Annotated in this window: 112 protein-coding genes, 3 tRNA genes and 1 pseudogene; 43 read left to right on the forward strand and 73 right to left on the reverse strand. The window is 72.2% G+C overall.

Annotated features, from left to right (window positions below; genetic code table 11):
* Window positions 1-59: 59 nt before the first annotated feature.
* The 10 genes from J7E22_RS14875 to J7E22_RS14920 form a co-directional block, all read right to left on the reverse strand.
* Window positions 60-794, reverse strand: a complete 735-nt coding sequence (locus J7E22_RS14875; protein ID WP_214982620.1) for a zinc ribbon domain-containing protein — start codon at window positions 792-794, stop codon at window positions 60-62.
* 2 nt (window positions 795-796) lie between these two features.
* Entirely contained in the window at window positions 797-1,642 is an 846-nt protein-coding gene (locus J7E22_RS14880; RefSeq protein ID WP_214982621.1) for a Nif3-like dinuclear metal center hexameric protein, read from the reverse strand.
* A gap of 61 nt (window positions 1,643-1,703) precedes the next feature.
* Complete coding sequence (locus J7E22_RS14885) at window positions 1,704-2,855, reverse strand: hypothetical protein (RefSeq protein ID WP_214982622.1); 1,152 nt, start codon at window positions 2,853-2,855, stop codon at window positions 1,704-1,706.
* 128 nt (window positions 2,856-2,983) lie between these two features.
* The gene (locus tag J7E22_RS14890) at window positions 2,984-3,526 is read right to left on the reverse strand and encodes an alpha/beta hydrolase (protein WP_214982623.1); all 543 of its coding nucleotides are present in this window, start codon (window positions 3,524-3,526) and stop codon (window positions 2,984-2,986) included.
* Between the two features lie 92 nt (window positions 3,527-3,618).
* A complete protein-coding gene (locus J7E22_RS14895) occupies window positions 3,619-4,578 on the reverse strand; it encodes a helix-turn-helix transcriptional regulator (protein ID WP_214982624.1) in 960 nt (319 codons plus the stop codon).
* Between the two features lie 165 nt (window positions 4,579-4,743).
* Window positions 4,744-5,163, reverse strand: coding sequence for an ATP-binding protein (locus J7E22_RS14900; RefSeq protein WP_214982625.1), 420 nt, complete (start codon window positions 5,161-5,163; stop codon window positions 4,744-4,746).
* Entirely contained in the window at window positions 5,160-5,498 is a 339-nt protein-coding gene (locus J7E22_RS14905; protein WP_214982626.1) for an STAS domain-containing protein, read from the reverse strand. Before J7E22_RS14905 ends, J7E22_RS14900 begins: the two co-directional genes overlap by 4 nt.
* An 81-nt stretch (window positions 5,499-5,579) precedes the next feature.
* Window positions 5,580-6,791: a multidrug effflux MFS transporter gene (locus tag J7E22_RS14910; protein WP_308159268.1), complete on the reverse strand. Its 1,212-nt coding sequence runs from the start codon at window positions 6,789-6,791 to the stop codon at window positions 5,580-5,582.
* 122 nt (window positions 6,792-6,913) lie between these two features.
* On the reverse strand, window positions 6,914-9,571 hold the full coding sequence (locus tag J7E22_RS14915; RefSeq protein WP_214982628.1) for a phosphoenolpyruvate carboxylase: 2,658 nt from the start codon (window positions 9,569-9,571) through the stop codon (window positions 6,914-6,916).
* Window positions 9,572-9,692: 121 nt separating this feature from the next.
* Window positions 9,693-10,382, reverse strand: coding sequence for a heme oxygenase (biliverdin-producing) (locus J7E22_RS14920; RefSeq protein WP_214982629.1), 690 nt, complete (start codon window positions 10,380-10,382; stop codon window positions 9,693-9,695).
* Between the two features lie 101 nt (window positions 10,383-10,483).
* Between J7E22_RS14920 and J7E22_RS14925 the strand changes: the two genes are divergently transcribed.
* Window positions 10,484-11,353, forward strand: a complete 870-nt coding sequence (locus J7E22_RS14925) for a siderophore-interacting protein (RefSeq protein WP_214982630.1) — start codon at window positions 10,484-10,486, stop codon at window positions 11,351-11,353.
* Window positions 11,354-11,417: 64 nt separating this feature from the next.
* Window positions 11,418-11,984, forward strand: a complete 567-nt coding sequence (locus J7E22_RS14930; protein WP_214982631.1) for a GIY-YIG nuclease family protein — start codon at window positions 11,418-11,420, stop codon at window positions 11,982-11,984.
* 158 nt (window positions 11,985-12,142) lie between these two features.
* On the opposite strand, the gene J7E22_RS14935 is transcribed toward J7E22_RS14930, so the two are convergent.
* The 6 genes from J7E22_RS14935 to J7E22_RS14960 all read right to left on the reverse strand — a co-directional run bounded on the left by J7E22_RS14935 (window position 12,143) and on the right by J7E22_RS14960 (window position 17,925).
* Window positions 12,143-13,771: a GMC family oxidoreductase gene (locus J7E22_RS14935; protein WP_251009221.1), complete on the reverse strand. Its 1,629-nt coding sequence runs from the start codon at window positions 13,769-13,771 to the stop codon at window positions 12,143-12,145.
* Window positions 13,744-15,090: an alpha/beta fold hydrolase gene (locus tag J7E22_RS14940; protein WP_214982632.1), complete on the reverse strand. Its 1,347-nt coding sequence runs from the start codon at window positions 15,088-15,090 to the stop codon at window positions 13,744-13,746. Before J7E22_RS14940 ends, J7E22_RS14935 begins: the two co-directional genes overlap by 28 nt.
* Before the next feature lie 83 nt (window positions 15,091-15,173).
* A complete protein-coding gene (locus tag J7E22_RS14945; RefSeq protein WP_214982633.1) occupies window positions 15,174-16,181 on the reverse strand; it encodes a hypothetical protein in 1,008 nt (335 codons plus the stop codon).
* A gap of 42 nt (window positions 16,182-16,223) precedes the next feature.
* Window positions 16,224-16,892, reverse strand: coding sequence for an RES family NAD+ phosphorylase (locus J7E22_RS14950; protein ID WP_214982634.1), 669 nt, complete (start codon window positions 16,890-16,892; stop codon window positions 16,224-16,226).
* Window positions 16,889-17,491 carry a hypothetical protein gene (locus J7E22_RS14955; protein ID WP_214982635.1) on the reverse strand — a complete coding sequence of 201 codons (603 nt, stop codon included), beginning with the start codon at window positions 17,489-17,491 and terminating at the stop codon, window positions 16,889-16,891. Before J7E22_RS14955 ends, J7E22_RS14950 begins: the two co-directional genes overlap by 4 nt.
* Window positions 17,492-17,673: 182 nt before the next feature.
* Window positions 17,674-17,925, reverse strand: coding sequence for a DUF4287 domain-containing protein (locus J7E22_RS14960; protein WP_214982636.1), 252 nt, complete (start codon window positions 17,923-17,925; stop codon window positions 17,674-17,676).
* Window positions 17,926-18,127: 202 nt separating this feature from the next.
* Here J7E22_RS14960 and J7E22_RS14965 point away from each other — a divergent pair, with 202 nt between their 5' ends.
* The 3 genes from J7E22_RS14965 (at window position 18,128) to J7E22_RS14975 (ending at window position 21,183) form a co-directional block, all read left to right on the forward strand.
* Complete coding sequence (locus tag J7E22_RS14965; RefSeq protein WP_214982637.1) at window positions 18,128-19,318, forward strand: amino acid ABC transporter permease; 1,191 nt, start codon at window positions 18,128-18,130, stop codon at window positions 19,316-19,318.
* Complete coding sequence (locus tag J7E22_RS14970) at window positions 19,315-20,088, forward strand: amino acid ABC transporter ATP-binding protein (protein ID WP_214982638.1); 774 nt, start codon at window positions 19,315-19,317, stop codon at window positions 20,086-20,088. The genes J7E22_RS14965 and J7E22_RS14970 overlap by 4 nt, the downstream gene beginning before the upstream one ends.
* Before the next feature lie 63 nt (window positions 20,089-20,151).
* Entirely contained in the window at window positions 20,152-21,183 is a 1,032-nt protein-coding gene (locus tag J7E22_RS14975) for a transporter substrate-binding domain-containing protein (protein ID WP_214982639.1), read from the forward strand.
* Window positions 21,184-21,613: 430 nt separating this feature from the next.
* Here the strand turns inward: J7E22_RS14975 and J7E22_RS14980 are convergent, their stop codons facing one another.
* The 3 genes from J7E22_RS14980 to J7E22_RS14990 are packed head-to-tail and all read right to left on the reverse strand — an operon-like array spanning window position 21,614 to window position 25,481.
* Window positions 21,614-22,798 carry an LLM class flavin-dependent oxidoreductase gene (locus J7E22_RS14980; RefSeq protein ID WP_214982640.1) on the reverse strand — a complete coding sequence of 395 codons (1,185 nt, stop codon included), beginning with the start codon at window positions 22,796-22,798 and terminating at the stop codon, window positions 21,614-21,616.
* On the reverse strand, window positions 22,795-24,219 hold the full coding sequence (locus J7E22_RS14985; protein ID WP_214982641.1) for an NtaA/DmoA family FMN-dependent monooxygenase: 1,425 nt from the start codon (window positions 24,217-24,219) through the stop codon (window positions 22,795-22,797). The genes J7E22_RS14980 and J7E22_RS14985 overlap by 4 nt, the downstream gene beginning before the upstream one ends.
* Window positions 24,216-25,481, reverse strand: a complete 1,266-nt coding sequence (locus tag J7E22_RS14990) for an LLM class flavin-dependent oxidoreductase (protein WP_214982642.1) — start codon at window positions 25,479-25,481, stop codon at window positions 24,216-24,218. The genes J7E22_RS14985 and J7E22_RS14990 overlap by 4 nt, the downstream gene beginning before the upstream one ends.
* 182 nt (window positions 25,482-25,663) lie before the next feature.
* On the opposite strand from J7E22_RS14990, the gene J7E22_RS14995 reads away from it, so the two are divergent.
* On the forward strand, window positions 25,664-26,149 hold the full coding sequence (locus J7E22_RS14995; protein WP_214982643.1) for a heme-degrading domain-containing protein: 486 nt from the start codon (window positions 25,664-25,666) through the stop codon (window positions 26,147-26,149).
* Window positions 26,150-26,164: 15 nt separating this feature from the next.
* Here the strand turns inward: J7E22_RS14995 and J7E22_RS15000 are convergent, their stop codons facing one another.
* Window positions 26,165-26,974, reverse strand: coding sequence for a DUF1684 domain-containing protein (locus J7E22_RS15000; protein WP_214982644.1), 810 nt, complete (start codon window positions 26,972-26,974; stop codon window positions 26,165-26,167).
* A gap of 137 nt (window positions 26,975-27,111) precedes the next feature.
* Here J7E22_RS15000 and J7E22_RS15005 point away from each other — a divergent pair, with 137 nt between their 5' ends.
* Entirely contained in the window at window positions 27,112-27,513 is a 402-nt protein-coding gene (locus J7E22_RS15005) for a RidA family protein (RefSeq protein ID WP_214982645.1), read from the forward strand.
* A 135-nt stretch (window positions 27,514-27,648) separates the two neighbouring features.
* Here J7E22_RS15005 and J7E22_RS15010 read toward each other — a convergent pair whose 3' ends face one another.
* On the reverse strand, window positions 27,649-28,608 hold the full coding sequence (locus tag J7E22_RS15010) for an SDR family NAD(P)-dependent oxidoreductase (RefSeq protein ID WP_214982646.1): 960 nt from the start codon (window positions 28,606-28,608) through the stop codon (window positions 27,649-27,651).
* Between the two features lie 166 nt (window positions 28,609-28,774).
* On the opposite strand from J7E22_RS15010, the gene J7E22_RS15015 reads away from it, so the two are divergent.
* Both J7E22_RS15015 and J7E22_RS15020 read left to right on the forward strand, forming a co-directional pair.
* On the forward strand, window positions 28,775-29,038 hold the full coding sequence (locus J7E22_RS15015) for a hypothetical protein (protein WP_214982647.1): 264 nt from the start codon (window positions 28,775-28,777) through the stop codon (window positions 29,036-29,038).
* A gap of 118 nt (window positions 29,039-29,156) precedes the next feature.
* Window positions 29,157-30,041: a family 16 glycosylhydrolase gene (locus J7E22_RS15020; RefSeq protein ID WP_214982648.1), complete on the forward strand. Its 885-nt coding sequence runs from the start codon at window positions 29,157-29,159 to the stop codon at window positions 30,039-30,041.
* A 130-nt stretch (window positions 30,042-30,171) separates the two neighbouring features.
* Here the strand turns inward: J7E22_RS15020 and J7E22_RS15025 are convergent, their stop codons facing one another.
* From J7E22_RS15025 to J7E22_RS15040, 4 genes are all read right to left on the reverse strand, one after another.
* Window positions 30,172-31,314: a cation diffusion facilitator family transporter gene (locus J7E22_RS15025; RefSeq protein ID WP_214982649.1), complete on the reverse strand. Its 1,143-nt coding sequence runs from the start codon at window positions 31,312-31,314 to the stop codon at window positions 30,172-30,174.
* Window positions 31,311-31,673, reverse strand: coding sequence for a metalloregulator ArsR/SmtB family transcription factor (locus J7E22_RS15030; RefSeq protein ID WP_214982650.1), 363 nt, complete (start codon window positions 31,671-31,673; stop codon window positions 31,311-31,313). The genes J7E22_RS15025 and J7E22_RS15030 overlap by 4 nt, the downstream gene beginning before the upstream one ends.
* A 60-nt stretch (window positions 31,674-31,733) precedes the next feature.
* Entirely contained in the window at window positions 31,734-31,952 is a 219-nt protein-coding gene (locus J7E22_RS15035) for a hypothetical protein (RefSeq protein ID WP_214982651.1), read from the reverse strand.
* A gap of 65 nt (window positions 31,953-32,017) precedes the next feature.
* Window positions 32,018-32,587, reverse strand: a complete 570-nt coding sequence (locus J7E22_RS15040; protein WP_214982652.1) for a DapH/DapD/GlmU-related protein — start codon at window positions 32,585-32,587, stop codon at window positions 32,018-32,020.
* A 186-nt stretch (window positions 32,588-32,773) separates the two neighbouring features.
* Between J7E22_RS15040 and J7E22_RS15045 the strand changes: the two genes are divergently transcribed.
* Both J7E22_RS15045 and J7E22_RS15050 read left to right on the forward strand, forming a co-directional pair.
* Entirely contained in the window at window positions 32,774-33,190 is a 417-nt protein-coding gene (locus J7E22_RS15045; protein WP_214982653.1) for a VOC family protein, read from the forward strand.
* A 111-nt stretch (window positions 33,191-33,301) separates the two neighbouring features.
* Window positions 33,302-33,439: a hypothetical protein gene (locus J7E22_RS15050; RefSeq protein WP_214982654.1), complete on the forward strand. Its 138-nt coding sequence runs from the start codon at window positions 33,302-33,304 to the stop codon at window positions 33,437-33,439.
* A gap of 123 nt (window positions 33,440-33,562) precedes the next feature.
* Here the strand turns inward: J7E22_RS15050 and J7E22_RS15055 are convergent, their stop codons facing one another.
* Together J7E22_RS15055 and J7E22_RS15060 are read right to left on the reverse strand one after the other, a co-directional pair.
* Window positions 33,563-35,293, reverse strand: coding sequence for an AMP-binding protein (locus J7E22_RS15055; RefSeq protein WP_214982655.1), 1,731 nt, complete (start codon window positions 35,291-35,293; stop codon window positions 33,563-33,565).
* 134 nt (window positions 35,294-35,427) lie between these two features.
* Window positions 35,428-36,429 (reverse strand): AraC family transcriptional regulator, encoded by a 1,002-nt coding sequence (locus J7E22_RS15060; RefSeq protein WP_214982656.1) that lies wholly within the window; start codon window positions 36,427-36,429, stop codon window positions 35,428-35,430.
* A gap of 49 nt (window positions 36,430-36,478) precedes the next feature.
* Here J7E22_RS15060 and arr point away from each other — a divergent pair, with 49 nt between their 5' ends.
* Complete coding sequence (arr, locus tag J7E22_RS15065; RefSeq protein ID WP_251009234.1) at window positions 36,479-36,925, forward strand: NAD(+)--rifampin ADP-ribosyltransferase; 447 nt, start codon at window positions 36,479-36,481, stop codon at window positions 36,923-36,925.
* 273 nt (window positions 36,926-37,198) lie between these two features.
* Here the strand turns inward: arr and J7E22_RS15070 are convergent, their stop codons facing one another.
* The 10 genes from J7E22_RS15070 to J7E22_RS15115 form a co-directional block, all read right to left on the reverse strand.
* Complete coding sequence (locus J7E22_RS15070) at window positions 37,199-39,088, reverse strand: family 43 glycosylhydrolase (protein ID WP_214982658.1); 1,890 nt, start codon at window positions 39,086-39,088, stop codon at window positions 37,199-37,201.
* 172 nt (window positions 39,089-39,260) lie between these two features.
* Window positions 39,261-40,256 carry a helix-turn-helix domain-containing protein gene (locus tag J7E22_RS18315; protein WP_214982659.1) on the reverse strand — a complete coding sequence of 332 codons (996 nt, stop codon included), beginning with the start codon at window positions 40,254-40,256 and terminating at the stop codon, window positions 39,261-39,263.
* Between the two features lie 266 nt (window positions 40,257-40,522).
* Entirely contained in the window at window positions 40,523-41,512 is a 990-nt protein-coding gene (locus J7E22_RS18320; protein WP_214982660.1) for a helix-turn-helix domain-containing protein, read from the reverse strand.
* A gap of 228 nt (window positions 41,513-41,740) precedes the next feature.
* Window positions 41,741-42,937: a ScyD/ScyE family protein gene (locus tag J7E22_RS15085; protein WP_214982661.1), complete on the reverse strand. Its 1,197-nt coding sequence runs from the start codon at window positions 42,935-42,937 to the stop codon at window positions 41,741-41,743.
* Window positions 42,938-43,256: 319 nt separating this feature from the next.
* Window positions 43,257-44,210 (reverse strand): glycoside hydrolase family 16 protein, encoded by a 954-nt coding sequence (locus J7E22_RS15090; RefSeq protein ID WP_214982662.1) that lies wholly within the window; start codon window positions 44,208-44,210, stop codon window positions 43,257-43,259.
* Window positions 44,211-44,626: 416 nt separating this feature from the next.
* Window positions 44,627-45,637, reverse strand: coding sequence for a hypothetical protein (locus tag J7E22_RS15095; protein WP_214982663.1), 1,011 nt, complete (start codon window positions 45,635-45,637; stop codon window positions 44,627-44,629).
* Between the two features lie 112 nt (window positions 45,638-45,749).
* Window positions 45,750-46,139 (reverse strand): hypothetical protein, encoded by a 390-nt coding sequence (locus tag J7E22_RS15100; protein ID WP_214982664.1) that lies wholly within the window; start codon window positions 46,137-46,139, stop codon window positions 45,750-45,752.
* A 25-nt stretch (window positions 46,140-46,164) separates the two neighbouring features.
* The gene (locus J7E22_RS15105; protein WP_308159269.1) at window positions 46,165-46,821 is read right to left on the reverse strand and encodes a cation transporter; all 657 of its coding nucleotides are present in this window, start codon (window positions 46,819-46,821) and stop codon (window positions 46,165-46,167) included.
* A 74-nt stretch (window positions 46,822-46,895) separates the two neighbouring features.
* Window positions 46,896-47,588: a hypothetical protein gene (locus J7E22_RS15110; RefSeq protein ID WP_214982665.1), complete on the reverse strand. Its 693-nt coding sequence runs from the start codon at window positions 47,586-47,588 to the stop codon at window positions 46,896-46,898.
* Window positions 47,589-47,684: 96 nt separating this feature from the next.
* Window positions 47,685-48,536 (reverse strand): alkaline phosphatase family protein, encoded by an 852-nt coding sequence (locus J7E22_RS15115; protein ID WP_214982666.1) that lies wholly within the window; start codon window positions 48,534-48,536, stop codon window positions 47,685-47,687.
* Between the two features lie 326 nt (window positions 48,537-48,862).
* On the opposite strand from J7E22_RS15115, the gene J7E22_RS15120 reads away from it, so the two are divergent.
* The 3 genes from J7E22_RS15120 to J7E22_RS15130 all read left to right on the forward strand — a co-directional run bounded on the left by J7E22_RS15120 (window position 48,863) and on the right by J7E22_RS15130 (window position 50,026).
* Window positions 48,863-49,144, forward strand: coding sequence for a hypothetical protein (locus J7E22_RS15120; RefSeq protein WP_214982667.1), 282 nt, complete (start codon window positions 48,863-48,865; stop codon window positions 49,142-49,144).
* 63 nt (window positions 49,145-49,207) lie between these two features.
* Complete coding sequence (locus J7E22_RS15125; RefSeq protein ID WP_214982668.1) at window positions 49,208-49,570, forward strand: hypothetical protein; 363 nt, start codon at window positions 49,208-49,210, stop codon at window positions 49,568-49,570.
* Window positions 49,571-49,573: 3 nt separating this feature from the next.
* Complete coding sequence (locus tag J7E22_RS15130; protein WP_214982669.1) at window positions 49,574-50,026, forward strand: hypothetical protein; 453 nt, start codon at window positions 49,574-49,576, stop codon at window positions 50,024-50,026.
* A gap of 41 nt (window positions 50,027-50,067) precedes the next feature.
* Here J7E22_RS15130 and J7E22_RS15135 read toward each other — a convergent pair whose 3' ends face one another.
* Window positions 50,068-50,730, reverse strand: a complete 663-nt coding sequence (locus tag J7E22_RS15135; RefSeq protein ID WP_308159270.1) for a CatA-like O-acetyltransferase — start codon at window positions 50,728-50,730, stop codon at window positions 50,068-50,070.
* A gap of 46 nt (window positions 50,731-50,776) precedes the next feature.
* On the opposite strand from J7E22_RS15135, the gene J7E22_RS15140 reads away from it, so the two are divergent.
* Window positions 50,777-51,304, forward strand: coding sequence for a hypothetical protein (locus J7E22_RS15140; RefSeq protein WP_214982805.1), 528 nt, complete (start codon window positions 50,777-50,779; stop codon window positions 51,302-51,304).
* A 53-nt stretch (window positions 51,305-51,357) separates the two neighbouring features.
* Here J7E22_RS15140 and J7E22_RS15145 read toward each other — a convergent pair whose 3' ends face one another.
* Window positions 51,358-52,368, reverse strand: a complete 1,011-nt coding sequence (locus J7E22_RS15145; RefSeq protein WP_214982670.1) for an NAD-dependent epimerase/dehydratase family protein — start codon at window positions 52,366-52,368, stop codon at window positions 51,358-51,360.
* Window positions 52,369-52,495: 127 nt separating this feature from the next.
* The gene (locus J7E22_RS15150; protein ID WP_214982671.1) at window positions 52,496-53,470 is read right to left on the reverse strand and encodes a DUF2332 domain-containing protein; all 975 of its coding nucleotides are present in this window, start codon (window positions 53,468-53,470) and stop codon (window positions 52,496-52,498) included.
* A gap of 96 nt (window positions 53,471-53,566) precedes the next feature.
* Between J7E22_RS15150 and J7E22_RS15155 the strand changes: the two genes are divergently transcribed.
* The 5 genes from J7E22_RS15155 to J7E22_RS15175 all read left to right on the forward strand — a co-directional run bounded on the left by J7E22_RS15155 (window position 53,567) and on the right by J7E22_RS15175 (window position 57,713).
* Complete coding sequence (locus J7E22_RS15155) at window positions 53,567-54,289, forward strand: trans-aconitate 2-methyltransferase (protein WP_214982672.1); 723 nt, start codon at window positions 53,567-53,569, stop codon at window positions 54,287-54,289.
* A 72-nt stretch (window positions 54,290-54,361) separates the two neighbouring features.
* Window positions 54,362-54,928, forward strand: coding sequence for a GNAT family N-acetyltransferase (locus tag J7E22_RS15160; protein ID WP_214982673.1), 567 nt, complete (start codon window positions 54,362-54,364; stop codon window positions 54,926-54,928).
* Window positions 54,929-54,935: 7 nt separating this feature from the next.
* On the forward strand, window positions 54,936-55,337 hold the full coding sequence (locus J7E22_RS15165) for a VOC family protein (protein ID WP_214982674.1): 402 nt from the start codon (window positions 54,936-54,938) through the stop codon (window positions 55,335-55,337).
* Between the two features lie 95 nt (window positions 55,338-55,432).
* Window positions 55,433-56,065 carry a hypothetical protein gene (locus J7E22_RS15170; protein ID WP_214982675.1) on the forward strand — a complete coding sequence of 211 codons (633 nt, stop codon included), beginning with the start codon at window positions 55,433-55,435 and terminating at the stop codon, window positions 56,063-56,065.
* 289 nt (window positions 56,066-56,354) lie between these two features.
* Entirely contained in the window at window positions 56,355-57,713 is a 1,359-nt protein-coding gene (locus tag J7E22_RS15175; RefSeq protein WP_214982676.1) for a glycoside hydrolase family 6 protein, read from the forward strand.
* Window positions 57,714-57,813: 100 nt separating this feature from the next.
* Here J7E22_RS15175 and J7E22_RS15180 read toward each other — a convergent pair whose 3' ends face one another.
* On the reverse strand, window positions 57,814-58,233 hold the full coding sequence (locus tag J7E22_RS15180; protein WP_214982677.1) for a hypothetical protein: 420 nt from the start codon (window positions 58,231-58,233) through the stop codon (window positions 57,814-57,816).
* Between the two features lie 107 nt (window positions 58,234-58,340).
* Between J7E22_RS15180 and J7E22_RS15185 the strand changes: the two genes are divergently transcribed.
* Window positions 58,341-59,291: a glycoside hydrolase gene (locus tag J7E22_RS15185; protein ID WP_214982678.1), complete on the forward strand. Its 951-nt coding sequence runs from the start codon at window positions 58,341-58,343 to the stop codon at window positions 59,289-59,291.
* A 71-nt stretch (window positions 59,292-59,362) separates the two neighbouring features.
* Here the strand turns inward: J7E22_RS15185 and J7E22_RS15190 are convergent, their stop codons facing one another.
* Genes J7E22_RS15190 through J7E22_RS15200 form a run of 3 tightly spaced genes read right to left on the reverse strand, consistent with a single transcriptional unit; the run spans window position 59,363 to window position 62,298 of the window.
* On the reverse strand, window positions 59,363-60,841 hold the full coding sequence (locus tag J7E22_RS15190) for an LCP family protein (protein WP_214982679.1): 1,479 nt from the start codon (window positions 60,839-60,841) through the stop codon (window positions 59,363-59,365).
* A gap of 4 nt (window positions 60,842-60,845) precedes the next feature.
* Window positions 60,846-61,724 (reverse strand): hypothetical protein, encoded by an 879-nt coding sequence (locus tag J7E22_RS15195; protein WP_214982680.1) that lies wholly within the window; start codon window positions 61,722-61,724, stop codon window positions 60,846-60,848.
* A 4-nt stretch (window positions 61,725-61,728) separates the two neighbouring features.
* Window positions 61,729-62,298 carry an RNA polymerase sigma factor gene (locus tag J7E22_RS15200; protein WP_214982681.1) on the reverse strand — a complete coding sequence of 190 codons (570 nt, stop codon included), beginning with the start codon at window positions 62,296-62,298 and terminating at the stop codon, window positions 61,729-61,731.
* A 429-nt stretch (window positions 62,299-62,727) separates the two neighbouring features.
* Here J7E22_RS15200 and J7E22_RS15205 point away from each other — a divergent pair, with 429 nt between their 5' ends.
* Both J7E22_RS15205 and J7E22_RS18440 read left to right on the forward strand, forming a co-directional pair.
* Complete coding sequence (locus J7E22_RS15205; protein ID WP_214982682.1) at window positions 62,728-63,033, forward strand: hypothetical protein; 306 nt, start codon at window positions 62,728-62,730, stop codon at window positions 63,031-63,033.
* 38 nt (window positions 63,034-63,071) lie between these two features.
* Window positions 63,072-63,527, forward strand: a complete 456-nt coding sequence (locus J7E22_RS18440) for an SdpI family protein (RefSeq protein WP_374193284.1) — start codon at window positions 63,072-63,074, stop codon at window positions 63,525-63,527.
* Window positions 63,528-63,543: 16 nt separating this feature from the next.
* Here the strand turns inward: J7E22_RS18440 and J7E22_RS15215 are convergent.
* Window positions 63,544-63,616: transfer RNA gene (locus J7E22_RS15215), tRNA-Val, on the reverse strand.
* A gap of 77 nt (window positions 63,617-63,693) precedes the next feature.
* On the opposite strand from J7E22_RS15215, the gene J7E22_RS15220 reads away from it, so the two are divergent.
* From J7E22_RS15220 to J7E22_RS15230, 3 genes are all read left to right on the forward strand, one after another.
* Complete coding sequence (locus J7E22_RS15220) at window positions 63,694-64,674, forward strand: aldo/keto reductase (protein WP_214982684.1); 981 nt, start codon at window positions 63,694-63,696, stop codon at window positions 64,672-64,674.
* Window positions 64,671-65,231 carry a hypothetical protein gene (locus J7E22_RS15225; protein WP_214982685.1) on the forward strand — a complete coding sequence of 187 codons (561 nt, stop codon included), beginning with the start codon at window positions 64,671-64,673 and terminating at the stop codon, window positions 65,229-65,231. The genes J7E22_RS15220 and J7E22_RS15225 overlap by 4 nt, the downstream gene beginning before the upstream one ends.
* A 159-nt stretch (window positions 65,232-65,390) precedes the next feature.
* Window positions 65,391-65,531, forward strand: coding sequence for a hypothetical protein (locus tag J7E22_RS15230; protein ID WP_214982686.1), 141 nt, complete (start codon window positions 65,391-65,393; stop codon window positions 65,529-65,531).
* A gap of 10 nt (window positions 65,532-65,541) precedes the next feature.
* Here the strand turns inward: J7E22_RS15230 and J7E22_RS18030 are convergent, their stop codons facing one another.
* The 3 genes from J7E22_RS18030 to J7E22_RS15245 are packed head-to-tail and all read right to left on the reverse strand — an operon-like array spanning window position 65,542 to window position 68,008.
* Window positions 65,542-66,813 carry a sensor histidine kinase KdpD gene (locus J7E22_RS18030; protein ID WP_214982687.1) on the reverse strand — a complete coding sequence of 424 codons (1,272 nt, stop codon included), beginning with the start codon at window positions 66,811-66,813 and terminating at the stop codon, window positions 65,542-65,544.
* Entirely contained in the window at window positions 66,810-67,514 is a 705-nt protein-coding gene (locus tag J7E22_RS15240) for a response regulator transcription factor (protein ID WP_214982688.1), read from the reverse strand. Before J7E22_RS15240 ends, J7E22_RS18030 begins: the two co-directional genes overlap by 4 nt.
* Window positions 67,511-68,008, reverse strand: coding sequence for a hypothetical protein (locus J7E22_RS15245; RefSeq protein ID WP_214982689.1), 498 nt, complete (start codon window positions 68,006-68,008; stop codon window positions 67,511-67,513). Before J7E22_RS15245 ends, J7E22_RS15240 begins: the two co-directional genes overlap by 4 nt.
* 202 nt (window positions 68,009-68,210) lie before the next feature.
* Between J7E22_RS15245 and J7E22_RS15250 the strand changes: the two genes are divergently transcribed.
* The 7 genes from J7E22_RS15250 to J7E22_RS15280 all read left to right on the forward strand — a co-directional run bounded on the left by J7E22_RS15250 (window position 68,211) and on the right by J7E22_RS15280 (window position 75,770).
* Window positions 68,211-68,882 (forward strand): hypothetical protein, encoded by a 672-nt coding sequence (locus J7E22_RS15250; protein WP_214982690.1) that lies wholly within the window; start codon window positions 68,211-68,213, stop codon window positions 68,880-68,882.
* Window positions 68,883-69,111: 229 nt separating this feature from the next.
* Window positions 69,112-71,235 carry a glycosyltransferase family 39 protein gene (locus tag J7E22_RS15255; protein WP_214982691.1) on the forward strand — a complete coding sequence of 708 codons (2,124 nt, stop codon included), beginning with the start codon at window positions 69,112-69,114 and terminating at the stop codon, window positions 71,233-71,235.
* A 17-nt stretch (window positions 71,236-71,252) separates the two neighbouring features.
* Window positions 71,253-71,636 (forward strand): holo-ACP synthase, encoded by a 384-nt coding sequence (locus J7E22_RS15260; RefSeq protein ID WP_214982692.1) that lies wholly within the window; start codon window positions 71,253-71,255, stop codon window positions 71,634-71,636.
* Between the two features lie 126 nt (window positions 71,637-71,762).
* Window positions 71,763-72,050 (forward strand): acyl carrier protein, encoded by a 288-nt coding sequence (locus tag J7E22_RS15265; RefSeq protein ID WP_214982693.1) that lies wholly within the window; start codon window positions 71,763-71,765, stop codon window positions 72,048-72,050.
* Window positions 72,047-73,249, forward strand: a complete 1,203-nt coding sequence (locus J7E22_RS15270; protein WP_214982694.1) for an acyl-CoA dehydrogenase family protein — start codon at window positions 72,047-72,049, stop codon at window positions 73,247-73,249. Before J7E22_RS15265 ends, J7E22_RS15270 begins: the two co-directional genes overlap by 4 nt.
* On the forward strand, window positions 73,246-74,187 hold the full coding sequence (locus tag J7E22_RS15275; protein WP_214982695.1) for an amino acid--[acyl-carrier-protein] ligase: 942 nt from the start codon (window positions 73,246-73,248) through the stop codon (window positions 74,185-74,187). The genes J7E22_RS15270 and J7E22_RS15275 overlap by 4 nt, the downstream gene beginning before the upstream one ends.
* A complete protein-coding gene (locus J7E22_RS15280; RefSeq protein ID WP_214982696.1) occupies window positions 74,184-75,770 on the forward strand; it encodes an alpha/beta hydrolase family protein in 1,587 nt (528 codons plus the stop codon). Before J7E22_RS15275 ends, J7E22_RS15280 begins: the two co-directional genes overlap by 4 nt.
* A 124-nt stretch (window positions 75,771-75,894) precedes the next feature.
* Here the strand turns inward: J7E22_RS15280 and J7E22_RS15285 are convergent, their stop codons facing one another.
* Window positions 75,895-76,821 (reverse strand): alpha/beta fold hydrolase, encoded by a 927-nt coding sequence (locus tag J7E22_RS15285; RefSeq protein ID WP_214982697.1) that lies wholly within the window; start codon window positions 76,819-76,821, stop codon window positions 75,895-75,897.
* 99 nt (window positions 76,822-76,920) lie between these two features.
* Window positions 76,921-77,409, reverse strand: a complete 489-nt coding sequence (locus tag J7E22_RS15290; protein WP_214982698.1) for a peroxiredoxin — start codon at window positions 77,407-77,409, stop codon at window positions 76,921-76,923.
* 239 nt (window positions 77,410-77,648) lie between these two features.
* Between J7E22_RS15290 and aceE the strand changes: the two genes are divergently transcribed.
* From aceE to J7E22_RS15320, 6 genes are all read left to right on the forward strand, one after another.
* Entirely contained in the window at window positions 77,649-80,393 is a 2,745-nt protein-coding gene (gene aceE / locus J7E22_RS15295; protein WP_214982699.1) for a pyruvate dehydrogenase (acetyl-transferring), homodimeric type, read from the forward strand.
* A gap of 7 nt (window positions 80,394-80,400) precedes the next feature.
* Window positions 80,401-81,639, forward strand: a complete 1,239-nt coding sequence (locus J7E22_RS15300; protein WP_374193282.1) for a PucR family transcriptional regulator — start codon at window positions 80,401-80,403, stop codon at window positions 81,637-81,639.
* Between the two features lie 85 nt (window positions 81,640-81,724).
* Window positions 81,725-82,714: an ACP S-malonyltransferase gene (locus J7E22_RS15305; RefSeq protein ID WP_308159271.1), complete on the forward strand. Its 990-nt coding sequence runs from the start codon at window positions 81,725-81,727 to the stop codon at window positions 82,712-82,714.
* Window positions 82,711-83,748 (forward strand): beta-ketoacyl-ACP synthase III, encoded by a 1,038-nt coding sequence (locus tag J7E22_RS15310; protein ID WP_251009224.1) that lies wholly within the window; start codon window positions 82,711-82,713, stop codon window positions 83,746-83,748. The genes J7E22_RS15305 and J7E22_RS15310 overlap by 4 nt, the downstream gene beginning before the upstream one ends.
* 113 nt (window positions 83,749-83,861) lie before the next feature.
* Window positions 83,862-84,110 (forward strand): acyl carrier protein, encoded by a 249-nt coding sequence (locus J7E22_RS15315; protein WP_058741348.1) that lies wholly within the window; start codon window positions 83,862-83,864, stop codon window positions 84,108-84,110.
* An 86-nt stretch (window positions 84,111-84,196) separates the two neighbouring features.
* A complete protein-coding gene (locus tag J7E22_RS15320) occupies window positions 84,197-85,441 on the forward strand; it encodes a beta-ketoacyl synthase (RefSeq protein ID WP_214982700.1) in 1,245 nt (414 codons plus the stop codon).
* Between the two features lie 141 nt (window positions 85,442-85,582).
* Here the strand turns inward: J7E22_RS15320 and J7E22_RS15325 are convergent, their stop codons facing one another.
* The 6 genes from J7E22_RS15325 to J7E22_RS15350 all read right to left on the reverse strand — a co-directional run bounded on the left by J7E22_RS15325 (window position 85,583) and on the right by J7E22_RS15350 (window position 90,554).
* Entirely contained in the window at window positions 85,583-86,083 is a 501-nt protein-coding gene (locus J7E22_RS15325; RefSeq protein WP_308159272.1) for a DUF3145 domain-containing protein, read from the reverse strand.
* A gap of 147 nt (window positions 86,084-86,230) precedes the next feature.
* Window positions 86,231-87,034: a DUF1684 domain-containing protein gene (locus J7E22_RS18325; protein ID WP_214982701.1), complete on the reverse strand. Its 804-nt coding sequence runs from the start codon at window positions 87,032-87,034 to the stop codon at window positions 86,231-86,233.
* Window positions 87,031-88,101 carry an AI-2E family transporter gene (locus tag J7E22_RS15335; protein ID WP_214982702.1) on the reverse strand — a complete coding sequence of 357 codons (1,071 nt, stop codon included), beginning with the start codon at window positions 88,099-88,101 and terminating at the stop codon, window positions 87,031-87,033. Before J7E22_RS15335 ends, J7E22_RS18325 begins: the two co-directional genes overlap by 4 nt.
* Window positions 88,102-88,165: 64 nt before the next feature.
* Window positions 88,166-88,240 (reverse strand) — tRNA-Ile (locus J7E22_RS15340).
* 13 nt (window positions 88,241-88,253) lie between these two features.
* A complete protein-coding gene (locus J7E22_RS15345; protein ID WP_214982703.1) occupies window positions 88,254-89,465 on the reverse strand; it encodes a glycosyltransferase in 1,212 nt (403 codons plus the stop codon).
* Between the two features lie 177 nt (window positions 89,466-89,642).
* The gene (locus tag J7E22_RS15350; protein ID WP_214982704.1) at window positions 89,643-90,554 is read right to left on the reverse strand and encodes a multidrug DMT transporter permease; all 912 of its coding nucleotides are present in this window, start codon (window positions 90,552-90,554) and stop codon (window positions 89,643-89,645) included.
* A gap of 39 nt (window positions 90,555-90,593) precedes the next feature.
* On the opposite strand from J7E22_RS15350, the gene def reads away from it, so the two are divergent.
* Window positions 90,594-91,169 carry a peptide deformylase gene (gene def, locus J7E22_RS15355; protein WP_214982705.1) on the forward strand — a complete coding sequence of 192 codons (576 nt, stop codon included), beginning with the start codon at window positions 90,594-90,596 and terminating at the stop codon, window positions 91,167-91,169.
* 34 nt (window positions 91,170-91,203) lie between these two features.
* On the opposite strand, the gene J7E22_RS15360 is transcribed toward def, so the two are convergent.
* From J7E22_RS15360 to dusB, 11 genes are all read right to left on the reverse strand, one after another.
* Window positions 91,204-91,692, reverse strand: a complete 489-nt coding sequence (locus J7E22_RS15360) for a hypothetical protein (protein WP_214982706.1) — start codon at window positions 91,690-91,692, stop codon at window positions 91,204-91,206.
* A 113-nt stretch (window positions 91,693-91,805) separates the two neighbouring features.
* A tRNA-Asn gene (locus J7E22_RS15365) sits at window positions 91,806-91,878 on the reverse strand.
* A gap of 89 nt (window positions 91,879-91,967) precedes the next feature.
* Window positions 91,968-92,909: a D-isomer specific 2-hydroxyacid dehydrogenase family protein gene (locus tag J7E22_RS15370; RefSeq protein ID WP_308159280.1), complete on the reverse strand. Its 942-nt coding sequence runs from the start codon at window positions 92,907-92,909 to the stop codon at window positions 91,968-91,970.
* A 104-nt stretch (window positions 92,910-93,013) separates the two neighbouring features.
* Window positions 93,014-93,943, reverse strand: a complete 930-nt coding sequence (locus J7E22_RS15375) for an ATP-binding cassette domain-containing protein (protein ID WP_214982707.1) — start codon at window positions 93,941-93,943, stop codon at window positions 93,014-93,016.
* 145 nt (window positions 93,944-94,088) lie between these two features.
* The gene (locus J7E22_RS15380; RefSeq protein ID WP_214982797.1) at window positions 94,089-95,765 is read right to left on the reverse strand and encodes an ABC transporter ATP-binding protein; all 1,677 of its coding nucleotides are present in this window, start codon (window positions 95,763-95,765) and stop codon (window positions 94,089-94,091) included.
* Between the two features lie 143 nt (window positions 95,766-95,908).
* Window positions 95,909-96,907, reverse strand: a complete 999-nt coding sequence (locus tag J7E22_RS15385; RefSeq protein WP_214982708.1) for an ABC transporter permease — start codon at window positions 96,905-96,907, stop codon at window positions 95,909-95,911.
* Window positions 96,908-96,909: 2 nt separating this feature from the next.
* Window positions 96,910-98,001: an ABC transporter permease gene (locus J7E22_RS15390; RefSeq protein WP_214982709.1), complete on the reverse strand. Its 1,092-nt coding sequence runs from the start codon at window positions 97,999-98,001 to the stop codon at window positions 96,910-96,912.
* Window positions 98,002-98,073: 72 nt separating this feature from the next.
* Entirely contained in the window at window positions 98,074-99,693 is a 1,620-nt protein-coding gene (locus J7E22_RS15395; protein WP_214982710.1) for an ABC transporter substrate-binding protein, read from the reverse strand.
* A gap of 241 nt (window positions 99,694-99,934) precedes the next feature.
* Window positions 99,935-101,848: a DNA primase gene (dnaG, locus tag J7E22_RS15400; RefSeq protein ID WP_214982711.1), complete on the reverse strand. Its 1,914-nt coding sequence runs from the start codon at window positions 101,846-101,848 to the stop codon at window positions 99,935-99,937.
* A 258-nt stretch (window positions 101,849-102,106) separates the two neighbouring features.
* Window positions 102,107-103,402 (reverse strand): deoxyguanosinetriphosphate triphosphohydrolase, encoded by a 1,296-nt coding sequence (locus J7E22_RS15405; RefSeq protein WP_214982712.1) that lies wholly within the window; start codon window positions 103,400-103,402, stop codon window positions 102,107-102,109.
* Window positions 103,399-104,553, reverse strand: a complete 1,155-nt coding sequence (gene dusB, locus J7E22_RS15410; protein WP_214982713.1) for a tRNA dihydrouridine synthase DusB — start codon at window positions 104,551-104,553, stop codon at window positions 103,399-103,401. The genes J7E22_RS15405 and dusB overlap by 4 nt, the downstream gene beginning before the upstream one ends.
* A gap of 47 nt (window positions 104,554-104,600) precedes the next feature.
* Here dusB and J7E22_RS15415 point away from each other — a divergent pair, with 47 nt between their 5' ends.
* Complete coding sequence (locus J7E22_RS15415) at window positions 104,601-105,086, forward strand: aminoacyl-tRNA deacylase (RefSeq protein WP_214982714.1); 486 nt, start codon at window positions 104,601-104,603, stop codon at window positions 105,084-105,086.
* A 305-nt stretch (window positions 105,087-105,391) separates the two neighbouring features.
* Here the strand turns inward: J7E22_RS15415 and J7E22_RS15420 are convergent, their stop codons facing one another.
* The 4 genes from J7E22_RS15420 to J7E22_RS15435 all read right to left on the reverse strand — a co-directional run bounded on the left by J7E22_RS15420 (window position 105,392) and on the right by J7E22_RS15435 (window position 109,086).
* The gene (locus J7E22_RS15420) at window positions 105,392-105,595 is read right to left on the reverse strand and encodes a hypothetical protein (RefSeq protein ID WP_214982715.1); all 204 of its coding nucleotides are present in this window, start codon (window positions 105,593-105,595) and stop codon (window positions 105,392-105,394) included.
* Window positions 105,592-106,326 (reverse strand): DsbA family protein, encoded by a 735-nt coding sequence (locus J7E22_RS15425; RefSeq protein ID WP_214982716.1) that lies wholly within the window; start codon window positions 106,324-106,326, stop codon window positions 105,592-105,594. The genes J7E22_RS15420 and J7E22_RS15425 overlap by 4 nt, the downstream gene beginning before the upstream one ends.
* Window positions 106,327-106,553: 227 nt before the next feature.
* Window positions 106,554-107,939: a glycine--tRNA ligase gene (locus tag J7E22_RS15430; RefSeq protein WP_214982717.1), complete on the reverse strand. Its 1,386-nt coding sequence runs from the start codon at window positions 107,937-107,939 to the stop codon at window positions 106,554-106,556.
* A gap of 97 nt (window positions 107,940-108,036) precedes the next feature.
* Window positions 108,037-109,086 (reverse strand): aminotransferase class V-fold PLP-dependent enzyme, encoded by a 1,050-nt coding sequence (locus J7E22_RS15435; RefSeq protein WP_214982718.1) that lies wholly within the window; start codon window positions 109,084-109,086, stop codon window positions 108,037-108,039.
* A 70-nt stretch (window positions 109,087-109,156) separates the two neighbouring features.
* On the opposite strand from J7E22_RS15435, the gene J7E22_RS15440 reads away from it, so the two are divergent.
* Window positions 109,157-110,116, forward strand: a complete 960-nt coding sequence (locus J7E22_RS15440; RefSeq protein ID WP_214982719.1) for a LysR substrate-binding domain-containing protein — start codon at window positions 109,157-109,159, stop codon at window positions 110,114-110,116.
* Window positions 110,117-110,243: 127 nt separating this feature from the next.
* On the opposite strand, the gene J7E22_RS15445 is transcribed toward J7E22_RS15440, so the two are convergent.
* On the reverse strand, window positions 110,244-111,041 hold the full coding sequence (locus tag J7E22_RS15445; protein ID WP_214982720.1) for an isoprenyl transferase: 798 nt from the start codon (window positions 111,039-111,041) through the stop codon (window positions 110,244-110,246).
* 194 nt (window positions 111,042-111,235) lie between these two features.
* Window positions 111,236-111,958, reverse strand: a pseudogene (recO, locus tag J7E22_RS15450) (DNA repair protein RecO); the annotation flags it as partial.
* Between the last annotated feature and the right edge of the window lie 181 nt (window positions 111,959-112,139).

Below are 112,139 nucleotides of genomic sequence, written 5' to 3' on the forward strand. Positions count from 1 at the left end.
GGCCGCCGGGCGGGCCGCCGGGCGGGCCGCCGGGCCGCCCGCCGGGCCGGCCGGCCGCGCTACAGGCCGGACTCGGCCGTCCGCACCAGGATCGCGTCGCTGTCGGGGCACAGCACGACGTCGTCCGGCGCCGCCCGACGGATCGTCTGCAGGTCGGAGTTCGTCAGCGTCACGCCGGACGCCGTCGACACGCCGCCCTGCAGGAGCGACGCACCGAAGCCGTACCGCGCCCGCTGCCGGTCGTACAGGGCGAGCAGGTCGGCGGGGACCTTCGCCGCGACGTCCGCGCGGCTCCGGACGGCGGCGGCACGGTCGGCCTCGAGCCGGGCGATCTCGGCGTCGCGCTCGGCGGCGAGCCCGGAGCGTGCGGCCTCCACGTCGGCGAGCTGGGCCTCGATGTCCCCGACCCGGGCCTGGAGCGTGTCGAGCTTCTCCATGATCTCGAGCTCGGCGGTCTCGAGTGACCCGATCCGCCGCTGCAGGGAGTCCAGCTCGCTCTGCAGTCCCGCGGAGTCCTTGGTGCTGCCGGAGTGTGCCAGCAGGGTGGTGTCGCGCTCGACCCGGGCCTGCGCGGTCGCCGTGTCGGACTCCAGGCGGGCGAGGTCCCGCTCCGCGTCCTCGACGTCGCCGGTGGCCGCGGCGAGCTGGCTGCGGAGGGACGCGGCCTTGGTGCCGAGCTCGGTCAGCTGGTTGCCCTGCTGCAGCGACGTGATCCGGTGCGCGATCCGCGTCACGTCGTTGTCGAGCCGCTGGACGTCGAGGAGGATGACCTGGTCCTCGGGTGCTGCCTTCATGGTCAGACTCCTTGTGTGTCGGTGGTGGGTTCGGCGGCCGGCAGGACGGCGAAGTCCCACGGGTCGGTGCGGAGGTCGCTGACGGTGACGCGGACGCCCGCAGCAGCGCGGAGCTGATCCGCCGCCACGTCGAGCCACAGCCACTCGGTCGCCCAGTGCGAGGTGTCGATCAGTGCGGGGCCGCCGCCGAGCAGGGCCTGCTCGCGGAACTCCGACGCCGGGTGGTGGCGCAGGTCGCTCGTGATGTAGACGTCCGCGCCGAGGACCTCCGGGTGGCCGAGGTACGAGTCGCCCGCGCCCGCGCAGAGTGCGACGGTGCGGACGGGCTGGTTGAACGAGCCCGACACGCGCACGCCGGTCGCGGTGGGGGGCAGCACGTCGACGAGCGTCCGGGCGAGCGCCCCGAGGGTCGTCGGTGCGGCGAGTGTGCCGACACGGCCGATGCCCGTCGCGGGATCGGACCCCGGGTCCAACGGCCGCTGGTCGACGAGTCCGATGCGCTCCGCGAGCACGGCGGAGGTCCCCGTCGTCACGACGTCGGCGTTCGTGTGCGCCGCCACCAGAGCGGTCCCGCCACGGACCAGCGTCGCGAGCACGGAGCCCTTGTACGTCGACTCCGCGATGGTCGTGACCCCGCGGAGCAGCAGCGGGTGGTGCGTGAGCAGCAGGTCGGCGCCCAGTTCCACGGCTTCGCGTGCGGTCGCGGGGACGGCGTCGACCGCCAGGTGCACGTGCGACACGTCGGCGTCGGGATCACCGGCCACCAGGCCGACGGCGTCCCACGACTCCGCACCGACAGCGGGCCACAGGTCCTCGATCACGGCCTGGATGTCACGCAGCTTCGGCATCCCGCCAGTGTACCGAGCAGACCGATCCACCCGGGCCGACTCGCTCCCTGCCGGGGCCGGCTCAGCGGCGTCCGACGGCCCGGAGGATGCGGTCGACGAGTCGCGCCCACCAGCCGGCGGTCCGCACGTCGGCTGCATCCTCGGTGGACGCAGTCACCTGCGCGTCCGTGCTCGTGTCCGCCGCGTTCGCGGCCTCGGGTGCCCCGGCCAGCGTCGGCATGGCGACCGCCGCCGGCAGGACGACCGGCGTGCTCGCCGTCCGGCCCTCGTGCGCGGTCAGCGCCGCGGCGAACGCGGCACGGTCGATGACGGTGGGGCCCGTGGCGGGCTGCACGAGCGGCGCCGGGCGCGTGTTCGCGGACACCGGCGTCACGGCCTGGAGGCCCTGCACCGGTCGGACGGGTTCGTCACGACGACCGGTGGTCGCCACGACTGCCGGGTTCGCCACGACTGCCGTGGTCGGCTCGACTGCCGTGGTCGACTCGACGACGGCGTCGGCTCGGTCCACCTCGGCAGCGCGACGGCCCACGTGGGCGGTCCGAGGCGCGGGGACGGGGGCGATCGCGATGCTCCCGGTCGCTGCGCGGCGAGCGGCGGCGCGCTCACGGCGGTCGGCCTCGTCAGCCGCGTCGGCGAGCAGGTCGGCGAAGACGGTCCGCGCGAAGGAGCGTGCGGCGACGACCTCCGGGTCGTCGATCTCGGCGACGGTCGCCTCCCAGGCGGCGAGGCGCGCGAGGTCCTCGTCGCGGCGCAGGACCTCGTCCTCGAGCAGGACGATCCGGTCGATGGTGGGCCGGCCGGTGGCGGCGGAGACCAGGACGGCCAGGTCCTCGATCTGGAGCGCGAGCCGCTCCGGCGGTTCGGGGAACGACGGGGCGCAGAGCGCAGCGTGCCGGGCTCGGTCACGGGGGCGTCGGAACGCCGTGTCGTCCGAGGGAGCAGCAGCATCCGAGCGGGCAGCAGCAGGAGCGTCGACCGCAGCATCCTCGACGGCGGTCTCGACCACGGACGGTGCAGCAACGACCGGTGCGGCGACGAGCGCGGGACCGGCGACGACGTCCGCGTCCGGGCGCTGCACGGGGCCGGTCACCGGGGGGACGACGAGGTCGGCCAGGTACGGAGCGCGCGTCGCGGGGGCGTCGCGGAGCCACTCCTCGAGCTCGCGACCGAAGGGGTCGACGAGGGGGGTGCGTGCGCCGGACTGGGTCTCCATGTCGGAGAGGATAAATATCGCGGCGCTCGAATCCGGGGACATCCGCGGTGTGTCGCAGGAGTCGCTGCCATATCGCGCCGATCGTCCGGCGTGTCGTGATCCCCGTCCGTGCGTGCGCTCGGACCGCGTCAGAGGGTCCGTTCGAACGCCGCCAGGAGCGCTCGGCCGGCCCGCCACTCCCCCAGCCCGCTCGCCACGTTGACGTGCCCGGCGGCACCGACACGGACCGGCTGCGCGCCGAGCACCCTCGCGAACCCGAGTGCTCGATCGAGGCTGCAGTACGGGTCGTCGTCGCTCACGACGAGCTGCGCCGGCGTGTTCGTCCCGCCGGTCGGTTCGGTGAAGCCGCTGGCCGCGGACGGGAACGCGTCGCCGAGCGGATCCGGCGGGGCCACGAGGAAGGCTCCAGCGGCGCGGTCGGGATGCCGGACGAGCCACGTCGCCACGGCCAGGACGCCGAGGCTGTGGGCGATCACCACGGGCGGGGCGGGCACACGGTCGACCGTGCGGGAGATGGCGTCGTCCCAGTCGTCGGGATCCGGTTCGGACCAGGATCTCGGAACGATCCGCACCGCCTCCGCACCGCGGTCCACCTGCCAGCGGGACTGCCAGTGGTCGGGACCCGAGTCCCAGATGCCCGGGACGATGACCCACGGTCGCGACGGCTGCACCCCGGCAGCGTAGCGACGGCGGAGGCCTGCAGCCCAGTCGGTGACGCCGCGGAGGCTGCCGGAGGAACGAACACACCCGGATCGGCCGCTGGTCAGCCCTGCAGCGTGTCCCTCGGGTACTGGCCGAACCGCAGCGCGTACGCCGACGAGAACCGACCGAGGTGCGCGAAGCCCCAGCGCACCGCCACCGACCCGACCGTGGTCTCGCCCGGTCGAGCCGACCGCAACTCGTCCCGGACCCGGTCCAGTCGGATCCCCCGCAACAGGGCGTTGGGCGCGGTCCCGACCTGTCGCTGGAACGCCTGCTGCAGGCCGCGCACGCTCAGCCCGACGCGTTCCGCCACGTCGGTCGTCGAGATCGGCGTGTGCGCGAACGCGTGCATGTACTCGACGGCTTCACGGACGCGGCCGGTGGCGCCCTGCGGGAGCTCGATCTCGTGCACGACCAGGCGGTGCGGGAACGTGAACAGCATCGCCTCCGCCGTCTCGCGCGCCGCCTCGGCGAGGGCGAGGGGCGACGTGGCGTCCGAGCCGAGCACCGTCGCGGCCGACCGTTGCACGCGGTGGTTCCACGCGCGGACGTCAGCGGGTCGGGGTGGTTCGGCGTGGTCGAACACCACCGGGCCGGGCTGGACGCCGTGGACCTCGGCGGCGACGGTCTCCAGGTACGTGCGGTCGAACTGCACGAGGCTCTGGCGGATGTCCCGCAGGTCGAAGGCGAAGGGGCGACCGTTCGGGAAGACCACCGGCGTGCCCGGGGCGAGCGCGACCTCCTGGCGACCGGCGTCGATCGTACCCCCGCCGTCCGCGGTCCAGGTCACGACGTGCTCGTCGCGGACCTCGATCGTCCCCCGCATGCGGGCGTCGAACCGGGTGGACCGGAAGGACATCCGCTCGTCCCCGACGCCGCGGAACCGGTAGCCGAACGATCGGTCGGTCCGGGCGGCGCCGAAGCCCGCACCCTCGTACGCGTCCTCGTACAGGTGCACGGCCGCGTCGAGGTCGACCCCCGACGTCTCGAAGCGCATCCTGGGATCCGGCGCGGTTGTCATCGCGTGGATCGTGGCACGCCAGAGCGGTCGCTCCGCGCGAACCGACCGCGGGATGCGGATAGTGGCCGACCGAGTGCGTGAACCGGATGACGGGCGATCGGAGCGCGCCCGCCGCGCCCGTTCAGTCCCGAGAGCCGTCGAGTCCCGAGCGACCCGGGAGACGCCTCAGTGCCGCCCGCGGTGCGCCGTCCACCGGTTCGCGGTGTCCAGACGCTCGTAGCGCAGGTCCTCGAGCACCATCTGCACCAGGGCGAGGCCGCGACCGCTCTCGGCGAGGGCGTCGGCGTCCGGCAGGTGGGCGGTGGACGGGTCCACGACCGCGGGCGACCCGTCGTCGAGCAGTGCGACGTCGATCACGTCGGACCCGATGTCGAGCCGCAACGAGCAGGTCACGCCGTGGTCGCCACCGGCGTGCTCGATGACGTTCGACGCGAGTTCGATGAGTGCGAGTTCGAGTGCCATCCGGTCCTCGACGCTCACGCTCGGTTCGCGGTCCCACACCGAGGCGAGGAACGCGTGCACCGCGTTCACGTCGTCCGGCGGGCACGCCAGGTCGAGCACGTGCGCGGGCGCCACCGCGGTCATCCCCAGTCGGTCACTGCGGCGTCCCCGTCGGGGTACGTGCGCAGGATCTTGTCGATGTTCGAGAGCTGCAGGACCATCTGCACCTGCTCGGACGGTGCGGCGATCCGGAGGTCACCACCGGCCTGACGGGCGGTCTTCAGGCACCCGACCAGTGCGCCGAGGCCGGAGGAGTCCATGAACTCCACCCCGGACAGCTCGACCACGACCTTGGTGCGCCCCTCTGCGACCACGGCTGCGACGGCTTCGCGGAACGCGGGAGCCGACACCATGTTCAGGCGTCCGCTGCACTCGAGCACCGCGGCCTCGCTCGTGGCCTGGTGTACGACGATGTCCATCTCGGTGGGCCTCCCTCGGGTCCGTGCGCCTTGCAGAGAGCAACCTACCGGCTCCGACTCCGCATCCGCCCGAGGACGCGGTCAGCGGCCCGGCGCGGACCGCCGCGTCGCCACGACCTGCACCACCGCCGCCCCGGTCATGAGCACCGCCATCACGGCGCCCATCGCGAGCGCCGTGCCGCCGAGCAGCCCGGCCAGGGGCGTCCCGAGTCCCCCGAGTCCGAACGTCAACCCGCCCTGCAGCGCCGCCGCGGTCCCCGGGTGCGCTGCGCCGACGTGCTGGGTCCGCGTCATCGCCGCGGGGAGCACGAAGCCCCACGCGCCGGTCACGACCGCCAGGCAGCACCAGACCGCGACCGGCCCCCAGCCGCACAGTGCGGACACCAGGACCCCCGCCGCACCGGTCGCACCGACGGTGAGTCCCGCGGCGAGCAGCGTGTCCTCCGAGAACCGCCCGACGACCCGGCGGAACAACAGGGTCGTGATGATCATCATCGAGGCGTTCGTGGCGAAGACCAGGGTGTACAGCCCCTCGGAGAACCCGAACTCCGACTGGAACACGAACGAACTCGTGGCGATGTAGGCGAAGAACCCGATCGTGGACAGCACCCCGGTCAGCACGTACGCACGGAACCGCGGGATCGCCATGAGCGTCCGGATGCGGTCCCAGTTGTCCCCGAGGCCCACGCCGCCCCGCCGCTCCCGTGGCAGCGTCTCGCGGAACCGCAGCAGCACGGTGACGGAGAACACCGTCCCGAGCAGCGCGAGCACGACGAACATGAGCCGCCAGGACCCGACCGTCAGCACCACTCCCCCGGCCAGGGGCGCGACCACCGGACCGATCGCGTTCAGCGCCGCCATCGTCCCGAAGACCTTGGCCATCCGCGGCCCCTCGGTGACGTCGGACACCATCGCCCGGCCGGCCACCGCACCGGCAGCCCCGGCGAGTCCCTGGAACACCCGGGCGATGACGAGCGTCACGATGTCCGGCGCGAGCGCGCACCCGACGGACGCCAGCGCGAAGACGGCCGTGCCGAGCAGGAGCAGTGGCCGCCGTCCGATCCCGTCGCTCACCGGTCCGGCGAGGAGCTGCCCGATCGCGAAGGCCACCAGGAACGCCGTCAACGACAGCTGCACGGCACCGGCCGTGGTCCCGAGGTCGCGGGCGATCGCCGGCAGCGCCGGGATGTACATGTCGGTCGCGAAGGGCGACACCCCGACGATCAGCGCGAGCGGCACGATCGGCGGCAGCACGAGGTGGGTGGTCGGCTTCCGCAGGCGCTCCGTCGTCACCGCCGTCACGCTACCCCGCGCCGAATCGATTCGACCCCGGTTCGGGACGGAACAGCCTGGAGGCGCGGCGCCGGTCCGTCGGACCGGCACCGCGCCTCCAGGCGGTCACGCGGGAACGCGGATCAGCCGGTGTTCTGCAGGCCGGCGGCGATCCCGTTCACCGTGAGGAGCAGCAGACGGTGGTCGCCGTCGGCCGGGTCGGTGCTGCCGGAGGTGCGGATCGCACGCAGCGCGCGCAGCTGCAGGTGGGACAGCGCGTCGACGTACGGACTGCGGAGCCGGACGGCCCGGGCCAGGACGGGCCGGTCCTCGAGCACGTCAGCGGCGCCGGAGATGCGGAGCACCCAGGCGCGCGTGCGGAGCATCTCGTCGAGCACCTTCGCCGCGAGGTCGTCGCGGTCGGCGAGCTCGAGGTACCGGCGGGCGATCTGCACGTCGGTCTTCGCGAGCGACATCTCGACGTTCTTGATCATCGCGCCGAAGAGCGGCCACTCGGCGGCCGCGGTGCGCAGGACCTCGACGTCGCCGACGGCCTCGAGCGCCGACCCGAGTCCGTACCAGCCGGCCAGGTTGATCCGGGCCTGCGTCCACGAGAACACCCACGGGATGGCGCGGAGGTCTTCGAGGGACTCCACGGACAGTCCGCGGCGGGCCGGGCGGGAGCCGAGCGGCAGGAGGCCGAGCTCCTCCATCGGGGTGACCCGCGCGAACCACGGGGCGAATCCGTCCGCCTTCACGAGGTCGTAGAAGGCCGCGCGGGAGACGTCGTCGAGCTGCGTCGCGAGCGCGGCGAACCGGGTGGCCGCGACCTCGGTGCGTTCCTCGTTCGACGGGGACGACGCGAACAACGTGGCCGACGCCATCTGCTCGAGGTGCCGGGCCGCGATGTCCTGGTCGCCGTACTGGGCGAAGATGACCTCGCCCTGCTCGGTGAGCTTCAGGCGGCCGTCGATCGACCCCGGGGGCTGCGCGAGGACGGCTTCGTTCGCCGGGCCACCGCCGCGGCCGAGGGAGCCGCCCCGGCCGTGGAAGAGCGTCAGCTCGATGTCGTGGTCTGTGGCCCACTGCGCGATCCGGGCCTGGGCGTCGTACAGCGCCAGGTTCGCCGAGACGGGTCCGACGTCCTTCGAGGAGTCGGAGTAGCCGAGCATGACCTCGAGCCGCCGACCGGTCGCTGCCAGTCGCCGCTGGAACGGCTCGGTCGTGACCGCTTCGTCGAGGATGTCGACGCTGGCGTGCAGGTCGGCGAAGGTCTCGAACAGCGGGATCACGTCGAGCACCGGTGCGGCCTCGACCGAGCCGAGCGCGGCCACGGCGAGTTCGTGCACGTTCGCGAGGTCGGCGGCCGACTGGGTGAAGGAGACGATGTACCGGCTCGCCGCCCGGAGGCCGTACCGCTGCTGCAGCGACGCGATGGTGCGGAAGACCTCGAGGACCTCCTGCGTCATCGGGCTGAGCTCGCCACCGGCGCGGATCTCCGCCAGGGCGTTCCGGTGGACCTGCGAGTGCTGGCGGACCTCGAGCTCGGCGAGGTGGAACCCGAAGGTCTCGACCTGCCAGATGAGGTTCTGCAGCTCGCCGTTCGCGGGGCGGGGGGCGCCGCCGGCCACGAGCGACGTCTGGATCGTGCGGAGGTCCGCGAGCAGTGCCTCGGGGCCGGAGTACGCGAGGGGACGCTCGCCCCGTCGGGTGGCGTCGATCCGCGCCGCGACGAAGAGCAGTGCGCGGCGGTGCGTCTCGTTCGGCGCACGCACCCCGATGCGCTCCGCGATGGCCGGGTCGAGGTGCTCCTGCTCGGCGACGAGCGCGGTCAGCCCGGCGTCCGCCGGGGTCTCGCTCGCGTCGAGGGTGAGGGTGCTGCCGATCCGGGTGGCGGCACGGGTGAGGCCGAGGAGCACGTGCTCGGCGGCGATCTCGGCCGCCTGACGCGTGACGTCGGCGGTGACGTGCGGGTTGCCGTCCCGGTCGCCACCGATCCACGTGCCGAAGCGGACGAACGCGGGCGCCTGCACGGGCACGCGGCCGGCGTCCTCGCCGAGGAGCCGGTCGTCGAGCAGGCGGTACACCTGCGGGACGATCTCGAACAGCGTCTGGTCGAAGACGCTCATCGCGGTCCGGACCTCGTCGAGCGGGGTCGGCCGGGTGGTGCGGAGCGGCGAGGTGCGGAGGAGCGTCGTGATCTCCTCGAGGAGCCGACGCTCGTTCTCGGCGCGTGCGGTCGCGTTCTTCAGGCGGTCGCGCTCGTCGATGAGGTCCGTGATGCGCCGCACGGCCGTGGTGACCGCACGTCGGCGGGCCTCGGTCGGGTGGGCCGTCAGGACGGGGTGGAACCGGAGCCCGGCGAGCCGTGCCGCTGCCGCGTCGGCACCGACCTGCTCGACGAGCGAGGCGTACGTCGCGGGGAACGAGTCGCCCGGAAGCCCGCCGTCGTCGCCACGGGCACGCAGCACGCGGACGCGGTGGTGCTCCTCGGCGAGGTTCGTCAGGTGGAAGTAGGTCGTGAACGCCTGCGCGACGGCCTCGGCCCGCTCGGCGGACAGCCCTGCGACGATCGCTTCCGCGTGTGCCGCGCCGTCCGCGTCGGACCCCTCGTAGGCGCCGATCACCGCGGCGCGCAGGGACTCCACGTCCCGCAGGAGGTCGTCGCCGCCGGTCTCGCGCAGCACCCGTCCGAGCAGGTTGCCGAGGTACCGGACGTCCGCGCGCAGGTCGCTGTCGACCGCACCGCTGACGTCGTCCCGTGCGCGCCCGTGGCGCGTCTGGCCGTCGATCGCCGTCATCTGGTCCTTTCCGGTTCCACCCGGGAGGCTCGCCCGGGTCCGCCGGGAGGGTCGCCCCGGGTGGCAGCAGCGTACCGGCACCCCGATGCCCGTGACGACAACCGTCCGGACGGAACAGCGCTCAGGCGGAGGCGGTCCCGCGGGCGTACGACCGCCGCCGCTCGTCGAGTTCGGCGAGGAGCCCGGCGTCGAGCACCTCGGCGAGTTCGACCTCGGCGATGACCCGCTCCTGCTCCTCGGCGCTCCACGGCGCGGCGTCGAGCTGGGCCCGGTACGTGGCGGTGAACGCCGCCGGGTCGGCGACCTGGTCGAAGATGCAGAAGAGGATGCCGTTCGTGTCGAAGCCGAACCGGTCCTCCAGCAGCCGTCCCATCGCGTCCCCGGCGGACAGGTCCCCGAGGTACCGCGTGTAGTGGTGCGCCACGAAGCCGCCCGGCGAGGTGGCCGCGACGTCGTTGAGGCGTCGCACGTACGTCGTCGTGGCGGCCGACGGGCAGACGAGCTCGGACCAGTCCGGGCCGATGAGGTACTCGAGGTCCGCGCGGATCGCCGGCATCCGGGTGAGCTGCGGCGTGACGAAGGGCGCCACGACCGGGTGGTCGGCCATCCGGTCGGCGGCCCGCTCGAGCGCGTCGTACACGAAGGCGTACTGGCCGAGCAGGGCCGCGTAGTCGGCGACGTCGCAGTTCCCGGCGAGGAGGTCGGTCATGAAGTCGTTCCCCGCCGTGGCGCCCTGCGACCGGCGCCCCTCGGCCTGGAGGAGTCGCTGGGCCCGGAGCAGTTCGGAGAACGGGACGACGGGCGATGTCATGAGGTAAGGCTAACCTCAGTAGGGCATCCGTCAACCAGGGAGCGCCGGGTGTCGCAGGAGATCCGAGTGTCACAGCAGATCCGAGAGGAACGTCGTCCCCGATGAGCCAGGAGACCCCCGCCCCGAGCAGCGCGCGACCCGCTCGACCGCAGCACGTCTTCGTCGTCACCCGCACCGAACGGCTGTCGCAGCACATGGTCCGGGTCCACCTCGGCGGCCCCGCGTTCGACGCGTTCCTGGCCGGCGCGGACCCGGACCGGTTGGCGGCGACGGACCGGTACGTCAAGCTCCTCGTCGCGAAGCCCGGCCTCGGCCTGACGCCCCCGTACGACCTCGACGCCCTGCGGACGCTCCTGCCGAAGGCCGACCTGCCCGCGCGGCGGACCTACACGGTGCGTGCCGTCGACGTCGAGGCGCGCACCATCGCCGTCGACTTCGTCGTGCACGGCGACGAGGGTCTGGCCGGGCCCTGGGCAGCCGCGGCGGTCCCGGGCGACACGATCGCCCTGTCGGGTCCCGGCGGCGGGTACGCGCCGTCGACCGATCCCGCGGTCACGCACGTCCTGCTCGGGGACGACAGCGCCCTCCCCGCGATCTCCTCGGCGCTCGAGGCGCTGCCGGACACCGCGAGGGGGGTCGCGCTCGTCGAGGTGGCCGGCCCGGACGACGAGCAGCCGCTGCGGCACCCGGCGGGGGTCGACCTGCGGTGGCTGCACCGCGACGCCCCCGGCGCCGAGCCGGGCACCCTGCTGGTGACGGCTGCTTCCGGGCTGGAGCGTCCCTCCCGGCCGGTCCAGGTGTTCGCGCACGGTGAGCGGTCCGCGATGCAGGCGCTCCGCCGGCTGCTGCAGGACGACTGGGGTCTCGAACGCGCGGAGCTGTCGCTGTCGGCCTACTGGGCGCGCGGTCGGGCCGAGGACCGCTTCCAGCAGGAGAAGCGAGAGCCGGTCGGCACGATCTTCACCGCCTGACGGCTGCCGGGGGTGCGGCCGGCAGGCGCGGTGCGCGTCGGTGGGCGCGGCTAGCGTTCCCGGCATGGTCACCTCGTGCTGCGTGCCCGGTTGCGCCGGCGTCGTCCTCCCCGCGGCCGTCGGTACCGTGCCGTTGTGCGCCGGGCACCTCGTGCTCGTCGCCGACCTGGCCGAGGTGCACTTCGGCATCGAGGACGCACTCCCCGGCCCGTGTCCCGTCTGCGGCTCGCGGACCGGGGTGCGCTACCCGTCCGGGTCGGTGTGCGCCCGGTGCGAGTGGCGGTGGGGCGACGTGCCGGACGGGGACCTCGCGCCGCCGCGGGTGGACGTCGTGTACTACCTGCGGATGCGGGACGACTTCGGGGACCGCATCAAGATCGGCACGACGACGAACCCGCGCCAGCGGCTCGCGGCCATCCCCCACCAGGACCTCCTCGCGTTCGAGCGTGGTGACCGGGCACTGGAGCGGCGGCGGCACGCGCGGTTCGCGGCGACGCGGTACCCCGGGACGGAGTGGTTCCGGGTCACCCCCGAGCTGCTCGCCCACGTGGACGCCGTCGCGGCGGGCGTCAGCGACCCGTGGGAGCTGCACGCGCGGTGGACGAGCGAGGCACTCGCGCTGCGCGGGTGAGCCGGCGGCCGGCGGGCGCCGGGAGTTCGGGCGCGAGACGGGCACGTCCGCTCGAGGCGCCGCCGAGTTCGTGAGACGCCGCGGAAAACGGCGGCGTCTCGAACGCAATCGGGCGTCTCGCGCGCAATCGGGCGTCTCGCGCCGACGGGGGCGTGTCGTCACCCCAGCGGCATCCGCAACGCGCCGTCGTGGTCGTGCGTCCCGGTGGCCGTCGGATCGGTGCGGAGCATGCGGTCCGCCGTCCGAAGCGACAGCGCCATGATCGTCAGCGCCGGGTTCGCGATGAGCGAGCTCGGGAAGACCGAGTTGTCGGCGATCCACAGGTTCGGCACGTCCCACGAGCGCCCGTCGGGATCCACCACCGAGCGGTCACGGTCCCGGCCCATCCGGGCAGTGCCGATCGTGTGGGCGGTCCGCTCGAGCACGCGCACGTCGGTGCCTCCCGCCGCTTCGACGATGGCGGTCATGGTGCGGACCGCGTGCTGCTCGATGGCCCGCTCGTTCGCACCGGACGAGAACGTGACCCGGGCACGTGGGACACCGTGCTCGTCGCGCTCCTCGGCCAGGACCAGCTGGTTGTCCTCGGCGGGCAGGCACTCCGCGTTGATCCCGACTCCTGCGGTCCGGGGGTAGTCGCGCATCGCACGCACCAGCTCCGCACCACGGAGGCCCCCACCCCGCACCAGGGTGGTGGCGAACGTGAGCGGCTGCACCCCGAGGCTCTGGATCAGGTAGCCGCCGGCGAAGTCCGCACCGGCCGGGCGCACGAAGTCCTCGGTGATGATGGAGGACGGGTACCCGCGGTACGAGCGCATCGACTCGTCGAAGGTCGCCCACACCTGCGTCGCTCCGTGCGCGGTGAAGTTGCGACCGACCTGCCCGCTGCTGTTCGCCAGCCCCGTGTGGAGGAGCAGGCGCGGGGTCTCGACCCCGCCCGCGGCGAGGACGAGCGATCGGCAGCGCTGTCGGCGCTCCCGCCCACCGGACGTGTACAGGACGGCCTCGACCCGACCGGACGCGTCCAGCTCGATGCCGTGCACGAAGGAGCGGGGACGGATCTCGGCCCCGAAGGCCACGGCGGCGGGCAGGTAGGTGGTGTCCATCGAGACCTTGGCGCCGTTGCGGCAGCCCTGGTGGCACGATCCGCACGAGACGCAGGCGTGTCGGAGGCCGTGGTGCTCCTGCATCCGGTCCTCGGTCGTCAGCGCGACGGGAGCGTCCACCGCGGTGATCCCGAGCGCCGCCGTCCCGCGGAGCATCATGTCCGAGGACGCGTTCCGCGCCGGCGGGCGCATCCGGTACCGGCGACCGGGGTCCCACGGGTAGTGCTCGGGACCGGCGACGCCCACGTCGTGCTCGACCCGCTCGATGTACGCGGTCAGTTCGGCGTGGTCGATCGGCCAGTCCTCGCCGCGGCCGGACTCGGTGCGGAGCCGGAGGTCGTGCACGCTCGGCCGCGGGGTGAACGCACCCCAGTGCAGGGTCGACCCGCCGACGCCCGTGCCGCTGTTGTTCGGGCCGAACGCCGTAGGGGCGTCGCCGCCGGAGAGTCGCTCGCTCATCCAGTTGATGTCGGCGGGGGCCTCGACCTCGTCGGGCAGGTGCTCCCCCGGCTCGGTGTTGTCGCCCGCCTCGAGCGCGACCGCCGTGAGGCCGGCGCGTGCCAGGCGTGCGAGCAGGGGCGCACCGCCCGCTCCCGTGCCGACCACGACCACGTCGACCACCTCGTCGTCGCCGTACCGGCGCTGCGTGTCGAGCTTCATCGTCGTGCTCCCGTCGGTTCCCATGCTTCGCGCGATCCGGCGGAGAGGAGCTGGAAGCCCTGCTTGCGGACGCCGTCGCCGCCGTTCGCGAAGCCGTCGTAGTCGATCTCCGCCATGGTCGCTGGGTGCGCCAGCCAGTGCCGGACCAGGTCCACGCTGGCGTCCTCGAACCACAGCCGGAGCTGCTCGGCCGTCATGGTCCGGCCGTCCGCGCCCGTGCCGGCGGCGACCTGGTCGAGCACGTCGGCCAGCTCGGTGCCCGGGTGGGCCGCGGCCGAGGCGACGGCGTCGAGCGCCGCACCGTACGCCTCCCGGTCGGTCGGCATGCCGTCGTGCCGCCACCCGTCGCCGTCCCCCGCCGCCAGCTGCGCGTCGACGCGCAGAGCCAGGTCGACCTGCGGGCCGTCCGGCTGGGGCACCACGATGCGCGCGACCGCGCGGAGCGTCTCGAGCTGGGACCGGGTGAGCACCTGCGGCTCGGCGGCGGGGTCGTCGGGCAGGGACCGGGCGGCGAGGGCCTTCCGGGTGCGGGCACTGACCCGCGGCGAGGCGATCACCCGCGCCGTGCCCCGCGGCACGACCGGCCCGTGGTCGACGCGGTCGGCCCAGAAGCCGCCGATCGCCGCGGCGACCTCGTCCGGGCGTTCCCAGGGCAGCAGGTGTGCCGCACCCTCGATCACCCCGAGGGTGCCCTGCGGCCAGTGCGGGAGGGTCAGGTCGCGCTGGGCGTCGACGCCGAGGTCGCCGTCCTCGGCACCGGCCAGCACGAGGGCCGGGACCGGGTTCGGGGCGGCGCTGCCGGACCAGTCCTCACGGCTGCCGCGTTCGAGCCACGCACGCCACGCGGCCGGGTCGCTGCGTTCGACGTCGTCCAGGGCGGTGTCGAGCCGATCGGGAGGCAGCGTCGTGGCGGTGTTCGCGTCGACGAAGGTGCGAGCGTGCTCCGACGAGATCGCACGTCCGGCGACCCAGCCGAGCATCTCGGTCCGACGGTCCTCGTCCATCGGCTCGGGTGCGAGCGGCGACGCGGCGAGCAGGACGACGGCACGCAACCCGAACAGGCCGTTCGCGCCGGACATGGTGCGGTCGGCGACCACCGTGGCGATCTTCCCGCCCATCGAGTGCCCGATCAGCGCCCACTGCGTCGCACCGCTCGCCCCGATCGCGTGTTCGACGAGCACGGCCATCTCCTCGACCGTGGCGCCCGCGGATCCGCGGCTCGTGCCGAAGCCGGGCAGGTCGATCCCCACCAGGTCGAGCCGACCCGCCAGCCGGGTCCGGAGGAGCGCGAACTCCTCCGAGCTCGAGCCCAGGGCGTGGAGGCAGAACGCGGTGGCCGTCATGTCTCGGTTGTACCGGTGACTCGTCACCGGACTCAGGCCGGTGTACCCCGCAGGGTGTGACGCGAGCGCGGGCCGGGACACCGTCACCGGGCGTACGCGTCGACGAAGAGCGGCCCGCGCAGCTCGCGCAACGTGTCGACCAGGCGCTCGATGGTCCGCGCCGAGATCCCGGAGACCTGGAGGTCGTACGGTCCGAGCGCGGGCAACCGCCCGGTCCGGATGCGGACGACCTCCCACCCGACGCCGCGGACCGCGCGGTCCTTCCGGCGGTCGGTCTCCTGGCGTGGACCGACGTGCTCCAGCCCGTGGCGTCCGGTGGAGTCGTACTCGATCGCGACGCGGAGCTCCGGCAGGATGATGTCGGGCCAGGCCTCGACGTGGTCGAAGAACGGACGGTCCAGTCGGATGGCCGTGTGGTCGAACGTGAAGGCGAAGCGGTCGGACAGCGCGGCCCGGAGCTCGGCCTCCACCGCGGAGGCCGTCGCCGGGGCGCACGCGCTCGGGAACGACTCCCCCGACGGCAACCGCGGGGTCTTCGGACAGATCGTCCGCTGCACTGACTGACCGGTGCCGCCGCCGCGTGCCGGAGCCCGGCCGATGCTGCCCGGCGAACGACCGGAACGGCCGGACCGCGTCGCACGGGTCGACGGCACCGCTCCCGACGGTCCGGAGGGGACGCCGCGGGACGGGGCCGCGGGCAGGGTCTGGCGGCCGACGGTCCGGACCGCTCGCTGCGGCACCGGGACCGCTTCCGGCCAGTCCTCCGGCAGGACGGGCCACCGCTGGGGTTTCGCCTGGACGGCGCACTCCGGGCACCAGACCGATCGGCGGCGCTCTCGGCCGGGACGGGACCGCTGTTCGGCCGGCGTCGCGACGAAGACGTGGCCGACGTCGCACTCCCAGGTCAGCAGGACCTCGGCCACGGGCGGTACCTGGCTGAGCACCACGCCGTGGTTCCAGTCCGGGTGGTACTGCCGGATCAGCACCGGCCAGGACGCCCACTCCGCGCGGAACTCCCCCACGGCGTACGGGACGGCGGTGCCGCGCGACCACTGCCGCCGGCGCCACCACGCATCGACGGGTTCGGCCACGCCGGTGACGCTACGGAGCACCACCGACACTCGGACGGCCGGTCAGTCCGCCGGCGGCGTCGCGAACGTGAACCGTTCCGGACCGGACTCCGCGCCGTCGTCGAGCACGCGGATGCCGGACTCCCGGCAGGCCGTCACGCCGTCGCGGTGCACCCGTTCCGGGCGCGGACGCTTCGGGATGCCGGCCGCACCGAACACCGCCCACGCGTTCGCGGCCGAGGCGCTCGTGAAGCGCGTGCTGTAGCGGACCCCGGCGAACCCGGCGGCGTCGAACGCACGCGCCCAGGCCTGCGGCACCCGGTAGTCCCCCATGGTCTGCAACTCGGCCCCGACGCCGAAGCGGACGGCGGAGGGGTGCGTGACATCGGCGAAGCGTCGGCCCCGGGAGGCCCGCGCCGCGACGACGACCATCTCGCGCGCCCGCGCCGCGAACACCGTGTTCGTGGTGAGCACGTGGTGCGCGAGCCGTTCCCGCACCGCGACCTCGACCGCGTCCGCCCAGTAGCAGGTACCGCGTGGGACGGCGAGGTCGAAGCGTCCGCCGTCGACCCCGTCGGCGTCCGGTTCCGTGCTCGCGAACCACCATGCGCCGCGGTCGTGGCGCTTCGCCCGGTAGAACGTGGTCCCCCGGGACTCCTCGGCGGGGAAGTCCGCCAGGTCGAGGTCGTCGCGCGGGGCGCGCTGTGCGACCTCGTTCCGGCTCGGCGTCACGCGTCCGCCGCCCACGCGTGCGCAGCGCGGCGGGCAGCAGCGAGCACCTGTTCTTCGCGACCGTCGCGGAGCGCCTGGGCGGCCGTCGTCCCGCCGAACTCGTCGGCGACGGTGTTCAGCCACAGCGCGCTGCCCCACGGGTCGATGCGGTCCGGGTCGATGAGCGCCAGGACCTGCCGGAGGTTCGGGAGCGGTGCGCCGGAGGCCCCGAACTGGAACGACGGGAACACCAGGCTGCCGTCGCCGATCTTCAGCCCGATGAGGTCGCGCTTCGCCGTCGCCTTGCTGAGCGCCTGCCGCGTCACACCGCGCCACGCGGCCAGGGTCGGGGTGTCGTAGAACGGGCCGATCAGAACGTCCGCCTCGTGCTTGACCGCGGGCAGGGACGCCACCATGCGGTCGGCGAGCAGGTCGACGTCGGCCCCGTCGTCGAGGGCGCCGTCGGCACGACCGTCGAGGATGCGGCGGCGGAGGGCGGCGAGGAGCGCGTCCTCGGTCCGGGTGAGCGTTGCGCGCTGCCCCGGTGCGCGCTGCCCCGGTGCGTCGTGCGTGGCCCGCTGTGTCTGCGCCGTTCGCTGTGTCTGGCCGGTCGTGGTCATCGAGGTCCACCCTTCGTCAACCGTGTCAACCCAGTCTGTCAGACGAGCGACAACCGCGTCAACCATAAGGACCGCCCCGTCGTCACCCGACCACCACGGCAGACCCACTGCGTCCGATGCGGGACATCCACCGCACCGGGAGCGACACGGCGGGGAGCGGCACCACGACCAGGGACCACCCGTCAGGACTCCTGCGCGCCCCGCACGTACGCCACGATCGCGTTCGCGTGCCCGTGGCCCAGACCGTGTTCGGACTTGAGCCACGACACGACCTCCATGTGTCGCTGATCGCCGAGCCGGTCCGCCGCCAGGTCGAGCCACTCCTGCACGGGACGGCCGTACGTCCGCTCGATGCTCGGGAAGTAGGACGCCGGTCCCTTCGCCTTCGTCCCGTCGGCGGGCGGCTGCGGAGCGGTCACGCGGTGGGTCGTCATGTGGGTCACGATAGCCCCGACGGCCCGGCGGCCGGGCCCCGACAGCCCTCGACGACATCCCGCGCGCCAGCCCCGGCAACACCGCCCCGGCGAACCGTCACGGAACGTCATCGTCGACGCGACCGTGACGCCGTGTTCCGCCCCGTGCCCCCGTGTTTCGTCGGCCGTTGTCACCCGCTCGGGCGCCTCCTACCGTCGCCGCATGACCGACATCAGCGAAGCCCCCGCCGGGGTGACCGGACGGAACGACAGCGCCAGCGGGACCTCCCTGGCGGACGCACACCGCGCCTCCCGGCTGCGTGGGCCCGGACCGGAGGACCACGCGGCGGTCGACGCGGCCGCACGCGCCGCACGGACGCGCCCCGTCGTGCCGCTGCGCCACCCGGTGCGGTGGGTCGCTGCCGGACTCGTGGTCCTGGTGCTCCTCGACTTCGTCGAGACGCTCTTCACGAACGCGGCGTGGGGGTGGCCGGCCGTCGGGAAGTGGCTGTTCAGCACGGCGATCCTCACCGGACTGCAGCTCACGCTCACCGCGACCGCCCTGAGCGCGGCGATCAGCTTCGCGGGCGGTGTCGTCGTGGCGATCGCCCGGCTGTCGCGGAACCCGGTGCTGTCCGGGCTCGCCTGGGGGTACGTGTGGCTGTTCCGCTCCGTGCCGCTGATCCTGGTGCTGGTCTTCCTGTACAACCTCGGCTCGCTGTACCCGTCCATCGGCGTCGGCGTCCCGTTCGGTCCCCAGGTCCAGGTCCCGACGACGAACGTCCTGAGCGACCTCGCCATCGGGGTCATCGGGCTGAGCCTGACCGAGATCGCCTACGCCTCGGAGATCGTCCGCGCCGGGGTGCTCGCCGTCGACCACGGGCAGCACGAGGCAGCGCAGGCACTCGGGCTCCCCCGGCGACGCCAGTTCCTGCGGGTCGTCCTGCCGCAGGCGATGCGCTCGATCGTGCCGGCGTTCGTGAACCAGGTCGTCGGTCTGCTCAAGGCGTCGTCGCTGCTGTTCTACGTCTCGATGCTCGACCTGTTCGGGGTCGTGCAGAACCTCAGCAGCACGTACCCGACGGACGTCATCCCGCTGCTCGTCGTCGCGACGATCTGGTACCTCGCGCTCACGAGCGCCGTGTCGGTCGTGCAGCACGCGGTGGAGCGGTGGACGGCTCGGGGGTCGGTGCGGGAACTCCCGCCGTCGCCGCTCCGGCGGCTGCGCACCGCGGTGCGGAACGGGCGGACGGGAGGCGCGAATCGGCTGGCCGAGGACGCCTCCGCGCGCCAGGCGGTCGCGTCCGGGGACCCTGGCGGAACCGCTGCCTCGGCCTCTGCTCCTGCTCCGGCTTCGGCCTCGGCTCCTGCTCCTGCTTCGGCCTCGGCCGCCACACTCGGGAGGACCCGATGAGCGCCGCGATCGGTGTCCACGGCGCCGTGAAGGCCTTCGGCGGGACCACCGTCATCGACGGGATCGACCTGGAACTCGAGGCCGGCAGTGTGACGGTCGTCCTCGGCCCCTCGGGGTCCGGCAAGTCCACGCTGCTCCGGGCGATCAACCACCTCGAACCGCTCGACCGCGGGATCGTCACCATCGGCGACGAGACCATCGGGGTGCGGCTCCGCACCGGACTCGACGGTGTCCCCCGGTACAAGGAACTGCCCGAACGGCTCATCCTGCGACAGCGCGCCCGGATCGGCTTCGTCTTCCAGCACTTCAACCTGTTCCCGCACCTCACGGCACTCGAGAACGTCGCCGAGGGACCGATCGCCGCCGGGGTCCCCCGAGCGACCGCGAAGGACCGGGCACGCGCCCTGCTCGACCGGGTGGGACTCGCCGACCGCGCCGACGCCCGACCGCGGCAGCTGTCCGGTGGGCAGCAGCAGCGGGTCGCGATCGCCCGGGCGCTGGCCCTCGAACCCGACGTCGTGCTGCTCGACGAACCGACCTCCGCGCTCGACCCCGAACTCGTCGGTGAGGTGCTCGCGGTGATCGCGGCGCTCGCCGCGTCCGGCACGACCCTGGTGATCGTCACGCACGAGGTGGCGTTCGCCCGCGAGGTCGCCGACCACGTCGTGTTCCTCGACCGCGGGCGGGTCGTCGAGCAGGGGCCGCCCACCCAGGTCATCGACGACCCGCAACACCTCCGGACGCGCGAGTTCCTCTCGCGCGTGCGCTGAACCGGCACCCGCGCCGCACCCACCCCGCCTCCGACCGCCATCCTGATCCGACCCTGGAGAACCATGTCCCCGTCTGCCCCCTCCCGCTGGCGCGACCGCGCCGGAGCGGCTGCCATCACCACCGTCCTCACCGTGGGCGTCGCCGCGGCCCTGACCGGCTGCGCCGCCGGAGCCACCGCCAGCACCGGCACCGGCTCCTCCGACGGGCGTGTCACGATCGGTGCCGCGTCGAACGGTGCCGCGACCGAGTCGACGCTCGCCGTCACCGAGGACACGACGCTCCACGACGCGCTCCCCGCCGGTGTCCGCAAGGCCGGCACGCTGACCATCGGGATCGGCGCGCTCCCGTCCGGCTTCCCGCCGCTCGCGTTCACCGGCGACGACCAGAAGGCCCTGACCGGGTCCGAGCCCGACCTCGGCCGATTGGTCGCGGCGAAGCTCGGCCTGCAGCCGAAGGTCGAGAACGCGACGTGGGACAACCTGTTCGTCGGCATCGACGGTGGGAAGTACGACGCCGGGTTCTCGAACGTCACCGTGACCGAGCAGCGGAAGGAGAAGTACGACTTCGCGTCCTACCGGCAGGACAACCTCGCCCTGCAGGTCCTGGCGACGAGCTCCCTGCGCTTCCGGGGCGACCCGTCCGTCCTCGCCGGCAAGACGATCGCCGTCAGCGCCGGCACGAACCAGGAGAAGATCCTGCTCGAGTGGCAGAAGACGCTCCAGACGAAGGGCGACCGCCTCACGATCAAGTACTACCCGGACGGCAACGCCGTGACGCTCGCGCTCGACTCGGGGAAGATCGACGGGTACTTCGGCCCCAACCCCACGATCGCCTACCAGAACCGACAGAGCACGCACAGCGCGCACCCGACCACCACCGCGGGGACGTACTCCGGTGCGGGGGCGTCGCTGCAGGGGCTCATCGCGGCGACGACGAAGAAGGGCAGCGGGCTCGCGAAGCCGATCCAGGGTGCGATCAACGAGCTCATCGAGGACGGCACCTACGCCAAGTGGTTGCGCGCGTACAACCTGTCGAACGAGGCGGTCGCGCACTCCGAGGTCAACCCGGAGGGGCTGCCGCTCGACAACAGCTGACGCGACCGGTCCTGCCCGACACCCCCGCCGCCGTCCGGTCACGGGGGTGTCGGGCGTGCGGGGCCCCGGGCCGGTGCGCCGGCAGTTGCGAGCGCATGAAGCGACCATGCACCAGCCGATCGACGCGCGGAAGGTCGGAACACGCACACGCACTGGATTGGCGCGCATGCTTCGACCGACCACGCGGGGATCGACGCGTGGAACGTCGGAGCATGCCGACCCATCGACGCGAGGGGCGGCACCCGACCGTGCGTCGGACGGGAGGCGCGGGGCCTGCCGGCACCGTGCCTCCCGTCCGGACCGTGGTCGCAACGCGCGGGGCGCGACGCGTGACGCGCGACGCCGAGGGCGCACGACACGCCGCTCACCTCGTGAGGTGAGCGGCGTGTTCTGCAATCTCGGCGGACTGCGGGCGGCGTGTCCTGCGGCTTCAGGCGACCCCGAGCCCGAGCCCGGTGCGGGTCGAAGCCGCGATTCCAGCCGAGTCCAGCCGCGCGGACGCGGCGCGACGGGACGCCCACTCGTCCGCGAGCAGCTCGTAGGAGCGCACGCGCGCCTCGTGGTCGTGCGTGATCGTCGTCACGAGGAGCTCGTCCGCTCCCGTCACCCGCCGCAGGACCTCGAGCCGGTCCGCCACGTGCGCAGCATCCCCGACGAACCGGGTCGCGACACGGTCGGACACCCCGGCGGCGGCGTCGGCGTCGAGCGGGGTCGCGCGGGCCTCGTCCGGGGTCGGGTACGGGATCGCACCGACGCCCGAGCGGATCGACGAGACCCACTGCGGGTACCCGAGCGCGAGCTCGTCGGCCTCGGCGGCGGTACGCCCGACCACGACGTCCGCCGACACGATGACGTGCGGGGCGTCGAGCGCCCCGGGCCGGAAGGCGTCCCGGTACGCCTGCACCGACGCCAGGACCGTGCCCGGCGCCGAGTGGTAGTTCGCGCCGTACGGCAGGCCGAGGGCACCCGCGATCCGGGCGCTCTCACCACCGGTCGACCCGTGGATCCACAGCTCGACGTGCGCACCCGTGGCGGGCGGCGCCTCGACCACGCCGTCGTTCCAGGTGTGGGTGCCGGCGAACAGGGAACGGATCAGGTCGAGTTCCCCGGCGAACCGGTCGACGTCGCCGGGGACGCGGCCGAGCAGCTGCCCCTGGAGCGCGAACCGGCTGCCGGGCGCGATGCGGAAGTCGAACGGCGCGGGGACGAGCAACCCGTCGACCACCTGGTCCGCGCGTGGGGCCAGCGACGCCGGCTTCGGCGTGCCGGGGGCCGGCGCTCCCGACCGCCCGAGGCCCACGTCGAACCGCGGTCCGTACAGCCCGGCGAGCGTGCCGAAGGTCTCCCCGATCTGGAGCCCGCGCACGTTCCCGACGAGCGTGGCGGCGCTGCCGACCCGGATCGTCGACGTCGCCCCGGCGACCGCGCCGATCACGATCGTCGGCGCGCTGCCGGCGACGCCGGGGTTGAGGTGGTGCTCGGCCAGCCAGTACCGGGCGTACCCGGCGCGTTCAGCGCGCTGCGCGAGGTCCACGGTGTTCCGGAGCGCGGCGCCCGGCGTGGATCCGGTGCTGACCGGGACGAGGTCGAGGACCGAGAGCGGCACGGCGCTCATGCGGACACCACCGTGGTGGACGGCTTGCCCGACGACGCGGTCAACGCTGTGGTCGATGCCGCGGTCGACGCCGCACGCTCGACGACCGTGCTGGGCAGGCCGAGCGTCTCGCGGAGCGTGGCGCCCTCGTCGTACGACGAGCGGTACACCCCGCGCTCCTGCAGCAGCGGCACCACGGTGTCGACGAACTCGTCCAGTCCGTACGGGTTCGTGTGCGGCACGACGACGAACCCGTCGCACGCGCGCTCCTGCACGTACCGGTCGATCTCGGACGCGATGTGGGCCGGGGTCCCGACGAAGCCACCTCGTGTCGAGACCCGCACGACGAGGTCGCGGATCGACAGGTCCTCGGCCGCCGCCAGGTCCCGCCACTGCTGGACGGTCGCGGTGACGTCCCTGACGTGCCGGACGCGGCCGCGGGTGATCTCGGCGCTCTCGAGGTCCGGTTCGATCGTCGGCAGCGGGCCGTCGACGTCGTACGACGACAGGTCGCGGTTCCAGATCTGCTCGAGGAACGCGATCGCCGTCGCCGGGCTCACCTGGGCACGGCGGATCAGGCGAGCCCGCTCCTCGGCGTCGGACGCGGTGTCGCCGAGCACGAAGGTCGCGCCCGGCAGGATGTGCAGCCCGTCCTTCGACCGCCCGGCCCGCTCGAGCCGTGCGGTGACGTCCCGGAAGAAGGCCTGCGCGTCCCCGAACTCGGTGTGCAGGGAGAACACCACCTCGGCGTGGCGGGCGGCGAGGTCACGGCCCTCGTCGGAGTCCCCCGCTTGCACGACCACGGGGTGTCGCTGTGGACTCCGCGGGACCGGGAACGTGCCCGTCACGTCGAACTGCGGACCGTGGTGGTCGACGTCACGGATCCTCGACCGGTCGGCGAACACCCCGGTGGCTGTGTCTGTCACGACGGCGTCCGCCCGCCACGAGTCCCACAGTTCGCGGGAGAGTTCGATGAACTCGGCTGCACGGGTGTACCGGTCGGCGTGGGCGAGGAACCCGCCCCGCCGGAAGTTCGCCCCGTGGAAGGCGTCCGAGCTCGTCACGACGTTCCACCCCGCGCGCCCGTCGGTGAGGTGGTCGAGCGTGGCGAGCTGCTTCGCGAGTTCGACCGGCTCGTTGAACGTCGTCTGCAGCGTCCCGACCAACCCGATGTGCGACGTCACGCCAGCGAGAGCCGCGAGGATCGCGAGGGTGTTCGGTCGGCCGACGACGTCGAGGTCGTGGATGCGGCCCTTCTGCTCGCGGAGCCGCAACCCCTCGGCCAGGAACAGGAAGTCGAAGCACCCGCGCTCGGCGTTCCGGGCGAAGTGCTCGAAGGACGAGAACGCGATCTGGCTCTCGGCGCGCTCGTCGCTCCAGACGGTGGTGTTGTTCACGCCGGGGAAGTGCGCGGCGAGGTGGACCTGGCGTTTCGTGGTCATGCGAGGGCCCCCGAGGAGCGCGACGGAGCTGGGACCGACGCGCCGGCGCGCGACGGACGGGCGTACCGGCTGACGGCCGGAGCGATCCCGAGCCGCGTGCGCAGGTCGACGGTCGGACGGGAGGCGACGTCGGCCCGCAGACCGGCCGTCACGAGCGCGGGGACGAGCTGCCGCGCGATCGCCGAGGAGTCCACCGGGACGCGGAGCGGGCGGAGACGCACGCCGGCGTACCCGAGACCCCGGAGGTCCTCGATCAGCGACACGAGCTCGGGCACCGTCGTCGCGAGCACCTCGGCGTCCGACGTCCCCGAGTACGGTGCTCCGGCCGCCTCGTCGAGCGCAGCGAGCGCGTCAGCCGCGGCGGCGGGCGACGGCCCGAGGAGCACCGCGAGGTCCGCGAGGACCGGCCGACGGATGTGGGAACGGGCCGCCTGCTCGGCGTCGCGGACGTGTGCCAGCGCGTCCCGTGCCTCCCGTCCGTCGACGCCGGGCGTGACCAGCACGACGTCGGCCACGTCCACGGCGAACCGTGCCGCGTCTGCCACGCGCGTCAGCGACGCGGAGCCCCACCCGCTCACCGACGCGAAGACCGGCGGCCGCCCCTGCGGTGACCGCGGCACGATCGACGCGCCGTGCACCCGGACGTACTCGCCCTCGAAGGACGCGTCGTGGATGCGGTCGCGGTCGATGAACCGACCCGACGGGACGTCACGGATGATCGCGTCGTCGTCCCAGCTGTCCCAGAGGCGGCTGACGACCTCGGCGACCTCGCGGGCCTCGGCGGACAGGTGCGCTGTGTCCAGGTGCGCTGCGGTCCGGTCGTCGGGTCGGCGACGGCCGAAGAGGGCCGCCTCGCGGGCCGTCGGACTCACCTCGATCCGCCAGCCGGCCCGCCCGAGCGAGACGTGGTCGAGGGTCTGGAGGCCCGTGGCGACGTGGAACGGTTCGGTGTGCGTCACCGAGACGGTCGGTACCAGACCGATCGCGCGGGTCGCCGGCGCGACGGCGCTCGCGACGAGGAGCGCGTCGAGGTGCCCGACCACGGTCCGCGTGTCGAGGTCGCGGTCGCCGTCGGTGGGGCCCGCGGTGAAGGAGTCCTCCAGCGTCACGGCGTCGACGCCCTGTCGGTCCTGCTCGACGACGAGGTCCCGCCAGTACGGGAGGCTCGTGGTGCGCCGGGCGGTCGGGCCGGCGGTCCGCCAGGCGGCGGGGTGCCAACCCGCGCCCCGGAGCGCGGTGACGAGGGTGATGCGGTCGGTCATGCGGCGACGCTACGGGGCGAGGTGCTCCTGCGGCGAGGGTGTTGCGGTGCGTGACCGACGGTGTCGTCGTGTGACGGGCGCGGGGCGCTGGGCGTCATCGGGCGTCACGCCGGGGTGGCGGTACTCGGAGCCGCCGACACCGCGGTGGGTAGCGTGGTGCCACGACCACCCGGGAGGACCCCATGACCGACGGCACCGAGTACCTCGCCCTGTCCACCGAGGACAAGCTGCGGACGCTCCTCGACGAGGAACGCGAGCTCGACTTCGACGCGTTCGACCTGGAGGACGCGTGGGCCCTCGGCTCGTGGCTCCGGAGCACGGCGCTCGACCGGGGGCTGGGCATCGCCTGCGCCGTCGCGTTCGGCGAGCAGCGGGTCTTCCACGCGGCGACGCCCGGGTCCGGCGCCGTCAACGACGCCTGGCTCGACCGGAAGTTCCGCGTCGTCCGGCACTTCGGGCACTCGACGCTCGCCGTGCGGACCGATTACGAGCGCGGCGGCAGCTCCTTCGCCGAGGCTGCGGCGCTCGACCCGCTCACCTACCAGGCGGCGGGCGGCGGGTTCCCGCTGCGGCTCCGTGGCGCCCTGATCGGGACCGTCGGGGTGAGCGGGCTCGAGATGCACCACGACCACGCCCTCGTGGTGGAGGCGCTGCGCGCGCACCACTGAGCGGCTGGCGGCGGGTCAGGCCGGGAGGCGCTCCCCGGCTTCGACCGCGACGTCGAGCCGGTTCTCGGCCGGCGGCAACGGGCAGGTGGCGTGCTCGGTGTAGGCGCACGGCAGGTTCGTCGCCCGGTTGAAGTCGATCCGGGTCGCTCCTGAGGCGTCGGGGGCCGGCACCTCGAGACTCCGGGTTGCTGCGTACGTCGTGACGCCGCTCGTCCGGTCGATGAAGAGCACGAGGAGTCCGCCGTCCCGCCCGTTGAACGCGAGCAGCGATCGCGGCCCGTCGAGGTCGAACGTCAGCGTCCCCGGTGCCTCGAACACGTGCTGGAGTCCGTCGACCACCGACCCGACCGTCACGGCACGGGGTGCGTCGAACGGCTCGAAGTGCGCATCGACCGCGAACGCCTGGTCCGGTTCGTACGCCGGCGTCCCCCGGTACCCGACGCGGAGCGGAGCACTCGGGCGGCGCGGACGGATGACGTCGCTGCCCCCGCGTCGGGCGACCTCGATGACGATGGACTCGTCGCCGTCGTGCCACCTCACCGTCGGCGCGGAGCGGTCGGCGAGCGGTCCGAACCGGTGCGTGCCGGTGACCGGTGCACCGTCGATCTCGAGCGTCTCCCCCTCGGCCAGTTCGACGACGGGACCGTCGTCACCGGTCGACCACGCGCCGGGGGCGTCGTCGTACCGTTCCGCGTCGGCCTGCAGCCAGTGCATGCCGGTGATCGCGAGGAACCCGTGCTCACTCGCACGGTCGGCCTCGTGGGCGTCGTGCCACGTGGTCCACGCGCGGGCGAAGTCGGTCGCGGTCGGGGTCGTCGTGCTCATGGGACGACCGTACGTCGTCCCGCGACCCGCGTGTCCCTGCGCGTCGCGCGAGGTCACACGCGGGCGATCGCTGGTCGGGTCCCCGCGATGCGGCGCCGGCCACCGCGCGGCCGACGTCCCTCTGCCAGAGTCGACCCATGACCGCAGTGCAGCTCGTCCGCTCGACCACCCTCAGCGCGGCGGAGTACGCCCACGCCGCGACCGTCCCGGCCGGGGTGCGCCTCGTGTTCCTCGCCGGCGCGTGCCCGCTGGACGCCGACGGCCGGACCGTCGCCGTCGGTGACCACGCCGGCCAGGCCGCACAGTGCATCGCGAACCTGCGCCAGGCACTCGTGGACGCGGGTGCGGCCATCACCGACGTCGTCTCGACCCGCGTGCTCGTCGCCTCCACCCGACAGGCCGATCTGGTCGCCGCGTGGCAGGTCGTCCGCGACGCCTTCGGCGACCACGACGTCCCGAGCACCCTGCTCGGCGTCACCGTCCTCGGGTACGACCACCAGCTCGTGGAGATCGAAGCCGTCGCCGCCCGCGCGGAGTGACTCGCGCCTCCCGTCTGTCGCCCCGGACCGTCAGTACCGGGGCAGGTTGACGGCATGGTGCGCGGTTGTTCCGGCGCACCATGCCGTCAACCTCGCACCGAGCGGTGGCCGGTGACCGGTCGCGCGCGCCCGCCGTCAGCGCCGAGCGGTCCGCAGCCCGAGGACCACGGCGCCGAGCACGCCGGCCCACACGAGCGGGCGGGTGACCCGCCGGCGCTTCGCGACCCAGCCGCCGTCGACGGCGTTGCCGGCCTCGGCCGACGCGTACAGGTTGCCGTCCGTGGGCTCTTGCTTCCCGCGGAGCGCGAACGTCTCCACCATCGGCCCGGTGATCCGGTGGAAGGCCCACGGCACGATGAACTCGGCCGACACGAGCGACGCCTGGAACCGCCCGACGTACCGGTTGCGCTTCGGGTGCAGGGCCTGGGCGACGACGGCCTTCGCCGCTCGCTGGACGGACACGGTCGGGGGCAGCGGGTGCGACGCCTTGCCGGTGTAGTTCGCGCCGTTCTGGTAGATCGGCGTGTCGATCGTCGAGGGCAGGACCGCGCCGAAGCGGATCCCGGTGCCCTGGAACTCGTCCGCGAGGACGTCGGCCAGGCCGAGGGCCGCGTGCTTGCTCGTCACGTACGCGGACTGGTACGGCGCGGACAGCAGGGACTGGATCGACCCGACGAGCACGTACGTCCCCGATCCCCGCTGCTTCCAGTGCGGCAGCAGTGCCTTCACGGCGTGCACGTGCCCGTACAGGTTGGTCTCGAGGACGCGCTTGAACGCCTCGGTCGGGGTCTGGTCGAACCGCCCGTAGACGAACAGGGCCGCGTTGCCGACGAAGACGTCGATGCGGCCGAACCGCGAGGTGGTGGTCCCGACCAGGTCCTTGACGGCGTGTTCGTCCGCGACGTCGGTGGGGATCGCGATGGTCTCGGCACCGAGCGCCCGGCACTCCTCGGCGGCGGCCTCCAGGCTCTCCCGACCACGGGCGGCGACGACGAGCGTGGCGCCCTCACGAGCGAACTCGTGCGCAGCAGCCCTCCCGATGCCGCTCGATGCTCCGGTGACGACGACGATCTTCCCGCGGAACCGATGTGCCATGTGCTCGTTGGTACGCGGTCGCGGCTCCGACACCATCCAGCGCGCCGTACCCCGAGTCCAGCGCGACACCCCGAGTCAGCGCGCTCTCCCCCGAGTCCGGCGCGGAAACCCGCGTCCGACCGTCGGAGCCTTCCGCAACTCCCGTGGCGGGTGGCACGATGGCCGCATGCGCAAGGACGAGCTCACCGTGGAGGAGGCGACCGCGATCACCGAGCACGCCCGGTCCGGCTCCCTCCCCCTCGACGACCCGGAGATCCGGAAGGTGGTCGAGCAGGCCAACCGGACGCTCGTCCGCGCGCAGATGTGGGGCGAGGACCGCAGCCCGAAGCTCCGCCGCCGGCGCCGGTTCGTGGCGGCCGGGGCGCTGTTGCTCGTGCTGGTGTGGGTCGCCGGCCTGCTCGTCCCGCTCGCGACGCACTTCGGCCAGTAGCCGGAGTCCGGCCACCAGCCGCGGCATCCCTCGCCCCCCGTTCGCGCCCGGGTAGCCGCGCACTGCGGGTTGTGACGGCAGCCTGGTGCCCATCCCGCGCAGCCCGCAGACTCGCGGGATGGACCAGGGAACCCCGATCGACCGCCGCCGCTTCGTCACACTCGGCCTCGCCGGCACAGCCGCCACCGCGATCGGCACAGCGACCCTCGCCGCCGCGTCCCCCGCGAGTGCCGCACGAGCCACGAGCACGGCGCGCAGCACGACCAGCAGCACCACCACGACCGGCACCCTCATCGCGGCCGACGAGTTCGACGGCCCCGCGGGCAGCGCCCCGAACAGCGGCATCTGGCGCTTCGACACCGGCGCCGGCGGCTGGGGCAACGGTGAACTGGAGACGTACACCGACTCCCGCCGCAACTCCGCGCTGGACGGCGCGAGCAACCTGGTGATCACCGCCCGCCGCGAGGCTGACGGCTCGTACACCTCGGCCCGGCTGAAGTCCGAGGGCACCTTCACGGCGCAGTACGGCAGCATCCAGGCCCGCATCAAGATCCCCAGGGGGCAGGGCATCTGGCCCGCGTTCTGGATGCTCGGCGCGGACATCGGCCAGGTCGGCTGGCCGGCCTGCGGCGAGATCGACGTGATGGAGAACGTCGGCTTCGAGCCCGCCGTGGTCCACGGCACGGTGCACGGCCCCGGGTACTCCGGCGCCCAGGGGCTCTCGAGCCCGTACACCAACCCCGGCGGGGCACCCTTCGCGGACGCCTTCCACGTGTTCGGCGTCGACTGGCGCCCCGGCTCCATCAGCTGGACGGTCGACGGCGTCGCGTACAAGACGGTCACGCCGGCGGACACCAACGGCAACCCGTGGGTCTTCGACCAGCCCTTCTTCGTGATCCTCGACGTCGCGGTCGGCGGGAACTGGCCCGGCTCCCCGGACGCGTCGACCCGGTTCCCACAGCAGATGCTCGTCGACTGGGTGCGCGTGTACCAGAACGCCTGACCCCGTACGGCGGGTCCCATGGCGCGTCCGCGCAGCAGCGCCCGTCCCACAGGTGGCCGCCCACCGGACGGGAGGCGCGGTGCCGGCCGGTGGCGCGCCTCCCGTCCGACCGGTGGTCGCGGCCGGAGCGTCAGACGGTCGCGCCGGGCGCGTCCGCCCGGCTGGGGACGGGGGTGACCGTGAAGGTGTCGAGGTTGCCGACGGCCGCGCGTGCCCGAGTGGTCGCCGCGTCGGCGACGCGCGTGGCGTCCCCGAGGTCGCTCGCGGCGTCGACCTCCACGGTGGCGGAGCCGGTGAGGCGGTGCCCGATCCAGCGGAGTCGGACGTCCGTCACGCGACGGACACCGGCGACGTGGGCGACTGCGTGCTCGAGACGGTCCAGGAGCTCCGGGTCGACGGCGTCCATCAGGCGCGCACCGATCGACTTCACGGTGCCCCACAGCAGCAGCACGATCGACACCGCGATGAGCAGACCGATGATCGGGTCGGCGAGCGGGAAGCCGACCAGGACCCCGATCGCACCGAGGACGACGGACAGCGACGTGAACCCGTCCAGGCGCGCGTGCACGCCGTCGGCCACCAGCGCCGCCGAACCGATGCGACGGCCGACGCGGATGCGGTAGATCGCGACGGCCTCGTTGCCGAGGAAGCCGACCACGCCGGCGAGCACCAGGAGCCAGGGCTGCTCGATCGGGCGGGGGTGCAGGAGGCGGTCGATCGCCTCCCAGCCGGCGACGACAGCGGACAGGGCGACGACGAACACGATGAACATGCCGGCGAGGTCCTCGGCGCGGCCGTACCCGTACGTGTGGCGTCGGGTCGCTGCTCGTCGGCCGAGGACGAACGCGACCCAGAGCGGGACGGCGGTGAGGGCGTCGGCGAAGTTGTGCACGGTGTCGGCGAGCAGTGCGACCGAGCCGGTGAGTGCGACGAGGACCGCCTGCAGCACGGTCGTCGCGAGCAGGATCGCCATGCTGACCTGGAGGGCTCGGATGCCCGCGGAGCTCGCTTCCATGGCGTCGTCGATCGAGTCGGCGGCGTCGTGGGTGTGCGGGACGAAGAGGTCGTAGAGGAAGCCCCGGACGCCGCCGTGGGGGTGGGAGTGTCCGTGGTCGTGGCCGTGCGGGTGGTCGTGGTCATGACCGTGCGGGTGACCGTGGTCGTCACCGTGTGGGTGGGAGTGCCCGTGGTCGTGCGGCTCGTGCCCGTGCGGGTGGTCGTGCCCGTGCGGCTCGTGGTCGTGGTCGTGCACGTGGACGTCCGGGCCGCTCATGCGCGCACCTGCTCCGGCCGGTGGTGCGGTGCCGAGCCGACCACGTGCTCGGCCTGCTTCACCGCGTCGATGACGAGTTCCGAGGCGTGTTCGTCCGTCAACCGGTAGAACGCCGTGGTGCCGTCCCGCCGCGTCGACACCATCCGGGCGAGCCGGAGCTTCGCGAGGTGCTGCGACACCGCGGCGGGGCTCTTGTCCACGACGTCGGCCAGGTGGTTGACGCTCATCTCGTCGGCGTTCCGGAGCGCCAGGATGATCTTCACGCGCGTCACGTCGGCGAGCATCGCGAAGACCTCGACGGCGAGCTCGACGTACTCGGACTCCGGACTCAGTCCGCACATCTGCTTGTCTACGTGCATACGCAGATTATGCCGGACAGCACGAGGTCGCCCGAACGCAGGAGCCCTGCGACCGATCGGTCAGCGACCGTCGCGCGCGGCGCGCGCCGTGAGCCAGAGGAACGTGCTGTGCCCGGCGAGCGCGAGCCCGAAGAACACGGCGCCCACCGCGTAGACCCGGGCGAGGTTCCCGGCACCGAGCAGGAGCATCACGATGCAGTAGATCACCGCAGCCGACAGCACGCCGACCTGCACCATGGACCAGATGCGGCGGTAGCGGGGTTGTCCTTGATCACTCACGGGAGGCCATTGTCCTCCATCGCCGTGCATGCGCCCAGTCCGCGGGCGGTGGCCGACGGGAGTGCTCAGGCGGGCACCTCGAGCTCACGGATCCGCTTCGCCGGGACGCCCCCGTACACGCCGTGGGACCGGAGGTGACCGCTCACCACCGCGCCGGCCGCGACCACGACGTCGTCGTCGATCACGGCACCCGGCAGGATCACGGCACGACCACCGATCCACACGCGCTCCCCGATGGACACCGGACGGCCGCTGGGCGCCTCGGTCCAGTGTCCGAGCCGCTCGGTGTCCGACGGGTCGTCGAGCGCGTGGTGGCTCGTCGCGATGAGGACCTGCATGCCGATGGCCGCGTTCGCGCCGATGGTGACGGGCGCGATCGCCTCGATCGTGACCTCGGTGTTGCAGTACACACCGGGGCCGATCGTGAGGTTGCGCGGTGTGCCGCGCAACGAGAACCGGGCGCCCGGACCGGACTCGACGTGCGCGCCTGCCGCGTTCAGCAGGAACCGGCGGACGACCCGCGGCACGAGTGCCGAGCCGAGCAGTGCCGTGAAGCGGAGGTACTCCCAGCCGTGGACGGCGTCCTCGCGCAGCCGACCCGCCGCGGTGGACGGCCGTGCAGTTGCAACGCTCATGGGACTCCCGTCGTTCGGTGAGCGCGGCGGATCGCGCCCACCAGGACACTAGGGAACGGGCGTGCGCGCTCGGCAACCGGGTCGGCCACGTTGCGTGATTCTTGCGGTCCTTCCGCAGGGAGTCCGGCGTCTGCCACGATGGTCGCCACACGACGACGACGCCGTGCGGACCGCGAGGAAACCACCATGACCGTGAACCTGAACCCCTACCTGGGCTTCCGCGACCAGGCCCGGGAAGCGCTCGACTTCTACCACTCCGTCTTCGGCGGGGAGCTCAAGGTCGGCACCTTCGGCGAGATGATGCCGACGGCCGACCCGGCGGACGCCGACAAGGTGATGCACGGCCAGATCGAGGGCGAGCACGGCGTGGTCCTCATGGCCTCGGACGCCCCGACCGGCATGGAGGGTCCGACCGTCAGCAACATCTCGGTGTCCCTGAGCGGCGACGACGAGGCGTTCCTGACGCGCTGCTGGAACGGGCTGGCCGAGGGCGCGAACGTCATCGAGCCCCTGACCAAGGCGCCGTGGGGTGACACCTTCGGCATGCTCACGGACCGCTTCGGCATCACCTGGCTCGTGAACGTCAGCGGCGTCGCGGCCTGACCGGCTGGCCGCGTCCGCCGTTCGACCGACGGACCATCCCGGGCGCGTCGGCGGGAATGCCCGGAGCCCGTCCGATGTCGAACTCTGCACCGACGACGGAAGGACCACCCCATGAACCACGAGCGCCAGCAGAGCACCCGTCCCGCCGACGCACGCCCCTGCGTGCCCACCACCACCGCGACGGTCCTGCACGACGACCACCAGCCGTCCTTCGGCCGCTGGCTCGGCCAGATCAACGGTCACCGCTGAGCGCAACGGTCACCGCTGAGCGCACCGGTCACCGCTGAGCGCACCGGCCGACGCTGACGGCGCTGACCCGGTGCCGGACGGGAGGCGCGTGGCGACGCCGCCACGCGCCTCCCGTCCGCAGTCCTAGCGCCGCGGCCCACCCGCGCGCAGCTCCGGGAAGTCCGCATCCCGCCACTCCCCCGCGATGCGCTCGCCCGCCGCGGCCGCGGCGACCTCGCGCTCCCGCAGCTCGACCCGACGGATCTTGCCCGAGATCGTCTTCGGCAGGACCGCGAACTCGACCCGGCGCACCCGCTCGTACGCGGGCAGGGCGGTCCGCGCGTGCAGCAGGACCGCGGCGGCGGTCTCCGCGGTCGGCTCCCAGCCGGCCGCGAGGGTCACGTACGCCTTGACCACGTTCAGCCGGGCGTCGTCCGGTGCCGGGACCACCGCGGACTCGGCGACGGCGGGGTGCTGGAGGAGCGCGCTCTCGACCTCGAACGGCGACACCTTGTAGTCGGAGGACTTGAAGACGTCGTCGGTGCGGCCGATGAACGTCAGCTGGCCGTGCTCGTCACGGGAGGCGATGTCGCCGGTGTGGAAGTGCCCGTCGCGCAGGGCGTCGGCCGTCCGCTCCGGGTCGCCCAGGTAGCCCGCCATCAGGTTGACCGGCACGCGGTCGAGGTCGAGGCACACCTCGCCCTCGTCGCCCGGCTCGCCGGTCAGCGGGTCGAGCAAGGTCACCGAGACACCGGGGAGCGGCATGCCCATCGCGCCGGGGCGGATGTCCGTGCCCGGGGTGTTGCCGATGATCGCGGTGGTCTCGGTCTGGCCGTACCCGTCGCGGATCGTGAGCCCCCACGCGGACCGGACGCGGTCGATGACCTCGGGGTTGAGCGGCTCGCCGGCGGACACGACCTCGCGGAGGGCGCCGGGCCGGGAACCGAGGTCGGACTGCAGCATGAGCCGCCACGCGGTCGGCGGCGCGCAGAACGACGTCACCTGCGCGCGTTCGAGCTGTGCCAGCAGCGCGGCGGGGTCGAACCGCGGGGTCTCGTGCACGAACACCGTGGCCTCGGCGATCCACGGGGCGAAGAAGCAGCTCCAGGCGTGCTTGCCCCAGCCGGGCGAGCTGATGGCCTGGTGGACGTCGCCCGGACGGACGCCGAGCCAGTACATCGTGCTGAGGTGCCCGACGGGGTACGAGGTCTGGGTGTGCACGACCATCTTCGGCCGCGACGTGGTCCCCGACGTGAAGTAGATCAGGCACGGATCGGACGCTGCCGTGGCGACCGTTGGCAGTACCTCGTCCGCTGGGGCCGGGTCGCCGAGGTCGGTCGGGTACGCGGTCCAGCCGTCCGCCGCCCCGCCGATCACGATGCGGCCGAAGCCACCCGTCACCGGTCCGTACTTCGGGGTCTCACCGACGGTGGTGACGACGTGCGCGACGCCGCCCCGGTCGATGCGGTCCTGCAGGTCCGCCGTGTCGAGCATGGTCGAGGTCGGCAGGATCACCGCGCCGACCTTCATCACGGCGAGCATCGTCTCCCACAGCTCGAGCTGGTTGCCGAGCATGATCAGGACGTGGTCGCCCTTCCGGACGCCGTTCGCGTGCAGGAACGCGGCGAGCCGGTCCGAGCGGGCCGACATCTGCGCGTAGGTCATCCGCGTCTCGACGCCGTCCTGGTCGACGATCCAGAGCGCGAGCCGGTCGTTCCCCCGTGCGATCTCGTCGAACCAGTCCGTCGCCCAGTTGAACGTGTCGCCGACGTCCGGCCAGCGGAAGTCCCGACGGGCGCGGTCCCCGTCGGTCCCGGCGGACAGGAGCAGGTCGCGGGCGGACCGGATGGCGGCGGTGGCGTTCGGGTTGGGCATGGAGCGATCATGCCGGACGCGACGGTCTGCTGCCTGGAGGCGCGGGGCGGGCTGGCAGCGCGCCTCCCGCCCGAGCACGGTCGGCGCGACCGTCGTGGCGCCCGCTGGGCGCGCCTGCCCGTCCCGTTCGTGCGTCAGACGGTGTCGGACGGCTGGGCTGGTGCGCCGATGGACGCACCGTCGCGCCGCCTCAGTGCGTCGGTGGCCGCGCCCTCGAGACGCCGTCGTCCCTGCGTCAGGGTGTCGCTCGGCATCTCGCCGAACGCCACCGCGTACACGGCCGCGAACCGACCGAGGTGGCCGATGCCCCAGCGTCGGGCGACCTCGCCGACGGACTCCCCGTCGCCGGCCAGCAGGTCGTGACGGATCCGTTCCAGGCGGTACCGGCGGAGGTACGCCAACGGCGTCTCACCGAGTTCGTCCTGGAAGGCCTGCTGCAGCGTCCGGTCGCTGATGCCCGCGGCACCGGACATGTCGCTCGTGAGCACCACGGAGGCGGCGTGGTCCCGGGCGTAGCGGCTGGCGGTGTCGACGGATCCGAGGCCTCCGCCGACGGCGTTCCGGACCGGCAGCACGTCGAGCAGGACCTCGGCGACCCGCACGTCCAGCGCGGAGCGGTCCTCCGCCGTGGTGTCCCGCGACGCGACGGGGGCGACGACCTCGTCGAGGAGCCGGCCGAGCCGCTCCGCGCACCCGGGGACCGCGTCGGCCTGCCCGAACTCGACGAGCTCCGGCAGCGGGCGCCCGGCCAGCGCGGCACGGGTCTGCAGCCAGGCGTCGGACACGTGGAGCGCGAGCACCAGACCGGTGCGGATCGCGAAGTCGACCGGCGTGCAGGCCGACACGACGACGGGGTTCCCGGCCGATGCGGTGCGGACGGCGCCGGTCGAGTCGGTGATCGTCACGGACCCGTCGTTCGTCCAGATGACCATGTGGTCCGCGCGCGGCTCGAGGGAGCCGGTGCCGTGTCGGTCGATGCGCAACCGGACCGTCGCGACGCGGTCGTTGCCGGCCCAGCGCAGCTCGAGGCGTTCGTCGCACCGCACGTCGACGCGCTGCCCGTACACCGTGCCGAGCCACCCGCGGAACTCGCTGACGCGGCCCGAGAGCGATTCCTGCCGGAAGCCTCCGTCCATGACCCTGATCCTGGCAGAACACGCGCTTTCCGGACCGAGCGGTGATCCGATGCGCGCGACGAGGGCCGCGACTACGCTGAGCCGCGTGATCCAGGCGTCGGACCAGGGACCGTTCTTCCACGGCACGAAGGCCGACCTCGGCGTGGGCGATCTGCTCACCGCGGGGTTCCGGTCGAACTACCGCCCCGAGGTCGTGATGCGCCACGTGTACTTCACCGCGCTCCGTGACGGTGCCGGTCTCGCCGCGGAGCTCGCGGCCGGTGACGCTGCCCCGCGGGTCTACGCCGTCGAGCCGACCGGACCGTACGAGGACGACCCGAACGTCACCGACAAGAAGTTCCCCGGCAACCCGACCCGGTCCTACCGCAGCACCGAGCCGCTCCGCGTCGTCGGGGAGGTCACGGACTGGACGCGGCTGACCCCGGAGGCCCTGCAGGGGTGGCGGGACCGGCTGGCTGCGCTGCGGGCCGACGAGCGCGGCGAGATCATCAATTGACCGACTGATCAGCTGTCCGTTCTGCGCGAGCGGGATCGGTGCGACGGCCACGTTCTCGTACCGGTTTCGCGGCGACGCGCTGCACACCCTTGCACGCGGGGAACGGGGAGGGCCATGCTGCACCTGGCCGCAGTCATGCGCTGGATCCCGTTCTCAGCGGCGCCCCGGACAGGAGCGTCGGCCACGCGGATGCCGCCGCCGTGACCCGAACCGGCAGCGGCATCCGCGACCCGCGCCGGAGCCGGCCGTCGGCCGGCCGGCGGGCGTCGGGCGTCACCGCCGCGCGGGCACCACCGTGCTCACGCGCAGGTCGTCGAACGTGCTCGTGAAACCGGAGCCACCGAGCGAGATCAGCCCGATGCGGGGCAGCGAACCGAGGGCCGCCGTCCACGTGCCGCCGCGGACGAAGTGCCGACCGTCGAGGCTCGTGTACGCGGTGTAGTGGTCCTCGCCGCCGACGACCCGGTGCACGATCCGGAGCGTGGTGCGGTCGCCGACCGGGCCCACCACCATGTTGCCGTAGTTCGGCGCGCCGGCCGGTTGCGGCGTGACCTCCTTCCCGAACTCCGTCTGCCGGGTGTTGAAGATCGAGTTCGACACGAGCCGGACGTAGTTGCCGTCGTCGCCGTAGACGATCAGCCCACCCTGCACGTAGTTGAACGCGTCACCGGTGGCCGGGGTGTCGACGGCGACGGTCGTCTGGAGCACGTAGTCACCGGGGGGCGCGGGCTCGCTCAGCACGGACGCGAGCGGTGTGGCCGGCGGGTGCAGGTCCGCGGCTTGGGTCTGCCACCGGAACGCGCCGCCGCTGACCGAGAACGTCGACGGGTCCGGCTGGCGGGTCCACGTGAGCGACGGCGGCAGCGCCGTGCCGTCGAACGAGGTGGACGCCGAGCGGATCAGCCGACCGGGAACGTCCACCGGAGCGGTGGTCGGCCGGTAGGCCGGACGCTCGCCGGGCTGTGCGACGGGACCGGGCTGCACGGTGTCGGACGGACCCGCTCCCCCGCGGACGACCGGCCACCCGTGCTGCCAGTCCAGCGGGTCGATGAGCGCCGGGCGCTTCGTGTACGTCGCCTGGCCCGCGTAGTAGGGATCGGTCCGGTCGACGGCGTGGTAGATGATCCAGTCCTGCCCGGCGAAGTCCGTCACGACCGTGTTGTGCCCCGTGCCGACCCAGCGGTTGCCGTTCTGCGCGAGCAGGGGCGTGCCGCCGACGCGGGGACTGGTGATCGCGACGCCGTCCCGGTCGGTGAACGGCCCGAGCGGGCTGCGGGACCGGGCGACGAACACGCCGTACCCCGTGAGCGCGCCGTTGCAGCAGTTCGTGGCGGAGCCCATGAAGTACCACCAGCCGTCGTGGTGCATCAGGTACGTGCCCTCGTACCGGTTGTCGATCGCGATGAGCTGCTCGGTCGCCGGGTCCGAGCGCAGGCCGTCGGCGCTGAGCAGCCGCACGTGCACGCCGCCGAAGTAGCTGCCGAAGTACACGTAGGTGCGCCCGTGGTCGGTGATGACCTCCGGGTCGAACTCCCAGCGCTGGCCCTGGCCGTTCGCCGCCGCCTGCGGAGCGACCACCGGTCCGCCGGAATCGGTCCACGGTCCCGTCGGACTCGAGCTCGTCGCGACGCCCACGGCCGATCCGCCGCCGGTGGGGCCGGTCGCCGAGGGCGTGTCCGACGCCGCGTAGTAGAGGAACCACGTGCCGGCGCGTCCGTGCGAGCCGGCCCGGTACACGACGTCGGGGGCCCAGATGCCGTTCGCGTCGCCCACCCAGGCGGGCTTGGTCGCGAACGCGTCGCCGACGTACGTCCAGTGCGTCAGGTCGGTGGACCGGTAGGTCGGCACCGTGTGCTGCACGAGCGAGCCGTCGGGGTTCCGTTCGGTGGCGGTCAGCGCGTCCGTGGTGCAGTACAGGTACCAGGACCGGTCGCGGCCGGTGCCGTGGACCGCACTCGGGTCCGCGCAGCTCGCGGCCGTCTGCCCGTCGGGCAACTGCAGGGCCATCGGGTTCTGGTGCGTCGGCGCGGTGGTGCCACCGCGCGTGACGGTGACGGCCGGGGCGGCCGCCGCCGGTGCGGCGAAGGCTCCGGACGGGAGGCTCGGGGTCGCGATCGCGAGGAGGGTCGCGACGGTGAAGAGTGCGGTGAGTCGACGGCGCACGGGGACCTGCTCTCGACGGTGAGGCGGTGATCGGTGGTGCGGGCGAGCGTACCCGCGGGGTCCGCCACGGGTTGTGATCCGCGGCTTCGGGACGATGTCCGCTGCCGCCGACGCAGGGGCCCGATGCCGGCGCGCCTGGACGCCCGACGACTCGGCAGGTGACCGGACGGCGTCAGCGCCGGAGGGTGGCGCTCGGGTGCTCGCCGAAGCGCTTGCCGTACTCCCCGGCGAAGCGGCCGAGGTGCACGAAGCCCCACTGCCGCGCAACTGTCCCGACCGTGGTGGCCTCCGGCGTCGCGGCCCGCAGTTCCTCGTGCACACGACGGAGCCGGGTCTCGCGCAGGAAGAGCGTCGGCGTGGTGTCCAACACGTTCCGGAAGTGCTCCTGCAGGGTGCGGACGCTGACGTCGGCGGCGGCCGCGATGGACTGCGCGGTGAGGGGCTCGTGGGCGTGCGCCTCGATGAACTCGACCGCCCGCCGGAGCCGCGCACGTTCGGGGACGAGCAGCGCGGGGTCGTACCCGGCGAGCCGGGGCGGCGAGAACTCGAGGAACGCCCGGACGACGGCGCGGGACGCCTCGGTCCACGCGAGTGACGGCCACCCACGGGTGACGAACGTCCGGGAGGCGGTCTGCACCGCCGTCGTCAGACCCCGCACCGCCGCGGTGGACGGTGCCCGGTCGTGGTCGAACGAGATCCGGTCGCCCTCGAGCGGCGCGACGTCCCACTGTTCGGCAGCCACGTCCTCCACCAGGCCGCGGTGCATGTGCACGAGGCGCTGGTCCCAGTCCCGCGCGTCGAACAGGAAGGGTCGATCGAGCGGGAACAGCACCGGGCCGCCGGGGCTGACCGGCAGCTCGTCGACGTCGAGGCGCACCCGGGCACGACCGGAGTCGAGCCAGCGCACCACGACCTCGTCGCCCGTGTGGGCTTCGCCCCGGACGGCGCCGGTCGCCCGGGTCCGGCGGAGCGAGACCCCGGTGTCGCCGAAGGCCGCGTACCGCAGGCGCAGGCTCCCGGTCGGTCCGACGACACGCCACCCCTCGCCGCCGTAGAGCGCGGCCAGTCGTTCGAGGGACCCGTCCGTGTCGGTCCCGGCGATGGAGATCCGGACGGCCGAGCGCTCGGTGGGGCCGTCGGGCACCGGTTCCGTCGTGGGTGCGCTCACCGTTCGTCGGCGAGCGTCGTCGCGGCGAGGTCGCGACGCGTGATGGTCGGTGGCATGGTCGTTCCCTCCCTGTGGCACGGTCGATCGGCGCGGCAACGGACCGCGCGCGGTGTCGGCGGTCCTGCTCGGAACGCTAACCGTGGGCGGAGGGCCCCTCCCGCCGATGCGGGGAAGACGACGCGTGTCGTCCACGGTCAGCGCGATCCGTCCACACCCCCTCTGTCGGGGCATCCGGGAACCGCGAGCCGGAGACGCGGAACGCACGGTCAGCGCTCGAGCGTCTGCCGCGGCAACTCCCCGTACTCCTGCCGGTATCGCGCGGCGAACCGGCCGACGTTGCTGAACCCCCAGCGCCGGGCGATGCTCGAGACCCCGGTCGTGCCCGGGTCCGCCCGCAGCAGGTCGCCACGGGCGGATGCCAGCCGGACGGTCCGCAGGTGCTCGCTCGGGGTGGTGGACAGGGTCCGCTGGAAGGCTGCCTGCAGGGCCCGGACGCTCAGGCGGGCCGCTGCCGCGATGTCCTCCACCCCGATCGGACGGTCGGCGTTGTCCTCGATGAAGGTCACCGCTCGGCGCACCGCGGTCGAGAGGACCACACCCTCCACCGCGGTGCGACGCTCGACGACGTCGATCGGGAACGTCGTGAGGGCGGTCGCGAACAACGCGTCGACGGCGGTCCGTCGCATCAGGTCGTGGCGGAGGAGTTCCCGGTCGGCCAGGACCCCGCCGGCGAACTCGGCCGCCTGCCGCCAGCGTGCCGCGTGCACCGGGGACAGCGGGGCGACGCCGTCGAAGTGGAGCACCGTTCCCGTACGCTCGCTCGCGAACCGGGTGAGCGCCTCGACGGACAGGTTCACCATCACGATGTCGAGGTCCTCCGACGACGACGTCCCCGTTCCCGGGCGCAGCAGGAACGCGTCGTCCGGGTCAACCTCGGTCCCGTTCGACGCCGCCCGGTACCGCCCGCTCGTGCGCAGCCCGACGCCGAGGACCCCCTCGAAGTCGACCTCCAGTTCGGCGGGGGCGCTGATCCGGAACCGCGCCACGTTCGCGCGCTCGTCGCCCCGGACGTCCTGCCGGAAGCGGAACGGCGTCGAGCCCTCCTGCAGGCGCACCCGGTGGTACAGCCGCCGGATGAGCGCTTCGGCACGGTCCGGCTCGTCCGTCGCGAAGGCGTCGTCGATGATCACGCGGGTCCTCCGTCCGGTCGAGTTGCCGGAGAAGGTGCACATCGCGGCGTTCGAGCCTCCGGGCACCGACGGAGATCGTACGAAACCGGCGCGCGTGGCCCGGCGAGGGTCGCGCGAACCGGATCACGTCGGACGCAGCGGTCGACGCGACCGACGGACGAACAGGAGGCGCGGTGCCAGCTGGCACCTGGGCCCCCACCGGCCGGTACCGGACAGACGCGCCAGCGGCTGTCCGGCCGTGTCCGGTGGGGAGCCTCCTGTCAGCGGGATCGCGGCCTCACGATCCGTTGCCGGTCACTGCCAGGTGCGCGCCCCGTCGTCACCCCAGTGGCCGTGCCCGTGCCGGTCGACCGGACTCCACCGCACCAGCTTGCCGATCGGTTGCGGGCTCCCCGCCGCGTCCGGGACGTACGCGTCGATCGTGGCGTACACGGAGCCGTCACGGAGTTCGACGGCACCGGGCGACGGGACCGCGAACGTCTGGACGACCCGACCGGACCACGGTGCGACGAGCGAGATCTGCCCCGTCCCGGCGGGCCCGCCGAACAGTTCCGTGACGAGCAGCATGCCCGTCCGCTGGTCGACCGCCAGGTTCGTCGCGCCGACGAAGCCGCGCGCCACGAGTCGGACCGCACCGTCCCACGGGTTCACCCGGTAGACGCTGCCGCGGGCACCGAGCGCCGCACTCTCCGGGCCGCCCGGCAGGGCGGTCACGTACAGCCAGCCGTCCGGACCCTGCTCGACGTCCGTCGGGACGGGCTCGAACGCGTACCGGTACCCGATGACACAGGACGGGAAGCCGAACCCGGCGGCCGTCGCGGCGGTGACGGTGAGCGGCGGCTGTGCGGGCAGCACCGCGACGGTCGACACGCGGCCGTCGTAGCCCACCCGGAGGATGTCGTTGCCACCGGCGTCAGCGACGTACACGCCGCTCCGCAGGGCCAGCGACGCGTACGGGTGCGAATCGACGAGCCCGTGGTAGCTCGCAGGTCCCGCCGGGCCCGTGGGACTGATCTGTGCCGCGCAGCTCGCCGGGAGCCCGCGGAACCCGTACTGGTTCACGTGATCCGGGTTCACGCGTGCTTCGTACGCTCCCAGGTCGGCGACCTGTCGGGCGGCTCCGCGCGGCGGCAGTGCCATCAGACGTGCGATGCCGTGCGGCTGGTCGTTCTGCGCGGAGTAGACGGTGCCATGTCGGGACGACACCGCCCCGATCTCCTGTCCGGTCGTGGCCGTCGCGAGGGTGGTGGTCCCGCGGCCGGGTGTGACGCCGTTGAGTCGCCCGGCGAAGTTCTGCGTGACGTCGATGCGGCCCGACCGCTCGACCTCGAGCCCGAGCGGGGAGACGAGACCACTGGCGAGGGTGGTGGCAGCGCCGAGGCTCAGGTCCGGGAGGTGCGGGTCCCGCCCGTGGGCCTGGGCGGGTGCGGCGACCGCCGTGATCGCGAGTGCGATCGCGGCGGCCGCGCCGATGATGTGTCTGCGGTGCATGGTGCGCTCCTCGATGGAGGTTCCGGGTACGAAGACGCGGTGCCGCACGATCGCGCGATCGCGCGAGCAGGGTGTCTGGAGGCGGGCACGGCTGATCGCCGCCCGTCGCGTCGGGCATGACGGGGAGACCGGCAACGTCGTCGTCTCCGGTCGCATCCCTGTCGGGCGTCGGCATCAGAACTGCCGACGGCTGCACCCTATGACCTTCCGATGAGCTTGTCACGCGCCGGATCAGAACCGATCCGACCTGCGCAGACGGGAGGGCCGGTGCCAGCTGGCACCGGCCCTCCCGTCCGTCATGTCGTGGGACGGACGGGCGTCAGTCCCAGATCGAGATCCAGTCGATGTCGACGTGACCGCTCGCGGACGCCGGGACGTTCCCCGTGATCGCGGTCTCCGCCTGCATCGTGACGCGCATCGGGTCCTTCGGGACGGCTTTCCGCGTCTCCGACACCAGCGAGTTGTTCCAGTAGAAGCGGACCACCCCGTGGTCCCACTCCGTCGTCGCGACGTGGTAGCCACTGCTCTGCGGCGACGTGGTGTACTTCTGCACGCTGCTGTCGAAGGTCATCATCCCGTTGTCCATCGAGCCCGGGATGGCCGAGGCCGGCCGCACGGAGCTGCCGAGGTCGCCCTCCGGCCAGTCGATCTCGCCCTTGTTCCAGTCGTCGTCGGTGGGCCAGAGCATCCCGACGAACTTGTAGCCGTCGGTGTTGGTTGTCTTGTACCGGATCGACACACGCCCGGTGGTGTGCGCGGCGTAGTCGTCCGGCAGGACCGCGGCGACGAGCGGCTGACCCTTCTCGGTGTGCAGCCAGAAGTCGAGGTTGCCGTTCGCCACGCTGAGCACCTTGGACGGGGCGTACCGTCCGCGTCCGCTCGTGTCGTTGTACCCGTCGTAGGCGCCCATCTTCGGGTACTTGCTCAGGACGCTCCCGAGCGGCGCCGGGGTCGAGAAGTCCTCGCGGTAGGACTGCTTCCACGTCCGTCCGTTCGAGACGACGTCCCCCTTCGGCAGCGCCGTGAGCGAGGTGGTCGACGCCTCGGACGGGCTCGGCTGCTGCACGAGTCCGAGCGCGAGTGCACCCGCTGCTGCGACCGCCACCCCTGCGGCGATGCGCTTCCGACGACCCCCGACGGTCCGCCTGCCCGCCGGTTCCCTGAGATCGTCGTTGATGTTGATCGTGCTGTTGGTGCTGCTGTTGTCCCTGGAGTTCTGCTTCACCCTGATCGAGCTCTCGTTCGTGGTCGTGTTCTGGTCCCTGATCGTCATGTGCTCTGGTCCTCCCTGAAGGTCGTGAGCGACGCGGAACGGTAACCCGGGCGCGTCCCCCGAACGGGGGGCGTACGCCCAGGGAACGCCGAGCCGCGGACGGGACTTCCTCAGGTTTTCCCCCGGATCTGCGCGGCGGTGCAGCGCTGCTGTCCTGTGCAACCGTTCAGGTGAACAACCGGTGCACGGTTCACCGGGAGCCCGACGCGCGACGACTCGGGTCCTTCGGTCCGTGACGCTGGATGACCCCGGGACACGATGGCGGCGTCACACGACGACCCGTTCAGACACCCGGCGTCACGCTCGCGACCGGTGCTTCCGGGAGCGCGGCACGACTGGCTACCGACATGGCGACAGGGTGGAACCGCCGCGGGTGTGGGCGATCGGGGCGACGCGGGGACGGTGACGGAGCGGACTCAGCTCGCGGTCGTGCAACCGGTCGTCGGGTGGTCGAGCACGGCGGCGTGCTGCTGGGCGTAGGCCGTCGCTCGTCGCATGCGTCGCACGGTGAGCGGGACGAACCACAGGAGCGTCACGACCATGAGCCCGAGGAACACCTCGGGGAAGACGCCCATCGTTCCCCGGAACGCCTCTGACACCATCTGGAACCCGACCCCGACGTAGAGCAGGATGGTGTAGGCGACCACGAAGCCCTGCTGGACGGGGGCGCAGACGGCGAAGCGCACGGCGGCCTGCTCCTCACCGGGTTCGAGCCGGTGCGGCGTGCGAGCGAAGACGACCTTGTTGAAGCGGCGGAGGCGTCCGAGGTCCCGGCCAGCGATGTCACGAAGCGCGGTGTTCAGCGGCAGCGCCACGATCAGGACCGCGAACGCCGTCGCGGTGAAGACCAGCTGCCCCGCGGCGGAGGCCTCCTGCAGGAGGCCCCCCGCGCTGGATCGGGTGGTGAACACCGCGAGCACGGCGAGGCCGACGGAGACGACGACGACCGAGATGACGAACGTCGCGACGATGGCGACGACCTTCTTCCGCACCGTCCGCTGGTCGAACACCTCGATGCCCGGGTGGTCGGGCATCGGCGGCTCCAAGCGGCGGATGCGTGCCCCGAGGGGCTGGGCGATCGCGAGCAGGACCGCGGCGCCGAGCACGAACACGGCGGGGACCCAGACCGGGGCGTGCGCCGACGCGCTGGCGAGGATGACGACGACGAGCGCGATCACGTCGACCGCGACGACACCGAGGAACCACCGGCGGAGCAGGACCGTGCTCGCCGGGGAGGACCGTCGGTCCCAGTACGCGGCGAGCGATCCGATCAGGACGGGCCCGGCGACCAGCAACGGGATCGAGGCGCTCACCCCGACGAACAGGCCGGTCGGAGCTCGACGGAGCTCGAGGATCGCGATCAGGGCTCCGGCCAGCGTCAGCGTGGTGGTCAGGACGATCGTCAGGACGTAGGCGAACACTCGCATGGGGCATCCTCAGGCCAGGGGCGGGCAGCGTGTCTCATCCTGGTGGGCAACGGGACCCTCCGGCCAGATGGTGCGGGATGCCGCACGCGGGCGGCGGACGCGGACGTCGCAGCTACGGCGACGGCGTGACCTCGACCAGGCTGCCCCCGGTGAGCACGAGCGCAGTCGTCACGCCGACTGCGGAGTCGATCACGAACGCGACGACGCCGAACACCATCGCGGACGCACGGTCACGCCGAGCACCTCGCCCGGTCGTGATGAGAAGGACGAGTCCCAGCAGGTGCGCGACGACGAGCGGCGCAACACCGAGGGTCAAAATCGTGTCGTTCGGCCACGACCGGTCGTGTGCGGTGCCGCGGTTGTCCTCGTCGGACGCGGCCCACAGCACCATCCACGACCCGAACGCGACCGGCAGCCCGACCACCGCGGTGGTCCAGAAGAGCGCAGCCCTCGACCGCGTCGTCCACCCGCCCGTCGGCTCCACGCCCGCCCCCTCGGTCATGTGCCGAGGCTAGTCGACGCCGGTGTCAGCGCGCCCCGGCATCCGCTGCACCGGACGGGTCGTCGGCCGCGTCCGCGACCCGCTCCGGCCAGAAGATCTCGACGGCCTCCCGGACGGCGTAGTACACGATGACGTACCCGGCGACGGGGTCCGCCCACCACCACCCCAGGGCGAGGTCGAGCACGAGCCCGAGGAGCACGGCGACGGCGAGCAGCCCGTCGATCATGGTCACACGGCCCTCCGTAACGAGGACCGGGTTCTCCAGCTCCCGCCCCGTGCGGTGCTTCCCGAACGCGAGACCGAACATCACGACCGCGGTGATCGCCGTCCAGGCGATCCCACCCGGGCTGGGCGCAGCGTGGTGACCGCTCAGGAGCGCGACGGTGGACTGGACGAGTAAGTACAGCGCGACCGCGATGAACGCGGCACCGATGAGGCGGAGCGCTCGACGCTGTCTGGCCGCACCCGTGCCGGACAGTTCCCAGAGCACCACGGCGCTCGCGGCGATCTCGATCAGGCTGTCGAGGCCGAACCCGACGAGCGCCACCGACGACGACAGCGCTGCGAGGACGGCGAGGACCGCGACGCCGACGATGTTCCAGCACAGGGTGACGATCTCGAGTGCGACACCGCGGCGGCGGAGTGTTCGGCGTCGGGCTTGGGGAAGCAGCGCGTTCGGCACCCGGCCATCATCCCAGCCGATCCGATCGCCGGGTGCGGGGTGGTCCGGCGGGGCTGCACCGACAGCGCCGACGCTCAGTCGCCCGGGAGCCGCACCTTCGACCCGGACGGGTCCGCTCGCCGAGGCAGCGGCGTGTCCCGTGGGGACGGCGGTGGCAGCGCGACTGCACGCTGCCGAGCCGCGTCCGCCCGGCCGGCCCCGGTGACCGCGGCGATGAACGCCGCCGACTGCAGCACGCCGAAGACCGGCGGAACGAGCAACAGCGTCAATCGATCCGGGGTCGCGAGTCCCCAGAGCAGGAGGCCCGCCCACGCGAGCAACCAGCCGATCGGGATCCAGATGGTCCGTGATGCAGCGACGACGGCGGGTCCGATTGCACGTTCGGCGCTCGCGAGGACCTCGTCACGGTCCTCAGCCAGCATGGCGGGAGGCCGCGCCTCGAACTGCCGGGCGATGCGCTCACTCCGCCGCCAGTCCCCGCGCGGCTGCGCGGAGAGCCGGGACAGCGCGGCCCGGTCGGCCACGGGCATGAACGACCCGGTGAGGCACCCGACCGCCCCGGCGAAACAGGCCATGGCGAGGACGTCCCAGGGGTGCACGCCCTCGGGAACACCCCAGACGAGCGTCGCGATGGCGATGCAGGTGCCGACGGCGACGCCGACGGCACCGCTCACCACGGTCCGGCGTCGCACCTTCGCCGGGTCGAGGAACTCGGACCGGTGCGCTCGCACCAGACGCCACCCGCGCGCGAACGTGACGTTGCCCATGGACTGATGATGCTCCTCCAGACCCGATGCCGAAGCGAAGCCGACCCGCCGACTGCCGGAGGACCCCGGTCGTACTGCCGCCGGAGCCGCTGCCGCTCAGCGACGGAGCAGGTCGAGCATCGGGGTCGCGTGCGCGTCGTTCGACGTCAGCGGCGGCAGGCCCCACAGCACCTCGATCGTCCGCAGCAGCGAGTAGTGGTCGTACGCTGTCGCCGAGGACGCCCGTGGTGCGGCAGCCGAGCCGGCGAGGATGCAGGCGACCGTGTTGTCACCGCTGTTGCCCTCGTCGAACGTCACCACCAGGAGGGAGCGTTGCTGGGTGAAGGCCGGCGAGTGGAGGATCGCGGGGACGGTCCGAGCGAGCCACGCGTCCCCGGTCGCGACCGAGCAGTCGTGCATGTCGTCGCAGAGGTCGGGGCTGACGAACGCGAAATCCGGCAGTGTGGACGCGCTCCGGAGGTCCGCCGACAGCGACGTGGAGGGGACGACGTGGTCGGCGCAGGAGGCGTGGTCCGCGGTGACGTCCGGGAAGTACAGGAACGGGTCGTGCTTGACGGCGTACCTGCCCGCGTTCGAGGCGGTGCACGGCGCTGGCATCCCCTCGGCGTACATCTTCCACGAGCGTCCGGACGCGTGGATCTCGTCGGCGAGGTTCTTCCCGGGGACCAGGCACGATCCTCCCGGCGGGTTGCAGTCGCTCGTGATCCCACCGGTCGTGCCGCTGGTCAGCGCGAGGTAGTTCGGCAGGCTCGGGTGGGTGATGGCACTGTAGTCGGTCGCCCGCGCGGAGGCAGCGGCAAGCGCGTTCAGGTACGGGGCACTCGGGTTGCCGATGATCGTCGTCGCGGGCTTGTTCTCGTCGACGATGACGACGACGTGCTGCACCGCACTGGCGGGCGCTGTGCGGGACGACGCTCCGGCGGTCGGCGCCGCCGGTGCCGTCGGCACCGCTGCGCCCGTCGGCGAGCCCGACGGGGACGACGGGACCGACCTGGAGGCATCTGCTTGCGTGCACCCCGTGACCCCCAGGACCGCGCACAGGCCGAGGGCGAGAACCCACCACCGACGGTGTCGCATCGGAGCCTCCCCGGTCGCGGTCCGCAGCCGGCGTGCTGTCGGACCTGCCGTCACGCTATGCCTGCGGTCCCGTCCGGACGTCCACTCCCGTCGGTTCGTCCACAGCTGATGGAGAGCCGTCGCGTCCGCTCGTCTGCAGGTGGATCAGTCGGCGCTCCGTGGAGGGCGGTAGCCTGCGGGCGACGAGAGGGGCGATCATGACCGACCGCGGGAACGAGCGGTACAAGCGTCTGCCACCGGTCGTCGATCCCGACGCACTCGTCGTCGAGGTCCCGGCGTTCGAGGACGATCGTCCGGCCCCCGAGCCCGTGCCACCAGCGGCCGCGCCAGAGCTCGTCGCCGCCACGCAGATCGCGCAGGGATCGGGCGGTGTGCGCACGATCCGCCGCACCCAGATCTCGGCAGCGCTGGTCATCGCGGGGATCCCGATCGGGGTCCTCGCCGTGGTCGCGATCGCGCAGATCCTGCTGGCCGACTAGCAGACGACCGCTCTTCGGTCGTCATGCAGCATCCGGGGTGGCGTCAGCCCATACCCTGGCCGGATGCTCTCACGACGCGACGCAGCCGTCCGGCTCGACATCTCCCTCGAGATGGCGACGCACCACGGGATCCCCTCGCGGATCAGCGAAGCCGAGCTGGAGGCCATCGAGCAGGACCCGCCCGCCTGGCTCGTGCAGTCCCGGGCGAACCGCACGGGCACCAAGAAGGTGTGGGTGCACCTGGAGTGCGTGGTGTGCGGCTTCACCGAGACGGCACGTCCGAAGAAGTGGTGGCCGGACTGGGACTACCTGATGTGCGACTACCACGAGCCGTACCAGGCGCCGGACCCCACCGCGGGCCTCGTCCGCCGAGAGGTCGAGGGTGTGGGCAGCCGGTTCATCGCCCTGGTCGACGAGCAGGCCTGACCCGTGCGCCGGAGGACCCTCGTCACGATCGTGGTGTTGTCCGTGGGCGTCACCGTCGGGCTGGCGACCGCCGGGTACCGAGCGCACGCGGCCACCGTCGAGGTCCATCGGCTCCAGGCAACGAACGCCTCCCCCGAGACGATGACCAGGGTGTACCTCCGCGCAGCGGCGGACGGCGACTGCTCGCTGACACGCCGGCTCACCCTGCCGCACACGTCCGCCTGGTGCTCGGCCCCCCTCTCGTGGCTGACCGACTCGCCGGACCTGGTGTCGTACCGCGACGTCGGCACGGCCGTCCACGAGTCCGAAGGCGTCGCCGACCGCGATCAGGTGTGTGTGCCGTCCACGATCGACCAGCGTGACCTGTCGGGCGCAGAGCCGGGCACGATGTCCTGGGAGTGGTGCTGGGTCCGGACCGCCGACGGTTGGCGGCTCTGGGACCAGGGTCAGGGCTGACCGCAGACCCGCGCTCCCGCGTCGCGAGGTGCCCGATGCCGCTACGGAGTGAGCCAATGCGGGTCAGCGGCGAGCTCCGTGACTTCGCGGACGAGGCGGCCGACGTGGAACCCGTCCACGGTCGCGTGGTTCGCCTGGACCGCCAGCGGCATGGAGATCGTGCCGTCCCGTTCGGTGTAGCCGCCGATGGTGAAGATCGGCGAGAGGGACGTCCACGCGTCCTTGACCTGGATGTCCAGGCTGGTGAACGCGGTCCACGGCGTGCTCGACACGTCGAAGGTGTTCTCCGGCACGTCGTCCTGCGGGACGTACGAGGTCGAGTCCCGGTACGCGGTGAGCAGCGGCAGGGCACGTTCGTGGAACACGGCGAAGTCCGTGTCGTACTCCGCCCAGACGGTCGAGAACGTCTCCGCTGACGGGTTGAAGACAGTGAAGAACGGGTGGGTGATCTCCCACACCGCGACACCGCCGTGCGGGTCGACCACCATGCGGAACTCGCCGTGACGGTTGACGACGGTCGCGAGCATCCAGAGGTGCGCGAGGTACGACTTCCGCCCGGACCGACGGAGCGCACCGACCAACGCGGTGACGTCGATGTGGACGGTCGTCGACCAGACGCAGGGTGATCGACGGGAGTAGTGCTCGAAGTGTTCGCGCCGAGGCCAGCTGGCGAGTTCGATCTTGGTCTGTCCCGGGGTGTGCACGTCGCAACGATAGGCGCACCGGTCGACGATGCGGCACGATGGCCGCATGAACTGGCCGGGGCGAGTCGCAGCGTGCAGCGCGGTGCTGCTCGTGACCGCGCTGAGCGGCTGCGCGGGTTTGCCCCACGCCGTCTGCGCCGAGATCGGTTGGACCAACGCCGTCGAGATCCGCGTCCCCGGTTCGGCGAACCGAGCGACGCCCGTCACCGCCGTCGCCTTCTGCGACACCGCGCGGTGTCGGCCAGAGCTCGGTGGCACGGCGTACCCGTCTCCCCCGGATGGCGTGACGGCCAGCGCGACACCGGCCGCGGCGCCCGGAGCGGGCCCGTCGACTCCGCCAGGAGGCGCTCCCCCGCTGCCCTTCCCGCAGGCCGACTCCACGAGGACGCACCGGGGCGACGTCTGGACCGTCATGACGTCGATGAGCACCCCGGAGCACGGTCGGGTCGCGCTCTTCGGTGAGCACGACCGGCGGCTGCTGGAACGTCCGGTTGCGCTCCGGTGGGACCGCCACGGAGGGACCGAGCAGTGCGGAGGTCCGTCGACGGCGCGGGTCGTCGTGCGCGTGCCCTGAGCCCGTTGGGCTCGGCGGATCCAGGAGGCCCGTCCAACGTCGCCGACGTGCGCTCAGCGAGCGGACGGGTCGATTGAGAAGGCCGCGCCGGACCGGCCCGAACTGCGCGACGACCGCGCGGCGAGGAGGACAGCCTGCTCCTCGGAGAGCCAGGAGCGCCCTGGTCCTCCCACGCCACGGGAGCGCTCGTCCGCGAGCACCTCGGCCACGGTGGACTCGAGCGTCCGGGTGCTGCCACCGGTCGCACGGAACGCTCGTGTGGAGCGCTGGGCGAACCCGGTGGCCTCGCGCGGCAACCACAGCGGCAGGGACCGCGGTCCGGCCCAGTAGCGGACGTCCTCGGCGAGGAGCACCTCGTCCTCGACCTCGGTGAGTTCACCGTCGTACCCGGTGACGTCCGCCACGCGGCGCAAGAACGAGCCCATCGTCATCGGCTCCCCGACCGCGTTGACGACCCCGGTGATGCCCGCACGCCCTGCGTGACCGATCCAGGCCGCAAGGTCAGCGACGTCGATGACCTGCACGAACCGACCTGACGTCGTCGGGACCAGCACCGGCCCGGTCCTGCTCAGCCGCGCCGGCCAGTACCCGAATCGATCACTCGGGTCACCGGGCCCGACGATGAGGCCCGGCCGTCCGATCAGCAACCTGGATCCGAGGCGTGCGGCGGTGGCGCGCTCCGCCGCGACCTTCGCGTCGGCGTACTCCGTGAGGTCTCGCGGCTCGACGAGATCCGCCGACTCGTCTGCGCCTGGCTCGTCGTTCCGGGCGTACACGGAGATCGTGGACACGAGGGTCCAATGGGCGGCGCCGTCAGCGAGCACGTCGAGGGCCGGTCCGACGAGGTCGGGCTCGTGGGCGAGTTCGATGACCTCGTCCCACTCGCCACGAACCGCCCCGTAGGCTTCTGCCGCACGTCGGTCGGCACGCACGAAGCGGGCTCCCTCCGGGGCGTCCCCCGACTCCCCTCGCGCCAGGCAAGTGACCTCCGTCCCTGCGGCCAGGAGATCCCTGACGATCGCACGCCCCAGCCATCCCGTTCCACCCAGCACCAGTGCTCGCATGCCCAGAGTCAAGCGGGTGACCGGGCGTTCGTCTCGCGGTTCCGCTGCAGGCGGAGCCGGAAGGTCCCACGCGACCACGAGTACAACGTCTACCAGCACTGGAAGAGCCTTCGCCGGGAGTCGGCAGTCACCGCGTCAGCGCTTCGTAACTCTGGCCGTGAGGACCGACGAACGCGATCGGGGTCTCGTTCACCGCGAGGACCATGCGTCCTCCTGCGGGGCCCGGCAGGCGCTCGGCGACACGTGGCAACACCCGTTCGCCTTCGTTGCTGATCCAGGTCACGTCTTCGAGCGATCGCATGAAGTCGGCGAACCGTTCTCGACGCGCCTGCTCGACGTACACGAGCACCGCGCTGTGGAACACCACCACCGGGACGCCGCGGGGCGCAGCAGCGATCAGATCAGCGATCGAATCGACGAGGTCACCGGCGACCAGATGCGGGGGCTCCGCAGCCGCGATGGCCAGTGCTGCTTCCAGTCGTCGGCGACGGTCTTCGTGCTCTGGCCAGACCAGCGTCCGAAGCCACGCTCGACTCTCCAGGTCATCGGGTGCGATCGGGTTGAGATCGAGACCAGCACGCCACACCACTTCAGGGAGCCGACGCGGCACGCTCTCGGCGTCGATCTCACAGGGGATGGTGACCGCGCTGGGCCCGTCCTCGGGGTCGAGGGTGGCGGTCTGGCCGTCGAATCCGTAGCGGTAGCTGTAGCGGTCCGGGTACAAGCACAAACCAGCAGCGGCACCCACTTCGATGAGTGCCAACGGTCCGTCCAGTCGGCTGAGGACCGGGAGGAGAACCGCGCACCGTCCCGCCTCGTTCGTCTGGGTCGCACGGCTCAGGACCATCGGTTCGACACGATCCCAGTGCCCGAGCAGCCAGCTCCGGAATGCCTCGTACGTGCCCTCGGGCGCACCGAGGAACCGAGCGGCCGCGAACACCAGGTTCGGTTGCTGCTTCATTCCGGGGAGCGCAGCGATGAGCGCCACGACGTCGGGATCCTCCGCCACCCCCGACGCCCACGCTTCGTAGATCCGCGACTGCCCTGATGCCTCCCGCACCGCGAACCGACGGTAGAAGTCCACGACCCGACTGTCCGGCATGGTGGTCACGCTAACCCCCTGCTGTCGCGCACACGAGCAACGAATGGTCCTGGATGGTTCGTCGTGGCCCGACCCCCGCCCGGCTACGTTCTGGAGATGACCGATCACGATCCGCGCCTGGTCGCCCTCTACGACCAGGACAATCCCGACGGGCCCGACCACGACTTCTACCGCGCGCTGGCCGATGCGTCGGGCGCACGATCGATCGTCGATCTCGGCTGCGGCACCGGCCTCCTCACGGTGACCCTCGTCGCCCCTCGCCGGGACGTCGTCGGCATCGACCCGTCACCGACGATGCTCGAGTACGCGATGCACCGACCCGGCGCGGCCGCCGTGACGTGGGTCCTGGGCGACAGCCGCGACATCCCGAGCGGGTCGAGCGACCTGGCCGTGATGACGGGCAACGTCGCGCAGCACATCGGCTACGACGACTGGGTTCGCACCCTGCGTGACCTCCGGAAGGCGCTCCGAGGAGGAGCAACACTGGCGTTCGAGAGTCGCAACCCCGCCGCCGGAGCATGGCGTCACTGGACGTCGCAAGAGCCCACGACCCGTGAAACGGTGCACGGACCGCTGGTGGAGTGGTCAGAAGCCCGAGAGGTGGCACCGGGCGTCGTACGCCTCGTGGCACACAACTCCTTCACGAAGCTGCAAGAAGTCGTGACCGAGACGCTGACGCTCCACTTCCGGGATCGGGCGACGCTGGAGCGGGACCTCCACGCCGCAGGGTTCTCGGTCGATGCCGTGTACGGGGACTGGGTACGCGGGCCGGTGACGGAATCATCCGCCGTCCTCGTCGTCGTCGCGACCGCTCGATGATCGTCAGTCCGTCGATGCGGGTTGGACTCCCACAGTGTGGCGCCGGTCTTCGTCTCGTCGAGAGAATGCACTGTGATCGACAGCCTCCCCCTCCCCGTTCCCATCGCGACCCGGGACGCGACCCTGCTCGTTCGCCGCGCGTCGCCCGACGACCTGCACGCGATCATCGCGCTGTTGGCCGATGATCCGATCAGCGCCGCCCGTGGCGACATCGCGAATGACGACGACGTCGACGCCTACGCGACAGCGTTGGACCGGATCACCGATGCTCCGGGCAACGAGCTGCTCGTCGTCGTGGACGACACCGGGACCGTGGTCGGCACGCTGCAGCTGACGCTCATCCCCGGGATGGCTCGTCGTGGGGCCACCAGGTTGCTCGTCGAGGCGGTGCGCGTGACGAGTGCACAACGCTCGTCCGGCATCGGCAGCGCGGTCATGCGGTGGGTCGTCGACCAGGGCGCCATCGAGCTGCAGGCAGCGCTGGTGCAACTCACTTCCGACGCCGCCCGGGTCGACGCCCACCGCTTCTACCGGAAGCTCGGTTTCGTGGACTCCCACCTCGGCTTCAAGTTCGCCGTCGCACTGCCGGATCCACAGATCCGGGAGCAGGGCGACCACCGACTGGTTGACCGGCGATGATGGTCGGATGACCAATCGGGGAGCCCTGCACCACATCGAGCTCCGCACCAAGGACCTCGCGACGGCCTCAGAAGCCTGGGGGTGGCTGCTCCAGGAACTCGGGTACGAGCGCTACCAGCAGTGGGCGGGCGGCCGGAGCTGGAAGCTCGGCGCGATGTACCTGGTGCTCGAATCGGCCCCGCGTGATGGCGACCACGATCGCCGACTCCCGGGGCTCAGCCACCTCGCGTTCCACGCGGGCAGCCGCGACGACGTCGACCGCCTGTGGACCACCGCGCCGGGGCACGGTTGGACGCCCCTGTACGAGGACCGATGGCCCTGGGCGGGCGGACCCGAGCACTACGCAGCGTTCCTCGAGAACGCGGAACGCTGCAAGGTCGAACTGGTTGCTTCGGAACCCCTCCGGTGACGGGGTGGCCTGTGGGAGAACGCCGCCCGTAGGCTCGCGGGCAGACTCGCCGGTGCACGGGGCGCACGGCAGAGTGAAGGGGGAACCAGATGTCCATGACATGCAGACTCACCACGGCGGGAACCGCGACCGTGATCGCTGTGCTCGCTCTCGCCGGCTGCGCGGGCTCGGGCAACGCGACGCCGGAGGCGCACCGATCGACCTTGCAACCGTCGCCGTCCGCCTCGCCATCCGAGACGCCCACCGCGGACGCAGCGCTCAGGAATCTCACGTTCGAAGATGGTGGGGCACTCTCAGCGAGCACGCTGCCTGCATTCGGACTCGAGGTCTCCGCCCTCCCCGGGTGGAAGCAGACCGGTGAAGACCAGACCGCGGGGTCGCGGGAGTACACGAACACCGACGGCGCCATCGCGACGATCACGCAACAGCGGATCACGGACCTCGACCCGACCGTCGGGGACCGCGCCGCCACCGCGGGGCTCTTCACGGCGTCCGGACTCCCGGCGGACCGGCTCGAGGAGCAGCTCCTTCCGACCGCGACCGGCGGCACCGCCCAGTTCCTGTCAATCGCCGGGCACAACACGGACGGATCGTGGTCGGCGACGGTCGCTCGAGCGTTCACGAAGCCCGGCGCGGCCCTCATCGTGAAGGTCCAGACGTCATCCCAGGAGGCGCTCCGCCCCGACCTCCACGACATCCTCATCCACGCGCAGGTGGTCGTCGCCTAGCCGAACCGATCCGGGAGAGCGATCCGACGACGTGCTCCTGGACGACGTCGCAGCGCACGACAGCGGCCTCCGGTCCGGAGCAGTGCTTCCGGTACGGGATGCGAGAGTCGGGTGCGGTCTCCGCAAACCGCGTCGGTTTGCGGACAGTTCCGTCCTGGAATTGCACCCGGCCACCGACGGGGTGACACTCGACGTTCCCGGTCAGTAGTGCCTCCCGTCGGGGGGCGAGGCGCTGCGACGGGGACGAGAGCCTGCACGACGCTGTGCGGGCCGTTCACCGAGGAGCGAAATGACCAACCGATTCCTGCGTCAGAGCTGCGTGGCCCTGGTGGCCGTCGCCGCTCTGGCACTCCCGCTCGCGAGTGTGACCAGCGCGAACGCGAGCGTGACCAACCCCTTACCCGCGGGCACGCACTTTTACACGCCGCCCATCGCCGGTGGATCCGGAACACAGATCCTCCAGCTCGCCAAGAAGGGCGACCTGAAGGACGCCGCCCTGATCGGCAAGGAGGTGACCACGCCGTCGGCGGTGTGGTTCACCAGCGGGACACCGCGCCAGGTGCAGCAGCAGGTCCGCCAGACCGCGCTGCGGGCCCGGGTCACGCGCACCGTGCCGACGATGGTCGCCTACAACGTGCCCGGTCGGGACTGCTCGCAGTACTCGTCCGGCGGGGCGAGCAGTGACGCGGCCTACACGGCGTGGGCCGACGGCTTCGCCCAGGGCCTCACCGGGGACCAGAAGGTGATCGTGATCGTCGAGCCGGACGGCTTGGCGAACCTGCCCGCCGACTGCCCCTCGGCCTACACGAACCCGGGCACCTACCCGAACCCCGCCCCCGGGACCGCCACCGCGGGTCGGATCGCGGACATCAAGTACGCCGGCCAGGCCATCACGAAGGCCGACCCGAACGCACTGGTCTACCTCGACGCCGGGCACAACGCCTGGCACAACGTCGGGGACATCACGCGGCGCCTCCAGGACGCCGGTCTCGCCGATGTGCAGGGCATGTCCCTGAACACCTCGAACTACCAGTGGACTCCGGACCTGTCGCAGTACGGCACCTGGATCTCCGACTGCGACGCGTACACCACCACGGTCAAGCCCGGTGACTACGCCAGCTGCGGCGACCAGTACTGGAGCGGCGGCCCGGCGAACGCCTTCGCTGGCGTTGCGCTGGACCCGAGTCTGCAGTGGAGCGACACCGCGACGAACCCGGCGGCGAACACGGCCGGCATCAACAGCCGGTACGCGAGCGAGCTCGGATCGGTCGCGCCGTCGGCACACTTCGTGCTCGACACGAGCCGGAACGGCACCGGCCCCTGGACGGCACCCGCAGGCAAGTACAGCGGCGACGCCCAGACCTGGTGCAACCCGCCCGGGGCCGGTCTCGGAGCCCGCCCGCAGGCGGAGCCACAGCCGACCGCCTTCCCGATGCTCGACGCCTACCTGTGGATCAAGACCCCCGGGCAGTCCGACGGGCAGTGCAACCGCAGTGTCGCGGGCAGCACCACCGACCCGGAGTGGGGCGGCATCACCGACCCCGCTGCCGGCGCGTGGTTCCCGCAGCAGGCGCTGCAGCTCGCGCAGAACGCCGTGCCGGCGCTGACGAGCACGGGCGAACCGGAGTGGCACCACTCCGGGCGGTGAGGCCGACCTCATCCCGCTGAGCAGGAGGGGCACCGCGCCGAGCGCGATGCCCCTCCTGCTCTGTTCTCAGTCGGCGACCGCGGCGATGAGCGGTACGTCCTCATCCTTCATGGCGATCAGCTTCCCCCTCGCGCTGGTTCCGGAAGATCCGGACGAGGGCCAGGACAGACGTCGGCAAGAACCCCAGGAGGATCACGACGATCCAGACGGCTGGGACGAGGGGGTACGCGACGAGGGGCACGACCGCGGCCGAAGCGGTTGCAGCGGCGACCGTGGAGCCGAGGACGACGGCGATCCGAGCCCGAGCGCTCCGGCGAGACGACGTGGTCCCACTCCGCCGGGCGAGGTACTCCACCATCGCCTCAGCAGGAACCCACCCCGCGAACAACAACAGCAGGAAGACGTTCGAGGTCAGCAGGGCATTCGAGAACAGCCCGATGAGGACGATGAAGAGCATCGCTGCGTACGCACAGCCGAGCACGACGTTCCGCGCCACACGTGGCGTCTTGCTCACCCTCATGGGCACCCCTCCCGTTGTCAGCCATCACCGGTCATCATGGTCGTCCTGACCGGGCGGCGACGCGCCCCGACGGCCTGCCGCGTGCACCCCCGGCGTAGCCTGCGGGGATGAGCCACGCGAACACCTCCGGCAGCGTCAGCCTCCTCGGCGAGCCCTGGGGCGACACGTCCCGACGTGGCCGACCGTACGCGAAGGACCCTTCAGTGATCCGGTTCGGCAACCGCTACCTGATGTACTTCTCGTTGCCGTCGTCCGACGACGCGGTCGTGGAGGGGTGGTCGGTCGGCGTCGCGGAGAGCAGCGACCTCGTGTCGTGGCGGACCGTGGCCGTGCTGCCGTCGTTCGGGGACTACGACGCCTCGGGCGCCGCTGCTCCAGGCGCCGTCGTCATCGACGGGCGCGTCCACGTCTTCTTCCAGACGTACGGAGGCGGGGCCGCAGACGCGCTCTGCCACGCGGTCAGCGACGACGGCGTGACCTTCGTGCCGCACCCGGAGAACCCGGTCTTCGCCCCGACCGGTGCCTGGACCTGCGGACGGGCCATCGACGCCGACGTGGTCGTCGCGGGCGACCACCTCCTGCTCGCCTGGGTGACCCGCGATCCGACGATGACGATCCAGCTCCTCGGCACGGCCAGAGCCCGCCTCGACAGCGACTTCGGGCGCGGGGCCTGGGAGCAGCTCTCGGTCGACGGCCCGGCTCTCGCTCCCGAGCTGCCGTGGGAAGAACAGTGCATCGAGGCGCCCGCCCTGCGGTTCGACGGCACGACGTTCACGATGTTCTACGCTGGCGCCTACAACAACCGCCCCCAGCAGATCGGGTGGGCCACGAGCACCGATGGTGCCACCTGGACGAGAGGCTCCTCAGCGCCGCTGATCCCCGCGGGCGCTGCGGGCACCTGGAACTCGTCCGAATCCGGACACCCCGGGTACATGCGGGACGCTGACGGCGCCGAGTACCTGTTCTTCCAGGGCAACCCGGATGACGGCCAAACCTGGCTCATCGCGGCGACCCGTCTCCGGTTCGACGGCGCGACGCCGTCGGTGCAGTTCGACTGAGCCTCTCATCCTGTGCTCCTGACGAAGTTCGGGAGGTGCTCCGAGGGTCGGTGCACCCCTGCGCGGGCGCGCTAGTTGACACAGGTTCCTCGGGCCCCGTACGCGTTCCCCACGGGCGCCGCGGATGCCGGACGGCTACTCGGCCCGCTGCCGGTCGGCGCCCGTCCCGTCGACTTCGTCGGAGGACTCGTCGGGCTCCCCGGTGGGGTCGCCGTGTGACCGTCCGTCCCGAGCACGAGCGTGACGCCCGTCGCGCTCGGGGTCACCACGGCGGTCGCTCCGGGCACGACGTTCGCGACGGACTTCGCCGCCGATTCCATCCCGGCCGGGTACTCGATCACGGTGCTGCTCGTCGTCGTGGTGTCCGAGGGGACGCCGACGACGAAGCCCCTCGCGCTCAGGGCCGCCGAGGCCGCCGTCGCCCCGCTCCCGGTGCCAGCACCGTTCTGCACGGAGACGTGGACGCTGCCCGGCGATGCGGCCGCCGCGCTGGTGTACGCCGCCGGCGGTCCGACCACACTCTGGATGAACGCGGGCATCGCTCCGAAGTCGACCGCGACCGTCGAGTAGCCGTCGATCGTCGGCGTGCCGAGCGTCGGGATGGTCGTCGACCGGATGTTCGACAGGTCGATGCGGCGGAGGGTGTCCACCAGGCCCGGGATGCTGAGTCCGTCGTCGATCTGCACGGCATCGCCGACTCCGTGCAACAGCGCGGAGACCTTCACCGGGTTCAGCAGGGTGCTCGCGGACAGGGCCTTCCGCGCCTCCTGGGAGAGGAAGTACTGCTGGCGGACCTCGCGGTCGAGGTCGCCCCGGGGCAGCCCGTCCCGCTGGCGGACGAACGACAGCGCCTGCGAGGCGTTGAGCGTCGAGAGCCCGGCGGGGAGGTCCACCCCGGAGTTCGAGTCGGAAGCTGCGTGCGTGAGGCAGACCTGCAGCGGTCCGAGCGCCTTGACGACCTGGTAGAAGCCGAGCAGGGAGACGCGGACGAAGTGGTCGATGGAGATGCCCGTCAGGTTGTCGATGCTCTTGATGAGCAGGTTCATCCCGCCGGCGTCGCCACCGCCGTTCGCCGCTCCGTCGGAGAACGCGCTGTTCAGCTTGAACGTGCCGTGGCCGGGGATGGGGACCCACGAGTCGCGCGGGATCGAGATCATCGTCGCGCTTCCGCCACCGGCGGGGATGTGCAGCATGATCATCGTGTCGGTGTTCGTCGCCCCGCCATCGAGCTGCGTGCCGAGCTCGGCCAGCTCCTGCGGGGTGGCGTCGGCCGGTCGGTGGTCGTCGCCGACGAGCAGGATGTTCTCCGCGGATTCCGCTGGGTCCGCAGGCCCCGGTGCCCGCGATGGGTGGGGCAGTGCCACGTGCACCTTGGTGATGCTGCTGTCGAGTTGCTCGTAGGACCACGCTCCGTAGCCCCCGACCGTGACGAGGACGACCGCGAGGACGCCGCCGACCACCGGCCAGACGACGCGACGGGACGGGCGTTCGCGCCCGTGTCGGACAGGGAGGCCGTCCTTGCTACCCGCACCGTTCCTCCAGTCCGTCATCGGCTCAGTTCCCCGGGACGAGTGCGTTGAGGGATGACGAGTGGGACGCCCCGGTCGTCGTCGTCCAGGTGACCGTCCCGTCGAGCGGATCGACGCTGTCCCCGACGGGTGGCCACCAGGCCGTCCAGAGACCGTTGTCGACCGTCGCCGTGAGCGTGTGTCCACCGGCCGAGACCGTCACGGAGGCAACGTCTGCCCCTGCTTCTCCCCAGAGGGTGCTGATCGCGGTCGCTCCGGAACCACTGTCGTCCGCGGACTGCACCGAGAGCGACGCGGGCCCGGCCACACCGGGCAGTCGGTTGCCGGGGCCGTCGACGAGTTCACTGTGACCACTGCCGTCCGCGCCCACGAGGCAGAAGAACCGGTACCCGCCGCGGCTCAGGACCACCGTCGTGACGCTGCCGCGCTGGTCGACGTTTGACACGGTCACCGGTGCGTCGTTCCCGCTCGGCTCCGGCATGCTCCGCGAGCAGTGCGCGGTGGCGTTCGTGACGACGGTGGACGCTGCCGACGGGTGCGCCGGCGACGACGTCCACGAAGCCAACGAGACGGCACTCAACGGGCCGGCTGCTGTGGTGCCGGGCTCGACGACGCCCGGCAGCAGGTGGTGCACGACCGACGGGAGGACGGCGACGCCGCCGACCGTCAGCGCTCCCGCGGCCAGGAGGGCGGTCGCGCCGATCGTGACGGTCGTCCGGACCGTGCGGGGGCGCGCGGGAGTGGTGCGCCGTGCGGTACCGGCGGCCGTCGCGCGGTCGACCTGGGGTCCCCGGTCGAGCTGGATGATCGCGGCGAGCAGGTGGTCGCGGCGCTGCTCCTCGCCGGGGGTGAGGCGGAGCTCGGGGGCGGTGTCGAGGGTGCGGAACTCGTCGATGATGGTCATGGCGTCACTTCCGGTCGAGGCTGGTCAAGGGTGCGGCGGCAGCGATGGTGGTCGGTGGCGGATCCGTCGCCCGCGGGTCGGCGCGCTCGACGTCCAGGTACGCCGCGAGCCGACGGCGGGCACGCGACAGCCGCATCGTGTAGCCGGCGCGCGTGAGACCGAGGACGACCGCGGCTTCGGCCCCCGGGAGCTGCTCCCAGATCGCGAGCGCGAGGACCTCTTGCTCGGACCCGGTCAGCCGGTGCCATGCGGACACGAGGTCCCGGCGGAAACCGACCGTCCCCGCGACGTCCGTCGGGTCGGCGTCGTCGAACTCGCCCCGGACACGGACGGCGAGGGCGGTGCGGCGGTTCTCGGACCGCGCGGCGTTCAGCATCATGTTCCGCGCCGTGCGGTAGAGCCACGGGAGTGGGTACCGCCGGAACTCGTCCTGTCGTTGCCACGCGGCGACGAACGTCTCGGCGACGACGTCGTCAACGGCATCAGGGCGCGCTCGTCGGCGGACGAACCGCAGCACTGCCGCGTAGTGCTCGCGGTAGAGCTCGGTGAACTCACCGTCGGTCAGGGGGGCCATTCGGACTCCTCGGTGTCGGGGACAGTTGAAGATGTCCGGCCGAGCATCGAGTGCAACAGACCTGTGTGTCCTGTCACATCGGCCGTACCCCCGCGACGGGAGGGGCAGGAGGCGCGCTCGTGGTCTTCGTCTCCTGCGTGGCCGGGTGGGTCGACAGGAAGCCGAAGCACGGCCCGGCAGCTATCGGGTCCGGTTGAGACACCAACTGGTCACAGCCGCAAGGTCGACCGACGCTGAGCCGTGTCGCTGTGTCACTCCTACCGGGGATGTGTGCGGCACGACACGGCGAGCAGGGCGCCCGCCTATCGACATCCGGACGCACGACTCTCTCAAAAACTTCTTGCAACCGACCCTTGACATCGGTTAAGGCCGGCGTAGCGTGCGAGCAGGGGAGTCAGACACTTCCTCGGAACATGCAGGGGTGTTCGGATGTCTGAAGGAATGATTACGGTTCAGTTCAAGCTGAACCCGGTAAACGGCTGGTTTATCAGGGCCTTGGCTGATCCGTTTGTCTCCATCGATGGTGATGAGCAGAAGGCGACCTGGTCAAGCGGCGCTACTATCCGCGTGCCTGCGGGCGTACACCGTGTGGTTGCGTTCTTCCGCTACCGAGGCACGTCCTCAGCACTCGCGTCCGCGTCACTTGACGTCGACGTTGCTGGCCAGGAACAGCAACGCATCACCGCGAGGAACGGCGTGATGAACCAAACGCCATTCCGCCTCACAGCGCTTTAGCCGCTGCGCAAGTAGCAACACATTCAGGGGTGGGGAACATGAGCTATGGAGTAGCTGTTGCCTCGATACTCGGGGTAGTAATCATCGTGACACTCGTCGGCGCGGGATCTGCCGTAGGCGGCGGCGTCACACGAAATCCATGGTTCGGGTTCAGGACACCGGCAACGATGCGCTCAGATGCCGCATGGCGGGCGGCGCAGCGCGCAGGGGGGACCCGCCGCATTCTCGTCCTGCCGGTGTACCTCGCAGCTCTCGTCGTGACAGTCATCACCACAACGAACGGGTCGTTCCCGCAAGGGTCCGTACCCATTGTGAGTTTTTTTGCGGCATCGCGGGCATCCTCACCGCTGCATGGAGCGTTCACGCAGCTGCAACTGCCGCACGTTCCGTGTAAGCCACGTTCGAGGGGGCGAAGGGCTCCGGGGCCACATCGACTTCGACCGACGACTCGGCGGCTGAGGGACCGCTCGAGCCGGAGGCAACCGATGCCCTGATCAGGTGTCTTTCCGGTGGGCCCTGCCGGGATCGAACCGACGACATCCACGGTGTAAACGTGGCGCTCTACCAGCTGAGCTAAAGGCCCTCGCCGACCATCCTACGGCGACCCACGCCACCGCCACCGCGGTCCCCTCTCGGCGTCGGATGACTACGCTCGGCCCCATGCAGAGTCGCACCCTCGGCCGTACCGGCCGCACCGTGTCCGTCATCGGCCTCGGCACCTGGCAGTTCGGCGGTGACTGGGGTCCCGTCACCGAGTCCGACGCCAACGCCGTCATGGACGCCTCCGTCGAGTCCGGCGTCACTCTCTTCGACACCGCCGACGTCTACGGCGACGGCCGCAGCGAGCAGCTGATCGGCAGGTGGCGCCGCGCCAACGCGGACGTCCCGCTGACGATCACGACGAAGATGGGCCGCCGCGCCGACCAGGTGCCGTCGAACTACGTCGCCGCGAACTTCCGCGAGTGGGTCGACCGCTCGCGCACGAACCTCGGCCAGGACACGCTCGACCTGGTGCAGCTGCACTGCCCTCCGACGCCTGTGTACGAGGACGACGCCGTGTACGACGCCCTCGACGCCCTGGTCGCCGACGGCTCGATCGCCGCCTACGGCGTCAGCGTCGAGACCACGGACCAGGCGCTCACTGCGATCGCCCGTCCGGGCGTCGCGACGGTGCAGATCATCCTCAACGCGTTCCGGCTGAAGCCGCTGGACCGGGTCCTGCCGGCCGCCCTGGAGGCAGGGGTCGGCATCCTCGCGCGCGTCCCGTTGGCCTCGGGGTTGCTGTCCGGCAAGTACACGCCGGACACCGAGTTCGCGCCGGAGGACCACCGCTCCTACAACCGCCACGGCGAGGCGTTCGACCAGGGCGAGACGTTCAGCGGTGTCGACTTCGAGGACGGTGTCCGCGCCGCCCAGGCCTTCGCCGAGTCGCTCCCCCAGGGCGTGTCGGTCCCCCAGGCCGCGATCGCGTGGATCGTCGCGCAGCCGGGCGTGACCGCCGCGATCCCCGGTGCCCGCAACCCGGAGCAGGCCCGGTCGAACGCCGGCGCCGGTGACCTGCCGGAGGTGCCGGGCCTCGACGCGACCGTCCGCGACCTGTACGACACGTGGTTCCGCGCGACGGTGCACGAACGCTGGTGAGGTCGCGGGCCGCCGGGGCCGCTCTGGCGGCCCTGACCACCGTCGTGCTGCTGGCGCTGGCTGCGACGGGGGCCGCGGGGACGAGCCGACCCGCGCCTCCCTGGCCGGCGCCGACCGACCTGTCGGCGCGCGCCGACGCGGCGGGGCTGCGGAACGTGTGGGGTGAGCGCCTCGCCGAGCACGTGCACACACACCTGACGGTGCTCGACGGGGAGACTCCGGTCACGGTGCCGGGGAACGTGGGGCACTCGGAACGGAAGCGGTTCGCGGCGCAGCTGCACACGCACGACACCTCCGGGATCCTGCACGTCGAGTCCCCGACGCGACGGACGTTCACGCTCGGGCAGTTCTTCGACGAGTGGGGCGTGTCGCTCGGGCCGGAGCACGTCGGTGGACTCCGTGGCGAGCTCACGGTGTGGGTCGACGGACGGCGGTTCATCGGGAACCCGCGGTCGATCGCGCTGACGAACCGCCGGGAGATCGTGCTCGACGTGACCTCGATCGGCCAGGTCCCCCACCTGCCGGCGCCGTTCGCCTGGCCACGCCAGTACCGCTGAGCGCGATCGCCGATCCCGCGCACGTCGGCGCCGCGGACGGGCCTGTGTCAATCTCGTGACGACGAGTTCCGCGCCGTCGCCGCGGTGCACCGGTGGTCAGCCTCCCGTCGGCCACACGGCGCCACGGTCCTGAGACGAGCGCTCCGTAGCGTCCGGGGCATGCGAACGATCACGTCTCCCCAGCCCGCCGACCTCGACGACGTCCCGCAGCAGGACGACCTCGTCGTGGTCCTGCTCGAGGTCGCGATCGCGGTCACCTTCGCCGCGATCATCGGCATCGCCCTGGTCTGGATGGGCTGAGGCCGCCGACCTACCAGCCCGGCGCGGCTCGGAGCTCCACCACGGCGGCCGCGCCCCGACCGGTGTTCTCCAGCCGGAGCACCGCACCGGACGCCGCCACGTGCTGCAGCACGATCGCGAGACCGATGCCGGAGCCGCCGTGCGAGCCGAGCGCACCGAAGCGCCGCGGTCCGTCCCGGAGCACCTCCGCCGGGAACCCGGGCCCGGCGTCCTCGACCGTGACGGTCGTGCCCGAGGCCCGCACGACGACCGGCTGCGCGCCGTGCCGCTCGGCGTTCCCGATCAGGTTGGTGAGGGCACGGCCGAGGTGCTCGCGGTCCACCAGCACGACCGACGACTCCCCCGGCTCGAACCGAACCCGGTCGCGGAGGCCCTCCGCCAGGAGCACCTCGTCCACCGTGTCGACCAGGTCGAGCGGCACCGCGTGCACCTCGCCGGCCTCGTGGGCGGCGCGGGACAACGTGAGCAGGTCGTCGAGCAGCCCCCGCAGCCGCGCCGCGACCCGCCGCACGCGTTCGGCGTCCGGGCCGTCCGGCAGGAGCTCGGCGGCGCCGACGAGCGCCGTCACGGGGGTGCGCATGTCGTGGGCGACCTCGGCACTGATCGCCCGCTCGTGGTCGAGACTCCGCGCCAGGGCCGCGGCGGTCTCGGCGAGTCCCCGGGACAGCACCGCGACCTCGTCGTCCCCACGGACCTCCACGGCCGACCGTCCCGCGACCGTGTCGTCGACCGCTCGCGCGGCGCGGCGGAGCCGCGCGGTCAGCCGCCCTGCGGCCAGCCAGGACCCCGCCGCGGCGAACGCGGCGGCGAGCACGGCGGCGACGACGAACGTGCGCTGCAGGTTCGTCCACTGGGTCCGGAGCGGCGAGTTGTCGACGCGGGTGGCGATCAGACCGGAGGCCTGTTCGCGCGCGGCCCACATCCAGGTGCCGTCGTCGTAGGTTGCGGTCCCGCCACCGTGCACGGCGGTCCGCAGCGCCCCGGGGACGACGGCCGGGTCGTCCGTCGCCCGCGGTGGGAGCGCGCCACCGAACGCCTGGGTCGCGATCGTCTCGTTGAGCTGCGTCAGTGCCTGCTGCCGGAGCTGCGCGGTCGCGTCGGTGATCGCGGTGTGGGCGAACACCGCCCCGGCGGCCACCACGAGCGTCGTTGCGAGCAAGGTCATCGCGGCCGCCGTCCGGAACCGCAGCGACCGCCACCACGGGGTCCGTTCGGCCGGCGTGACGGGGTGCCGGAGCGCGGTCGGTGCGGACGTCCAGGCGTCGGTCCCACTCGCCGTCACGACGGCGCCACCTCGATGCGGTACCCGAACCCGCGGACGGTCTCGATCACGTCCGCGCCGAGCTTCCGCCGGAGTCGCTGGATGTTCGTGTCGACGATGCGCGGGTCCTGCCAGGTGCTGTCCCACGCCATCGCGACGACCTGCTCCCGGCTGAGCACCGCGCCCCGGTTGCGGAGGAGAGCCTCGAGCACCCGGAACTCGACGGCACTGAGCGGCACGGCGACCCCGCCGCGGACCACCCGGCGCCCGGCCACGTCGATGCGGACGTCACCGACCGTCACGACCTGCTGCGCGGGACCGCGACGACGGCGCAGCACGGCCTGCAGCCGCGCGGACAACACGTCCGCGTCGAACGGCTTCGTGACGTAGTCGTCGGCTCCGGCCGCGAGGCCCTGCACCTCGTCGACGGCCAGGCTCCGGGCGGTGAGGAGCACCACGGGGACGCCGAGCGCCGTCAGCCGCGCGGTGAGGTCCAGGCCGTTCAGCCGCGGCATCGCGACGTCCACCACCGCGATGTCCGGCATCTCGAGGTCCACCGCGGCGAGCGCGTCGACCCCGTCCACCGTCGGTGTGACGCGCCAGCCGCGGCGGAGGAGCAGGAGCTGCGTCGTCTCGCGGACGTCGGCGTCGTCCTCGGCGAGCAGCACGAGCGGCGACCGTCCGTCGGCGGTCGCGGGGTGTGGGGATCCGGTGGTGGTCACGGTCGCTCCTGGTCGCTGACGAAGCCGAGGTCGCCCCACAGGAAGTGCATCGTCGGCCGGACGGCCCACGCGGGGCGACGGTCGGCGAAGGTGATGCTGAGGCGCTGGTACCGCCGGACCTCGCCGACGGACGCCGGGTGGTCGAAGCGGACGGCCACCGGGTAGGCGGTGACGGTCCCGCCGGTGCAGTCGCACGGGTTGTCGGTGAGGAGCCCGGTCGCGAACGCGTCCCCGCCACCCCAGGAGGACCAGGCGAGGTTCTCGAGGCGCTGGTCGGAGGACTCGCACCAGATCGGGACCGACGACGGTTCGGCGACGGCCTGCTCCCCGCAACCGGCGTAGTACGCGGTGGCGACGTGGAGTGCGGCCGGCCGTGGCGTCGTGTCGTGCCGGAGGGGTGCGGCCATCGCGGTCACGGCGACGACGAACACGACGAGGACGGCGGCCACGGTGGCGAGGGTGCCGACGGTGCGTGGGGAGACGGAGCGGTTCACGGTGCGAGCCTGGTTCCCCTCGGTGTCCGTCGCGGTGCAGCGATGTGTCAGTTCCGTCACAGATCGTCGCACGTCGGTCCGCGGATCGGTGACCGTGGGAGCCGGTCTCCCGCGGTCGACCGTCACCGGCCCGCCACGGGGGCGCCGTACCGTCGTGCCGATCGATGCGGGCGACCCCGTCCGCAGGAAGGAAGATCGACGCATGAAGTTGTTCACCCCGCTCCTCCTCGCCGCCGTCGGCTCCGTCGTGCTGGTGGGGTGCGCGAACACGGCGGTCCCCGCTGCGACGAGCCCGGACGACGGCGGACCGACGGCCGTCAGCACGAGCACGCCCCCCGGCGCGCCGACCACGATGCCCGGTGGCGGGGCGACGACGCCCGCTGGCGAGGCGACGCCCGGCGCCGGGGCGACGACGAAGGCGGCCGCCGCCTCCACGTTTCCCGTGGGGCAGCCGCCTCGGCCGGGTGCGCAGGACGGGTACCCACGCTCGGACGGCATCCCGGGGTTGACGGCCGCGATCGCCGCCGCCGGGCACCCGGGCCTGCAGATCTGCTCGGGCGACTTCGTCTCGCTGGTGACGGCGTCCGGGGACCTGCGGGGCGACGGCGGGGAGCAGTACCTCGTGGACACGACGTGTGACCTCGCGACGGCCAGCTCGCCGGACGAGGTCGCCGTGTACGACCTGCACGGCGGGACCCTCGCGCGGAGCGCCGTGCTGTCCGAGTTCACCGCGAACCGGCCGAAGCCGAGCACCTACCCGTACCTGTGGCAGGGCCACACCGTGGTGTTGACGTACGACGACGCCACCCGGTACCGGCTCGTGCGGCTCTTCCCCGACCGGGTCGTCCCGGGGGTCGTGCAGGCCTTCCACTGAGCGCAGGCCCTCGACCGCGTGCCGCCCCGTCCGCGGCCGGCCCGTCCGCGGCCGGCCCGTCCGCGGCCGGCCCGTCCGTGCCGGGACGTGCCTGTGCCCGTCGCGTCTGTGCGAACTGACCGTCTCGGGGCCTCCCCGCTGCACACACGCCGCGACCGCGTCGGAGATCCCTCAGGTGTCGGGCCCGCGCACAGGGCGCGCTCCCCGAGCGGCACGCCACAGTGGCACCATGCCCGACTCCCCACCCGGCAGCGCCCGACTGCTGCCGCCCGTCCCGCGCGCCGCGTCGGTGCTGGCGCGGTGGTCCGGGCAGCCGGTCCGGTACCGCGTCGGCCTGGTCGCCGTGCTCGTCGCCGCGGCGGTCCTCGAGTCGTGGAACCTCGCTCGCGGCGGGGACTTCTCGTTCTACGCGGCTGCGGCACGCTCGATGTCGGAGTCGTGGCCGGCGCTCCTCACGGGGTCGTTCGACCCGGCGGCCTCCGTCACCCTCGACAAGCTCGCCGGGTTCGCCGTGCCCCAGGCCCTGAGCATCCGGCTGTTCGGCATGTCGACGGCGGCGCTGGCGCTCCCGCAGGTGGTCGAGGGCGTCGTCACGGTCTGGGCGACCTCGGTCGTGGCACTCCGTTGGGTGGGGCCGCGCGTCGGTCTGGTCGCGGCGGGGCTCGCCGCGTCCACACCGATCTTCGTGTCGATGTTCGGACACCCGATGGAGGACGGCCTCCTCACGATGGCCCTCGCCGTCGCGATGGTCTGGTGGCAGCGTGCGGTGGTGACGGGCCGGACGTGGCCGCTCGTGCTCGCCGGGCTCTTCGTCGGGGTCGGCTTCCAGGCGAAGATGCTCCAGGCGTGGATCCTGCTGCCCGCGCTCGTCGTCGGGACGATGGTCGCCGCCCCCGGGGTGCGCTCGCGCCCGGATGCCCCGGGCCGGAGCACCGTGAGCCGGAGCACCGTCAGCCGCGACACGGTCGACCGCGTCGGCGCGCGCCGCGTCGGACTGTGCTGGGTCGCGGTCCTCGTCGTGTCGGCCGTCGTCGCGTCGCTCGCGTGGCCGTTCGTGATGGAGTTGCTGCCGACGACGGCACGACCGTACGTCGACGGCTCGACGAACGACGACGTCTTCGCGATGGTGTTCGGGTACAACGGCGTCGATCGCTTCGCCCCAGGACTCTGGCCCGGCGCGGTCGGCGCCCTGCACGCCGCCGCCCGCGTGGCCGGGCACGCCGCAGACGGGGACCACACCGCGGAACCGCGATCGCTCCTCCAGCTGTTCGGACCGCGGTACGCCTCGCAGGTCGGCTGGGCGTGGCCCGCCGCACTCGCCGGCATCGCGCTCGGCGCGGTGCGCTGGTGGCCGCGACGCGGTGTCCGGGAGGCCCGCACCGCCCTGGCGACGCTGGTCACCCTGGTCGTGTGGCTCGGGACCGCGGTCGTGGTGCTGTCGGTGATCCGGCTGCCGCACACGGCGTACGTGGCGGCCGTCGGGGTCCAGTTGGCCACGCTCGCGGCGATCGGCTGGTGGCAGGCCGCGGCGCTCGTCACGAACGCCGACCGTCGGCTGCGCGCCGTGCCCGTCGGACTGCTCGTCGTGCAGGGCGCGTGGTGGACGTGGCTCGCCACCCACAGCGCCGAACCGCTCCCCCTCGCGGCGACGGCGATCGGGCTGACCGTCCTCGCGCTCGTCCTGGTCGTCGTCGTCCGACGCACACGCGACGAGGGAGCACGGGGTCGTCCGGCCCGGCGCCTCGTCGCCACGGTCCTCGTCGCCGCGGTCGTGGCCGGACCCGCGTGCTTCTCACTGCAGGTGCTCGACGCGGCGCGGGACGGCAGCGGCGGCGACGCGTCGGTCGGGCGGCTCACGCCGCAGGCCGCGATGGCCGGCGGTCGGGCCCCCGCGTTCGACGGTCTCCCGGCGCACGCCCTCGCCGCCCGGACGTCGGCGTTCCGGCTGTCCGCACCCGACGTCTGGGGCGGCCCCACGGTCCTCCCGCCGTCCCTCCGGCTGCTCGTGGCCGCGGCACGCCGAGCCGGCGGCGGTCGTGACGGCACACCGCTGTTCCTGTCGGACTCGTGGCGGATCTCGTCCCAGGTCATCGAGGCGACCGGGGACGAGGTGCTCACGGACGGCGGGTACTCCGGCCAGGTGCCGGTGTTCACGACCGCGCAGCTCACGGCCATGATCCGCTCCGGGCGCGAGCGGCTCTTCGTGGTGTCACCGACCGCCTCCCGGGACGACCCCGTGCGGCAGGTGACCGCCGGTGCGGGCTGCACCACGCTCGGCCGGTGGCAGGACTCCGGTTCGGCGCCCGGCCTGACCGGCCACGGCGAGGTCGTCGCGCTCGTCCGGTGCCGCTGAGGCCGTAGCCTCCTGCCATGGCTCCGACCACGATCCGCACCGGCACCGACCTCGCCGACGTCCGAGCGGTCGCCGACGCGATCGCCCAGCACGGCGAGCGCTACCTGGGCAGGGTCTTCACCGCCCGGGAGCGGTCCGACGCGGGCGACGACCCGGAGCGGCTCGCGGCGCGGTTCGCCGGGAAGGAAGCGGTCGTGAAGCTCCTCCGCCCCGGGCGCACCGACGCGCTCCCCCTGGCCGACATCGCCATCGTGCTCGACGGTGACGGCGCACCGACCGTCGAGCTCTCCGGCGCCGCCAGGGCCCTCGCGGACGCGATCGGGTGCGGCTCCATCGCGATCTCCCTCTCCCACGAGCGCGGCCTCGCCCTCGCGACCGCGGTGGCACTCACCGAGCGCTGACCGCCGGCCGTCGAGCGCCCCGCGTGAGCGTGCGCTGTGCATCCACTCAGGAGGTGCTGAGCACGTGCGGTTTCGCGCATCCGCACGGCGGTTTTCCGGGCCACCCCGGCCCGTACCGTTGCCTGCATGCACCAGGACCCGAACCTGACCACGACAGGCAGCACCCTTGCCGTCCACGCGACCGAACAGGCAGTCCGCCGCGCGCTCGCTGACCACGGGCGACTCTCCGTCGATGCGTGGGACGTCGCGTCGATCGCTGACCTCTACGCCCTCGGGCTGACCTCGCACGCCACCGTCAACGTGATGCTGGCGGTCGAGAACGAACTCGACGCGGAGTTCCCCGACGCGGTGCTGAACCGCTCGACCTTCGCCACCGTCGAGTCGATCACCCAGGCCGCGGAGCTCGCCTCGTGAGCACCCCGACGATCGCGCCGGAGCACCTCGACGACGACTTCCGTCCGGCCGGCACCGACCGGTTCGCGGCACGGACCGCCCTGGTGGTGGACATCGCCGCGAAGTTCGCGGAGGAGGTCGACCGCGACTCCCGCCCGCCGCGCGAGGCGATCGCAGCGATGAAGGAGCACGGGCTGCTCGCCGCAGCGGTCCCCGTCGCCCTCGGTGGCGAGGGTGCGACGCTCGCCGAGCTCTCGGTCATCGCGACCGAGCTCGGCCGTGCGTGCGCCGCCACCGGCATGGTGTTCGCGATGCACCAGGGCCAGGCGATGGCGCTCTGGCGGCACGGTGGCGTGGGCTTCGGGGTGGCCGAGACGATCGAGGCCGTCCGGGACGGTGCCCTCGTGGCGTCGTCGACGACCGAGAAGGGCATCGGCGGCGACGCCCGCCGGAGCACCTGCGCGATCGAGCGCGACGACGCCGGCCGCATCCGTCTGCACAAGGACGCACCCGTCATCTCCTACGCGACCGAGGCGGACGCGATCTTCGTCACCGCCCGCCGCTCCCCCGACGCACCCGCGTCCGACCAGCGGCTCGTGATCGCGCTGCCGGCCGAGACGACCCTCGTGCAGACCTCGACCTGGGACACCCTCGGCCTCCGCGGCACCTGCAGCAACGGGTGGGTGCTCGACGCCGAGACCCACGAGGACCGTGTTTTCCGCGACGACTACGCCGTGATCTCCGCCCGCACCGTGCTGCCCGTGTCGCACGTGCTCTGGGCGTCGGTGTGGCTCGGCATCGCCGTCGAGGCGGCCGAACGCGCCCGCCGGGCCGTCCGCAAGCAGGCACGTGCCGCGGTCGGACAGACCCCGCCGGGTGCACTGCGGCTCGCCGAGCTCCTGGTCGACCTGCAGTCCTTCGCCGACACGGTCCGGCACGCCGCGGCCCGGTTCGACGGCGTCGCGGACGACCCCGAGGTGCTGGAGTCCACCGCCTACGCCCTCGCGGCGAACGCGCTCAAGATCGGTTCCTCGGAACGGGTCACCGACCTCGTCACCAAGGCACTGCGGATCGTCGGCATCGCCGGCTACGCAGCGTCCGGGCCGCTCAGCATCGCCCGCCACCTCCGAGACGCCCACGGTGCCGCCGTCATGGTGAGCAACGACCGTCTCCTGCAGAACGACGCCGGACTGGCGATCATGACCGGAGTGATCCTGTGACCATCGAAGCCACCACCCCCACCACGTCCCTGGACGAGGCCCGCGCGGCCCTCCGTGCGCGGCTCCTCGCCGACGGTGTCCTCATCGACCTCGGCTCCCCCGGGCTCTACGGTCGCACCGGCGTCTTCGAACGCGTGTACACCGCGGTCGACGCGGCCGCGACGGCGAGCCAGGCCGACCTCGACGCCGACATCCTGCGGTTCCCGCCCGTCGAGCCCCTCGCGTCGTTCGAGCGCACCGACTACATCGCGTCGTTCCCGGACCTCGCGGCCTCCATCTCCGGCTTCAGCGGCGACGACCGCACCCACCGTGCGCTGCTCGCGGCACGTGAGCGCGGGGAGCGGTGGGAGTCCTTCCTCGAGCCGGCGGACCTCATGCTCACCCCGGCGGTGTGCCACCCCGTCTACGGGCTCGTCGGTGACACCGTGCCCCAGGAGGGCCGGTACTTCGACATCGTCGGCGACTCCTTCCGCCGCGAGCCCTCCCTCGACCCGATGCGGCTGCAGGCGTTCCACATGCACGAGTTCGTGCACATCGGGACGCCGGAGTCCGCCGCCCGGCACCGCGACGGCCGCATCCCGGTGATGCGCGCCCTGCTGGAGTCCTTCGGCCTCGAGATCGACGTCGTGCCCGCGAACGACCCGTTCTTCGGCCGCGTCGGGCAGATGCTCGCCCGGAACCAGGTCGAGCAGGCGCTCAAGTTCGAGTTCGTCACCCCCGTCTACGGCGACGCCCACGACGCCACGGCGATCTCGTCCGCGAACCTGCACGAGGACCACTTCGGCACGTCGTTCGACATCCGGACCGCCGACGGCGAGGTCGCACACAGCGCCTGCATCGCGTTCGGCCTCGAGCGCATCACGATCGCCCTGTTCGCCGCGCACGGGACGGACCTCGGCTCCTGGCCGACCGACGTCCGCACGGCCCTCGCGCTGTGACCGTCCTGCACGGGTGGGCTGGTCGGCCCGCGATCCGCGTGGCGGCGCAGCTGCCGCCCGCGGCGCGGGCCGGCGTGGTCATCTGCCCGCCCCTCGGTCAGGAGGGCGTCATCGCGTACCGCACCCTGCGCCTCCTGGCCGACCGCCTGGAGGCCCGTGGCATCGCCTCGGTGCGCTACGACCCGTCCGGACGTGGTGACGCCGCAGCCGACGCCGCTCCCGACGCGCAGGTCCGGTCCGCGCGCCGCGCGGCCGCCGTGCTCCGCTCGACCGGCGTCGAGCGGATCGCGTTCGTCGGACTCGCGTCCGCGGCGCTCGTCGCCGCCGCGGCGGCGGACGAGGCCGACGCCCTCGTGCTCTGGGACGCACCCGCCTCCGGCCGCGCGTGGCTCCGCAAGCAGCGCGCCCTCGCCACCATCACGATCCACGGGGACCGCGTACTCGGGGAGGTCGAGAGCCTCATCGGCATCGACGTCCAGCCGGACGAGGCCGCCTACCTGCACTCGCTCGGGTTCGCTCCGCGCACGGGGCCGACGATCGCCCTGGTGCGACCGGGCACGTCCGCTCCCCGCAGCCTCGGCACCGTCCCGACGACCGAGGTGACCGGCAGTGGTGAACTGCTCGACGGCACGAGCATGCACGCCCGGATCCCCGGCGCAGCCGTCGACACCGTCGTCGCCTGGCTCGACGCCTGGGCCCCCGAGGACACCCGCCCCACCGTCGCCCCCGAACTCGTCGAGGTGCTCGACGTCGACGACCGCGTGTCCGAGCGGATCGTCCGGATGGGCCCCGAGGCGCTCTTCGGCATCGAGACCGTCGCGTCCGGCCAGGCCGCCGACGCGCCCGTCGTCGTCCTGCACAACGGCGCCGCCGAGCACCGGGTGGGCGCCACCGACTACCAGGTCGAGCTCGCCAGGGCACTCGCCCGCGACGGTGCCCGCGTGGTCCGCTTCGACCGTCGAGGCACCGGCGAGAGCACGCCCGTGTCCGAGGACGAGCGCACCTTCCTGTTCGCCCAGGAGTGGATCGACGACCAGGCCGCCGTCGTCGCCGCGCTCGGGGCACCGTCCGACCGCCTCGTGCTCGCCGGGATGTGCGCCGGGGCGTGGCTCGCGGGACGCGGGGCCGAGGACGCCCCGCGGCTCGTCGTCGAGATCAGTCCGAACGACTACCGCCGGAGCACCGCGGCGCCCGGGAGCTACGTCGACGCACTCCGCGCCATCGACGAGCCGTCGGCCCTGCGGCTCTGGGTGCGCGAGCGCTACAACACGGTGGTGCCGAAGGCGGTCCGCGACCGCATCGCACGTCGCGACCGGGCCGGCGGGGTGCTGGGACACGTCCGGCCGCTCGTCGAGCACGGCACCGACGTCGTCATGATCGTCGCGCCGGACGACGCCGAACTCTTCGACCGGCTCGGCGGCCAGCGTGCCGTCCGGCGGTACCCCGGACACGGGCGGAACGGCAGCGTCGACGTCGTCCGGGTGCCGGACGGCGACCACTCGCTGTTCTCACCGGTGATGCGCGAGGCCGTGCTCGCCGAGGTGCGGGCCCGCGTCGCGGCGACGTTCCCCGTGCACGCCTGACGGGCGGGCGGCGCGGGCGGTGCCCGACGTCGGCCGCTGGTCGACGTTCCCGCTGTCGCACGACAGCGGCGGTGTCGCACCTGCCCGGAGCCGCCTGCCGCGTCCCGGGTACGGGGACGCCGGGTCAGGCGAGGCCGATGGCCCGCGCGACCGCGTCCGGGTGCTCGACGTGCGCGAAGTGCCCGCAGTCGTCGAGCAGCACCGTGCGTGCGGCCGGCAGGAGCGCCCGCAGCCGGTCCAGGTCGCTGAGCCGCGCGAACACGTCGTCGCGCCCGGCGACCGCCACCACGGGACACGTCACCGCGCCCCAGCGGCGCAGGTCGTAGGACGCCGCGGTGCGAGCAGCCGCGAGGAACTCCCGTGGTCGGAGTTCCGCGACGAAGGCGTCGAGCACGCTCCGGTCGAGCCGTCCGACGTGCGTGAAGACGGGAGCCGCGAGCATCCGCAGCAGGCCGACACGGGCGAGGCCACGGAGCACCGGCAGCGCCACGCCCCGGGTGACGGCGAGCCCGGCGCGCAACAGCGCGAACGCCGGCAGGGTCAGCACGCCCCGGACCGGGTGCCGGGAGGCCTGCGTGGCCGCCCACGTCGTCCCGGAGACGAGCGACACCGACCGCACGCGCTCCGGCTGCCGCAGGGCCAGGTGCATGGCGACGAACGCCCCCATCGAGTGGCCCACGACGTCGACGGCCCCGAGCCCGAGCGCGTCGAGCACCGCGGTGAGCACCTCGGTGGCGCCGTCGACCGTGAGCGGGACCCGTGGCGCGCCGGAAGCGCCCCACCCCGGCAGGTCGACGAGCACGAGGCCACGGTCCCCGACGCCGTCCGCGGCACGCAGGAGCGGGGTCCACGTCGTCCACGAACCGGCGACGCCGTGCAGCAGCAGGACCGGACGGGGCCCGGTGCGGTGGTGCACGACCACGGTGGTGCCGGCGGTCCGGACCTCGGTCCGGACGAGTCCCCACACGCCGGGACCGGTCGTCAGCGGGAACGGTGCGTAGACGTCCGAGCCGACCGCCTGCGGTCGTGCGTCCGTGTCGACGGCGTGCACCGTTCCTCCTCGTCCGGAGCGACGGATCCCGGTGACGTCACGGACGTCACCGGGTCGCACCATCGTGGCGCGACCGCGCTGCAGGAGGGGTTCGGAACGCTAGCCGACGGCGACGGGTGCGGCGCAGGCCGCCAGCCGGTCGAGCGCGGCCCGGTACTCCGCGACGTCGCGCTGCAGCCCCGGCTCGGTGATGATCGACGCCTTGATCCGGCCCTGCACGTCGATCACGAACGTCGCGCGGGTGGCGAAGCCCTTCTTCTCGAGGAACACGCCGTACTCCTTCGACACCGCCCCGTGCGGCCAGAAGTCCGCCAGCAGGTCGAAGCCGTAGCCGTTCACGTCGGCGAAGGAGCGCAGCGTCGCCTTCGAGTCGACGGAGATGCCCAGCAGCTCGACGCGCTGGTCGGCGAACATCGAGATGTTGTCCTGCAGGGCGCAGAGCTCGTTCGTGCAGCCGGACGAGAACGCCAGCGGGAAGAAGACGAGGGCGACCGGACGGATGCCGCGGAAGTCGCTGAGTCGGACGTGCTCACCGAACTGGTTCGGGAGCTCGAAGTCCGGCGCGAGGGAGCCGATCTCCAGTGCCATCGGTGGCTGCTTCTTCCTCGGGCGCGGGTGGGCCCGGATGTCGTCGCGCACGCAGGTCGCGCACGCACGATGGGCAATCGTACGCCGACGCCCTCCGAATGCAAGCACTGTCCACGCCCGTGTCACCATCAGCGTGCGCGTCGGCCGTGGGGCCTAAGGTGGTGCTGGCCCCGACCGGTCGTGACCCGACCACCGGTGGCCCACGATTTCCACCACCACGAGAACGAACGAGGTCAAGGGTGACGGTGTACGACCAGGACCCCAGCAGCACCGGGACGAACGACCAGGACCCGCAGGAGACCGCCGAATGGCGTGAGTCCCTCGACGGCCTGGTCCAGACCCACGGACACCAGCGCGGTCGCGAGATCATGCTGAGCCTGCTGCAGCGGTCCAACGAACTCCACCTCGGTGTCCCGATGGTCCCGACCACGGACTACGTGAACACCATCGCGCCGGAGAACGAGCCCGAGTTCCCGGGCGACGAAGAGCTCGAGCGTCGGTACCGCCGGTGGATCCGCTGGAACGCGGCCATCACGGTGCACCGCGCGCAGCGTCCCGGCATCTCGGTGGGCGGCCACATCTCGACGTACGCGTCGAGTGCCGCCATGTACGAGGTCGGCTACAACCACTTCTTCCGCGCGCAGGACCACCCGTCCGGTGGCGACCAGGTGTTCTTCCAGGGCCACGCCTCCCCCGGCATGTACGCCCGCGCCTACATGGAAGGCCGCCTGAGCGAGGACCAGCTCGACGGCTTCCGGCAGGAGAAGTCCCACGCCGGTGGCGGCCTGTCGTCCTACCCGCACCCCCGGCTCATGCCGCACTTCTGGCAGTTCCCGACCGTGTCGATGGGCATCGGCCCGATCAACGCGATCTACCAGGCGCAGCAGGCGAAGTACCTGACCAACCGCGGCATCAAGGACGCGTCCGAGCAGCAGGTCTGGGCGTTCCTCGGCGACGGCGAGATGGACGAGGTCGAGTCCCGCGGGCAGCTCCAGGTCGCCGCGAACGACGGCCTCGACAACCTGAACTTCGTGATCAACTGCAACCTGCAGCGTCTCGACGGACCGGTCCGCGGCAACGGCAAGATCATCCAGGAGCTCGAGGCGTTCTTCCGCGGTGCGGGCTGGAACGTCATCAAGGTCGTGTGGGGCCGCGAGTGGGACGACCTGCTCGCCCGTGACACCGACGGCGCGCTCCTCAACCTGATGAACCGCACGCCGGACGGCGACTACCAGACGTACAAGGCCGAGAACGGTGCCTACGTCCGCGAGAACTTCTTCGGGCGCGACCCGAAGGCGCTCGAGCTGGTCAAGGACTACACCGACGACCAGATCTGGAACCTCAAGCGCGGTGGCCACGACTACCGCAAGGTCTACGCGGCGTTCAAGGCCGCCAGCGAGCACAAGGGCCAGCCGACCGTCATCCTCGCGAAGACGGTCAAGGGCTACGGCCTCGGCCCGAGCTTCGAGGGGCGCAACGCGACGCACCAGATGAAGAAGCTCACGCTCGACAACCTCAAGCAGTTCCGCGACGAGATGCGCATCCCGATCTCCGACGCCCAGCTCGAGGAGAACCCCTACACGCCGCCGTACTACCACCCCGGTCACGACGACGAGGCGATCCAGTACATGCACGAGCGCCGGCGTGAACTCGGCGGCTACGTGCCGGAGCGTCGGACGAAGTACACCCAGATCACCCTGCCGGACGACTCGCGCTACGCGATCGCCAAGAAGGGCTCGGGCAAGCAGGAGGTCGCCACCACCATGGCGTTCGCCCGCCTGCTGAAGGACCTGCTCCGCTCCCCGGACTTCGGCGACCGCGTGGTCCCGATCATCCCGGACGAAGCGCGCACGTTCGGCATGGACGCCTACTTCCCGACGGCGAAGATCTACAACCCGAACGGGCAGCACTACACGTCCGTCGACCGCGAGCTCCTCCTGGCCTACAAGGAGAGCCCGCAGGGCCAGATCATCCACGTCGGCATCAACGAAGCGGGCGCCGTCGCCGCGTTCACCGCGGTGGGCACGTCGTACTCGACGCAGGGCGAGCCGCTCATCCCGGTCTACGTCTTCTACTCGATGTTCGGCTTCCAGCGCACCGGTGACGCGATCTGGGCGGCGGGCGACCAGATGGCCCGCGGCTTCATGATCGGCGCGACCGCCGGCCGGACCACCCTCACGGGCGAGGGCCTGCAGCACGCCGACGGCCACTCGCCGTTGCTCGCCGCGTCGAACCCCGCCGTCGTGTCCTACGACCCGGCCTACGGCTACGAGATCGGACACATCGTCCGCGCCGGCCTCGACCGCATGTACGGCACGAACGAGGACGGCTCGCCGAAGCACGCCGACCCGAACGTCATGTACTACCTCACGGTCTACAACGAGCCGCTGGTGCAGCCGGCCGAGCCCGAGGGCCTGGACGTCGACGGCATCCTCAAGGGCCTGTACCTGCTCAAGCCGAGCGAGCACGACGGCCCGAAGGCCCAGCTGCTCGCGTCCGGTGTGGCCGTGCCGTGGATCCTCGAGGCGCAGCAGCTCCTCGCCGAGGACTGGGGCGTGTCCGCCGACGTGTGGAGCGTCACGAGCTGGGGTGAGCTCTACCGCGACGGTGTCGCCGCCGAGCAGCACGCGTTCCTCAACCCGAACGAGCCGGCCCGCACGCCGTACGTCGCCGAGCGCCTCGGGTCCACCGAGGGTCCGGTCATCGCGGTGAGCGACTTCATGCACGCCGTGCAGGAGCAGATCCGTCCGTTCGTCCCGGGTGACTACGCCACCCTCGGCGCCGACGGCTTCGGCTTCTCGGACACCCGCCCCGCGGCCCGCCGCTTCTTCCACATCGACGGCCCCTCGGTCGTCGTGCGGACGCTGCAGCAACTGGCCCGCCAGGGCAAGTTGGACGGCTCCCTCGTCCAGCAGGCGATCGACAAGTACCGCCTGCACGACGTGACCGCCGGCACCACGGGCAGCGCGGGCGGCGAGAGCTGATCAGCCGGTGACGACGGTCCGACCGGGCTCGAAGGACGAGTCGGCACGGAGCCAGGAGAGCGCGCGCGAGCGGGCGCTCTCCTGGCTCCGTCAGGTGTCCGGTGAACTCTCCACCGCGACCATCAAGCGACTCGAGGACACCCTCCCCTGGTACAGCGAGATGCCTCCCGGTCGCCGATCGGCCGTCGGGATGGTGGCGCAGGCCGGGATCACGTCCTTCATCAGCTGGCTCGAGGGGACCGCGTCCACGCCGTGGATCGCCGCGGCCGACGTGTTCGGCTCCGCACCGCGGGAACTCCTGCGCTCGGTGAGCCTGCAGCAGACGCTGCAGCTCATCCGCGTCGTCGTCACGGTGGTCGAGGAACGCGCCAAGGACGACGAGATGCTCCAGGAGGCGATCCTCAAGTACTCGCGCGACATCGCCTTCGCCGCCGCTGACGTCTACGCCCGTGCCGCCGAGGCCCGCGGGCTCTGGGACGCGCGACTCGAGGCGCTCGTGGTCGACTCGATCCTGTCGGGAGAGTACGACGACGAGCTGCCGTCCCGCATCGCCGCGCTCGGCTGGCACGGGCACGGCGAGGTCGCGGTCCTGGTCGGCACCGCCCCGAAGCAGCTCGAGGTCGACCAGATCCGCCGCACCGCCCGGCACATGGACGCCGACGTGCTCGTCGGGGTGCAGGGTTCGCGGCTCGTCGTCGTGATCGGTCGCGCCACGCCCCGCGAGGACGTGCCGGACGGCGAGGAACCGACCTCGTTCATGGCCATCGCGCAGGCCCTGGAACCGCTGTTCGGCGAAGGTCACCTGGTCCTCGGCAACGAGGTCCCCGGGGTCGTCGACGCCTCGACCAGCGCGAAGGCCGCCCTCGCCGGGTTCGCCGTCGCTCGCGCGTGGCGGGGTGCTCCGCGTCCGGCGCTCGCCGACGACCTGCTCCCCGAGCGAGCACTCGCCGGGGACCCGCTCGCCCGGTCCGCCCTCGTGCAGCGCATCTACGTGCCGTTGAAGGACCAGTCCACGGAGCTGCTCCAGACGCTCTGGTGCTACCTCGACACCGGCCGCTCACTCGAGGCGACCGCTCGTGAGCTCTTCGTCCACCCGAACACCGTGCGCTACCGCCTGCGCCGGGTCGCGGACATCATCGGTTGGGACGCCACCCACGCTCGGGACGCCCTCATCGTGCAGTCCGCGCTGATCCTCGGGGCGATGTCCGAGTCCGCCGCCAGCCGGCGCCGCGCTCCCCGACGCTGACCCGTAGGGGTTCGACAATGTCCTGCCCCGTTTCGTGTGGGATGCCCACACGGGGCACGCGGGACAGTCGGGCAAGGATTGTCCGGTGATCGTCGTCGTCGCGCCCGGACAGGGCTCCCAGACCCCCGGCTTCCTCGCCCCCTGGCTCGAGGACGCCTCCGTCCGTGACCGGGTCGGAGCCTGGTCCGACGCGATCGGGGTCGACCTCGCCGAGCACGGGACGAACTCCGACGCGGAGACCATCAAGGACACGGCGCTCGCACAGCCGTTGATCGTCGCCGCAGGGCTCGTGACCGCCGACGCGCTGCTCGCCGAGGGCCGCCGTTCGCTGGTCGGTGGCGTCGCCGGACACTCCGTCGGCGAGTTCACCGCCGCCTCGGTCGCGGGCATCCTCGAGCCCACCGACGCGATCGCCCTCGTCGCCGAGCGGGGCCGTGCCATGGCCGACGCCGCGGCGCTCGAGTCGACCTCGATGGCCGCTGTCCTCGGCGGGGACCCCGACGAGGTCACGCAGGCCCTCGCCGCCCTCGACCTCGTGCCCGCGAACCACAACGGCGGCGGTCAGACCGTCGTCGCTGGCGCCTCGGACGCCATCGCGAAGCTCGCCGGGAACCCGCCCGCGAAGGCGCGGGTCATCCCGCTCGCGGTCGCCGGCGCCTTCCACACCCGGTACATGGCCACCGCGGTCGACCGCGTGGCTCCGGTCGCGGCTGCCGCATCAGTGCACGACCCGACGCTGCCGATCTGGACGAACGCCGACGGGTCCCGGGTGGACGCCGGTCGCCGGTTCGTCGACCTGATGGTCCAGCAGATCGCGAACCCCGTGCACTGGGACGCCGTGATGGCGTCGTTCGCCGCAGCGGGGGTGACGGGCATCATCGAGCTCGCGCCCGCCGGTGCCCTCGTCGGGCTCGCCAAGCGGGGCCTCCGCGGGACGCCGACCGTCGCGATCAAGACGCCGGAGGACCTACCCGCCGCGATCGCCCTGCTCGAGAGCGCAGCCGAGACCGACGCACAGACCGACCAGCAGGCCGACGCGCAGACCAGCCAGCAGCACGGCGGGGTGACCGCATGACCGACGCGACGCCCACGCCGGACGCGAGCCGCTCCTCCCGTCCGGTGCTCGCGCAGCGCCGCGGCCACGAGTTCACGCGCATCCTGGCCTTCGGAGCCGCCCGCGGCGAGATCGTCGTGCCGAACGAGGACCTCATCGGCCCGATCGACTCCTCCGACGAGTGGATCCGCCAGCGCACCGGGATCATCACCCGGATGCGCGCCGGCGAGGGTGTCGACGCCGTCGACCTCGCCGAGATCGCCGCCCGGGACGCCATCGCGAACGCCGGCCTCGACCCGGCGCAGATCGGCGTCGTGCTCGTGAGCACCGTGACGAACACCGTCGCCACGCCGTCGGTCGCCTCCCTCCTGGCGGAGCGGATCGGTGCGACGCCGGCCGCCGCGTACGACATCAGCGCCGCGTGCGCCGGGTACGCGTACGGGATCGCGCAGGCCGACTCCTTCGTGAAGTCCGGGGTCGCCGACCACGTGCTCGTGATCGGTGCCGAGAAGCTCAGCGACCTCGTCGACCCGACCGACCGGTCGATCTCGTTCCTGCTCGGCGACGGCGCCGGCGCCGCGATCGTCGGCCCGAGCGACTTCCCCGGCATCGGACCGACGATCTGGGGCTCCGACGGCTCGAAGTGGGACGCCATCGGGATGACCGCGACGTACAACGAGTGGGCTGCCGGCGCACCCCGACCGACCATGCGACAGGCAGGTCAGACGGTGTTCCGCTGGGCGGTGTGGGAGATGGTCAAGGTCGCCCGCGAAGCGCTGGAGGCCGCCGGGGTCCAGCCCGCCGACCTCGCCGCGTTCGTGCCGCACCAGGCGAACATCCGCATCATCGACGAGTTCGCGAAGCAGCTCGGCCTGCCCGAGTCCGTGACGATCGCCCGCGACATCACGACGATGGGCAACACCTCCGCCGCGAGCATCCCGCTCGCCACCCACCGCCTGCTCGACGAGCACCCCGACCTGTCCGGCGGTCTCGCCCTGCAGATCGGGTTCGGCGCCGGCCTCGTGTTCGGCGCGCAGGTGGTCGTCCTCCCCTGATCCCACCCCGGTCGTGGCGCCGTCACGACCGACCGACGAGCCTCCGGGCGCGCGCACCACTCGTGCCCTAGGCTGATCTACGGTCAAACGACACCCCCTCAAGGAGAACACTCATGGCCCTGTCCAACGAAGAAGTCCTCGCCGGCCTGGCCGAGCTGATCAACGACGAGACCGGCATCGCGACCGACACCGTCGCCGCTGACAAGTCGTTCACCGACGACCTCGACATCGACTCCATCTCGATGATGACCATCGTCGTGAACGCCGAAGAGAAGTTCGACGTGAAGATCCCCGACGAAGAGGTCAAGAACCTCAAGACCGTCGGCGACGCCGTCGACTTCATCGTCAAGGCGCAGGCCTGACGCGAGCTTCCTGAGCGCCGCGGCCCCGGCGAACCGCGGGCCGCGGCGCTCATCTCGTTCCCCCACACGAAAGAGCACGTCGTTCCATGACCAACAAGACCGTCGTCGTCACCGGGATCGGTGCGATCTCTCCCCTTGCTGCGACCGCCCCGGAGACGTGGGAAGCGCTGCTCGCCGGCAAGTCCGGCATCACCCGCATCGAGGACCCGCGCTACGCCGAGCTGGAGCTCCCCGTGGAGTTCGCCGGCCAGGCGCGCCGGTTCCTCACCGACCAGCTCACCCGCCCCGAGACGAAGCGGCTCGATCCGTCGTCGCAGCTGTCGCTCGTCGCCGCGCGTGAAGCCTGGGCGGACGCCGGCATCGACCCGGAGACCGTCGTCCCCGAGCGCTTGATCGTCGACTGGGCGACCGGCATCGGTGGCGTCAACACCCTGCTCGACGCCTGGGACACCCTGCGCGAGAAGGGTCCGCGTCGCGTCATGCCGATGACGGTCCCGATGCTCATGGCGAACGGCCCGGCCGCCGCCATCGAGATGGAGTTCGGTGCCCGCGGTGGCGCGCGCACCTACCTGTCGGCCTGTGCGTCGAGCACGGAGTCCCTCGCCGAGGCGTACCGCCACGTCGCGAGCGGCGACGCCGACATCGTCATCACCGGTGGTGCCGAGGCCGCCCTGCACCCGCTGCCCCTGGCGGCGTTCGCAGCCATGCAGGCGCTGTCCCGGCGGAACGACTCCCCCGAGACGGCCTCGCGTCCGTACGACGTCACCCGCGACGGGTTCGTGCTCGGTGACGGCGCCGCGGCGCTGATCCTCGAGACCAAGGAGCACGCCGAGGCCCGTGGCGCCCGGATCTACGCCGAGGTCGCCGGTGCCGGCATCACCTCGGACGCGTTCCACATCACCGCGCCGGACCCCGAGGGAAGCGCTGCCGCCCGTGCGGTCCTGCAGGCGCTCGAGCACGCCGGTGCCTCGCGCGAGGACGTCGTGCACGTGAACGCGCACGCCACCTCGACCCCGGTCGGCGACGTCGCCGAGTACCACGCGATGCGTCGGGTGTTCGGTGACCACCTCGACGACGTGGTCGTGTCCGCCACGAAGGCCTCGACCGGGCACCTGCTCGGCGGCGCTGGCGCGATCGAGGCCGTGTTCACCGCCCTCGCGCTGTACAACCGCGTCGCCCCGCCGACGATCAACCTCACCGAGCAGGACCCCGAGATCGTCATGGACGTCGCCCGGGAGCCGCGCACGCTGCCGGACGGCGACCTGCTGGCGGTCAGCAACTCGTTCGGGTTCGGCGGTCACAACGCGGTGGTGGCGTTCCGCAGCGTCTGATCGCCCCCACCTCGGCCAGGAGGCCCGTCTCGCGTCGTCGAGACGGGCCTCCTGTCCGTCCGGGGCCGGCCCGCAACCCGGCCGGGACGCACGAACGCCGCCCGGAGGGGCGGCGTTCGTGGATCGGAGGAGGGGTGTGGGTCAGCCGACGCGGTGGAGCCAGACGACGGGGTTGCCCTCCGCGGCGTGACGGAAGGGCTCGAGTTCGTCGTCCCACGCCTGACCGAGCGCCAGCCGGAGCTCGCGGTGGAGTTCCAGGGCGTTGCTGCCCGCGACCTCCATCGCGTAGCGGACCCGGTCCTCGGGGATGACCATGTTGCCGGTGACGTCGGTCTGGGCGTAGAAGACACCGAGGTCGGGCGTGTGCATCCAGCGGCCGCCGTCGGACGACGTCGTCGGTTCCTCGGTGACCTCGTAGCGGAGGTGCTCCCAGCCGCGCAACGCGGACGCGATCGCAGCACCGGTCCCGATGGCGCCGGTCCACGTGAACTCGGTGCGCCGGGCGCCGTCCTGCGCCGGCTGGTCGAGCCACGAGAAGTTCACGGCACGGCTCATGGCGCGTCCGGCCGCCCATTCGACGTGCGGGCAGAGCGCGCGTGGTGAGGAGTGCACGTACAGCACCCCGGTGGTCGGTCCGTTCACGATTCCTCCGATTCGTCAGGTGCGACTTCCCCATCGACCTGCGGCTTCGGATCCTCGAACGGAACCATCGATATGTGATTGTGATGTCCTGTCGGACAGGCCCATTATGCAGCGTCGGCCCTGGGAACACCAGCGCGCCGACGAGGATCAGTGGAAGACGGCGCCCGACGTGTCCATCGGGTGGCGTTCCCCGGCGAGCACCCGGACCGGGATGCGGTTCTGCTCGGGCGGGATCGGGCAGGCGAACTGGTACGAGAACGCGCACGGCGGCAGGACGAGCAGGTTCCAGTCGAGCGTGACCTCGGCCGCACGACCGGGGTCGTCGACGTACAGGAACCGACCCATCGAGTACGAGCTCTGCGGGTCGTCCTCGGGCAGCGCGCTCGTGCCGTCCTGCACGATGAGCTGCAACCGTGCCGCCCCCTGGAAGGACGCGGACCGGACCGCGACCAGTTCCACCGTCGTGTCGGCCACGGTCGTGCTGACGTGCCCGGCGACCTCCAGCGGATCGCCGGCGGCGTCGAGGACGCTGCCACGGGCCTCCAGGCCGTCCGCGGGACGGTACGTGCCGGAGGTGACCCACTCGTCCGTGGCAGGGAACCGGGCGATCCCCGCGAACCGGGCGATCGCGTCGGCGGCCGGGTCCCAGACGCGCAGGGTCTGCCCGTGCACCGAGCCCGCGAACCCGTCCGGGAACGCCACCGTGGACGCGACGACTGCCTGGTCGCCGGCGACCAGGACCGTCCCGTCGACCGGGGTCCCGTCCACCACGACGCCGTCGTCGAGCCCGGCGGTGACGATCAGCCCGCCGGGTGCCGGCGCCCACTCCCCCGGGACGGGCCACACCGGCTGCGCGTGGTCGACACGCTGGGCGTTCACGAGGGCGAGGGGTCCGCGCGGTCCGCGTGCCCACCGCTCCCGACCGGCAGCGTGGTCGACCGGGTCGGTCACGCCTGCTCCTGCCGGGGGTAGATGACCTTCTGCACGATGATGATCACCGACGCGGCGACCGGCACCGCCACCAGGGCACCGAGCACGCCGCCGATCGTGCCACCGGCGACCGCGGCGATGACGACGAGTGCGCCGGGCACCTGCACGGCACGGGACATGATGCGCGGCGAGATGATGTACGCCTCGACCTGCATGTAGACGAGGTAGTAGATCGCGGCGGCCAGGGCGGTCGGGGGTGACGCGAAGAAGCACAGGAGCGAGATCACGACGGCCGCACCGAGCGTGCCGACCAGCGGGATCAGGGACCCGAGGAACGCGAACGTCGCGAGCAGGACCGGCAGGGGCGCGCCGATCACGAGCAGGAACACGAGGCTCAGGATGCCGTTGATGAGCGCCTGGGAGATCTGTCCCACCACGTACCGGCCGACAGCCTGCGTGATCTGTTCGCTGACGTCGATGAAGTTCTGACGACGCGACGCCGGGACGAACCGGTAGGTCATCGACTTCATCCCGCGCATCGAGGCGAGGAAGTACAGCATCAGGATGACCACGATCACGACGCCGGTCGTGCCGGTGAGGATCCCGCTGCCGACCGCGAGGATGCCGCCGCCGAGGCTCAGGAGGTTGCCCGGGTTCTCCGCGAACTTCTGCGCGGACTGCACCGCGTGCGAGAGGTCGAACGTCCCGGCGAACTGCCGCGACAGGTCCTTGAACCACCCCTGCGCCGAGATGTCCTGCACGATCTGCGGGAAGTTCTGTATCAGGTTCGTCGCCTGGGACACGAGGATCGGTACGATCGCGAACACGACGGCGGCGATCGCGGCCAGGATGGCGACCCCGACGAGCGTGATGGCCGCCCACCGCGGGATGTAGCGCTCGAGGAACGAGACGAGCGGGTCGATGCCGAGCGCCAGGAACAGCGCGACGCCGATGTACACCAGGACGGTGCTGAGCTCGTGGACGATGGTGCCGGCGGCCAGGGCCACGAGCACACCGATCGCGCCCATGAAGCCGATCCGGAAGGCGTTCACGCGCACGCCGGTGCCACCTCGGGTCACCTCGAACATCACGTTCGGGGTGGGACCCTGGCTGCTGTCTTCTGGGACGTCTCGCTTCTTGGGCAGGTGCACGTAGGGCGGGCGGGACTTGAACCCGCGAATCGTTCGGTTATGAGCCGACTGCCTTGACCAGCTTGGCTACCGCCCCTCGTCGGGGGCCGTCAGGCCACCGGCTCCCCACGATACAGCGCCTCGAACGTCGCGAGCGTGCGGTTGATGTCGTGCGCCTCGATCATGGTCAGGCTGCGCGCTCGCATCGCGCGGTAGTCGGCGTCCGACGCCGTGAGCACCGCGGTGAGCTTGGCCGCGAGGTCGTGCTCGTCCCCCGGGGCGAACAGGAAGCCGTTGCCGTCGATCAGGTGCGGCAGCGCCATCGAGTTCGCGGCGACGACGGGCAGCCCGGAGGCCATGCCCTCGAGCGACGAGATGCTCTGCAACTCGGCCGTCGACGGCATCGCGAACACCGTGGCGTTCGTCAGGGCCTCGCGCTTGCGCTCGTCGGAGACGAAGCCGAGGAACCGGACGCGGTCCTGGAGGCCGAGTTCCTTCGCCTGCGCGGAGAGCTTCGGGATCATCTCGCCGTCACCGACGACGGTGACGGTCGCGTTGAGTTCGGCGGGCAACAGGGCGAGTGCCCGGATGAGGACGTCGAGGTTCTTCTCGGGGGCGACGCGGCCGACGAAGACGATGTCGTTGCCGGCGGGTCGGCCCTCGCGTGCGACGTACCGGGACGCGTCGATCCCGCACGAGATCGCCATGACCTGCTGCCCGGCGATCGCGTCGCGGAGGTAGTCCGCCGCCAGGTTCGTCGGCGTGGTGATCGCGTCGGCGAGACGGTAGGTCCGCGCCGCGTCGCTCCACGCGAGCTTCAGCGCGACCGGCAGGGTCCACCGGCCGAACGGTGCGTACTCGAGCAGGTTCTCGGGCATGAAGTGGTTCGTCGCGATGACCCGGATGTGGCGGTCGTGCGCCTCGTGCACGATCCCGCGGCCGATGACGACGTGCGACTGGATGTGCAGGACGTCCGGCTGCAGGGCGTCGAGGATCGGGGCCGTCCACTTCCGCACGCTCCACGGCCAGACGAACCGGAGCCACGGGTGCAGCGGCCACTTGTAGGACTTCAGGCGGTGCACGGTGAGCGTGACGCCGCTGTGCTCCTCGTCGAAGGTCCCGTAGTGACGGCTGGACGCGGGGGCGACGATGTGGACCTCGTGCCCGCGTTCGGCCAGGCCGACGGCGAGCTGCTCGGCGAAGGTCGCGGCGCCGTTCACGTCGGGGGCGAAGGTGTCCGCTGCGATCAGCACGCGGAGCGGTCGGCGTCCGCCCGTCGCACCCGTCGGTTCGGCGGTGGCGGTGGTGGCGTCCTGTGACACGGCGGGCGTCGTCCTCTCGTGGGCGATGTCTGGTCGGTTCGGAACGTTACCGTACCGGTCTGCGCGGGCACGTCAGCCTCGCGGTGGACCCCCGTCACCCCGGTGACGGTCCCGCCGACACCGACACCGACACCCACACTGGCGCCGACACCGGGAGGCGCGTGGCCGGTCGCCGGGTCAGGCCCGCGTCTGCGGGTGGTGCTTGGCCAGCATGAACACGCCCGTGATCGCGATGGCGGCTGCGACGACGAACCCCGCGACGGCGATCCACGGTGCACCCGCGGCCTCCCCGAGGACGATCACGCCGATGCTCACCGCCACGATCGGGTCGATCACGGTCAGCCCGGCGATCACCAGGTCGGCCGACCCGCTGGAGTACGCGTTCTGCACGAAGTACCCGCCGAGCGCCGCCGCGACGAGCACGCCGATGATGGCCAGGACGGTGAGCCAGTCGAACGTGTGGTTGACGAACCGGTTCAGCGTCACCTTGGCCAGGGTCGCGACGAAGCCGTAGAGGAGCCCCGCCCCGACGATGTAGTACAGCGCGTTGCCGTGCTTGGCGACGATCCGGAACGACACGAGCACCAGCACGAGCACCACGGCCAGGGTCACCAGGATCGTGACGAGCTGCTGCGCGGTGATCGGGCTCTCGTGCCCGACGAAGGCCGCGATCCCGACGAAGATCGCCACGCCCACGATGCACGTCCACACGGCCCGCCGCGCCCGGTACCCGAGCGGGACGCCGCTCGACCGCGACGAGAACCACGTCGTGATGACGAGGGCGACGGCACCGAGGGGCTGCACGACGATGAGCGGCGCGAAGGTGATGCTGACGAGCTGCAGGACGACGGCGATGCCGAGCATGATCGTGCCGAGCACCCAGGAGCCGCTCGACACCAGCGCCAGGACGTGCCGGACGCTCAGGCCTTTCGACTGCCGCCCCAGGCGTGCTTCGACGCGCTGGACCCCGCGGCTCTGGAACTGCGCACCCAACGACAGGAACACGGCACCGACCAACGCGACCGGGATCATCAGCGCCTGGAACGGTGTGAGGTTCACCGCGTCCGGGATCGTCAGGTCCGTCGTCACGGGTCGAGGCTATAGGAACCGGCCGGATAACCTGGGTGAATGCCCGTTCTCCCGATCCGGATCACCGGTGAACCCGTCCTGCACGAACGCGCCGCCGAGGTCACCGACTTCGACGACGCCCTGCGCGCGCTCGTCGCCGACATGTTCGAGACGATGGACCTGGCCCCCGGGGTCGGGCTCGCGGGCCCGCAGGTCGGCGTGGGCCAGCGACTGTTCGTGTACTCATGGACCGATGATGACGGCGTCCTGCACCGCCGCGCGGCCGTGAACCCGGTCCTGTGGACGACTCCTGCCACGCCGGAGTCGGTGGAGGAACTCGACGAGGACGAGGAGTCCGAGGGCTGCCTCTCGATCCCCGGGGAGCGCTTCCCGCTCCGTCGGGCGCCGCGGGCACTCCTCCGTGCCGTCGACGAGCACGGCGAACCGTTCGAGGTCGAGGCGGACGGATGGCTCGCCCGGATCTTCCAGCACGAGTACGACCACCTCGACGGCTACCTCTACGCCGACCGCCTGGTCCACCCGTACGGCAAGCAGGTCGCCAAGGCGATCCGGAAGAACAGCTGGGGCGGGCCCGGCCAGTCGTGGCTGCCCGGGCGCGACCACCCCGAGGGCTGACGGACAGTCCCCGTCCGACACCGCCAGGCGCGGCTCACCCCCGGTACGCCGCCACCGCGTCCCGCAGGCGGTCCTGCTCCGGGTGACCCGGACAGTACGCGAGGACACCGTCGGCCACCGCCGCCTGGTGCGCCGTCGCGACCGGTCGGGTCCACGGCGCGACGCCGCGCACCGCACACGCCGACGCGAGTTCCTCGAGCGTGGCGGCCCCGTGGGACGCCCGCACCGCAGCCGCCTGCTGTGCCGAGGCCTCGGTCCCGGTGATCCGCTCGGCAGCACAGTCGGTGCGATCATCGCCCCAGACCGCCGAGTAGGTCGTGTACGTCTGGGTCCGGTCCGAGATTCCGACCCGACAGACGAACGCGAACACGATCGGAGCGGTGCCGGACGCGGACACCGGGCCGGAGGACGTCCCGCTCGGCGATCCTCCCGGCTCCGGCTCGGCGGCGGAGGTGCACGCGGTCAGACCGAGGCCCGCGACGAGGACGAGCCCCGCAACGAGGGTCCGACGCAGGGTGAGCACCTGTGAACGCTAACAGCCTCCCGCCCGACCCCCAACAACGACCTGACCCCCGACAACGACCTGACCCCCGACAACGACGAAGGCCCCCACTCCGAAGAGTGAGGGCCTGTTCGCTCCCCGAGTTGGACTCGAACCAACAACCTGCCGGTTAACAGCCGGCTGCTCTGCCAATTGAGCTATCGAGGATCAGTTGTTCAGCTGAACAACGGGTAACAGCATAGCAGCACACCGAGACGGCCCCGCGCATCCACCGTGCATCCCGGGCGCGCCGCTCGTCAGTACCCCGCAGCCGGGTCCACGACGCCGACGAACCCGTCGCCGGAGCCGCCGAGGAACGCCGTCGTGTTCACCCGCACGCGCTCGGCGAGGAGCGGCGCGACCATGTCCGGGGTGTCCGCCTGGTGCGGGGTGATGATCGCGCCCGGCTCCGACCAGAGCGGGTGGCCGTCCGGCAGGGGTTCCGGGTCGGTGACGTCGAGCCCCGCCGCGGCGATCTCGCCGTCGCGGAGCGCCTGCACGAGCGCGTCGGTATCGACGAGTCCCCCACGGGCGATGTTCACGAGCCGTGCGCTGGGCTTCATCAGCGCGAACTGCTCGGGTCCGAACAGCTTCGCCGTCCCGGCGGTCATCGCCGCGGCGATCATCACGACGTCGGCGTCGGGCAGCACGGCGTCGAGCTCGTCCGTGGTCACCGTCCGCGCGGCACCGGGGACGGGGTCGGCCGAGCGGCGGACCACGGTCACCGAGACCTCGAACGGTGCGAGGAGTCGGATGTACTCGAGGGCGATGCCGCCGGCGCCGATCACGAGGACCTCGCGCCCGTACAGGGAGACGCCCTGGGGTTCGGTGGCCCACGAGGTCGCCCGGGCACGCTGCTGCAGGACCCGGAGCGTCCCGAGCGTCAGGGCGAGGGCGTGCTCGGCGACGGGCTCGGCGTACGCACCCTTGGCCGAGGTGAACAGGACGCGGTCGCCGTGTTCCTCGATCAGGTGCGCGAAGGCGTCGACCCCCGCGAAGGGCAGCTGGACCCAGCCGATGCCGGGAGCCGAGCGGAGGGCCTCGGCGAGACCGGCCGGGTCGCGGGCGTCGAGCCACACGACGCCGCGGGTGTCGTCCCCGAGCGGTGCCACCGTGCCCCCGGCTGCCGTGACGGCGTCGACGTGCAGGTCTGCCTCGGTGGGCAGGACCGCGATCGGACCGGGCGTCGGCGGGGCCACGGGCAGCGGCGCCCCGGCGTCCGTGACGACGGCGCGGTGCCCTCGCGCACTCCCCGACGCGGCAGGGGTCACCGGGGCCGACGACGAGGTGGACTGCTCGGTGCTCACGCGTTCTCCTGACGATCGGTGCGGGGTGCGGTGCTGGCACCCACCGGCCGCCGGGGTGCCGACGAGCGACGCGGGGCGGCCGCCGCTGGACGGCGCTTCACCGGCCGTGCGGCGGTCGACGCCAGGGTCTTCACGTACGGGTCGACCGGGTTGTCGAGCACCTCGTCGAACGTCCCGAGCCCGACCAGTCGGCCCTCGGCCATGATCGCGACCCGGTCGGCCAGTGCCCGGGCCTCGCGCAGGTCGCTCGAGACGACGACCGCCGAGAACTGACGGTTGCGCTGCAGGTTGGCCAGCGCCTCGAGGACGGACTGGCGGACGAGCACGTCGACGCCGCGGGCGGGTTCGTCCGCGACGAGCAGCTGCGGTTCGAGCACGAGGGCACGTGCCAGGGCGACCCGCTGACGCTGCCCGCTCGAGAGTTCCCAGGTGTTCAGGCGCATCACGCCGAGCGGCAGGTGCACGGCGTCGACGAGCCGCGCGACCATCAGGCCCGCTTCCTTCCGGTCGAACCGACGGTCGCGCGCGTAGATCGGCTCGGCGATCGCCTCGCCCACGGTCAGGTCCGGGCTCAGTCGGTCGGCGCCGTCCTGGGGCAGGTACCCGATGCGCCCGCTGAGCCGTTCGAGCTTCCGCGACGACGGCCGGAGCCCGCGCGTGCGCTGTCCGAGCACCGTCAGCTCCCCGCCCGTGATGTGCCGGCGGTGCGCGCCGTCCCCTTCGCCGGTGGCGCCGAGCTGCCCCGCCACGGCGGCGGCGAACGTCGACTTCCCCGACCCGGACTCCCCCAGGACGGCCAGGATCTCGCCCTGACGGACGGTCAGGCTCACGCCGTCCACGGCACGGATCGCGTCCGCTCCGCGGCCGCTCCGGTACTCGATCGACACGTCGTCAGCGACGACGGCAGGTCCGTTCACCGCGATCATGGGTCCCCTTCCACGCCGCCCCCTGGCGGCGGTCGCGGCGTGCCGCGGTGGACGGCCCGCCGTGTGCACAGCAGTGGAGGCGACCGCCTGGAGGCGCGACTCGCGTCGACGACGCCGGTCGCGCCTCCAGGCCGGTCGTGTCGGGTCAGGACCCGACGCGCTCCAGTTGCTCCAGGGTACGCCGTCGCGCTGCCTGCTCCGCCGGGTCCGGGACGGGCAGCGAGGCGAGCAGCCGCTGCGTGTACGGGTGCCGCGGCGCACCGAGCACCTCGGCCGTCGTCCCCGTCTCGACCAGGTCGCCGCGGTAGAGCACGGCGATGCGGTCGGACAGGGCACCGACGACGGCGAGGTCGTGGCTGATGAACAGCGACGCGAAGCCCATGTCCTGCTGCAGCTCGAGGAACAGCTCGAGCACGCGTGCCTGCACGGACACGTCGAGCGCGCTCGTCGGCTCGTCCGCGATGAGCAGCTTGGGCCGGAGCGCGAGCGACCGGGCGAGCGACGCGCGCTGGCGCTGCCCACCGGAGAGCTCGTGCGGGTACCGGTCGCCGTACGCGGCGGGCAGCTGGACCGCTTCGAGCAGTTCGTCGACCCGCTTCCGCGCGGCACGCGGCGAGGACGACTCGCCGTGCACGACCAGCGGCTCGGCGACGCACTCGGCGATCGTCAGCAGCGGGTTGAACGACGTCGCCGGGTCCTGGAAGACGAACCCGATGTCCTTGCGCAGCCGCTTGAAGTCGCGCTCGCGGTACCCGAGCATCTCGGTGCCGAGGACCTTCAGCGACCCCCCGGACACCCGGGTCAGGCCGGCCATCGCCCGGCCGATGGTGGTCTTGCCGGAGCCGGACTCCCCCACGAGCCCCAGGACCTCGCCCGGACGGATGTCCAGGTCGACGCCCTTCACAGCGCGGAACGCCGGGCTGCCGAGGCGTCCCGGGTACTCGATCTCCAGCCCGCGGGCGGACACGAGCGGTTCGACGTCCTGCGACACGGCAGCGCGGCGGGCGGTCCCGGTCGAGGCCTCGAGCCGCGGCACGGCGGCGAGCAGGCGCTTCGTGTAGTCGGCCTTGGGGTTCGCGAAGAGCTCGCGCACCGGGGCCTCCTCGACGATCTCACCCTGGTACATCACGGCGACCCGGTCGGCCAGGTCGGCCACGACGCCCATGTTGTGCGTGATGACGACGATCGCCGCCCCGAACTCGTCGCGGCACCGCCGGAGCAGGTCGAGGATCTCGGCCTGCACGGTGACGTCGAGCGCCGTCGTCGGCTCGTCCGCGATGATGACGCTCGGCTCGAGGGCCAGCGCACTCGCGATGACGACACGCTGCTTCTGGCCGCCGGAGAACTGGTGCGGGTAGTGGTCGACGCGGACCTCCGGGTCGGGGATGCCGACCCGCCGGAGGTAGTCGATCGCCTTGGCGCGCGCCTCTTTCTTCGAGACGCCGCCGTGCGCCCGGAGGCCCTCGGCGATCTGCCACCCGACCGTGAAGACCGGGTTGAGGGCGGTCGAGGGCTCCTGGAACACCATCGCACCGGCGGTCCCGCGGAGTTCGCGCAGCCGCTGCTGTCCGACCGACACCACGTCGGTGCCGTCGAGGAGCACCGCGCCGCCGAGGGTCGCCGTCTCGGGCATCAGCCGCAGCATGCTCCGCGCCGTGACGGACTTGCCGGATCCGGACTCGCCGACGATCGCCAGGACCTCACGCGGTCGGACGTCGATGCTGACGCCCTTCACGGCGTCGACGGCGCCGCCGTCGGTCGCGAAGGTGACGGTCAGGTCGTCGACGACGACCACCGGCTCGGCCAGGCCGGCGGCCGCCATGCGGGCCGCGTCGGCGGCGTCGTCGTCGGGGTGCCGGCGATCGGTCGGTTCGCCGTGGGTCGGTGCGTGGTCGGCCGGTTCGTGGTCGGCCGGCTCGTGGTCGGCCGGCTCGTGGTCGGCCGGGAGGCCCGTGGGTGCGTCGGTCATGCGCCCGCCCCTTCCGTCGTGGTCGCCACGTGCTGCGTGGAGACCAGTTGCTTCAGTCGGCGCCGTGCACGGAGGCGCGGGTCCGAGATGTCGTTGAGGCTCTCACCGATGAACGTCACGCCGAGCACGAGCACGACGATGGCGATGCCCGGGAAGACACCCGTCCACCAGACGCCGCTCGCGACGTCGGACAGTGCGCGGCTGAGGTCGTAGCCCCACTCGGCGCCGGCGGTCGGGCCGATGCCGAACCCGAGGAAGCCGAGCCCGGCGAGCGTCAGGATCGCGTCGCTCGCGTTGAGCGTCAGGATCAGCGGCAGGCTCCGGGTGGAGTTCCGCAAGACGTGCCGGGTCATGATGCGCCACGGGTTCGTGCCCATCACGCGGGCGGACTCGACGAACGCCTCGTTCTTCAGGCGCACCGCCTCGGCCCGGATCACACGGAAGTACTGCGGCACGTAGACCACGGTGATCGAGATCGCCGCCGCCAGGATGCCGCCGGAGTAGCTCGAGTTGCCACCCGAGATCACGATCGAGACGACGATCGCGAGGAGCAGCGACGGGAACGCGAACACCGCGTCCGCGACGACCACGAGCACCCGGTCGAGCCACCCACCGAGGTAGCCGGACACCATGCCGAGCAGCACGCCGACGATGATCGAGACGACGACCGCCACGATCACCACGAGCACCGCGGTGCGCGCACCGAACACGACGCGGCTGAACACGTCGAACCCGCCGACGGTGGTGCCCCAGATGTGCGCGGGGCTGGGCGAACCCGTGCGCGGGAACCCGACGCCGGTGCTCGACTGCAGCTGGCCGAAGCCGTACGGGGCGATGAGCGGCGCGAACACCGCGACGAGCAGGTACAGGGCGCAGATGACGACGCCGACGATGAGCATGGCGCGCTGCCAGCCGGTGCTCTTGCGGAGCTGGACGACGACGGGCAGGCGCTTCCAGGCTGACTCGTGACGATCGACGAGGGTGACGTCGGCCATGGTCAGAACCTCACTCTCGGGTCGATGAGCGCCGCGACGATGTCGACGACGAAGTTGGTCACGGCCACGATGACGGCGAGCAGCGCGACGATGCCCTGCACGGCGACGAAGTCCCGGGCGGACAGGTACTGGTTCAGCTCGTACCCGAGCCCGCGCCACCCGAAGGTGGTCTCGGTGAGCACCGAGCCACCCAGCAGCATCGCGATCTGAAGGCCCATCACGGTGATGATCGGGACCAGCGCCGGACGGAACGCGTGCGTGCGGACGAGCCGTGCCTCCCGGACACCGCGCGAGCGGGCCGCGTCGACGTACTCGGACCCGAGCGAGCCGATCATGTTCGCGCGCACCAGGCGCAGGAAGATGCCGGCGGTCAACAGCCCGAGCGTCAGCGCCGGCAGGATCGCGTGCACGAGCACGTCGGAGATGATCTGCCCGTTGCCCGTCCGGATCGCGTCGATGATGTAGACGCCGGTCGCGTTCGGCACCTGGTTCAACACGAGCTCGGCGCGGGTCGACGCGCGGTCGCCGAGCGGCAGCCAGCCGAGCCACACCGAGAAGACGAGCTTCAGCAGCAGACCGCCGAAGAACACGGGTGTCGCGTAGGTGAGGATCGCGAGTGCCCGGAGCAGGACGTCGGGCCACTTGTCGCGGAGGTAGGCGGCGAGCATGCCGAGCGGGATGCCGAGCACGAGGGCGACGATGAGCGCGTAGAACACGAGCTCGGCGGTGGCGCCCCCGTACTGCAGGATGATCTCGGTGATCGGGCGGTTGTCGGTCACCGACGTGCCGAAGTCACCGCGGATGATGCGGCCCAGGTACTCGAGGTACTGGACGATCACCGGGCGGTCGTACCCGGCGGCGTGCAGGCGTTCCTGCAACTGCGACGGCGTGAGCCGGCCACCGACCGACGCGGTGATCGGGTTCCCGATGACGCGCATCAGGAAGAACACGAGCGTCACCAGGATGAAGACGGTCGGGAAGATGAGCAGGAAGCGGATCAGGACGTACCGGCCGAGTCCGCCGCCCCCGGCGCGTCGCTGCGCCTGGGGCTTCGTGGGCTCGGTCTCGACCGCCTCGGCGTTCGTGAGGGTCACGGGGTGGGGTGCCTTTCGCGGACGTGGGACAGGGGGCGCTCCTCGTGGGAGCACCCCCTGTCCTGCATCGGGTTACTTGCTGATGGTCCCGTAGCGGAACTTGAACGACGCGTCGAGCGTGACGCCCTTGACGTCCTTCCCGGCGACGGCGACCGACTTGCCCTGCAGCAGGGGGAGGGTCGAGATCTGGGACGCCTCGCGCTCCTGGGCCTGCTTGATCAGGTCAGCACGCTTGGACTTGTCCGACTCCTCCTGCTCCTTCGCGATGAGGCTCTGGATCGTCGGGTCGTCGTAGTGGTTCTGCACGAAGTTCTCCTTCGTGAAGAACGGCGACAGGTAGTTGTCGGCGTCCGAGAAGTCCGGGAACCAACCCAGCTGGTACACCGGGTAGGTGTCCTTCGTGCGCTCGACCGCGTAGGTCGTGTACACCGTGGACTGGATGTTCACGGTGAACAGGCCGGTCTGTTCGAGCTGGGTCTTCAGCAGGGCGTACTCGTCGTCCGAGGCCGAGCCGTAGTGGTCCGGCGAGTACTGGATGTCCAGCGCGATCTTGCCGGTCACGCCCGCGTCGGCGAGGGTCTTCTTCGCCTTCGACACGTCCGGGGCCCCGTTGCCGTCGCCGTACATCGACTTGAACGGCGTCGCTGCGCCGGTCAGGCCGTCCGGCACCATCGAGTAGGCCGGCGTGTAGGTGTCCTTGTACACGTCCTTGGCCAGCGCGGCGCGGTCGACGACGTCGGCCACGGCCTTGCGGACCGCGAGGGCCTTCGCGGCGTCGGCCCCGGTCTGACCGGTGCCGAACGGCTGCGTCTTGAAGTTGAAGACCAGGTAGCGGAGCTCGCCACCGGGGCCGTCGATGACCTGCAGGTCCTTCTTCGAGCGGAGCGACGTGATGTCGGTCGGGGCCAGGGAGCGGTACGCCACGTCGACGTCACCCTTCTGGACCGCGAGCTTCAGGTCGGTCTCCTTGGCGAAGTACTGCGCCGTGACGTCCTTCGTCTTCGCCTTGTCGAGGACCCCGTCGTACTTCGGGTTCGCCTCGTACGCGATGAGGTCGTTCTCCTTGTAGGACTTGATCGTGTACTGGCCCGCGAACGCGTTGCCCTTCACGATGTCCTGCGCCGGGGTGAGCTTGGTCGCCGAGAAGACCTGCTCGTCCACGATCGGGCCGGCGGGGCTCGAGAGCACCTGCGGCCAGGTCTGGTCGGCGTGGTCGAGGTGGAACACGACCGTCGTGTCGTTCGGCGTGTCGATGCTCTTGAGGTTCGCGAGCAGCGACTGCGGGCCGTTCGCGTTGTTGATCTTGATCTCGCGGTTGAACGAGAACTTCACGTCGCTCGAGGTGAGCTTGTGGCCGTTCGCGAACTCGAGGCCCTTCTTGAGCGTGACCGTGTACGTCGTGGGGTCGGTGAACTCACCCTTGGTCGCGATGTCCGGCTTGACGTCCGGGCTGCCCGTCGGGGTGTTCATCAGGAACGGGAAGACCTGGTTCTGCACGGCGAAGGAGCCGTTGTCGTACGAGCCGGCCGGGTCGAGCGACACGATCTTGTCGGTCGTGCCGATGATCAGGCCGTTCAGGTTGCCGGAGCCGCCGCTGCCGCCGCCCGCGCAGCCGGTCAGCACCAGCGCCGTCGCTGCTGCTCCGGCGCCGAGCGCGATCGCGCGCTTGCTCCACTTGGTAACGGATGCCATATCCGGTGCCTCTCTTGTCATGATTGCAAGGGTTCCGGGAGGGCGATGGAGCCACTGTGTGCCCGCCCAGGGACGCTCATTGCTATCACCCTGTCACGAAACGCAACGAACCGAGGGGGATTTGTTTACACCGCTGTAATGCGCGGCTGCGGTGTCAGGAGCAAGATGTGCGCCTGGACGCGCCGGATCGACGCAGGAAAGTTGCGCTCTGCAACGGAATGCGCTGCCCCGCTCCTGCCGGTCAGGACGCCTCGGCGTCGGCGCGCAGTCGCATCCGCTGGGCGTCGATCTCCATGAGCTGACGCTGGATCTCGGCACGACGCTCGGCCTGCTCGTGGGGGTCGGCGCGCTGCAGCTGCCCGAGCAGCGACGCCTTGCGCGCCAGCATGTCGCGCTCGACCAACGCCACGACGATGCTGCGGGTCCAGTGCGCCAGGTCGGCGTCGTTGCGCGCCGGGATCGGGGCGAGGGCGAGTTCCTGCACGAGCCCGCGGAACGGGGTCGGGACGTCCTGCAGCAGGCGGTCGAGCCAGTCCCCCGCGCCGACCGCGTCGACGTTCGAGAGGACCGCGTCACGGACGACCGCGAGCATCGGCGCCGAGAACGTGGCGGACGCGGCGAGGCCGAGCAACGGGACGCCGACGTGACCGGGCTGCTGGACCATGGCCATCACCGCGTCCCGCTCCATCCGGGTGATCGGGTCGTTCGGCAGCATCTTGATGCCGGCCACGGGCTCGTCCGGCGGCAGCGTCTCGCCACCGGAGCCGGCGCGTCCGGCGCCACCCGTGCCTCCAGACCGGTCGTCGGTGACGGCGGCCGCGCGTCGCCGAGCCGTCTCGACCGCGCGACGGACCTCCGGCATGTCCATGCCGAGCCACCCCGCGAGTTCGCGGACGTACCCCTGGGTGAGCGACCGGTCGCGGATGCCGGCGAGGACGGGAGCAGCGGCGCGGAGGGCACTGACCCGGCCCTCGACGGTCTCGAGGTCGTGGCCGTCGAGCGTGCGCCGGATCATGAACTCGAACATCGGGCGCTTGTTCGTGACGAGTCGGCGGATCGCGTCGTCGCCGCGCGCGAGTCGGAGGTCGCACGGGTCGAGCCCCTCGGGAGCGACGGCGACGTAGGTCTGGGCGGCGAACCGCTGCTCCTCCGCGAAGGCGCGGCTCGCTGCACGCTGCCCGGCGTCGTCCGGGTCGAAGGTGAAGACGACCTCGCCGTTCGCGTTCGGGTCGGCACCGGCCAGGTCGCCGAGCATCGGGCGGAGGACCTTGATGTGGTCGACGCCGAAGGACGTGCCACAGGTCGCCACGGCCGTCGTCACCCCCGCGAGGTGGCAGGCCATCACATCGGTGTAGCCCTCGACGATGACGACCTGCTTCTGCTTCGAGATGTCCCGCCGCGCGAGGTCCAGCCCGTAGAGGACCTGGCTCTTGTGGTAGATCGGGGTCTCGGGCGTGTTGAGGTACTTCGGGCCCTTGTCCTCCTCGAGCAACCGGCGGGCGCCGAACCCGATCGTCGCTCCGGTGACGTCGCGGATGGGCCACATGAGACGGCCGCGGAACCGGTCGTACGGCGACCGGTCGCCCTGCCCGGCGAGGCCCGCGGCGAGGATCTCGTCCATCGAGAACCCGCGGCCGCGGAGGTGCTCACGCGTGGCGTCGTACGACTGCGGTGCGAAGCCGACGCCGAAGTGCTGCGCTGCCGCGGGATCGAACCCACGCTCCCCGAGGAACTGGCGGGCGGGCTCGGCCGCTGCGGTCGTGAGCTGCGCCTGGTAGAAGGCCAGCGCTGCCTCGTTCACGGCGATCAACCGGGCACGCTGGTTGTAGTCGGTGCGGGGGCCGTCGCCCTCTTCGTAGTGCAGGGTGAAGCCGATCTTGGCGGCCATCCGCTCGACGGCTTCCTGGAACGTCGTGTGGTCCTGCTTGATGATGAACTCGAAGACGTCGCCGTCCTCGCCGCAGCCGAAGCAGTGGTAGCGACCGACCTGCGGCCGCACGTGGAACGACGGGGACCGCTCGTCGTGGAACGGGCAGAGGCCCTTCAGCGAACCGACTCCGGCGGACTTCAGGGTGACGTAGTCGCCGACGATGTCGGCGATGTTCACGCGCGCGCGGACCTCGTCGATGTCGTTCCGCGCGATCCTGCCAGCCACCCCTCGATCCTAGTTCGTGCGGCCGACGCCGGACGCCGGGGTGCCTGGGTGCCGGCGGCGCCGGCGCGGCGGGCGCGGCCGCCGAGACGCCCCCGTTCCCGTGAGACGCCCCCGAGCGCACGAGACGGTGCCGAATCCGGCGGCGTCTCGCCCAGTCCGCGGTGTCTCGCGTAGACGGGGGCGTCCCAGGCACCGTCCGGCCCTGCGACACGGCGGCGTCTCGCGCGGATGACCGCGCCCGGCGGAGGACCTGCGCGCTCAGACCGGGATGTGCGTGGTCTCGCGCTCCCCGACCACGAGCCGCCGGTGCCAGGCGATCGCGCCTTGGTCGGTCAGGCTCGCGACCTGGTCCACGACGGCGCGCAACCGCCCGGCGTCGTCCGATGCGGCACGCCAGTCGGCGGCGAACCCCGGCTCGAGGTCAGCGCTCCCACTTGCCGCGAGGGCGTCGAGGAGCTCCGTGAGGATCCGCCGCTGGTCCTCGTACACCGGCTGCCGATCGCCTTGCGTCATCACGAACGCCGCGACGATGCCCTTCAGCACCGAGATCTCCCCGATGATCTCCGGCGGCGTGACGACACTCGCGGCGAAGCGCACGAGGGACCCGGACGCGTAGGACTCCCGTGTGGCGGCCGTCGCCGTCCGCGCGAACCGCCCGATGAGCTGCGAGGTGAGGTTCTTCAGCCGCGCGGCATCACGCCGGGAGCCGTCGTACGACGTCATCCACAGCGGCAACGACCGCAGGCGCTCGAACGCCTCGAGCAGTTCCTCCCGGCTGAGGTCGCTCCCGACCCACGCGTGCATCGCCGAGACGATGTCGTTCTCCCCCACGCGGTCCCCGAGCGCCGCCACGTCGATGAAGCCCGCGACGACCGCGTCCTCGAAGTCGTGCACGGAGTACGCGATGTCGTCCGACAGGTCCATGACCTGCGCCTCGATGCACCGCTGCCGGCGGGGCGCGCCGGCACGGAGCCACTCGAACGCGTCGTGGTCGTCGTCGTAGAACCCGAACTTCGTGCGACCCGAGGACGCCTCGGCGACCCCTTGGGCCGCGGGCCACGGGTACTTGCAGCTCGCATCGAGCGACGCGCGCGTCAGGTTCAGCCCGTACGGGCGGTCGTCGTCACCGTCCGCACCCGGACCGTAGACCTTCGGCTCCAGCCGGGTGAGCAGACGGAGGGTCTGTGCGTTCCCCTCGAACCCGCCGATACCCGCAGCCCAGGCGTTCACCGCGGTCTCCCCGTTGTGCCCGAACGGTGGGTGCCCGATGTCGTGCGCGAGGCACGCGGTGTCCACGACGTCCGGGTCGAGTCCGAGCTGGTCGGCGAGTTCGCGGCCGACCTGTGCGACCTCGAGCGAGTGGGTCAGGCGGTTCCGCGCGAAGTCCAGACCCGTGGTCGGGCTGAGCACCTGGGTCTTCGCGGCGAGTCGCCGGAGCGCACTCGAGTGGAGCAGGCGGGCTCGGTCGCGGGCGAAGTCCGAACGGCGGTTGCCGTGGGTCTCCGGCAACCAGCGCTCGGCGTCGGCGGGCCCGTAGGAGGCGGTCGCGCTCATCCGCCGCTGTGGTGCAGCTCGGCGGCGGCGAGCACCTTGCGGAACTCGCTGTCGACGTCACGCGATTCGAGCCAGCGGTCCGGGAGCGCGGTGCGCTTCGGGTGCCCGGCCCGCCCGCGCGGTCCCTCGGCGTCCGCACCGGGGTACGGAGCGTCGTGGTCGAGCTGGGCGAGCAGGTCGTCGATCTCCTGCAGGCTCGACGCCATCGCCAAGCCGGATCGGACGTCGCCGCCGATCGGGTACCCCTTGAAGTACCACGCGACGTGCTTGCGGATGTCGCGGCAGCCGTGCTCCTCGGACTCGAAGAACTCGACCAGGAGCTCTGCGTGTCGACGGAAGCCGACCGCGACCTCGCCGAGGGACGGCATGTAGCGGAGCCCCTCGCCGCGGAACGCCGCCGCGAGGTCGCCGAACAGCCACGGCCGCCCGAGGCAGCCACGACCGACCACGACGCCGTCGGCTCCGGTCTCGTCGACCATCCGCAGCGCGTCGGCGGCCGACCAAATGTCGCCGTTGCCGAGGATCGGGATGTCGGTGACCGCTTCCTTCAGGGTCGCGATGGCGGACCAGTCCGCGTGCCCCGAGTAGTGCTCGTTCGCGGTCCGTGCGTGCAGCGACACGGCAGCGACCCCGGCGTCGCGGGCGATCCGGGCAGCGTCGAGGTAGGTCAGGTGGTCGTTGTCGATCCCCTTGCGCATCTTCACCGTGACCGGGACGTCGCCGGCAGCGCGGACGGTCTTCGTCACGAGGTCCCGGAACAGGTCGAGCTTCCACGGCAGCGCAGCGCCGCCGCCCTTCCGGGTGACCTTCGGGACCGGGCAGCCGAAGTTCAGGTCGATGTGGTCCGCACGGTCCTCGCCGACCAGGATCGAGGCGGCCTCCGCCACGGTGTTCGGCTCCACGCCGTACAGCTGGATCGAGCGCGGCGTCTCGGACTCGTGGTGCTGGATGAGCCGCATCGACTCCGGAGTCCGCTCGACCAGGGCGCGGGACGTGATCATCTCGCAGACGTACAGGCCGGCGCCGTACTCACGGCACAGTCGGCGGTACGCCATGTTCGTGATGCCCGCCATCGGCGCGAGCACGACCGGCACGTCGACCTCGATGGGGCCGATGCGCAGGGGCTTCCGGGGCGCTTGTGTGATCGTCATACCGGGTCCATCCTCCCACGTCGCTCCGCGCCGGTAGCGTTCTCCCCATGACGCTCTCCGCGACCGACCGTTTCGACCAGGACGCCGCAGCCCGCGGCCTCGCCGTGGACGTCGTCGAACGCCCGGCGGCGGACTCCCTGCAGGAAGCTGCGGCACTGCTCCGCATCGACCCCGGCGACATCGTGAAGACGCTCGTGGTGAAGCGACACGACGGCGGGTTCCTGCTCGCCCTCGTGCCCGGTGGTCGCAGCATCGCGTGGAAGAAGCTCCGCACCGTCGTCGGGGTCAACAAGCTCTCGATGCCCGATGCAGCGACCGCGCTCGAGGCCTCGGGCTACGAACGGGGCACCATCACCCCGATCGGCGCGACGGGCGACCTGCCGGTCTACGCCGACGAGCGGATCACCGGCCGGCGGGTGGCCCTCGGTGCCGGGAGGCACGGTGCGAGCGCCTTCGTCGACGCCGACGCCCTCATCGCCGCGTACGGCGCGACCGTCGCCGACATCACGGACGAGGAACCCGCGCGCAGCTGACGCGGGACCGGTCGAGACGCCCCCGTCGCGACGGCACGCGCGCGTCCCGAAGCCGACACGGACGCCCCCGTCGTCGTGAGGCGCCGCCCGGGTCTCGAAACGCCGCCAGATGCGGCGGCGTCTCGGCACGACCACGGCGTCGCGGCGGAACGGGGGCGTCCCCACAGGACGGCGGCGCCCCCACAGGACGGCGGCGTCGCGGCGGCACGGGGGCGTCCCCGCAGGACGGCGGCGTCCCCGCGGCACGGGGGCGTCTCGACAGCCCTGGGCCCCCGCGGAACGAGATCCCGCCGGGCGCAGCCGCCTCAGTCCGGGATCTCGGCCCAGATGCCCTCGGCGCCGGGCACGAAGCACGAGTCACCTTCGCAGACCGGCGCACCGCCGGACGTGACGAGCGTCAGGAGGGCAGGGCGCGCCTCCAGGCCGGTGCGGCCCGTCAGGGCGTCCGGCACGGACGGTGCGGACTGGAGGCGCTGCTCCCCCGACCCGGCGACGCGCACGTCGGTCATCGGGTCACCGCCGCATCCGCTGCCGCGTCCTCGGCGGCCCGCTGGTCCTGGTTCGCGACGCCCTCGGGGTCGGCCTCCCGGAGGGCCACCACCTGCCGGAGGACCTGCTCGAACGCCGCGGGGTCCTGGGCACCGGAGACGCCGTACTTGCCGTCGATGACGAAGAACGGGACGCCGTTGATGCCGAACGCCTGCGCCTGGGCCTGGTCGGCCCGGACGGCTGCGAGCTGCGAGTCGTCGCGGAGGGTGGCGAGGACCTCCTCGCGGTCCAGACCGACCTCGGCCGCGAGGTCCGCCAGCGACTCGTCCCGACCGACGTGCTCGCCACGCTCGAAGTAGGCCGTGAACAGCCGCTCGACCATCTCGAGCTGCTTGCCGTGCTGCTTCGCGAGGTGGATGACCTGGTGCGCCTTCACGGTGTTGGTGTGGTGCATCGCGTCGAAGTCGTAGTGCAGGCCGACCGATGCGGCGATCCCGCCGACCTGGCCGAGCATCTGCTGCGCCTGCTCGACGGGCATGCCCTTGTGGCCGGAGAGGAACTCGGCCTCGGTGCCCTCGAAGTCCACGAGGGTATCGGGGCTCAGTTCAAAGGAGTGGTACTCGACCTCGATCGGTGCGCTGTCCGGCGAGGCACCGAACGCGGCCGCGCCGGCCTCGAACTTCCGCTTGCCGATGTAGCACCAGGGGCACGCGATGTCGGACCAGACATCGACCTTGACTGTGTCGCTCATGCTGGAGCCAACGCGGGTGCCGGCGGCGCATTCCCGGCCGGGCCGCCCGCGCCGGCCGCACCGCGCCCGCCACGCCCGGCCGCGCCCCGCGCCCCGCGCGCTCGCTGCGGGTCGAACCAGGAAACCGACATCGAACCAGGGCGTGTCCCTTGTTCGATGTCGGTTTCGTGGTTCGAAGCGAGCCGCGCGAGCCGCGCGAGCGACGCGCAGCGCCGACCCGCCGCGCCCTACGCGCCGAGCAACCGCTCCGCGAGGAACCCCTGCAGCCGGTCGAGCGACACGCGCTCCTGCCCCATCGTGTCGCGCTCCCGCACCGTGACGGCCTTGTCCTCGAGCGTGTCGAAGTCCACCGTGATGCAGAACGGCGTGCCGATCTCGTCGTGGCGACGGTAACGACGACCGATCGCCCCCGCGTCGTCGAAGTCCACGTTCCAGTACTTCCGCAGGTCGTCGGCGAGCCCACGCGCCACCGGCGACAGCTGCTCGTTGCGGGACAGCGGCAGGACCGCGGCCTTCACGGGCGCCAGGCGCGGGTCGAGCCGCAGCACGGTGCGCTTGTCGACGCCGCCCTTCGCGTTCGGGGCCTCGTCCTCGTGGTACGCGTCGAGCAGGAACGCCATGAGCGCGCGCGTCAGACCGAACGACGGCTCGATGACGTACGGCACGTACTTCTCGTTCGCGGCCTGGTCGAAGAACCGCAGGTCCTTGCCGGAGGCCTCGATGTGGTTGTTGAGGTCGAAGTCGGTGCGGTTCGCGACGCCCATGAGCTCGCCCCACTCCGACCCGGCGAACCCGAACCGGTACTCGATGTCCGCGGTCGCGTCGGAGTAGTGCGCGCGTTCGCCGTCCGGCACGTCGAAGCGCCGCAGGTTCTCCGGGTCGATGCCGAGGTCGGTGTAGAACGCGACCGAGTCGGTGATCCACTGCTCGTAGTGCTCCGCGGCCGACGCCGGCGGCACGAAGTACTCGATCTCCATCTGCTCGAACTCGCGCGTCCGGAAGATGAAGTTCCCGGGCGTGATCTCGTTGCGGAACGCCTTCCCGACCTGGCCGATGCCGAACGGGGGCTTCATACGGCTCGTGGTGACGACCTGGGCGAAGTCGACGAAGATGCCCTGCGCGGTCTCGGGGCGCAGGAAGTTCAGCCCCTCCTCGGACTCGACCGGGCCGAGGTACGTCTTGAGCATCCCGGAGAACTCCCGGGGCTCGGTCCACTGGCCACGGGTGCCGCAGTTCGGGCACGCGATCTCGGCCATGCCGGTCTCGGGGGCGCGGCCCTTCTTCGCCTCGTAGGCCTCGAGCAGGTGGTCCTCACGGAAGCGGTGGTGGCAGTGCAGGCACTCCACGAGCGGGTCGGTGAAGGTGGCGACGTGCCCGGAGGCCTCCCACACCTTGCGCGGCAGGATCACGGCGGAGTCGAGCCCGACCATGTCGCCACGGCCGCGGACGAACCGCTGCCACCACTGCCGCTTGATGTTCTCCTTCAGCTCGACGCCGAGGGGCCCGTAGTCCCACGCGGAGCGGGATCCGCCGTAGATCTCCCCCGACTGGAACACGAAGCCGCGGCCCTTGGCCAGGGCGATGACGCTGTCGAGACGGGAGGGCTGTGCCAAAGGAGACTCCTGGGTTCGCCGAGCTGGATGCGCGGTGTGGGAACGGTCCCGGCAATGGTAGCGGCCGGGAGGCCCGGCGCGGCTCCCGGCCGTCGCCTCAGTCCCCGGCTCTGAAGCCGTCCACCGCGCGGAGCGCGTCCGCCACGCGCGTCACGTCCGACGCGTCGTTCCAGTGGTGGAAGGCGAGCCGGAGTCGGCCGGCGCGCCCGGACGCGGTGATGCCCGCGGCGGTCAGCGCCGTGAGCGCCGAACCGGTGGCGTCCGCGAACGTGGTGATCGCCTGCCCCCGCCGTGGTGCGCCGAGGACGTCCGCCAGCTGGTCTGCGAGACCGGTGGCGTGCCTCCAGACCGTCGCCATGTCGAGGGACGCGACGTGCCGGAGCGCGGCGACGGCGCCGGGCCACGCGGGCCAGGCCGGGGAGACGTCGAACCGGCGGGCGTCGTCGGCGAGCCGCATCGCGGGACCGTAGCAGGACGCCCACACGTCCTGGCCGGCGTACCACCCGGCCTGGACGGGCCGCAGCTCGGCGAGTGCCCGGTCGGAGAGGGTCATGAACGCGACGCCGCGCGGGGCGCACAGCCACTTGTAGGCGTGCGTGACCGTGACGTCGAAGTCGGCCGCGGCGACGGGGAGCACCCCGGCTGCCTGGGTGAGGTCGCAGAGCGTCAGCGCCCCGACGGACCGGGCGGCAGCGGTGATCGGCGCCGGATCGGTCACGATGCCGGAGGCCGACTGCACCGCGGACCACGCGACGAGCACGGTGTCGGGGCCGATCGATGCGGCGAGGTCCTCGAGCGGGACGCTCCGCAGGTGCACGCCCCGGTGCGCCTCGGCGAGGAACGGGAACACGATCGAGCTGAAGTCGCCCTCCGGCACCACGACCTCGGCGCCATCCGGGAGCGCGGCGGCGACGACCGCGGTCATCACCGACGTCTGGGACCCGGTCGCGACGCGGTCCGCCGGCACCCCCACGATCGTGGCGAAGAGCGCACGGCCCTCCTCCACGAGGGCGCCGTAGCGGAGCGGGGTGGACTCGGCACGCGACCACGCGTCGAGGTCGGCTCGGGCGGCGGCGAGGGTCCCCCGGGTCGGCAGGCCCGCGGTGCACGCGGCGAGGTAGCCGTGGCCGTCGACGAAGGTGTCCATGGCCCCAGGGTCGCGCCGCCGCTGCCATCACGCCAGGGCAGGCTTCTTGGCGGTCCCATAACATCATGTTGTGGACGAAATCGATCCCCAGCTGCTCCGGGTCCTGCGCGCCGTGGGCGACGCCGGGTCGATCAGCCGCGCTGCGAGCCGGCTCGGGTACAGCCAGCCCGCGGTGAGCCAGTTGCTCAACCGCGCCGAGGCCCGTCTCGGGCACGCACTCGTGCTGCGGGCCGCACGCGGAGCGACGCTGACCGAGGCCGGTCGCGTCCTCGCCGACCACTCGCTGCGCGTCCAGGCCGCCCTCGCCGCCGCGCAGGAGGACCTCGACGCCGTCGGCGGTCTGCAGCGCGGTCGCGTGCGCATCGCGGGGTTCCCGAGCGCCTCGTCCACGCTCGTCCCGGCGGTGCTCGCCGCGATGGCCGCCACGAACCCGGGCGTCACCACGTCCTACGTCGAGGTCGAACCACCCGAGGCACTCGACCTCCTGCGGCGCGGTGAGGTCGATGTGGCGCTGACGTTCACCTACGACGGGGACGACGTGGCCGCCGCGCCCGACCCCGGGCTCGTCACGCGGACGCTCGGGCGGGATCCGCTCGTCCTGGTGCGGCCGGCCGACACCACCCGGACAGGAGGCGCGGATCCGGTCAGTACGACCGGGTCGGCCCGCACCGGGGCCGGCACCGCGGTGGACCTGGGCACGTTCCGGGACGCGCGGTGGATCGGGGGCTGCCCGCGCTGTCGCGGACACTTGCTCGCGTCGTGTGCGGCGTCGGGGTTCACGCCGGACATCGTGCTCGAGACGGACAACGCCGCCGCCGTCGTCGGGCTCGTCGCCGCTGGACTCGGGGTGGCGCTCCTGCCCCGGCTCGCGCTCGTCACGACGGTGGTCCCGCCGCAGGTCACGGTGGACCCGGTGGACGACGATCTCGCCCGACGGGTCGAGGTCGTCGTGGCTCGCGGAGCCGATCGCGTGCCGAGCATCCGGGCCGCCCTCGACACGGTGCGGGCGGCGGTCGGCCACCTCCGCTGAGGGAGTCCCCTGAACGACGCACGTGCTTCGATCGGGGATTCCTGATCAGAAGGCCGAGCGGCGCGAGACGACGAAGCGCGCCGCTCGGTCCTCACGACGTGGCCGCGCGCAGGGTGAGCGCAGCGAGTCAGGCCGTCGGCGCGTCGACCGCTCCGCCGTACCGCCGGTCACGGCCCGCGTACTCCTCGATAGCGCCCCAGAGGTCGGTCCGGCTGAAGTCCGGCCACAGCTGGTCGAGGAACACCATCTCGGCGTACGCCGACTGCCAGAGCATGAAGTTCGAGGTGCGCTGCTCGCCCGAGCTGCGGATGAACAGGTCGACGTCGGGCTGGTCCGGGATGTACAGCCGCTTCGCGAGGGTCTTCTCGGTCACGTGGTTCGGCTTGAGGCGTCCAGCGGCGACGTCCTCGGCGATGCTCCGAACGGCGTCGACGATCTCGTTCCGACCGCCGTAGTTGATGCACATCGTCAGCGTGCAGACGTCGTTGTGCGCGGTCATCCGCTCGGCTTCCTGCAGCTCGTCGATGACGCTGCGCCAGAGCCTCGGGCGGCGGCCGGCCCAGCGGATCCGGACGCCCCAGGCGTTCAGCTGGTCGCGTCGACGGTGGAGGACCTCGCGGTTGAAGCCGAGCAGGAAGCGGACCTCGTCGGGCGACCGCTTCCAGTTCTCCGTCGAGAACGCGTACGCCGACACGTGCTTCACCCCGATCTGCACGGCGCCGGCGACGACGTCGAGCAACGAGGCCTCGCCCGCGCGGTGCCCCTCGATCCGCGTCAGTCCGCGCTGGTTCGCCCACCGGCCGTTGCCGTCCATCACGATCGCGACGTGGCGGGGGACGAACTGGTTCGGGATCGCGGGCGGGTACGCGCCCGTCCAGTCGAGCGGCCTGATCGGCGCGGGCTCGGCGTACCGACGTGGGCTCATGCGGGGGTTCCTCCGGGGTGGGGGCGGCCTGTGGTGTCGCGCACTGCTGGGTCGAGAACGGGGGTGCCGGGCGTTGCGACGACGGGTCCGGCGGCCTCGTGTGGCAGATCTGCTTCCGGGACCGGCGGTGCCGGCGTCGCGGCGACCGCAGCTGGCACCCCACCCGGTGCCGGTTCGACCGCTGCCGGTCGCTCCGTGCGGTCGACGTGCGGCAGGGACCGCAGCGATCGTTCCAGATGCCACTGGGCGTACGCCGCGACCACGCCCGACGCGCGGGATCTCGTCCGCTCGTCGGCAGCGTCGACGGCCGTCCAGTCGCCCGCGAGAAGCGACCCCAGCACGGCGAGCGTCGCCGGGTCGAGTCGCGGCGTTCCCGGCGGGGCGGCTCGGTCGCACACGACCCCACCGAGCTGCACGACGAACGCCGAGTGCGGCCCGGGCTCCCCCGTCACGGCACAGTCGCTGAAGGAGGGCGCCCAGCCGGCGATGCTCATCGCCCGGAGCAGGTACGAGTCGAGGGTCGCCGTCGGCACGTGCTCGCCGCGGGACAGCGACCGGAGCGCACCGACGAGCAGCAGGTACTGCTGGAGGCCCGCGTCGGCCTCGCTCAGGCGGTCCGCGGTCTCGACCATGGCGCTAGCGGCGGTGTAGGCGCCGTAGTCGGCGACGATCTGGGCACCGTACGAGCCGAGGGACTCCGCCTGCGTGACGATGTCGAGCGACCGGCCCTCGTAGAACTGGGCGTCCACGACCATGAAGGGTTCCAGCCGGGAGCCGAACTTCGAGGCCGTGCGGCGGACGCCCTTCGCGACGGCACGGATCTTGCCGTGCTGCCGGGACAGCATCGTGACGATACGGTCCGCTTCCCCGAGCTTGTGGGTGCGGAGGACGACGCACTCGTCCCGGTACAGCGGCATCCGACCAGTATCCCCCCCGGTACCGACAGCTCCGGCCAGCCCCGCCCGGCGCGCGGAGCGGTGCCGAGGCTGGGGATCGCGCGTGCACCCCGCGGCCATCGGCCAGAACACGCCGCGGGCGTTCGCCGGGCGGGCGCAACGTGTCGCGGCCGGCCGCCGATCGTGACGAGAAGTGCCCGCT

Source organism: Curtobacterium sp. ISL-83 (genome assembly GCF_018613895.1).
Lineage (GTDB): Bacteria > Actinomycetota > Actinomycetes > Actinomycetales > Microbacteriaceae > Curtobacterium.

Excerpts from the sequence above, each read along its gene's own strand:
- J7E22_RS14900 (WP_214982625.1), bottom strand. The coding sequence starts at position 5,163 with ATGACCGCGGTGGCGCCCGCGCACGTGCTCGACCTGGCGTGCCCGCCG.
- J7E22_RS14940 (WP_214982632.1), bottom strand. The coding sequence starts at position 15,090 with ATGACGGCCACCGCGTTCTGCCTCCACGCCCTGGGCTCGAGCTCGGAG.
- J7E22_RS15015 (WP_214982647.1), top strand. The coding sequence starts at position 28,775 with ATGCGCAAGGACGAGCTCACCGTGGAGGAGGCGACCGCGATCACCGAG.
- J7E22_RS15045 (WP_214982653.1), top strand. The coding sequence starts at position 32,774 with ATGACCGTGAACCTGAACCCCTACCTGGGCTTCCGCGACCAGGCCCGG.
- J7E22_RS15040 (WP_214982652.1), bottom strand. The coding sequence starts at position 32,587 with ATGAGCGTTGCAACTGCACGGCCGTCCACCGCGGCGGGTCGGCTGCGC.
- J7E22_RS15005 (WP_214982645.1), top strand. The coding sequence starts at position 27,112 with ATGACCGCAGTGCAGCTCGTCCGCTCGACCACCCTCAGCGCGGCGGAG.
- J7E22_RS15165 (WP_214982674.1), top strand. The coding sequence starts at position 54,936 with ATGACCAATCGGGGAGCCCTGCACCACATCGAGCTCCGCACCAAGGAC.
- J7E22_RS15290 (WP_214982698.1), bottom strand. The coding sequence starts at position 77,409 with ATGGCACTGGAGATCGGCTCCCTCGCGCCGGACTTCGAGCTCCCGAAC.
- J7E22_RS18440 (WP_374193284.1), top strand. The coding sequence starts at position 63,072 with ATGAGCTATGGAGTAGCTGTTGCCTCGATACTCGGGGTAGTAATCATC.
- J7E22_RS14920 (WP_214982629.1), bottom strand. The coding sequence starts at position 10,382 with ATGACATCGCCCGTCGTCCCGTTCTCCGAACTGCTCCGGGCCCAGCGA.
- J7E22_RS15120 (WP_214982667.1), top strand. The coding sequence starts at position 48,863 with ATGACCGACCGCGGGAACGAGCGGTACAAGCGTCTGCCACCGGTCGTC.
- J7E22_RS15000 (WP_214982644.1), bottom strand. The coding sequence starts at position 26,974 with ATGAGCACGACGACCCCGACCGCGACCGACTTCGCCCGCGCGTGGACC.
- J7E22_RS15335 (WP_214982702.1), bottom strand. The coding sequence starts at position 88,101 with ATGTTCGAGGTGACCCGAGGTGGCACCGGCGTGCGCGTGAACGCCTTC.
- J7E22_RS15100 (WP_214982664.1), bottom strand. The coding sequence starts at position 46,139 with ATGACCGAGGGGGCGGGCGTGGAGCCGACGGGCGGGTGGACGACGCGG.
- J7E22_RS15050 (WP_214982654.1), top strand. The coding sequence starts at position 33,302 with ATGAACCACGAGCGCCAGCAGAGCACCCGTCCCGCCGACGCACGCCCC.
- J7E22_RS15175 (WP_214982676.1), top strand. The coding sequence starts at position 56,355 with ATGACCAACCGATTCCTGCGTCAGAGCTGCGTGGCCCTGGTGGCCGTC.
- J7E22_RS15110 (WP_214982665.1), bottom strand. The coding sequence starts at position 47,588 with ATGGGCAACGTCACGTTCGCGCGCGGGTGGCGTCTGGTGCGAGCGCAC.
- J7E22_RS15205 (WP_214982682.1), top strand. The coding sequence starts at position 62,728 with ATGTCTGAAGGAATGATTACGGTTCAGTTCAAGCTGAACCCGGTAAAC.
- J7E22_RS15185 (WP_214982678.1), top strand. The coding sequence starts at position 58,341 with ATGAGCCACGCGAACACCTCCGGCAGCGTCAGCCTCCTCGGCGAGCCC.
- J7E22_RS15180 (WP_214982677.1), bottom strand. The coding sequence starts at position 58,233 with ATGAGGGTGAGCAAGACGCCACGTGTGGCGCGGAACGTCGTGCTCGGC.
- J7E22_RS15010 (WP_214982646.1), bottom strand. The coding sequence starts at position 28,608 with ATGGCACATCGGTTCCGCGGGAAGATCGTCGTCGTCACCGGAGCATCG.
- J7E22_RS15230 (WP_214982686.1), top strand. The coding sequence starts at position 65,391 with ATGCGAACGATCACGTCTCCCCAGCCCGCCGACCTCGACGACGTCCCG.
- J7E22_RS14955 (WP_214982635.1), bottom strand. The coding sequence starts at position 17,491 with ATGACCACGACCGGCCAGACACAGCGAACGGCGCAGACACAGCGGGCC.
- J7E22_RS15020 (WP_214982648.1), top strand. The coding sequence starts at position 29,157 with ATGGACCAGGGAACCCCGATCGACCGCCGCCGCTTCGTCACACTCGGC.
- J7E22_RS14880 (WP_214982621.1), bottom strand. The coding sequence starts at position 1,642 with ATGCCGAAGCTGCGTGACATCCAGGCCGTGATCGAGGACCTGTGGCCC.
- J7E22_RS15250 (WP_214982690.1), top strand. The coding sequence starts at position 68,211 with ATGAAGTTGTTCACCCCGCTCCTCCTCGCCGCCGTCGGCTCCGTCGTG.
- J7E22_RS15030 (WP_214982650.1), bottom strand. The coding sequence starts at position 31,673 with ATGCACGTAGACAAGCAGATGTGCGGACTGAGTCCGGAGTCCGAGTAC.
- J7E22_RS15260 (WP_214982692.1), top strand. The coding sequence starts at position 71,253 with ATGGCTCCGACCACGATCCGCACCGGCACCGACCTCGCCGACGTCCGA.
- J7E22_RS14970 (WP_214982638.1), top strand. The coding sequence starts at position 19,315 with ATGAGCGCCGCGATCGGTGTCCACGGCGCCGTGAAGGCCTTCGGCGGG.
- J7E22_RS14930 (WP_214982631.1), top strand. The coding sequence starts at position 11,418 with ATGGTCACCTCGTGCTGCGTGCCCGGTTGCGCCGGCGTCGTCCTCCCC.
- J7E22_RS15220 (WP_214982684.1), top strand. The coding sequence starts at position 63,694 with ATGCAGAGTCGCACCCTCGGCCGTACCGGCCGCACCGTGTCCGTCATC.
- J7E22_RS14915 (WP_214982628.1), bottom strand. The coding sequence starts at position 9,571 with ATGACGGCGATCGACGGCCAGACGCGCCACGGGCGCGCACGGGACGAC.
- J7E22_RS15265 (WP_214982693.1), top strand. The coding sequence starts at position 71,763 with ATGCACCAGGACCCGAACCTGACCACGACAGGCAGCACCCTTGCCGTC.
- J7E22_RS15415 (WP_214982714.1), top strand. The coding sequence starts at position 104,601 with ATGACGCTCTCCGCGACCGACCGTTTCGACCAGGACGCCGCAGCCCGC.
- J7E22_RS15255 (WP_214982691.1), top strand. The coding sequence starts at position 69,112 with ATGCCCGACTCCCCACCCGGCAGCGCCCGACTGCTGCCGCCCGTCCCG.
- J7E22_RS15380 (WP_214982797.1), bottom strand. The coding sequence starts at position 95,765 with ATGGCGGCCGCCGGCCTGGCCGAGCCGGTGGTCGTCGTCGACGACCTG.
- J7E22_RS15320 (WP_214982700.1), top strand. The coding sequence starts at position 84,197 with ATGACCAACAAGACCGTCGTCGTCACCGGGATCGGTGCGATCTCTCCC.
- J7E22_RS15095 (WP_214982663.1), bottom strand. The coding sequence starts at position 45,637 with ATGCGAGTGTTCGCCTACGTCCTGACGATCGTCCTGACCACCACGCTG.
- J7E22_RS14965 (WP_214982637.1), top strand. The coding sequence starts at position 18,128 with ATGACCGACATCAGCGAAGCCCCCGCCGGGGTGACCGGACGGAACGAC.
- J7E22_RS15055 (WP_214982655.1), bottom strand. The coding sequence starts at position 35,293 with ATGCCCAACCCGAACGCCACCGCCGCCATCCGGTCCGCCCGCGACCTG.
- J7E22_RS15315 (WP_058741348.1), top strand. The coding sequence starts at position 83,862 with ATGGCCCTGTCCAACGAAGAAGTCCTCGCCGGCCTGGCCGAGCTGATC.
- J7E22_RS15310 (WP_251009224.1), top strand. The coding sequence starts at position 82,711 with ATGACCGACGCGACGCCCACGCCGGACGCGAGCCGCTCCTCCCGTCCG.
- J7E22_RS15155 (WP_214982672.1), top strand. The coding sequence starts at position 53,567 with ATGACCGATCACGATCCGCGCCTGGTCGCCCTCTACGACCAGGACAAT.
- J7E22_RS15425 (WP_214982716.1), bottom strand. The coding sequence starts at position 106,326 with ATGAGCGACACAGTCAAGGTCGATGTCTGGTCCGACATCGCGTGCCCC.
- J7E22_RS15435 (WP_214982718.1), bottom strand. The coding sequence starts at position 109,086 with ATGGACACCTTCGTCGACGGCCACGGCTACCTCGCCGCGTGCACCGCG.
- J7E22_RS15060 (WP_214982656.1), bottom strand. The coding sequence starts at position 36,429 with ATGGACGGAGGCTTCCGGCAGGAATCGCTCTCGGGCCGCGTCAGCGAG.
- J7E22_RS14875 (WP_214982620.1), bottom strand. The coding sequence starts at position 794 with ATGAAGGCAGCACCCGAGGACCAGGTCATCCTCCTCGACGTCCAGCGG.
- J7E22_RS15140 (WP_214982805.1), top strand. The coding sequence starts at position 50,777 with ATGAACTGGCCGGGGCGAGTCGCAGCGTGCAGCGCGGTGCTGCTCGTG.
- J7E22_RS14990 (WP_214982642.1), bottom strand. The coding sequence starts at position 25,481 with ATGACCGACCGCATCACCCTCGTCACCGCGCTCCGGGGCGCGGGTTGG.
- J7E22_RS14935 (WP_251009221.1), bottom strand. The coding sequence starts at position 13,771 with ATGGGAACCGACGGGAGCACGACGATGAAGCTCGACACGCAGCGCCGG.
- J7E22_RS15385 (WP_214982708.1), bottom strand. The coding sequence starts at position 96,907 with ATGGCCGACGTCACCCTCGTCGATCGTCACGAGTCAGCCTGGAAGCGC.
- J7E22_RS14960 (WP_214982636.1), bottom strand. The coding sequence starts at position 17,925 with ATGACGACCCACCGCGTGACCGCTCCGCAGCCGCCCGCCGACGGGACG.
- J7E22_RS14985 (WP_214982641.1), bottom strand. The coding sequence starts at position 24,219 with ATGACCACGAAACGCCAGGTCCACCTCGCCGCGCACTTCCCCGGCGTG.
- J7E22_RS14995 (WP_214982643.1), top strand. The coding sequence starts at position 25,664 with ATGACCGACGGCACCGAGTACCTCGCCCTGTCCACCGAGGACAAGCTG.
- J7E22_RS15150 (WP_214982671.1), bottom strand. The coding sequence starts at position 53,470 with ATGCCGGACAGTCGGGTCGTGGACTTCTACCGTCGGTTCGCGGTGCGG.
- dusB (WP_214982713.1), bottom strand. The coding sequence starts at position 104,553 with ATGACGATCACACAAGCGCCCCGGAAGCCCCTGCGCATCGGCCCCATC.
- J7E22_RS14975 (WP_214982639.1), top strand. The coding sequence starts at position 20,152 with ATGTCCCCGTCTGCCCCCTCCCGCTGGCGCGACCGCGCCGGAGCGGCT.
- J7E22_RS15420 (WP_214982715.1), bottom strand. The coding sequence starts at position 105,595 with ATGACCGACGTGCGCGTCGCCGGGTCGGGGGAGCAGCGCCTCCAGTCC.
- J7E22_RS15405 (WP_214982712.1), bottom strand. The coding sequence starts at position 103,402 with ATGAGCGCGACCGCCTCCTACGGGCCCGCCGACGCCGAGCGCTGGTTG.
- J7E22_RS14895 (WP_214982624.1), bottom strand. The coding sequence starts at position 4,578 with ATGACAACCGCGCCGGATCCCAGGATGCGCTTCGAGACGTCGGGGGTC.
- J7E22_RS15445 (WP_214982720.1), bottom strand. The coding sequence starts at position 111,041 with ATGAGCCCACGTCGGTACGCCGAGCCCGCGCCGATCAGGCCGCTCGAC.
- J7E22_RS15395 (WP_214982710.1), bottom strand. The coding sequence starts at position 99,693 with ATGGCATCCGTTACCAAGTGGAGCAAGCGCGCGATCGCGCTCGGCGCC.
- J7E22_RS14925 (WP_214982630.1), top strand. The coding sequence starts at position 10,484 with ATGAGCCAGGAGACCCCCGCCCCGAGCAGCGCGCGACCCGCTCGACCG.
- J7E22_RS15025 (WP_214982649.1), bottom strand. The coding sequence starts at position 31,314 with ATGAGCGGCCCGGACGTCCACGTGCACGACCACGACCACGAGCCGCAC.
- J7E22_RS15375 (WP_214982707.1), bottom strand. The coding sequence starts at position 93,943 with ATGATCGCGGTGAACGGACCTGCCGTCGTCGCTGACGACGTGTCGATC.
- J7E22_RS15190 (WP_214982679.1), bottom strand. The coding sequence starts at position 60,841 with ATGACGGACTGGAGGAACGGTGCGGGTAGCAAGGACGGCCTCCCTGTC.
- J7E22_RS15085 (WP_214982661.1), bottom strand. The coding sequence starts at position 42,937 with ATGCACCGCAGACACATCATCGGCGCGGCCGCCGCGATCGCACTCGCG.
- J7E22_RS15145 (WP_214982670.1), bottom strand. The coding sequence starts at position 52,368 with ATGCGAGCACTGGTGCTGGGTGGAACGGGATGGCTGGGGCGTGCGATC.
- J7E22_RS14980 (WP_214982640.1), bottom strand. The coding sequence starts at position 22,798 with ATGAGCGCCGTGCCGCTCTCGGTCCTCGACCTCGTCCCGGTCAGCACC.
- J7E22_RS15195 (WP_214982680.1), bottom strand. The coding sequence starts at position 61,724 with ATGACCATCATCGACGAGTTCCGCACCCTCGACACCGCCCCCGAGCTC.
- J7E22_RS15125 (WP_214982668.1), top strand. The coding sequence starts at position 49,208 with ATGCTCTCACGACGCGACGCAGCCGTCCGGCTCGACATCTCCCTCGAG.
- J7E22_RS15200 (WP_214982681.1), bottom strand. The coding sequence starts at position 62,298 with ATGGCCCCCCTGACCGACGGTGAGTTCACCGAGCTCTACCGCGAGCAC.
- J7E22_RS14885 (WP_214982622.1), bottom strand. The coding sequence starts at position 2,855 with ATGGAGACCCAGTCCGGCGCACGCACCCCCCTCGTCGACCCCTTCGGT.
- def (WP_214982705.1), top strand. The coding sequence starts at position 90,594 with ATGCCCGTTCTCCCGATCCGGATCACCGGTGAACCCGTCCTGCACGAA.
- J7E22_RS14905 (WP_214982626.1), bottom strand. The coding sequence starts at position 5,498 with ATGGACATCGTCGTACACCAGGCCACGAGCGAGGCCGCGGTGCTCGAG.
- J7E22_RS15170 (WP_214982675.1), top strand. The coding sequence starts at position 55,433 with ATGACATGCAGACTCACCACGGCGGGAACCGCGACCGTGATCGCTGTG.
- J7E22_RS15090 (WP_214982662.1), bottom strand. The coding sequence starts at position 44,210 with ATGACGATCAGGGACCAGAACACGACCACGAACGAGAGCTCGATCAGG.
- arr (WP_251009234.1), top strand. The coding sequence starts at position 36,479 with ATGCGCGCGACGAGGGCCGCGACTACGCTGAGCCGCGTGATCCAGGCG.